The organism is Chitinophaga silvatica (assembly GCF_003419895.1).
In the GTDB taxonomy this organism is placed as follows: Bacteria; Bacteroidota; Bacteroidia; order Chitinophagales; family Chitinophagaceae; genus Chitinophaga; species Chitinophaga silvatica.
Window position 1 is genome coordinate 288,357 of record NZ_QPMM01000011.1, and the last position, 102,313, is coordinate 390,669.

Consider the following 102,313-nt stretch of genomic DNA (forward strand, 5'->3'; position numbering starts at 1 on the left):
GTAGAAATATCTGAACGTATTCCTGTGCTTCAGCCACGAAAATGGAATACAAAGGAGCCGGTAATGGCTTATAAAAACAGGCTGAATTTACCTTTCAGAATAATTGAAAAGGATCATAAAAAACATGGTGTTACCTCCATTCCTGAAATGATTATTGATGATGGCCACCCGGATGTTAGATTGTCTCCCATTGATGAATTATTAAAAACATACAGGTCTTTTACGGCCAGAAAGTCTGCCATTAAAAATGCGCATATTGGAACAGAGCAAGGCACCAGAAAACTGAGAGAAGAATTGGTGAAGTATTTATCTGAAACGAGGGGATTGAATATTTCTACAGAAAATATTTTAATAGCTCATGGGGCACAAATGAGCATTTATCTTACTGCCCAAATTCTTTTGAGTGCCGGATCAAACGTTGTGGTGGGAAATCCCAATTATCCTGTTGCCAATAAAACCTTTGAAGAAGCTGGTGCAACGCTTATAGAAGTAAAAGTCGACGGCCATGGAATAGATACTGATGAAATTGAGGTTCTTTGCAAAAAGAAGCATATTCAGGCTGTATATGTTATTCCACATCATCATTATCCTACTACGGCTACACTGAGTGTGGAGCGTAGATTGAAATTACTGGATTTAGCGAACCGCTATTCTTTTGCCATTATTGAGGATGATTACGACTACGATTATCACTACACTTCCTCTCCTTATTTACCCTTGGCGAGTGGTAGTCATAACGGCAACATTATTTATATCGGATCATTTTCAAAAATTTTGGACCCTTCCCTTCGCATGGGTTTTATGGTGGCACCGCAAGATTTCATAGATCAATGTACGGCATTAAGAAAGCTGATTGATGTAGGGGGAGATGGATATATGCAAAATGCTTTGGCTACGATAATCAGTAATGGTGAACTTAAAAGACATCTCAAAAAAGCAAAGAAAATATATCATCAACGCAGGGATTTTTTGGATACCCTGTTGAAAGAGAAATTAAGTAAATTTATTTCGTATACCTTACCGGCGGGAGGGATGGCTATTTGGGTGAAATTAAACAAGGGATATGCTGTTGGCAAGCTAAGTAATAACCCACAGCTTAAGATTAGTAGAATTGATACCAAACTAAATGCTTTTCGGTTTGGGTTTGCATCGATGGATCATAAGGAATTGAAAATGGCAGTAGATAGTTTGGAGAGAATTTTTGCAACTTATTGATTTCCGGACATTGATTGTTCATTTTCGAACAAATGTAGTAGTATTAAATAGTTGACAATGAGATGAATATGAAGGTGGCACAATGACTGCTAATGTATATCCGTTATTCATTACTTATATTGATATGAACTTTCAGAATCTGAATCTCACAATACGCAACTTGCGAAAAGACAGGGTTTATACTTTAATAAACGTTACTGGTTTGGCGATTGCAATGGCAACTTTCCTTCTAATTATTCAAAATGTAAGGTTTGAGAAGAGTTATGAGAATTTCTATGAGAAAGCCGATAATATCTATCGTATAACCTTGAACCTCTATAAAGATGGTTCTTATATTACAACAGATTGTGAAACTCACCCCGCTTTTGCTCCATTAGTTAAGGAACGTATTCCTGAAGTAAAGGATTATGTACGAATGCAGCGGCTGGAGAAATGTGAGGTAACTACAGCTCAGCATAAAGCATTCCTGGAAACTAATATCTATGCGGTTGATTCTTCCATGCTCTCTATCTTTAATCAGCAATTTATAGCCGGAGACCCTGATAAAGCACTCAAAGGTCCAATGGATGCTGTGCTTACCGAAACTACAGCTCATAAATATTTTGGTAATGCTAACCCTATAGGACAAACGCTCAGTTTATCGGGTCAAACTATGACTATTGCCGGGGTTGTTAAAGATCCTCCAATTAATACGCATCTCAAATTTAATCTGCTGCTTTCCCTTCATTTTGTGGAAGTGTTAGGTTATGACCTAAGCTATTGGGGCGGAAATAATAACTATACCTACCTTGAAATGCAGCCAGGAACAAATCTAAATGCTTTTAATACAAAATTGACGGCTTTATCTAAGTCGCTTCCTCAACTGAAAGATAAGCTGTATAGTGCAGAACAACTTAAGGAAATTCATCTCTATTCCAGGAAATCATTTGAGCCAGAAGCTAATGGCGATTCGAGAATAGTTCAATTTCTGTTCATTATTGCCTTTCTGATTCTGGTAATAGGCATTATTAACTATATAAATCTTACCACTGCACGTTCAGCCGAACGCATGAAAGAAGCAGGTGTCAGGAAGTTGCTAGGTGCATCCCAATGGGCACTGATAAAACAATTTTTGTTAGAATCGTTTGTCATTAACATTTTAGCTTTTGCATTAGCGCTTCTGCTGATACAACTGGCATTGCCTTATTATAATACTATTGTTGGTAATACTTCCGCCTCAGGGATTTATACAGATGCCAAATTCTGGTGTAGCTGCGGAATATTATTTGTTGCAAATAGTCTGCTATCAGGTATCTATCCGGCTTATGTATTATCATCAGCAAAAGCTACCAGTAGCATTGGACGAATTTTTACGAGTAGCCGTGAGGGGAGTACTCTCAGAAAAACATTGGTAGTCGGGCAATTTGCAATCGCTTCAATTGTTTTGGTTGCTTCACTGGTAGTTTATAAGCAATTGTCGTTTATGCGCCATCAAAATCTGGGGATGAATCTTAACCAGGTATTGGTAGTTAGGGCGCCGGATCTGTTAAATGACACTACAAGTGCCTCAGCCTTTAAAAGTGAGTTGCAACAACTGGCAGGGGTTAGTAAAGTATCTATTGCGGGTTGTGTACCAGGACTTGGTTTAGAAATGCTCTCTACTACTTCAAATGTTACCAGGCAGGGAGATTCTAAAAAATCAAGCTATAACTATTATGTATATGGATTTGATGAAGATTTTACTAATATTTTGGATATGAAAATGGTTGCTGGTAATAATTTCAAAGGTCACTCGAGCTACGGAAATGAAGTTGTAATAAATGAGGAGGCCAGCAAAGTACTAGGCTTTAGCAGTCCTCAGGAGGCAGTTGGACAAAAATTGAATTTCTATGATGAACATCCGACTGTAATAGGTGTGCTTAAGAATTTTCATCAGCAAAGTCTGAAAGGTGCATTGCTACCAATGATCCACCATTACCTGAGCGATAAAGCCAACTATTTTGCCATTAAAATTACTAGTGGCGATATGGAGAAGATTCTGGCTTCAATAGAAAAGAAATGGGATTCACAGTTCAGAAATCATCCATTCGAATATTTTTTTCTTGATGACACATTTAATCGGCAGTATCAGTCTGATGTTCGTTTAGGAAAGATCATCAACATCTTTTCGATATTTACCATCTTTATTACCTGTTTAGGTCTTATGGGGCTGGCTGCTTATAATGTTTATAGGAGAACCCGTGAAATTGGTATTCGTAAGGTACTGGGTTCCAGTGTCATTGCTATTATATGGCTGTTAACCCGTGATTTCATTAAATTGGTTTTAATTGCATTCATCATTGCAACGCCTGTTGCCTGGTGGATTATGAATGAATGGTTACAGAATTTCGTATACCGAACCAGCATTCCCTGGTGGGTATTCTTATCCACAGGTGGATTGCTGATAATTATGGCAGTTTGTACAATAGGTCTGCAATCTATGAAGTCGGCAATGATGAATCCTGTAAAAGCTTTAAGGAATGACTGATGTAATTGCAGAAGCTACCGGTTTACCTCCTGCCTGAATAGTGATAGTATTCAGGCAGGAGTAAAATTCTATTTGTTTTCAAGCATCTTCAATTGTTTAGTAGCATTTGCATTTTCTGGATTAAGGTCCAGCGACTTTTTATAATTTGTTACGGCAGCGGGAGTCTGGTTGTCGAGAGCCAGTGATTCTGCATAACTATCATACGCATTCCAGGATTGAGGAAACTCTTCTGTGACCAGTTTAAGGATTTGTACTGCATCTTTAACTCTTTTATGATTCAGCAGATAATAGCCCAGTGAGTTTAATTCATCCTCAGTTCTTCCAAAATCATATTTCTCTTTCAGCTTCACTTTCGCCTGCCTATAAAATGCTATGGCTGTATCAAGTGACTGGTGCACCACTAATTCGCCCATGTGAGAAACGACGGAAGGTTTAGGTTTGTCGTAAGGAATATTGTTTATTATAGCAAAAATTCGATTGGTGATAGGGTCTAAATCCATGCTATTATCGTCTACCAGGTTGCTAAGCAATGTTATCAGCTCATCATTTTGTGTTTCATAAAGCAATACTGCCCTAAATCCAAAAATTCCTCCGGTATGCGCATGGAAAGTTACCTCCCGGTTAAGACCCGGGTATATGAATTTATTTACCCCAATACCATAAGCATATTTGTTGAGATATGGTGTAAACATTATTTCAGTATTTTCTGCAGATAATAATTTGTTGCTGTGCAGGGCTTTATTCCACAACATTAAATCGCCAACTGTACTATAAATCGCACCCGCGGAAAGTACTGAAGATTCCATATTGATATAAGTACTATTGGTAAAATCTCCATAAACATTGTCATATCCGATTGCCCGGTTTTTGACAATTGTAAATGGGTTATCTATACCACTGTTTTTCATACCTACTACATTAAAAATCCTTTCCTGTAATACATTTCCATAACTTTTGCCGGTTATGGATTCTATTATAGCACCCAGGATATAATAACCGGAATTGCAGTAGCTGTAAACCTTACCGGGTTCGGATTCTAAGGTATCGCTGCAATATTTCTTTACCATTTCCTCCCTGGAGAGCTTTACAACGGCTATTTCCGATGTAAAATTTGGCCGGCGAGTAAAGTCTGGAATCCCGGAAGTATGTGTGAGGAGCTGATGGATGGTTACCTGGTTTCCCACATCTTTCCTGTAATAAGGAAGATACCTGGAAATTGGGTCCTGAAGATTGAGCTTACCTTGTTCTTTCAGTTGCATGATCAGCATGGCTGTAAACTGTTTGGTAACAGAGCCAATGCGAAATTTAGTATCTATGGTATTAGGAGTACCAGTTTCTCTATTAGCAGTTCCATATGCTTTCTGGAAGATGATCTTTCCTTTTTTCATTACCAGGGCAGTTCCGGAAAATTCATGCATATCCTGGTAGGCTTTAATTACCTCATCAATTTTTTGAGCTTCATTTTGAGCAGATAATTTAACAACTGGCATAAAACTGAGAGCAAATAGTAAAATGGCGGGTCCGAATTGGAGCTTCAACATCGTTATAATCTTTAGAGGGATTGATTTGAAATTATTTTAGTAGACTAATATAGTTTTTTTATAATGCAAACAATTTTCAGTAATAAAAAATTTTCTTTTTAACTATTTCGGCAAATATCTGTTATAGTAAGTAAATATATTATATAACGAGAAGAAAATCTGTTATCAATTTATGTACTACAGGTTTTACGGAAATCAAATTAAACATCATTTTAAGTTTTTTGTCAAATTACCAGCTTAGATGATAAACCATACGAGTTATCTGGTTATGCAAAAAACACGGAAATGCCTCCTGGTCGGGCTTTATCTCTTTGTTTTTTGTATTGCTGGAAAACATGCTGCTTACAGTCAGACTTTAAAGGATAGCATCAATACTTTGTCACTTAAACAGTGCATCGATTATGCATTGCAGCATCAACCTGCCGTGCAACAGACAATTTTATTAAAAAGCATTACAAAAGAAGCAAATGCAGTGAACCTTTCGGGATGGTATCCTCAGGTTGGAGTTACTGTAAACTATAATCATTATCTGCAAGAACCAATTTCACTTTCGAATATTAATGGGGTTGAAACTCCAGTACAAACCAGTGTTGTAAATACAGCTATTCCCGGTGTCGGAGTTACCCAAAATATCTACAACCCCAGTTTGATTTATGTTTCCAGAATAGCACCTCTTAATATGAAAGCAGCAGAGCAAAGTATAGACAGTAGTAAAATAGATCTTGTTACTAATGTTAGCAAATCATTTTATAGTCTGTTACTTGTATTGCAGCAGATAGATGTGCTGAAAGAAGATACAGCCAGATTAGGAGAGAGTTTACGAACTGCTTATCACCAATATGTAGGTGGAATTGTAGATGAAACAGACTATGAACAGGCAGCTATATCACTCAATACTTCCCTCGGGCAATTAGTACAGGCTAATGAAAGTCTCTGGCCCCAATATGCTATGTTAAAGCAATTAATGGGATATCCGCCAGAGAAACAGTTTAATGTTGCATATGATAGTACGGAACTGTTGAAAGAAATTAATATTAATGCAACCGAACAATTAAGATATGAGAAAAGAATTGAATTTAAGCAGTTGATGGTACAAAAGAAATTACAGTCTGAACTAACCAGGTTTTACCAGAAAACTTCCATTTTCCCTACCCTATCTGCTTTCTACAATTACAATGCAACTTTTCAAAATAATAGTTTCTCTCACTTGTTTAATACAGTATACCCCAATTCGATTATTGGGTTGACAGTTAGTTTACCAATTTTTACCGGATTCGCGCGCATCCATAATGTTCGTCGTTCCAAGTTTCAGGAGAAAATCCTTGATTGGAGCGAGATAGACCTGAAAGATAATATTTACACTCAATATGCCACCGCCCTGGCAACCTATAGAGGGAATCTCTACAATATGCAAAAAATGAAAGAGAATGTGACTTTGGCCAGGCGTGTATATTTTGTAACCGATCTTCAATACAAACAGGGGATAGTTCCTTATTTGAATGTAATAACTGCAGAAACCAATCTTAAAACATCGGAATTGACTTACCTGAATGCTTTATATCAGACGCTTTCAAGTAAAATCGATTGGCAAAAAGCGATGGGAGATATAGTGTATTGATGATAGTGGGAGAATAGTATTTGATGGAATATTTCCTGTGTAGTTTTTAGGAAGGAACTGTTCCAATGCTTTAAGTTAGTAGGAATGGTATTTATTGAATATTAACTTCAATGTGAAGGATTAGCATCCTTTATCGGTGACAGGGCAGGGGCAAGCCCTGCCCCTACAAGGCGGAATTACTGGTTTACAATATTGAAATTAATAGATTGACATTTAACATGAAATTGGCATACAATAAAGAAATATGATTTTGGTGAAACCCTGTAGGGGCGGGGCTTGCCCCCGCCCATCTGGCAGTAGTAAGAACCTAAACAAACAGTTAGAAAGTTTTTATAAAATTAAATCGGCTCTATGGCACGTGTAACAAAATATATTGTTGTACTACTAGGAGGATTAGGACTTTTTTCCTGCAAGCAGAAAGCACCTGCTCCTACGCCTCCTGCGCCTGTAAACTTATATACTGTGGAGAGTAGAAAGGTATTGTATTACGATAAGTATCCATCCACCGTTCAGGCACTGAGCCAGATAAATATTATTCCTACTACAATCCAGGGTCTTGTTACAGGTATTTACGCAGCGGATGGTAGTACTGTGAAAAAAGGACAGCTGCTTTATGAAATAGATAAGAGAGTATATCAGGCAGCCTATGATCAGGCAGTGGCAAATCTTAGAGTTGCCCAGGCCAATCAGGTACAACAGCAGCAGGATGCTGATCGATACGTATATCTGAATAAATACAATGCTGTTGCTAAACAACTGTATGATCATGCAGTAATAGCTTTGGAAACAGCAATAAGCCAAACCAAAGCGGCTTATGAGGCCGTAAAATCGGCCAAAACCAATCTCGAATTCTCCAGTGTATATGCTCCTTTTAACGGTACTATAGGAATAAGTGCAGTAAGGTTAGGTAATGCGGTGGTGGGTGGACAAACTATTCTAAATACTATTTCTACAAATGACCCGATGGCTGTCGATTTTCTGGTAAATGAAAAACAGGTTATGGCATTTGAGCGATTTAAGAATGACAGTAAATTAATGCCAGACTCCCTATTTACGTTGTTGTTACCTGATAATTCGCTTTATCCGTATCCTGGTAAAATTACGGTGATCGACAGGGCGGTTGATTCTCAAACAGGTACTATTCTCGTACGTATTGTTTTTCCTAATCCACACATCATTCTGAAAGTTGGAATGAGCTGTATAATAAGGGTTCGAAATCAGGATACCAGCCCACAAATGGTAGTACCAGGGAAGGCAGTGATAGAACAAATGGGAGAATACTTTTTGTACCTGGCAAAAGATACCATTATACAAGGTAAAACCACCTCAAAGGATAAACAAATTAACAATGTACCAAAGTTGCATGCTGTTCAGCGAAAAATACAACTTGGACAAACTATAGGTCCTAATGTGATTGTAATATCCGGTATCAGTGATGGCGATAGTATTGTTGTTGATGGCTTACAGGCTATTCATGATGGTTCACTAATCACCGTAGGAAAATCCAAACCCAATCAATGATATAAAGACCCTGGCATTGCATGATTGCAAATACATTCATAAAAAGGCCTGTAACAGCAATTGTCGTATCAGTTTTACTGGTGCTAACAGGGAGTGTTTCTATACTTAACCTGCCTATTGATCAGTATCCTGATATTACTCCACCTGTTGTACAAATAAATGGACAGTATATTGGAGCCGATGCACAAACAGTAGAGCAAACTGTTGCTACTCCAATTGAAGAGCAGGTAAATGGTACACAGGGAATGGAATATATGCAGAGTAACAGTACCAATAATGGAGGAATGCAAGCTACAGTTACTTACAGTATTGGAACAAATATCGATATTGCCACACTCGATGTGCAGAACCGGGTGAGCATTGCTACGCCACTAATTCCAAGTGCCGCCACCCGTTTAGGTTTGACCGTGCGTGCCGTGAATCCCAGTATGCTGATGATGGTGGCTATTTATTCACCCAAAGGCACACACGATATTACCTTCCTCGATAACTATACAAATATCTTTATTCAGGATGCTTTGCTCAGGGTTCCCGGGGTGGGAACCATAAATAGTTTTGCCGATAATTTTAGCATGCGGATCTGGATGAATCCTGATAAAATGGCTTCTTATAGTCTTACTCCCCAGGATATCATTAATGCATTGAATGCACAGAATGTTCAGGTAGCGGCTGGATCTGCAGGGGTTCCCCCTCAATATAAATATCAAACATTTGAATTGGGAATATTAGTAAATGGAAGACTTAGTAAAGTATCAGAATTTGAAAACATCATAGTAAAAACAATTCCGTCTACCGGTGCTTTAGTATACCTTAAAGATGTGGCAAGAGTTGAGTTAGGGAAATTTAGTTTCTCCAGTAATTCATTTGTAGATGGGCACCGTGCCTCTTATCTCAGGATCTACCAGGCACCAGGTAGTAATGCATTGAAAACTGCTGCAGGTGTATATAAAACGCTGGCGCAACTACGACAGTTTTTTCCTTCAGATGTGGAATACAAAGTGCCTTTTGAGGCTGTAACTGTTGTTAAAGTTTCTATGAGTGATGTGGTGGTTACCTTATTAATGACCTTGGGATTGGTAGCTATTGTTGTTTTCCTGTTTTTGCAAAATATTCGTTCCACCTTAATTCCTGTATTGGCTATACCTGTCTCAATATTCGGTACTTTCTGCTTTTTTATACCACTGGGATTTACTATAAATACACTTACGATGTTTGGCTTTGTGCTGGCTATCGGAATTGTGGTGGATGATGCAATTATAGTAGTAGAGGCGGTGCAGCATTATATCGATGAAAAGGGAATGTCGGCAAAAGAGGCTACCTACTATGCCATGAAAGATATTTCGGCACCGGTAGTGGCGATTGCCCTTATATTGGCGGCAGTATTCGTGCCGGTTGGATTCATTCCTGGAATTGTAGGACGCCTGTATCAACAATTTGCTATTACAATTGCTATTTCTGTGATTATTTCTGCATTTGTAGCCCTGTCTTTAACACCTGCACTTTGCACCTTGTTATTGAAACCCACAGATCCAAACAAGAAAAAAAATCCGGTGGCCAACCTGTTTGCAAAGTTCAATAAGTGGTTCGAAAGCCTAACAAAAAAGTATGTTAAAGGAGTAGATAAAAGTATTAAGCGAGCGGCATTAATTATTACTTTATTGATTGTAATATGTATTAGTGCCTTTTTCCTATTCAAGTACAAACCAACTGGATTCATCCCTTCAGAAGATGATGGAAATCTTTATGTTACTTTTCAATTACCGCCTGCTTCATCTACCACCCGTTCTGTAGAAGTTATGAACAGGTTAATGAAAGTTGTAGCCGAAACACCCGGAGTAGCACACTATGCAGCCTTGTCGGGTTTGAATGTGATTAATAACGCTACAAATTCCAGCTGCGGTACTATTTATCTGCAATTGAGTCCATGGAGTAAAAGGAGCCGGAAAAGTGAAAAGGTGCCTGGTATTATTACAGAGTTGAATAAAAGAATTAAAGATGCAGGGATTAAAGACGCCAATGTAGAAGTAGTACAACCATCGCCATTACCAGGTGTTGGAGCCACAGTTGGGTTTAGTTTCCAAATAGAACAGCGTAGCACAAATGATGATCTACAGGCATTTGAGAAAGTTGTAAATAAATTTATCCAGGAGGCAAACAAGAACCCTGCTATCTCCGGTGCCTATAGTTTTTTTAATGCGCATACCCCTGGATTTAGCGTTACGGTTGATCGTGCTAAATGTGAAAAGCTGGGCGCCAATGTAGGAGATGTATTTACTACCATTCAGGCGTTTATGGGAAGTATGTATATTAATGATTTTACGCTGTATAACAGAACCTTTCACGTAGTAGTTCAGGCAGATACCGCATATCGTAACCTTATAACGGATATGAATAAATACTATGTGCGAAATCAGGCCGGACAGATGTTGCCATTAAGTACTCTGGTTACTTATAAGACGATCGAAACCTCTCCGCTAATTACACATTTTAATATTTTCCGGTCGGCCGAAATAGATGGTGTGTCGGCTCCCGGGTATAGTACTACGGAAACTATTAATGCATTAAAGGACGTAGCTGCTAAAGTGTTACCAGAAGGATATGCTTATGAGTTTTCAGGGCTCAGCTATGAAGAAATCAAAGCTGGTTCCACAACGATTTATATTTTCCTGTTTTCCATAACTTTTGTTTTTCTTTTCCTTTCGGCCTTGTATGAAAGTTGGTCGGTACCTTTCTCCGTATTATTGGCAGTGCCAATTGGTGTATTTGGCGCCATATTCACGCTATCGTTCGTACCAGGTCTGACAAACAATGTATACGCACAGATAGGAATGATAACGTTAATAGGACTTGCTGCAAAAAATGCGATCCTGATCGTTGAATTTGCGAAAATAAGGGTAGATAGAGGCGAAGATTTGATTGGATCTACACTTGAAGCGGTAGGTTTACGTTTGCGCCCTATTATTATGACCTCAATGGCCTTCATTTTGGGGGTATTGCCATTAGTGCTGGCTTCCGGTGCGGGTGCAGTTTCCCGAAGAACAATAGGATTTACTGTAATGGGAGGAATGATTGCGGCTTCCACCATAGCAATATTTGTAGTGCCGGTATTATTTGTGGTAATTACCAGGTTCTCATATGGAGCGAAGAAACTGGCCTGGTTGAAAGAGAATCATGAAAAGCTAATGGAGAAGGCAAAGAAAATAGAAGAGAAGGATATTGATCCGGAGCTGGAATTTGAAATACAAAGATCCCGCGATTTTAATAAACCTGAAAACGGATGATTGCCAGTACATTCATAAAAAGGCCGGTTACAGCGATTGTGATTTCAATTGTACTCACGATCGCTGGCCTTATTTGTATGTATAATCTTCCGCTGGATCAGTTTCCAAAAATTACTCCTCCGGGTGTTAGTGTTTCGGCAACCTATACGGGTGCTGATGCTCAAACAGTAGAACAAACAGTTACAATTCCGATTGAAGAGCAGATAAATGGAGTACCTGGAATGATGTATCTGCAAAGTACCAATACTCAAACGGGTTCTGCCGGCATTAGCGTAACCTTCAATGTAGGTACAGATATAAATATTGCTACCCTAAATGTTCAGAATCGTGTGGGATTGGCTACTCCGGTACTGCCTTCTGCTGTAACCCAGCTGGGGGTGACGGTGAGGGCTCGCAATCCTGATCAGTTGATGAACCTGGCCATTTATTCTCCTCGTGGTACTCATGATATTTCATTCCTTGATAATTACACAAATACATTTATTGTAGATGCATTACTGAGGGTACCCGGAGTTGGAGATGTTCAATCCAGAGGTAACCCGTTTAGTATGCGCATCTGGATGGACCCGAGTAAAATGGCCTCTTTTGGTTTAATGCCCTCAGATGTGATAACTGCATTGCAAAGCCAGAATATTTACATAGCAGCAGGAGCTGTAGGTACTCCACCACAGCCTCTTACTCAGACCAATGAATATACTATTGTAGTAAATAGTATGCTGAGCAAACCTAAAGAATATGAGAATGTTATTGTTAAAACAATACCATCAACCGGTGAACTGGTGTACCTGAAAGATATTGCTAAGGTTGGATTAGGGCAGTTTAGCTACGGCAATAAAGGGTTTGCAGATGGTAAGCTTGCCACTACTGTTCTGATTTATCAATCACCTACCAGTAATGCATTACAAACTGCAGTAAACATTTATGCAGAGTTGGAAGAATTGAAAAAGTCATTTCCCCCGGATGTGGATTATTCCATACCTTTTGAAAATGTAACGATCATCAGGGTTTCCATCAGTGAAGTGGTAAAAACATTATTTGAAGCATTAGGCCTGGTGGTAATAGTAGTGTTTCTTTTTCTGCAAAACTGGCGATCCGCCATTATACCGATTGTGGCAATTCCTGTATCAATAATCAGCACCTTTATAATATTTATTCCATTAGGATTTACCATCAATACGCTAACATTATTCGGGTTGGTATTGGCAATTGGTATTGTGGTAGATGATGCTATTATTGTTGTAGAGGCAGTACAGCATTTTATCGACCGCGAACAATTATCTGCAAAGGAGGCCACCTATAGGGCCATGAAGGAAATTTCAGCACCGGTGGTAGCTATTGCACTTATTCTTGCTTCAGTGTTTGTTCCGGTTGGTTTTATACCTGGCATAACCGGTAAATTGTATCAGCAGTTTGCTATTACTATCGCGATTTCAGTTGTGTTTTCCGCATTTATTGCTTTATCACTCACTCCCGCACTATGTTCATTATTGCTTAAACCAACAAAGATTACAAAAGAATCGAAAGGGCTCAACAAAATGTTTTTCCGGTTTAATAACTGGTTCGAAAAAGTAACTGTCAAATACTCTGAAGGGGTGAAGCGATGTATTAAGTATAGCGCCTTAGTTGTGCTTACACTTGTAATTATTTGTTTTGGTGCCTTATTCCTTTTTAAAAAGAAACCAACGGGATTTATTCCATCTGAAGATGGAGGTAGGGTATTAATTGGAATTCAGCTTCCTGAGGGCACGGCTACAACTCAAACTGAAGAATTATTGCAAAAGGCAATGAAGATTGTTGGAGAAACGCCAGGGGTATTACACTATAATGCGATTTCGGGCCTTAATGTACTTAGTGGCGGAGCCGTTTCTAATGCAGCCAGTATATTTTGTATGCTGAAACCCTGGAGCGAGCGAAATACTCCTGAAACTCAGATTCCCGGGATAATGGATGTGATTAAGAAAAGAATAGCTGCTGCCGGTATAAAGAATGCAAATATTACAATCAATGCATCTCCGGCTATCAGAGGGTTGGGAACAGCCTCCGGGTTTAGTATTCAGATTGAACAGGGAAATACAAATGATGATATACATGCCTTCGAAACTGTAATGAATAATTTCGTTGCTGAATTAAAAAAACATCCTGCTACAGCTACTGCTTATTGTAATTACTCTGCTCATACACCGGCATTTGATTTACTGCTGGATCGTGTGAAATGTCAGAAGCTGGGAGTAAATGTAGCGGATGTATTTAGTACTATTCAAGCTTTTATGGGGAGCAGCGTAGTTGGAAATTTTACACTCTATAACCGTACCTATCGCGCAATAGTTCAGTCTGATACTGCCATGCGTGCATTAATAAATAACCTGGAGAAATATTATGTTCGCAATTCGGCAGGTGAGATGCTTCCGCTGAGCACAATTGTTAGCTATAAGCCTATATCAACAGCTCCGTTGATCACCCATTTCAACATCTTCCGTTCAGCGGAAGTAGATGGATCAACACCTTTAGGATATAGTACCGGCCAGGGTATTGAAACACTTAAGGAAGTGGCTGCAAAAGTGCTGCCCAGAGGATATACTTATGAATTCTCCGGTTTAAGCTATCAGGAAATACAGGCGGGATCAATAACTATCTATATTTTCCTGTTTTCCATCATTTTCGTATTTCTTTTTCTCGCTGCTCTGTACGAAAGTTGGTCGGTTCCGCTCTCCGTTATGCTGGCAGTGCCAATTAGTGCCTTCGGAGCAATATTTGCGCTTACTACCGTGCCTTCATTGTCGAACAACGTATATGCACAAATCGGATTAATTACATTGATTGGGCTCTCTGCCAAGAATGCCATTTTGATAGTAGAATTTGCTAAGGTGCGGGTCGACAGGGGAGAAGATCTTATTAAATCTACCATTGAAGCGGTCAGGCTTCGGCTAAGGCCAATTATTATGACTTCCATGGCTTTTATTTTGGGAGTTACTCCTATGGTGCTGGCATCAGGAGCTGGTGCCCAATCGCGTAAAACCATCGGTGTTACGGTGCAGGGAGGAATGGTAGCCTCTTCCTGTATAGCCATTTTTATAGTACCTGTTTTATTCGTCCTTTTCACCAGATTAAGTTATGGCAAAAAGAAGCTCGCCTGGTTGGCTGCGAATCATGACTTGTTAATGGAGAAGGAAAGAAAAGTAGAAGCACAGAGCATTGACCCGGAACTGGAATATGATATAGCCCAGGCAAGGGATGAAAAGGAGCAAAAATGACGAAACCGCTATCAGAGCGGTTTTTTATGCTAAATACTATCTATAACAATTTTTTTAAAAATAATTTGCGTAGTTAAATGGCTACATTTATATTTGTAGTCAAATGGCTACATAATGATTCTTTTTTTGAAGAAATCAGTTAAGCATAAAATGATTATCAAAATAAAATCAAAACAATAATGTCTAAAAGAAACTTGATTATTTACTGGATTGCTACACTATGGCTTTCTTTGGGGATGGTATCTACAGCTTTGGTACAGTTGTTTAAACTGAAAGCAGAAACAGACTATATCACTCATTTGGGATACCCAACCTACTTCCTCTCGATTTTGGGAGTTTGGAAATTATTAGGTGTTATTGCAGTACTCGTTCCTAAGTTTCCTCTAATAAAAGAATGGGCCTATGCAGGTTTCTTCTTTGCAATGTCCGGTGCCATTACATCTCATATAATCGAAGGAGATCCAATGAAGGATATTTTTCCTGCCATTTTGTTATTGGTATTGACTATCATATCCTGGTATTTCAGGCCGGCAAACAGGAGGCTTATTTAAATATCATACCTTCCTTTCTTTTTTTCTCATTTGAAGAAAGAAAGGAAGGTATCAATTATAAAGTTTGATCGTCTAATTCTGAGGCAGGAGCATTGGACATTACGGAGGCAATTCCATTATCACGCCCGCTTGTGCTTTCATACATCTGACTTGTGCCTATGATTTGTCCGTTAGGTGCCTTAAGATTGAAGTAGTGTTTTCCATTTACAGCAATATTTCTATCAAAACGCCCTTCAGATTGTGAATTAGTTTTAACAGACTCAATACCGTTTTCACAATTAGCCTTAGTTGTGTAACCTTCACTTACTAAAATAGTTTCTCCGTTTGCTGCATTTAATTTGAAGCGAAATTCACCATTGGAGCTTTTGGTAATAACAAACTTTCCCATATTGTAAGGATTTGATCAATTAAAGTTACATAACTTATTATAGTGTTGTTTGCTTAAGTCTGTTTACTATTTAAAGCAACTGTCTTCCTTTCCGGGAGTCAGCCGGTCTGTGCTGAAGCCAAAGATTATTAGTATCTTGCGCCCCTTAATCAAATGAAACTGAATTATGGCACTTGGAAAAAATCTTTCTGAACGTAGTGGCGATATTTGTGAGCTATGCGTAGCTTCACCTGCAACAACTGAATATACTGTAAGCCCAAAATCTGATGATGATATTCAGAACCAGGTAGCAGTCTGCGATGCTTGTCTGCAAGCCATCAATAAAGGAGAGACAGGTGAATACTGGCGTTTTCTTGAAGGTGCAATCTGGAATCCCGAACCATCTATTCAGGCTTTAAGTTATCGCATTTTACAAACTTGCAAGGAAAACGACTGGGCCGCTGATATCCTCAGTTCGGTAGAACCTGAAGAAAATATTGTTCAATGGGCCATGAGTGCTTTTGAAGTAGAAGAAGTTCATAGAGATGCTTTTGGTAATGCTCTGGCACATGGAGATAACGTTGTGTTAACTCAGGGTTTAGATGTAAAAGGTACCAGCTTTAGCGCTCCTAAAGGTACCATCGTTAAAAGAATCAGATTAGTTCCTGATAATATTGAACAGATTGAAGGAAAGATTAATGATCAGACTATCGTTATTCTGACTAAATATGTTAAGAAAGGATAAAAACTTATAAAAAAGCCGCAGAGATGCGGCTTTTTTTCACAAACCCAGCCCTTGCCTCATTGTGTTATATATGTCCTGATCTGTTACAAGATTAGGATCAGATAATGTTTCCTCTAACAACACTTCTTATTACCTGATGGGGTTTTTCTTCTCTTATTGTCATAGTATTGATAAATGGGTAATTATTAGAAAAAGATACTTGAAAAGATTATTGTTGAAGTAGATAGAATTAATATATTGAAATTCAATTTTATAAGCATTGATAAGCAGATAAATAGATAATATCTCCTTATTTTTAAAGGTTATTTAAGCACCTCATACCTGAATTTTCATGCTGCGTTACCTATGTCTGACAGTAACATTGTTATTGTTAACCGCTTTTGGGTATTCCCAGGATAAATTATATGTAGTAAATGGAGATGAATTAGGAGTTATTGATATAGGATCATATTCTTATAGCACTCTTACCGTACTACCATATACTTTTACAGATCTGGCAATGACTCCAGCTGGTAAATTGTATGGAGTTTATGGCAAAGACATTTATGAAATTAATAAATCAACAGGTGTTTGCACATTAATACCCCTTAAGCCAAATCCTAACTATGCTTATGGAAATTCTCTGGTCAGTGATCGGAATGGTGACTTGTTTGTTGCAGGAGGAGGCTATTCACTTTTTAAAATTGAGATGAAAACTGGTAATGTGATATACATAGGTGAGATGTTGAATATACCAGGTGGAGATCTATGTTTTAGTGATGGAAAATTATACCAGGTAGGAACGGGTAATGAACTATTGGAAATTACCATGAATCCGGCAAGAACACGTATCCTTGAGCAAAGACAAGTTGGAATACTAAACGTTAAAGGTAGTGTATATAGCATCGGAACAAATCAATATGGTATTTGCTATCTGGTAAGTACAGCCAATGAGTTAGCAATTATTGATTTAGAAGATGCAGCAACCTATATTATAAATACTTCCATTAATGGACTAAGGTATAACGTTTGGGGAATTGCGATGGAAGGAGAAGGTTCTAATGATAAGGATATTGAAATTTGTGGTAATGGTATTGATGATGATCATAATGGATATATAGATGAGAATGATATCGCCTGTAGAATACAGCGTGGATTATGTAACTCGGAAAGTAAGGAAATATTCAGAGAAGACTTTGGATCCGGAGTTGGATTCGGTAATCCCATTCCCGGCCTAAGTAGCGGTGCCTATTATTTTTCAAATAATGTACCGCTGGTTGATGGTCAATATACCATTATCAATGATCCACAGGTGACACAAGGTGCTGATACCTGGAAGCATATGACAGATCATAGCGGAAAGCCAGATGGAAGAATGATGGTGATAAATGGATCCTATTTTCCCGGAGAATTTTATAGAAAAAAAATTGATGGACTTTGTGATGGAATGCAATATTCGTTTTCTGTTAGCGCAGCTTCTGTTGTGGGAAATGCAAATTGTGGAGTGGGTGCTATTCCGATTCCCTCTCGTATCCGTTTCAGAATAGAAGACGGGAATGGGGTGATATTAGGCCAGATGTCGGAAAGGTATATTCCTGCAGATCGCAGCCCACAAGGTGTTTGGAAGGATTATGGAATAATTTTCCGACTACCGGAAAATGTTCATAGTATTCAGATAGTATTATTAAATGATGCTCCCGGTGGATGTGGAAACGATTTCGCTGTGGATGATATTATTTTCAGTAGTTGTGTTCCCGTTCAATCTATTCAAATCAATAACTCAGATAAACCATATACTGCCTGTTTAGGAAAAGATGTAACCTTTAAAGTTGATGTTGCCGGACTCTCAATTAAACAACCAATTTATTCCTGGCAGAAATTTAATGCAACTTCAAATCAATGGGTGGATATTCCAAGCACTAAAAAATCAAGCCTAATATTAACTAATCTGAAACCAGTAGATGAAGGTCAGTATCGGGTTATGATTACCGAAGGACAGGTTGGAAGCTGCGAAAGGAAAGCTGTTTCAGCTCCCGGAGTTTTGGTTGTTGAATCTCCCACCCCCATTACAATTTCTCCAACTGTAAAAGTATGTAATAACGAACCCTTGATTCTGGAAGCTTCGTTTCCGGGTACCAACAACACCGCAACATGGACAAGCCCAGATGGACAAACCATAAACGGATTTAAAGTCAAGATTACTGATGCAGCTATCAATAAGCACGCAGGAGAATATCAACTTATTGTAAAATCGGCAGCCGGATGTTTGAACTCTACCAAAACAACAGTAACTGTAGATGCTCGCTCAGCTTTTGACTTTACGTTATCTGCGAATAAAGCTTGTGTTGAGGAGGCGTTGGATTTACAGGCCAACACAACTGCGATTATAGACCAATACGAATGGGTTACCGATGATGCTACAATCACGGATCAAAATACCTCTAACCCAAAAGTCTCCTGGCATAAAGGAGGAGTGCATACGCTTACCCTTAAAGCTACAGGGTATTGTCTGGAAAAAGCACCAGTAAGTTATAATGTTACAATACAGGATAAAACCCAGTTCGATTTCAAGTCTTTGGTTGTTCCGGGATGTATTGGGGCTCCAATAAAGATAGAAGCTACTACATCAACTGATATAAGAAACTATCAATGGCAAGCAGATAACGGACTTATTGTATCTGGCCAGAATACAGCAACTCCTGAAATCATTTGGAGTACAAACGGAACACATACTGTATCCCTTAAAGCAAATGGTTATTGTGTAGACCCTGGAACCATAAGTCATGATATTTTAATTCAGGCTAAAGAGGGATACGATTTTAGTATATCCACCATGCCAGGATGTGTGGGACAGGTAGTCAAAGTACAGGCTTCATCATTGGGAACAGTTCAGGATTATCAATGGAGCGTTACAAATGGAAGTATAATTAATGGAAATAATACATCCGCACCTGAAATAAAGTGGAATACGGCCGGCAAGCATTCTGTTACATTAAATGCAGCTGGTTTTTGTTTAATCCAGCAACCTGTAACCCATGACATTACAATTCAGGATAGGGCCTCATATAACTTTACAATAGAACCAGGACCCTTTTGTGTTGATCAATTAATAAAGCTAAATGCTACAAGCACCGCTAAAATTGACGCATATGAATGGAAAGCTATTAATGGTACAATAGTAAGCGGACAGAATACACCTGCTCCAGTAGTTGCCTGGACTACATCGGGGAACCACCGTATTTTACTTAACCCTACCGGGTTTTGCCTGCAGGAAGATCCGGTAGAACAGAACATTACAATCCAGGAACCTGCACCGGTAGATTTCAATTTAACAAGTGGAGTGATTTGTGTTAATCAACCACTACAGATTACGACAAATAGCAAAGGCGCAATAACTGGATATAATTGGAAAAGTGATAATGCTACTATAGTAAGTGGACAAAACTCAGGATCTCCGGTTATGTCTTGGAGAACAGCTGGTTTGCATTCTATTTCTTTAAATGCAACCGGATTTTGTTTGGTGAATAAACCAGTTACGCATCAGGTAAGTGTTTTACAGGCAAATGAGCCAGGAAAGGTATCATTTAAAAATTCTATTTGTCCGAACGAACCTATGTTAGTGGAAGTAAAGGGTCATTCACCTGGAACATTAAAATGGCAGATAGATGGCCAGCCCAAAGTTGAGGGGCAGGACGACAGGTTTACACTTACCTGGAATAAGGTTGGAACCTACTCTTTAAAATATTCGCTGGATGGAGTTTGTGGAGTATTGGATGTTAAATTACCTCAACCAGTAGTCGTAAATAATTTGCCTACAGTGAAGTTTGGGAATGATACAACGATTTGCAGAGGAACAGAGATAAGAATAATACCGTCATTTAGTAATGATGTCCGTAGTTTTAGTTGGCAGAATGGTCCATTTGGTGTAACTGCCAGTTTACAGGTTACTGAGGCCGGGAAATATAATGTAGCAGTTCAGAACGAATGGGGGTGCAAAGCGCAGGACGAGATAGTGATAAAAACTATGAGTTGTGGTTGTGAGATTTTTTTCCCTACTGCCTTTTCGCCTAATGGAGATGGGAAGAATGATATTTTTAAGCCGGTATTTTATTGTACTTTCAGAAAATACAAGTTTGAAGTTTATGACAGATGGGGGAATTTGGTTTTTAGCTCTTTAAAGCCTGGTGAGGGATGGGATGGAATGATAAGTAACAGGAAAGCAGATATTGGCGGTTATGTATATTCTTTGGAGTATGAGCCATATGAGTATCCAACCGTAGTAAAGAAAGTAGGTGTATTTACTTTGATATTATAGGTTGTCTATAGTCCAGAGAAGATAAAAAAACTAAAAAGTAGCCCTCCGAGGTTTAATCTTCTCTGGACATTATTAACTGAATTTTTATTGCCGTACCATTGTGAATACAAATTTGTCGCCGCTCACTAATGAATTTTCGACATAATAGACTAGTGTTTTGCAGTCAAAGCTGGACACGGTTCCATTAAGTTTTCCATCACTGATCAATGTTTTACCATTCAGTTCCCAGGTTCCTTTATCACTACCATTCGGGGAGCAGGTTACTCCCAGATCGAAATATTCGTAGGTGCCATCTTTTTTTAGGGTAATAATATCATCTTTTTCACAGGCTTCCATGAACTCCATAAAATCTACAGGGGTGGCGTCTGGCTTAGAAGTATATTTCAGGGAAGTAACTTTATAGGTGCCGGAAAGACTTGCGACATCAATATTACATTTTGATTCACTTTCGCTCTTTTCTTTTTTACAGGAAAGTAATATGGTGGCCGGGATCATCAGGAGAAACCATTTCATTGTTATTGCATTCATACTTTTCATGTGAATAGATTTTAACTTTGTTTGCAATTAGTACCGGAATGCAGACCTTAAAGGTTGGCTTTAGATGAAAAAAAATATTTTTTTTAGTTTACCCAACCATATTTGAAAAACAGAGGTATTGCTTATGAGCCATGCTATGATTAGCAGATTTAAGAATTAAAACAGAGTTGATATTATTATAATATGACGAGGTGTTCAGGATTACTTTTAGGCATATTTTGTTTGACAAGTTGTGGTACATCAATAAAGTTGGCTGTACCAGAGGCGTTTAAACAGCAAGCCACTATGCAGCACGTAAGCGGTGCCCGGGGAAATAAAATGTCATTTGCCAATTTTCAGACATCCAGGATTAAAAGAGGTGTTCATATTCTATCGCCAGGGAGAGGAGGAAGAGGATTTTTTCTCGAGAATTTATTTCTGCAAAGGATAGGCATCCAAAAAGAAGAAACAGTCACGAATGAGAAAACAAAGTTTCGATATGAAATAGGGGATGGGCGAAATACAGTCCAGGTCTATGCGCATGAAAGAGAAATTATCAAAAAAATCGGGTACGAATCACAAAATAAGCCTAACATCTTTACAGGTTTTGAAGTCCTGATGGCACATAATTACGTTTTCTCCGCTCTTATCCAGGTAGATACTGCCCAGGAAGCTAAAAACTGGGAAGTCCTCATGACTAATGTATACGATAGAGAAAAAGAACACGATAATAACCCTTTTACCTTTATTAAGCAGACAGATAGCGGTCTGGCTACTAACGGAACAGATACCATTTATATCAACCCACTTAGTTTGAAGAAAACGGAACTATCAAACGGTAAAACCGGGAAACTTCCGTTCAAGCTAATGACAGGATACGAGCTTAGTACCAGTGGAGGTGTTATTGCAATTATTGATATGATTGATAGGAATATTTGGTTCTATAACGAGCTGGATGCTTCCGAGAAATTAAATGTAGGCGCTATTGCCACCGCCATTTTTGCAAGAAAAGTACATGATGTTAAATGGTAGTTGTATTGGGGAAATACTATTAATTAGTTGATGGTGTAAAAGCAAGGAATACTGGAACAGGAGTTAAGTAATATAATTATAGCGTGTTGTGACGGCAACAGAAAAGCACAGGAGCAGCTTTACAGGCAGTTCTATGGCTTTGCTATGAATATTGCTATGCGCTATGCAATCAGCGAACCTGAAGCTGCCGATATCCTTAGCCATGCCTTCCTGAAAATGTTCCGTAGCATACAGTCTTTCGATTCGTCAAAAGGAAATTTTCACGGATGGCTCAAGAAAATAATCATCAATGAAGCACTCGATATTATTAAACAAAGAAGCCGCTTTAGTAGCCTGGAACTCGAAGTTGTTGAGGAACCTTACGTAAATAATACCATCATCGAAAAAACAGATGCAGCAGCAATCCTGCAATTATTACGACAACTACCTCCGGCTACCCATGCAGTATTCGTACTGTATGCTATAGATGGATTCCCCCATAAAGAAATCGCAAAACAATTGAATATTAGTGAAGGAACCAGTAAATGGCATCTGAGTGAAGCAAGAAAAATTCTACAACAGAAAATAACAACGTTAAAAGTATAGTGAATAATAGCACTCCATATGATGAAATAATAGCTTCAAAGCTAGAACAGATACCAATCCCCGACATGGAGGATAGTATCTGGGCGAGCATTGAAAAACAGCTGGATATGGATCTTAATCAACCAGCTACCCAAGCTACTCCTCCTTCAAAAGGAAGGAGTGGTTACGGGTACATGGGCCTGATTGCCATAACCGCCGCTATTACATTCTTTGGATGGTATTATTTTCATAATACCAACAATACTCCTATAACTCCTACTCCAAATCAAACTATTCCTATAATTTCTAAACCTGCTGAAATTCAAAATAAAACAGATAACATAAAGGCTGAAAAGGAAATTTATATTCCTCCCGTAAATAAACAAGAAACTATTAAAACCCTGGATAGCCTCAGGAAAAATGAGATAATAGTTGATTCCATATTTATTAGTACTCCAACACCTGTAAAAATAGATTCTACTCAACAGGGAAAGGTTCCCGATAGAGTATTTAATCTGGATACCATGATCCTGGAACCAAAAAGAATTAAAGGAATAAAAGGAATCGGCCCGGATGATTACAGAATTTCTGTAAAGAAAGACTCTACAAAATCTCTTTAATTAGTAGCATTAAACAGAGGGAGAGTACCTAAAATACTGATTTAGGCCTACTTCCTAATACCTCTATAAATCTTTATCCAATCCATTTTCATGTAAAGTTGCCAAATCCGGCATAACTGTCTTTCCCCAATCCTGGTTATGTAACTTATATAAACAATAAGGGAGCCAACTAAATGTCAGCTCCCTTAGCATTCATTGAATTAATTTTACTATTTCCATCCACCTCCAAGGTCTCTGTAAATATTAACTACTGCATTCAGCTGATCCTTCTTCGTTTCTATTAATTCGAGTTTAGAATCCAGCGCATCTCTTTGCGTCATTAATACTTCAAAGTAATCGGCTCTTGCAGACATAAATAAATCATTAGCCAGGGTAATCGACTTACTTAATGCATCTACCTGTTTAGATTTCAGATCGTAACTTTTTCCAAGATTATTAATGTTGGAAAGCTGAGTAGAAACTTCCAGGTACGCATTTAATATGGAGCGCTCATAATTGTAAATTGCCTGTAATTGACGGGCATTTGCATTTTTGTACTCTGCTTTGATTGCATTTTTATTGATAAGTGGACCAGCTAAATCTCCAGCTATTGAGTAGAGGAGTGATTCAGGAAATCTGAAAAGGTAAGATGGCTTAAAGGCCTGAAATCCTACACCCGCTGTAATACCGAAAGAAGGATAAAATTCAGCTCTGGCCACTTTCACATCTAACCTGGCAGCTGAAAGTTCCAGTTCTGCCTTTTTAATATCTGGTCGGTTAGCCAATAATTGAGATGGAATTCCGGCATTTACCATAGTTGGCAATACCTGCATAAAACTGCTTTTATCTCTCGGAATTTCCTGAGGGAAGCGTCCTAACAGAAAATTGATTTTATTTTCTGTTTCTTTTATCTGTTGCAGGATATCAAATTCAAGGCTTTGGGATTTCAATACCTCTGCCTGAAACTTTTGTACTGCCAGTTCTGTTGCCCGAGTCGCTTCTTTTTGAATCTTTACTATTTCAAGCGCATTGTTTTGCAGCTCGATAGTCTGCTTTACAATCACTAATTGATTATCTAATGCCAGCAATTCATAATAGGAATTGGCTACTTCAGCAATCAGATTAGTTATTACAAAGTTCTTGCCCTCAACGGTTGCCAGATATCTGGTCACTGCTGCCTTTTTAGAGTTGCGAAGCTTTTTCCAGATGTCAACTTCCCAGTTTGCAAAAGCCGCTACAGTAAAGTCGCTGAGCGCGTCTGGTACTTCTTTTCCAGGTGTAATGTCAGTAGACGCGTCACCGGCCCCCTGGCTGGTATAGCGTCCAACTTTCTCTAATCCGGCGCCAACACGGGCTCCTACTGATGGTAGGAGCGCCGCGTGTTTCGACTTAATATCATTTCTGGCGATTTCAATTTCCTGTAAGGTGATCTGTAATTCCTGATTATTTTTTAATGCGGTATCAATCAGATTAACCAAATCTTTATCCGCAAAATACTCCCGCCATTTTATTGATGCTATATTGGTGGTATCTTGTTGCTGGTCGTAAGTTCCCGGAACCGATTTGTTTTCTTCCCGGGTTGCAAGTTTTGGAATATTACAGCCTGCGGCTACTGCCACACAAAAACTTAATAGTCCAACGCCCTTATATATACTTCGTTTATGCATTGGTTCAGTTTCTTTGAAGTTCGAGTTCTTCTGTTAACGGATTTTCTTCTTCGTCTTTAACGAACTTGCGTTTTGAGGCAATCGTACCAAAGATGTAGTACAAACCGGGAATAATTATTACTCCGAATACTGTTCCGAAGAGCATACCTCCGGCAGCTGCTGTACCAATGGTCCGGTTACCAATTTTACCCGGTCCGGTTGCTATTACCAATGGAATCAAACCGGCGATGAAGGCAAATGATGTCATCAGAATTGGGCGGAAACGTACTTTAGCCCCTTCCATGGCCGCTTTGATGACTGTATATCCCATCTCATGCTTTTGGATGGCAAATTCTACGATCAATACAGCATTCTTACCCAACAGACCAATCAACATTACCATCGCTACCTGGGCATAAATATTGTTTTCCAATCCTAATAATTTCAATAACAGAAATGCTCCGAAAATACCTGCCGGTAAGGAAAGGATTACTGAAAGCGGCAAAATAAAGCTCTCATACTGAGCAGCCAGGATCAGGTAAACAAACCCAAGACATATCAGGAAAATATAGATGGCCTGGTTACCCTGCGCTACTTCATCTTTGGAGATACCTGCCCAGTCGATCCCAAACCCTCTTGGTAATGATTTCTTAGCTACTTCGTTTATTACATTAATAGCTTCACCACTACTGTATCCAGGGGCAGACGAGCCACTGATCTCAACAGCATTATACATATTATGCCTGGTGATCTCGGAAAGTCCATATACTTTTTCCATTTTCATAAAAGCCGAAAAAGGCACCATTTCACCTTTGTCATTTTTTGCATATAGCTTAAGTATATCCTCGGGTAAGGCTCTGTATTGTGGAGATGCCTGAATGATCACTTTATACTGACGGTCGAATTTGATGAAACTAATCTCGTAATTACTACCAATTAATGTAGATAGAGTATTCATTGCATTGTCGATGGTGATCCCTTTCTGTTGCGCTATGTCATTATCTACCCGCAACATATATTGTGGGAAGCTGGCGCTATAAAAACTAAATACCGATGAAAGTTCCTTACGTTTCGAAAGTTCTTTCACAAACTCGTTACTTACGGTTTCCATCTTTTTATAATCACCTGATCCGCCTTTATCCAACAGACGTAGTTCAAAACCGCCGGCAGCTCCATATCCCGGAACCGCAGGAGGTTGAAAGAACTCGATATTCGCCCCGCTGATATCCTTGGATTTTTCTTCCAATTCTTTAATGATCTCCTGTACAGAATGTTTTCTGTCTTCCCAACTTTTTAGGTTGATCAAACATGTTCCGGAGTTGGAACCCGTACCTTCAGTCAGGATTTCATAGCCTGCCAGAGCTGAAACCGACTGTATTCCTTCAATGCCTTCAGCAATCTTCTGAAGTTTTTCCGCCACTTCGTTTGTGCGCTCCAGTGAAGAACCCGGAGGAGTCTGAATGATGGCATAGAACATACCCTGGTCTTCATTTGGAATGAAACCTGCCGGTACAGTTTTATTTAAAATGAATGTACCAACGCAAAAGGCCGCCAGTATCCCGAATGTTACAATTCGTCTGTTAATAATTATTCCAAGTAACCGCTGATATCTTCCAGACATCCTGTTGAAGCTATTATTGAAGCCATCCAGGAACTTATCTACCGGTGTTTTCTTCTTCGCCTTACCATGATTGTTTTTCAGGATCATCGCACAGAGGGCAGGAGTAAGGGTCAGTGCTACTATACCGGAAAGGATGATGGCAGTTGCCATAGTAATAGAAAACTGTCTGTAGAAGATTCCTACCGGACCCGACATAAATGCAACAGGAATAAATACTGCTGCCATTAGGAAGGTAATGGCAATGATAGCCCCGGCAATTTCCTTCATCGCTTTTTTGGTTGCCTTTAATGGAGAAAGATGCTCTGTTTCCATCTTGGCGTGAACCGCCTCAATTACAACGATCGCATCATCTACCACCACCCCGATGGCTAATACAAGAGCAAAGAGGGTAATAAGGTTTAATGTAATGCCAAAAAACTGCATGAATACAAACGTACCAATTAATGATACAGGTACCGCCATGGCAGGAATTAAGGTCGAACGCCAGTCACCCAGAAACAGGAAAACTACCAGGCCCACCAGGATAAATGCTTCTACCAGTGTATGTATCACTTTTTCAATAGAGGCATCCAGGAACTTGGATACGTCGTAACTGATTTCATAATCCATTCCCTTAGGAAATGAATTAGCCTTGATTTCAGCAAGTTTGGCTTTTACATTTGCAATAACCTGACTGGCATTGCTTCCGTAGGATTGTTTTAAAACAATGGCTGCCGACGGTCTGCCGTTCAGGTTAGAGTAAATATCATACATAGAGCTACCAAACTCTATTTCTGCAACATCTTTTAATCTGAGAATCTCCCCGTTGTTGCTGGCCTTCAGAACTATATTTTCATATTGTTCCTTTGTGGTAAAACGCCCAGGGTATTTCAATACATATTCGAACGATTGAGATCTTTTACCAGAACTTTCCCCGGTTTTACCTGGGGAAGCCTCCAGACTTTGTTCATCAAGGGCTTTCATTACCTCATCTGCAGAGATCTTATAGGCAAGCATTCTATCTGGTTTTAACCAGATACGCATAGCATACTCACGGTTTCCGAGGATGTCGGCGAATCCGACTCCATCTACCCGTTTTAATTCAGATAGGAGATTGATATCTGCAAAGTTGAACAGAAATTTTTGGTCGGCATTAGGATCTGTACTGTATAAATTAATATACATCAACATATTGGATTCCTCACGTGTGATCTTCACACCTTCACGCACAACCAGCGGTGGTAGCTTATTTACTACTGAGGCTACACGATTTTGAACGTTAAGTGAAGCCTGATTAGGGTCGGTACCCAGATTAAATACTACCTGTAAAGCTGCTTCACCATCGTTTCCTGCATTGGAAGCGATATATTTCATTCCAGGTACTCCATTGATCGCTCTTTCAAGTGGAATAATTACAGATTTAATCATCAATTCACCGTTCGCCCCTGGATATTCTGCCACCACATTTACTTTAGGTGGAGAAATTGAGGGAAATTGTGTTACCGGTAATTGGGTAATAGCAAGTGCTCCCAAAAACACAATGATAAGTGATATTACTATAGAGAGAACCGGCCGTTGTATAAACTTGTTAAGCATTGATCTAGCAATTGATTGGATCTATTATTCCGCTTTTAATCTCAGACTGGAAATAACTTCCTGTGGTTTCACAAAGTCATAGGCTATTTTATCATCATCCTTAACTTTCTGCACTCCCTCAAGGAGAATTTTATCTTCTGCTGTTATTCCTTTTTCTATGATATATAAATCTGGTAACTCTCCACGAACTGTAATGAGTTTAGACTTAACTACATTGTTTTTGTCCAAAACAAAAACATACTTTTTGTCCTGGATTTCGTAAGTAGCTTTCTGAGGAATGATTAATGCATCTTTAAGTGGCATTGTCATTAACACTTTACCTGTCTCGCCATTTTTTAACAGCTTATCGGGGTTGGGGAATCTGGCCCTGAACGCGATATTTCCGGTCTCATTATCGAATTCACTTTCAATGGTTTCTACCTGTCCCTGATAGGATAAAGGTTGGTTATTGGCCAGTAACAGGGTTACCTTACTGTCGCCTCTGGATTTTACATTGGTTTGGTACTCCAGGTATTCGGGTTCAGAAACATTGAAGTAAACAAACATTTGTGAATTATCCGAAAGGCTGGTTAGCAGTTCTCCTTCATCCAGCAGGCTCCCCAGCTTTTTAGGAATGCGGTCTATAATTCCATCAAATGGGGCTCTGATTTCGGTAAACGACAGATGTAATTTAGCCATGGCAATTTCGGCTTTTGCCTGATCCAATTTGGCCTGTGCCATTGCCAGTTCATTTTTGGAAACCACATTTTTGTCTACCAGCAATTTGGTGTTTTGTACCTCTATTTCAGCGGTCCTGGCTTCTGCTTCTGCTTTAACTAATTCGGCCTGGTACATATTGGGCATCATTTTAAATAATACCTGTCCGGCTTTTACAAATTGGCCTTCATCAACGTAGATGTTTTGCAGATAGCCTCTTTCCTGGGCACGTATTTCAATGTTCCTGACCGAGCGAATCTGCGAAACATAATCTTTGGTAAAGGAAGTATCCATTACTAATGGGCTGGTAACTGTATACTTACTGGCTTCTTCTTTTTCTTCTTGTTTAGGTTTGCAGCTGATATGGCATAAGAATGCGCACAAACCTGTGAACATGATGATTCTCTTCATGATATTAAATAATAAACGATAGGATGTTTGTAGGCAGAGTGTGGTCTGGTAGATGTCAGGCTTGTAAACTTCGCACAGGAAGTACAATAAGTATGGTTGGCATACTCTAGGGGCATGTATTTAACACGCCTTTTGACAACTAATTGTAGTTTTAAATCAAATTCTTAATGCTCCCTGTAGCAAATACTTATAAAATATTTGTCCGGAAAAGGTGGGTGGAGATTTAAAATACCTGTGTTGGTAATTTAAATGAACAAGATTAGTTATTAAGTTTTGGCGATTTGCCAGTAATTTATATTTGAGGGAAAAACAACTAGTTGGGTCTTCATCTTCAACATTATCACTTACCATGAAATCTGCCTCCAGATCCTCACTTACATCCCTGATCTGTGCATCTTCTGTGGTTTCTTCAATGACAGCAGGAGTATTAGCTGCTATAAAAGGTATCTGAGAATAATTATCGTTGCCGCCAAACGTCCGTCCAGTAGTATTTTGATCCCCTTTAGAAAAGAGAATTAAAAAATATACTAAAAAAGTTATCCCTCTCATTTGGGCACCAAAACTAATAAAAGTTGGAGCCCGGAAAAAGAGTGAATTGTAAAAACAAATTAGATTTTGAATTCTACCTATTCGCATTTGAAAGCGGTTCCTTTCCGAAGGAAGGCGCAAAGATATGAAGGACAAACAATTTTTCTAATCTTATTTTAATCATTAACAATCATTTATCATTATAAATATTTTTCCGTTCTTTTGAATTAAATGATGCAACAGATGAATATCAACACTATTAAATCGGCATTCTTAGGACTGGCAGTTGGCGACGCCCTTGGGGTTCCTGTAGAGTTTTTAAGGAGAGAGGTATTAAAAAAAAGTCCGGTAACCGAGATGAGAGGATTTGGTACCCATACCCAACCTCCGGGAACCTGGTCGGATGATAGTTCACTTACCTTTTGCCTGGCTGCTGCCCTCACCAAAGGATATGACCTTCAACGGTTAGCCAACTACTTTACCGATTGGCTTTACCGTAACTTCTGGACTCCACATGGTGAAATCTTTGATGTAGGGATTGCTACCCGACAAGCAATCTGGCGTTTGAAAATGGGGGATATTCCAATTCTGGCGGGAGGAAATCACGAAAGTGACAATGGAAATGGCTCACTGATGAGAATATTGCCATTGGTATTTTACATGCACAATAAGTCGATCTCGGAAAGATTTTACATAACAAAAGACGTTTCATCCTTAACCCACAGACATATACGTTCTGTAATCGGTTGTTTTTATTATCTCGAATTTGCAAGAGAATTGCTTAACGGAACTGATAAGTTTAAGGCATATTTCAACCTTCAGCAACAACTCCTGCCTTTTCTGCAAACACAGGAAATACAGGAAGCTGAACTGGAAAAATTAAATTCCCTATGGAAAGGCGATATCAGTTTATTGGATGAGTCGTTGATCCGCAGCTCAGGATATGTACTTCATACCCTTGAAGCCAGTATCTGGTGCATACTCACTACCAGCTCCTACTCAGAGGCGGTTCTGAAGGCAGTGAATTTAGGAGAAGATACAGATACCACTGGTGCCGTAACGGGTGGACTAGCCGGTATTATATACGGCATGGAAGGAATACCTTCTGAATGGATAGATGTTCTCGCCAGAAAAAATGATATAGAAAAACTGATCAATGAATTTGGCAGGTCATTGTAAAAAGTCCTGCCATGTTAACGTCTCCGAAAGTTAAAAGCATGGTATATTAAATATTTAATATACGGGTATCCACCATTCTAATAATTCTCTAATAACATTCTATATCCCCTCTAACTGCACTTCTGATCAGGCAGATTTACTTTTGCATAGCGAAAAACAAAGTATATGGATTCACAGCCTCCAAGTTGTCTGATTACCTTATAATCCCTCCGTTGCCAGGATGTAAATTATCCTCCTTCGGAATGGGGGATGACCGTTAATCTCAGATAACAATTAACTGGCTTTTTTTACATCAATTAAATTCAAAGTTATGCTTACCACAAAAGTTTTTGTAATACGGCTGCTTGTGGCAGCTGTGTTAGGCATTGCTATTGGAGTGGAAAGGCAATGGCGACAAAAAAGTGCAGGCTTGCGCACCAATACACTTGTTGCTTTAGGTTCGGCAGCATTTGTACTGATGTCTGTAAATCTGGGCACTGAGGCCACAGGCAGAATGGCATCCTATATCATTAGTGGTATTGGCTTTCTTGGTGCCGGTGTAATCATGAAAGATGGGATGAGTGTTCAGGGCCTTAATACTGCAGCTACAATCTGGTGCTCCGCTGCTGTTGGTTCTCTTGCTGGTATTGGAATGGCTATTGAGGCAGCAATTCTGACCGCCGCAATTATGTTGGCCCATCTGATTCTGCGCCCCATTGGCAATATGCTCAGTAGCCAGCCCCTGAAAAGACCTGTTGATGCCTCTACTGATTATCTGGTAACTATTAAATGCAGACAAGAAGTTGAGAATCATATTAGGGTTTTAATGATCCAATCTGTAGGAAATGATAACAAATTGTTGCTGCGTTCACTTGCCAGTACAGATATGGATGAAGGCGCTTCAGCGCTGATTACGGCTGAGATCAGAAGCGAATCACCTCAGGATATTCTGATGGAGAAAGTAACCAGCAGACTCACAATTGAACAGGCCGTTTCCAATGTTAGCTGGAAAGTTGCTACTGTACAAATAGATAATTAATCCAAAGTCCAAATTTTAAAGATCAGGCAGCATGTTTAATCTGGTAAAAGAAAATATTAAGGCACGTTTGGTTCATACTCATACCAGTAACGGGATGAACGGGGAAGCGACTGTTAAACTACGAAACGCGAGTAGAAATGAAAAGAACTATTTTTTGCCGATGCTTGAAAGTTCGGTAGACGGACTTACCACCGAACAGGCAGAGGATAGAGCGAAAGCTTTTGGGTTAAACGAAGTACAACACGAAAACCAGCATTCCTGGTATTTTCAGCTTTTTAAAGCTTTTATTAATCCATTTATCGGGATACTCATAATTATCGCGTTTATATCCCTGATAATGGATGTATGGATGGCAAAACCAGGAGAACAGGAATATAAAACTGTTATAATGGTTGGCATCATGGTGTTGATTAGCTCTTTGCTCCGGTTCTTTCAGGAATATAGAAGCAATAAAGCTGCTCAGCAGTTGAAGAGCCTGGTAAGAACAACGGCAACGGTACTACGTAAAAATGAAGGAAAGGTTGAAATTGATATCAGAAACCTGGTGCCTGGCGATATCGTTTATTTATCGGCCGGCGATATGATACCTGCCGATTGCAGGATATTACAGTCAAAAGACCTGTTCGTTAGTCAGGCAATGTTGACCGGTGAATCGCTCCCCGTTGAAAAAAGATACCTGGCGATTCGTGATGCCGATAGTAAATCTCCACTGGAGTTGGATAATATTTGTTTCATGGGAACCAATGTAGTTAGTGGGGCCGCAACAGTAGTGGTTGTAACCACCGGCAGTCAAACCTACTTTGGTTCTCTCAGTAAAACTATTGTGGGCGAAAGACCCGCAACCAGCTTCGATAAAGGAGTGAATAAAGTAAGTTATCTGCTAATCAGGTTTATGCTGATTATGGTTCCTTTAATCTTTCTGATAAACGGATTAATTAAGGGAAACTGGATGGAAGCACTCTTATTTGCTATAGCAGTGGCAGTAGGATTAACTCCTGAAATGCTCCCAATGATAGTTACCGCCAATCTGGCTAAGGGCGCCGTAAGCATGAGTAAGCGGAAAGTAATTGTTAAGCGGCTGAATGCCATCCAGAATATTGGTGCAATGGATGTTTTCTGTACAGATAAGACAGGTACTCTAACCCTCGATAAAATTGTGCTCGAAAAGCATCTGAATCTTGATGGCGATGAAGATGAGGAAGTATTGAAATGGGCTTATCTAAATAGCTTTCATCAAACCGGGCTTAAGAGCCTATTGGATATTGCAATACTGGAACACGTAGAACTGCACGACTACCTGATGGTGGAAGAACATTTTGTGAAGGTAGATGAAATACCTTTCGACTTCCAGCGTAGGCGCATGTCCGTTATTCTTAAGCAGCGTAATGGGAAACATTTGTTAATCTGTAAAGGAGCGGTAGAAGAGGTCCTTAACCTATGTAGCCATGCCTTTGATCCGGGTGAAGATAAACAACTGCATATCGAGAGTGATGCTGTTGTTCCAATGGATGACAAAATGAGGGAAACAGTTCTGAATACTTCTAAACGCCTCAATGAAGAAGGACTAAGAGTACTGTTGGTGGCTATTAAAGAGTTTGATGACCGGGCATTAACCTATTCGGTTGATGATGAGAAAGATATGGTGCTGACGGGCTTCATCGGCTTCCTTGATCCTGCAAAACCCACTGCCAAAGTAGCTATTGAAGCATTGCAAACACTAGGGGTAACAGTAAAGGTTTTGACAGGTGATAACGAAACTGTAACCAAAAAAATCTGTAAGGAAGTTGGTATCCCCATCAACAATATATTGTTGGGGAATGAGCTGGATGGTATGTCTGATGAGCTTCTGCAGAGTAAGATCGATGATATCAATATTTTAGCCAAACTAAGCCCTGCACAGAAGGCGAGAGTAATAAAGGTATTACAGGCTAAAGGACATACCGTTGGTTTTATGGGAGATGGCATTAATGATGCTGCTGCATTGCACAACGCGGATGTAGGTATTAGTGTTGACACGGCTGTTGATATTGCAAAAGAAAGTGCTGATATAATTCTGCTGGAAAAGGATTTAATGGTGTTGAGAAAAGGAGTGATTTATGGAAGAAGGACTTTTGGAAACATCATTAAATACATCAAAATGACTGTAAGCAGCAATTTTGGGAATATGTTCAGCATGCTTGGTGCCAGCGCATTTTTACCATTTCTCCCAATGTTGCCTGTTCAATTATTATTTCAGAATCTTTTGTATGATATCTCGCAGGTATCAATTCCATGGGATAAAATGGATGAAGATTTTTTGTTGAAGCCAAGGAAATGGGATGCATCCGATATTCAGCGCTTTATGTTGTTTATAGGCCCCATTAGCTCAATATTCGACTATGCCACCTTTGCTGTAATGTTATTTATTTTTAAGGCTACAACCCCTGCTCATCAATCATTGTTTCAGAGCGGCTGGTTCGTTGAAGGACTATTATCCCAAACCCTGATTGTGCATATGATCAGAACTAGGAAAATTCCTTTCATCCAAAGCTGGGCAGCTACACCCGTGGTGCTGTTAACATTACTTATTATGGTGATTGGTTTATTCCTCCCATTTTCACCATTCGCAAGTGCGCTTAAAATGCAACCATTGCCGTTAAGCTATTTCCCTTGGCTGATAGCCATATTAGCAGGTTATTGTGTGCTTACGCAATACGTGAAAACCTGGTATATCAGGAAGTTTAATAAATGGTTATAACCTTTATATTAAGCCAGGAGTTTACTCCTGGCTTTTTTATAGTTCTGGAATGCATTATTTTTGCTTTGTCGGAGCGAAATATTCCCGGGATCAGCGACCCAATAAATTGTTAATATTTAAATGATCCTTGATATTTTCTTATTCCTGACTTAGATTGGGCACTAATGAGTTACTATCAGCTATTGCAACGATTGGGTATTCTTATAATATTGTCACTTTGCTACCTGGTTTCAGGAGCACAGGTACGTATTTATGGTACAGTGTATGATCGGACTGCCAAATTCGGAATGGCCGGAGTGACCGTTATGAGCACCTCTGGTAAAGGTACCATTACTGATTCAGCTGGTCATTACAGTATTATTGTTCCCACCGCTGATTCTATTTGTTTTTCCTACCAGGGAAAAGCAACAATGAAATTTCCGGTAAAAGAGATTCGCACCAGCAGATCATTTGATATGAGCCTGCACGTGGATGTACATATGCTACCTACAGTAGAAGTATCTGCCCAACGAAGAGGGTATACTGTCGATTCAATTGAAAATAGGCGGGAGTATCGCAAAGTCTTTGATTTTGAACGCGAATATTTTACGAGTGGGGGAGCAGGTTCCGCAGCCGGCCTGAATTTAGATCTGCTCTTCAGTATGAAGAAGATTAAAAGAATAGAGGCTTTCAGAAAAATTCTGATCCAGGACGAAAAAGATAAGTATGTAGATCATCGATTTAATAAAGAACTCGTTAAAAAGATAACCGGGCTAGAATCTCCTGCACTGGAGGCCTTCATGATTCAGTTCAGACCTTCTTACGAATTTATCCTTTCATTTGATAATGATTATGATTATTATGAATTTATCAAAGTAAGCAGTGAATATTTCTCTTCCAGGTATAATAAAAATCGCGCTAATCACAATTAATACCACTCCTATAATTTTAATTGTCATCCTCAGTTCATAAAGGTATCTTCATAGACAAAGCCGATATCTTGAAAACTTTATATTTATTATTATTGGTCGCCGGATTGCAGCTCAATAGCTATGCACAACATCCTGGTCTGACAGTGAGCAAACAAGGGGAATTATTACTAAATGGTAAGCCCTACAAAGGGATTGGAGTCAATTACTTCAATGCCTTTAGCAGAACATTGGAAAAGGGAGCCATAGATGATACCTCCTACAGGGATGGCTTCAGATATCTGAAAGAAAGAAATATCCCCTTTGTAAGATTTATGTGCAGTGGCTTTTGGCCAGTCAATTATACCCTTTACCTGAAGGATAAGGAACAATACTTTCGTAATCTGGATGAATTTGTTAAATCGGCAGAAGAAATCGGAATTGGATTGATTCCATCGCTATGCTGGAATTTCACCACTATTCCTGATCTGGTAAAGGAACCAGTAGGGCAGTGGGGAAATCCCAAGAGCAAAACCATCGCATTTATGCGACAATATGTTAAGGAAATAGTGAGCAGGTATAAACAATCACCTGCAATCTGGGGATGGGAATTTGGTAATGAGTATAACCTGGTAATTGATTTGCCAGGCGATACAATTAATCTCCCTCAGGTGGCAGTAAATGTAGGAACCCCGGCTACCCGCTCAAAAGCAGATAAACTGTCCACAGCAGATCTGCAAACTGCACTTGGAATATTCGGTAAAACCATCAGGAGTCTGGATAAACATCGGATTATTATTAGTGGGAATTCTATTCCTCGTGCCAGCGCCTTTCATTTACATAATAACAAGAACTGGGAAAAAGACTCCCGTGCCGAATTTCAGCAGATGTTGGATCTTCAAAATCCTTCACCAATAAATACATTATCAATCCATCATTACCCCGATAACGAAAACGAATATTTCAATGGTTCTCCAGCTTCTTTAAAAGACATAATTGCCGAAAGTATGAAGGCATCCTTTCTGTATAAAAAACCTTTATTTATCGGAGAATTTGGAGCGCAGGAAAAGTTGCTGGGGGTTGAAGAAGCTAAAAAGAAGTATATGGAGTTGATAGAGGGTATTGCTGTTTATAATGTGCCATTATCCGCAATGTGGGTATTCGATTATACTCCTCACGATACTGAAAATGGGATAAATGTAAATCCAGCCACCGGTGCAAGGGATTATATGATTAAAGCAATTAGTGAGCTTAACGCGGCTTTTCTTGCAAAATAGATGGGAGGGATTATCCCAACGTTATTAAGTCAGGAAAATGGCCCCGGATATTAGCGTATTTAAGTGATTGATAAAATTTTATTACGATAGTTAAGGCAGGGGTAAACACAATGCTATTAGGTTAAGAGAGTGGGCTCCGATTTTATTATCTTTAAGTGATTGATAAATTTCCTTTACCGTAGTTAGGGCAGGGGTAAACCCTGCCCCTACAGGGTTTCAGCGAATTACAGTTTCTATATTGTAGAATTGTTTCTTTATTGAACTGAAATTGGTAGATCGACATTTAATATGAATTATATCTACCTGATGAAAATTTAGCTTCGATGAAATTCTGTAGGGGCAGGGTTTACCCCTGCCCAGCCTACGGTAATAGAAGCAAATCTTTTAAATTCAATATTCACCAGATATCATTCCTCATAACTAATTATCAGATATAACGCTGAATCAATGCCAGCTTTTCTTCCATCTTCCTTTTATTCCCACCAACAAAAACATTGTATTTCTTTCCATTTTTATCAAGCAACCGAAGATATACAGATTCGCTACTGCTGTAACTATCTTCATCATTAAGCGGTTGCTGCGTGGCTACAATTTCTATCGAAAATCTGTCTATCTCTGCATATGGGAACGATTGATTACTGTTTTTCAGTACTCCAGCCTTTTTTAAGGATGCAATTTTTTGCTGTTTATGCATACTTAGAGTAACTGTGTTTACAAATAAATACCCGATAACTCCACCCAGCAAGATTATCATACCCAGCCAAAACAATGCTTCCAGGTCTTTAAGCCAATATATCAGCAGCATCGTAATTCCTGCTGCTATAAGTACGAGCATCGTTATTTTAGTTGTAATATTCTTATGCTCTATCACCAATTGTTCTGAATCATTAACTAATACTTTCATTGTTGCAAATTATATGGTCAATTAATTAGCTCCTCCGGCAGCAATTACATTAGCGCCGCCTGCTGCAATCACATTTCCGCCACCTGCTGCGATTACATTGGCTCCACCTGCAGCTATTACTGCTGCCGCTCCCTGTGCGCTTAAAGAAAAGGTACTGATCCCGTTTTGATTTAACTTATTCTGTATACCAGTAACGGCTGTAGAATTCCTACCCTGGTTCTTCCAGGTAGTATGAAATGCTACTAACTGGGCAAAAGAGTAGGTAGGCTGATTCATCCAGTATTGAAGCTGAGCAGCAGATGGTAGCTGGTTAAATGCCCGGTAATAGGATTGTTGAATTACCAGCGTTTTAGATTTAGTATTGCTTTTCAGGTTACTCATTTGTGCATTGAATACTTCGGCATATGTACTATTTCTGCTGCTCCAATAGCTAATATCATTGGCCGATGGGTCCCATCCAAATGCATCCATATATGCGCGTGTAATCGTAGCCGTTCTTTCCTGCGTATTTCTGCTAATATGCCCGCGATGAAAATTTACCATCTGGTCTATTGTGTAACTTCCCCCTTGTTCCCATTCCCTAAATTCCCTGCTATCCGGGAAGCGCCCAAATGCTATAAAATAGCTGCCATTAATGATTTCACCTTTGCTTTGGCCAAACGAAACAGACATGAATGCCAAACAAATAATAACAGTGAGGGCTAAACGATACTTTAAGTGCTCGGTTTTCTTCATAAATTCTTTACTTTAAGGATAAATTTGCTGCCAAAAATAGCTTGCGGCTAATTAGAAGGAAATACCGACTAGCCGGTATTTTTATTCAGGTGCGAATCTTACAGATATGCGTTCAGTATTCATATACCTAAGAATTTTACTGCTGATAGGTGGATTGTTAATGTGCCGGATTGTGCATGGAATTCAGATTATTCCGGCTTCACTGAATATCCATACAAGCCCTATGAGCTTTATGATGGAGGAAAATCCAGTGTCTCCCGATTCTGTAATCTCCTTATTCAGGCAGGGTAGATTTACATCAACCAATAAGGATTTTATCAATTTTGGAAGTACCTACCATCGTTACTGGATGCATTTTAGTATTGAAGCAGAGGTAGCTCCAATGCCTTTAATGTTGGAATTAACGAACCCCTTGTTATATGGGATTGAGGTTTTTGAAGAAAATGAGGATAAACTAATTCTAATCTACAATACAGGTAGTGATGCTGTATTTTCTCAACGCCCGTTTAACTATCATAATTTTATTTTTCCGATTACAATTACTACTCAGCACGAAAAACATTTCTTTATTCGCCTGGATCGGCGCCAGGAAATCCTGAAATTTACAGCTAATTTATACTCACAATCTGCGTTTATACAAAAGCAGAATAAGGAGTACTTATTCTATGGCTGCTTTGCAGGCGTGATGTTGTTTGCTTTATTGTTTAGCGCTTTTTTATTAATAATGTTGAAAGAAAGTGTTCATGCCTGGTACATCTTTTATATCTGCCTGATTAGCCTGTTTGTATTTACCGATAATGGAATGACCTATGAATTCATCTGGCCTGAAGCTGTTTTTTGGAATAAACACGCCCGAACATTGCTGGGAATGCTGACTTTCCCCATACAGCTACGTTTTATGCAATTATTTATCTCTCAAAAAATTACTGAAAGCAGGTATTATAGATGGGTGAATTATTGTATCCTCTTGTTTCTTACACTGGCTGCCGGATTTATAGTGATGCTGATAAACAGATACGAATTTAGTCCTGCTGTCTTTATGTGTTTTAGAATCTGCTTTTATATAGCTTACTGTACCGGTGTATTGTTAGTGTTTCTGAGTCTTGCTGAGAAAATCAAAGAAGGAAATAAAGTAGCTAAAATCTATCTGCTTGCAATTGCTGCACTTTTAATGCAAATTGTAATTGTAATGATGATCCGCTGGCATTGGTTGCCTATTGCAATAGATACTTCCCGTACAATGACCATTTGTATCGCATTGGAAATAGCAATTCTTACATTAGGGCTGGCATTCAGATACCAGTTTTATTATAAGCAAAAACTACAGTTGGAATTTGAACTGATAGAACAACAACATGCTTCATTGTTAAAGGTTGTAGCGGCAGTAGAGGAGGAGCAAAGAAGGGTAGCTGCCGACTTACATGATGGATTGGGTGGTACTCTGGCTGTGGCTAAATCTCTCCTGCAGCAGGGGCATAAGTCCTGGGAGGTAATAGACCAGGCCTGCAAGGATTTGAGGCATATTGCCCATGATCTGATGCCGCAATATTTCGACGATATTACATTGGGCGCAGCATTGGCTGATGCAGTTGAAAAAGCTGGTTCAACTACTTCTGTCAGGTTTATGTTTATTCAGAACGGAGAACCCCAAGCACTGGATAAAAGTACTGAACTGCATATTTTTAGAATTGTCAATGAACTGATTCATAACATAAGGAAACATTCGAATGCCGATAATGCTATTATCCAGTTAAGTTATTTCCCTACTGGCATTGAGCTAATGGTCGAAGACGATGGTAGTGGTATTCAGGATGGCAAGAATAAAGGGATAGGATTATCGAACCTGTATTCCAGGGTTGGTTATTTAAAAGGAACTGTAAATATCGATAGCAATTCCCAGGGAACTACTGTTATGTGTAACATACCATTTAATTAAATAATAATGAATTGTAGAGTATTGATTGCTGATGATCATGTATTGTTCAATGATGCAATAAAGGCAATGTTGGAAGCAGTTGAAGGTATTACTGTAGTGGGCCAGGTAAGTAGGGGAAATGAAGTAATTCCAATGATTGATAAAACCAAACCGGATATCTGTTTGCTGGATATAAACATGCCCGGACAAAATGGATTAATGGTTGCAGAACGCCTTAAAGAGTCGGGGAGTGCCACTCGTGTTATTATTATATCCATGTACCAGGATAAGCGATTTGTTACAGAAAGCAAGAGAATTAAGGCGGATGGATATTTGTTGAAGGATGCCAGCAAAGCAGAATTACTTGCTGCTATTGAAATGGTGATGAATGGAGAGACCTTTTACGATCCAAAACTGGGAAAGGATATCAACCAACATGCAGAAGATAGTTTTATCAAAAAATTTAATCTAACAAAAAGAGAAATTGAAATAATAAGGCTGGTAAAGGAAAATATGACAGCCCGGGAAATAGCAGATAAGCTTTGCTTAAGTGTTTTAACGATAGAAACTCACAGAAGAAACATAAATCTGAAATTGGGAATTAAAAATACATTGTCGCTGGTCCGATTTGCAGAAACATATAATATCTGATTATTTGTTATATTTGACATATTAACTTATTGCTAATAATAGTATCCCTATGACACAAGATTCATCCATTTTCATTGAAACAATTAAAGTACGCCGACTAGCGATCTTACCTTTATGGCTAAAGATATACCTGGGAGTTATTGCAGTAGTTTCAATTATATTTATTTTAGGTTCTACAAATATTTTACTCGGCTCTCGAAATTCATCAGAAGGTCAGGTGTTTTTTTCTGTTGGAGTTAGTATTTGTGAATATGTTACGGGGATAGCATTTTTTTTAGTGGCTTTATTGATATTAGCAGAAGCGAAATATGCAATCCGCGCTATGAACATACTAATAGTTGCAAAGCTGTTAGTATGTCTTTTTTATTTATACTTAATGCTTATATGGACTACACCTTTTATAATAGTTTTCGCTCTGATTATATTTCCTGTACTCCTTAATGTAATTGTACTTATTGCATTTGCCCGCCAAAGAAATAAATGGGAAAATGAGGCAGTGAAGAAATCAGAAGCCACAGGTTATTAACCTAAAACCTATATTGATGTCACAACAACCTGATAGCATATTCGACGAACTTTTTGAACAGCAATCCAAACCTCGCCGGTTAAGTGTTTTATCCTGGTGGATAAAAGGTTATCTGATACTTGTTTTTATTCTGGCAATTTATGCTTTATTCATGGAGGTTTCCAATGTATCTACCTGGATTTCATTGGAATCAAATTCTTTCTATTATACATATATTGGATTTTTTGCAGTGATCACTGTAGCAATTCTCCTGGCTGCAATTATTTCTATAGGTTTGGAATGGAAGCATGGAATAATGGCTACAATTATTGCTGTTATATGCCGCACTACCTATTTTAACATTACTATGCTTTCGTTTAATTTTGGGTTCAATTATAATTTATTAACAACGGTAATAATTAACCTTCCTTTCCTGATTTTAATGATTAAGGTTCGTAAACGCTGGGAGAATGAAGCGATAAGAAAACCAAGATCAGTAGAGTAAAATTACGTTTGCAAGCTTTATCTTCGTAAGATAAAAATCAGGCATATGGAAAGCATAAGCACTTTATTAATGTTTGAGGGGCAGGCAGAGGAGGCAATGAACTTCTATACCTCGCTGTTTGAAGATTCTTCCGTACTAAGTTTGCAGCGATATGAAGATTCCGGTAAGGTAATGTTTGCATCCTTTTCTTTACAGGGTCAGATTTTTAAATGTATTGATTCCACTGTGAAACACGGATTCACCTTCACTCCGGCTATGTCTATCTATGTAGAGTTTGAGTCTACCGACCAGCTCGATCACGTATACTCACAGCTGTTAGCGGAAGGAACCGTTCTAATGCCTTTGGATAGCTATTTTTTTAGTTCCCGTTTTGCATGGATAACTGATAAATATGGAGTTTCCTGGCAACTCAACTATGCTAAGCCTTAAATAATATCATTGAATAATGAAAAAATGGACAATTGCACTACTTTTATTTGTAGTGGTTCTTGTTATTGAGTCGTTTATCCCCCGTAAAATTACCTGGGTGGCTATTGGAGATTCAATTACCTATCTCAACGAACATCCCGATGAAGCCGGCAATCGTATCACCGAAGGATATATGTCCAGAGTGGTTAAACAGCTACCGGAGCTCGAATATACCAACCAGGGCCATAATGGGTGGACAGCCTGCCGCATCGCTTCCTCTATCAATGAATTAAACCTGCAACCTGCAGATCTGTATTCCATATTTCTGGGTACCAACGATTGGTGGGCCGGACTTCCTATCGGTACATTCAGCGATTATAGAAACAATACCGGAAATAATACGGTATATGGCGCCTTTAGAACCATTATTGATAAATTAAGAAGCCTCAACCCTAAAGCCCAAATTGTATTAATCACTCCTTTGCAACGAGGTGATTTCGTTTATTTCAAAGACTTCAATAACAATGCATATGGCTCCTATAAGCCTAAAGCCAATCAAACTTTATTACAATTGGTGCAGGCTATAGATACTATTGCAGCTAAAGAACGTATAACCAAAGTAGATCTCTATCGCAAAAGTGGGATCACTGTAGAAAATGCAGTCAAATTTAAACGCCTGAAAGACCCCGTAAATTGGGAGTATAAGAACTTTACCTGGCCTGCATATAAAGACATCCCGTTCGATCCCCAACAGGAAGAATATCCATACCCGTTAGCTGCTGTGGATATGACCTATGATGGATTACATCCTTCTGATAAGGGTTACGAAATAATTGCAAATATGCTGATCAAGGCCATGAAGCCTCTTCTCAAAAAGATAAACTAAACGCCTATCGCTTTTTAGCATCGAACATTTATTGGTTTTATATTGTTTTTCCCTAAAACCCATAACTAAAACCAATAAACTGTTTTGCAAACAAGTACAGGCGTGGTAAACGCTGTCAGAGGCAGTATTGTAGATGTTTACTTCAAAGACAAAGTACCTCCTCTATCAACGATTCTGTATGCAGGAGATAACCAGCAGATAGTCATTGAAGTAATATCACAACCCGATGTTAACCTTGCTAGGGGCATTGCATTAACCCCAACCCAGGGATTGGCTCGCGGAATGGAAGTCGTGAATACAGACAGGCCCCTGGAAGTTCCGGTTGGAAAAGAGCTACTGGGCCATATGTTCGATGTTTTTGGTAAAAGTACCAGCAGTAACCTCCTGACCGATCATCTGCCTCACCGAAGTATTAATCAACCTCCTCCTCCCTTAATAAAACACGCGGTTCATTCTGAAGTATTCGAAACCGGTATTAAAGCAATAGATATACTGCTACCCCTCGAAAAAGGTGGAAAAGCCGGATTGTTTGGAGGTGCAGGTGTAGGTAAAACAGTGCTGCTCACAGAGCTTATTCATAACATGGTTAAAAGCCACGAAGGGGTAAGCATCTTCTGTGGTATTGGTGAACGTTGCCGCGAAGGACTGGAACTATTCCAGGATATGAAAGACGCAAATGTGCTGCAGGACATGATTATGATCTTCGGCCAGATGAACGAGCCCTCTGGCGCCCGTTTCAAAGTAGGGCATGCTGCCCTCACAATGGCTGAATGGTTCAGAGATACAGCACATCAGGATGTTTTATTGTTGATCGATAATATCTTCAGATTTATCCAGGCCGGAATGGAGGTATCCGGACTCATGGGGCAAATGCCTTCCCGTTTGGGCTACCAGCCTACATTGGCCACTGAACTTTCACAGCTGGAAGAGCGTATAGCCAATACAGATACTGGTGCAATTACATCTATTCAGGCGGTTTATGTACCCGCCGATGATCTGACCGATCCGGCTGCTGTACATACTTTCTCTCATCTTTCTGCTTCTATCGTATTATCCAGAGCCCGTGCCAGTGAAGGTTTTTACCCGGCGATCGATTTGCTTAAATCCGGGTCAAAAATGGCAACTCCCGGAATCATTGGTGCCAGGCATTACTCTATTGCCCAGGCAATCCGTAATACTCTGGCTCAATATGAAGATCTGAAAGATATAATTGCAATGTTGGGCATTGAGCAGCTCTCTGCAGAAGATCAACAAATTGTAAATCGGAGCCGCAGATTGGAAAGATTTTTAACCCAACCTTTCTTTACTACCGAACAATTTAGTCAATACGCCGGGAAAACGGTATCTCTCACTGATGCCTTAGATGGATGCGAACGTATCCTGAATGATGAATTTAAAGACTATCCTGAGGCGGCATTTTATATGATTGGAAAAATTGAGGAAGTGAAAAATTATAAACCTTGAAGCATGGAAACAACCTATCTGCATTTAAGGATTTTACTACCATCCCAGATATTTTTGGAAAAAACGGATGTAATAAGAATTACAGTCGAAACTACTGCTGGTTCTTATGGCTTCTTACCTCAGCGGTTGGATTGTACCGCCGCTTTAATACCCGGTATATTATTCTATGAGTCGGTCAGTGATGGCGAAAAATATATAGCCGTAGAAGAAGGGGTGATTGTAAAAGCCGGTTTTGAAATTATGATAGCCGTTCGTAATGCAGTTGGAAACGCTTCTCTGGGTGAGTTGAAATCGCTGATCGATCAGAAACTCAAACTGGCTGATGAGAAGAAAGTGAATATGCGATCTGTGATTGCCAGACTGGAAACAAGTTTTGTCAGAAATATTCAGCAGCTAAATAACGAATAAAGTGGCACCGGAAAATCATAAGAAACACAAATCATTTAGCGAAGATATTGGCAGAAAAGAACAACGCCGAATGAAGGCTAAACGAAATAAACAGCATGTCTGGTCGGGATTTGGCTTGTTTGGTATGATTGGCTGGTCTGTAGTTACTCCCACAGTGCTTGGTGCTGCGCTTGGTAGTTGGCTGGATAGGAAAATACCGGGGCAAAATTCGTATACACTTGCCTGTCTGATAGCCGGACTTTGCCTTGGCTGCTTCATCGCATGGAATTGGATTCATAAAGAAAATAAACAAATAAAAGATAACGAAGATAACCATGAATGAGACCATGTATAACATCTTTGTGTTTATAGCAGGTATTGCTATAGGCATACTTTTCTTTGGTGGTTTATGGTGGACAACCCGAAAGGCGCTTACTTCCAAAAAACCTGCAATACTTTTTGCTATAAGCTTTGTTGTAAGATTGGGCATCACCATTTTGCTGTTTTATGCATTATCCGGCGGCCATTGGGAAGAATTACTTGTTTGCTTTGGTGGTTTCCTCCTGGGCAGAGTAATCATTACTGTTGCAACAAGAACGAAGAAGAAAAATGTAAAACCTTATGAGGTTAAGTCCTGATGAGAAAATTTTCTGGAAGGATGGATTCTTCCAGTTAAACCTTACCATTGTTACTACCTGGATGTTAATGCTGGTGATGGTAATTGCTGCCTACCTGGTAACCAGGAGATTGAAGAACAGCATTACTATTTCCCGCTGGCAACATATATTGGAAATTATTGTGCTTACAATACTAACCCAGATGGAAGATGTAGGACTGAAGAAGCCTGAAAAATATCTGGCTTTTGTAGGTACTTTATTCCTGTTTATAGTAGTTGCCAATCTTTTTTCTATCGTACCCATGTATGAAAGCCCCACGGCTTCCTTATCTACTACTTCAGCACTGGCCATTAGTGTATTCATTGCAGTTCCTGTATTTGGTATTGCTGAAAAAGGGATTCTTAAATACATGAAAACATATTTGCAACCCAATTTTTTGATGCTTCCTTTTAATATCATCAGTGAAATATCAAGAACCCTGGCACTAGCTATTCGTTTGTTTGGAAATATGATGAGTGGGGGGATGATTGTATCGATTTTGTTAATTATAGCCCCATATTTCTTTCCCATCATTATGAATGTACTGGGTCTGTTGACCGGTATGGTACAGGCTTATATTTTCGCTATTCTGGCTACTGTTTATATCTCTGCCGCAACTCAGACTGAAGAACAGCAATTACAAAAAAGTCAAAAATAAATTTATGGATAGTACTACTTTAATTGCGTTTGCATCTATTCTGACCGCCGGATTTACTACTGCTATCGGTTGTGTAGCCCCTGCTTTGGCTGAAGGCAAGGCAATTGTTGCCGCACTACAGGCAATTGCCCAACAGCCCGATGCTTCTTCCACTACTACCCGAACATTATTTGTCGGATTGGCAATGATTGAATCTACCTGTATTTACTGTCTGGTAATTTCCATGATTCTAATATTTGCTAACCCATTCTGGAATCATATTATCGCAAAATAAAATCAGCTAAGTATGCAGATCGATTGGTTTACGGTGATTGCCCAGGTAATTAACTTTCTGATACTGGTTTGCCTGCTGAAACGCTTTCTATATAAACCTGTATTAAAAGCAATTGCCGATCGGGAAGCCAGGATTAATAAGCAACTCGCGGAAGCTGCTGCATCCAAAGCAGCTGCTGAAGGAGAGTATTTGTTGTATAAGGAAAGGAATGTTGAATTTGATGCCGAACGTGAAAAGGCGCTCGAAAAAGTAGCAATAGATATGGAAAAGGAAAAACAACAGCTACTCCTGCAGGCGCAGAAAGAAAGTCAGACTTTAAGAATTAAACTCCAGAATGATTTAAAAGCAGAACAACATAATATTCTCAATGAGGTAAAACAACGGATCCAACAAACCGTATTAGGTATTGCCAATAAAACATTGGCGGATCTTGGAAATACCAACCTCGAAACACAGATAGTTTCCATCTTCATCCAGCGTCTCAAACATCTCAACGAAACTGAAGCACATCAGCTAATACAGGCAATTCAACCTGGTGGCAACCTGGTTGTTGAAACAGCTTATAATTTAAACGAAGAACAAAAAAAACAACTGGAAAATACTATTAGAGAGATGACCGGAGTACATCCGGTTTTTCAGTATGAGATCGATAAAAGTCTGATTAGTGGTATTACACTGAAAATGAAAGACTACAAACTTTCATGGAATACCACCGATTATCTGAATGATCTACAGAAACACATGAATTTTAATGATGTAGCCGATAAATATTGGGGTAATGAGCAATAATGAATTTATACGAACAAAGGTGACAGATATCTTTGATGTGATCAACAAAGATGCTAATGAATATATTCCTTCCTTTGAAGCAGAAGAAACAGGTACCGTGATCAGCGTTAGCTCTGGTATTGCAAGGGTTTCCGGATTACCCCATGCCGGGTATGAAGAATTATTGCGCTTCCCTAATAATCTTTATGGCATCGCTTTTAATCTCGATGCCACTGAAATTGGTGTAGTATTACTTGGGGAAGATAAAAATTTACGGACCGGCGACCCCGTTAGCAGAACCGGCCGTGTAACTGATGTACCGGTAGGAAATGGATTATTAGGGCGTGTAATTAATCCATTAGGCGAACCGCAGGATGGTAAAGGCTCTGTGGCAGTTACAAAACGTTTACCAATTGAGCGTCCGGCTCCCGCTATTATGCAAAGAGCGCCTGTTGCCACTCCGTTACAAACAGGACTGAAAGTGGTTGATGCCTTGATCCCGGTGGGAAGAGGACAGCGAGAACTTATTCTGGGCGACAGGCAAACAGGGAAAACAACCATAGCTCTCGATACCATACTGAATCAGCACGATAAAAATGTGCTTTGTGTCTATTGTGCAATCGGCCAGCAGGCCGCTTCATTGGCAAAGGTGGTAGCAGCACTGAATGAGCATAATGCAATGGAATACACAGTAATAGTAGCTACCGAAGGCAATAACCCGCCTGGCTTACTATACATTGCTCCATATGCAGCTACCAGCATTGCTGAATACTTTATGGAACAGGGCAGAGATGTGCTGATCATTTACGACGATCTTACTAACCATGCAAGGGCCTATAGAGAACTTTCATTACTGTTGCGCCGCCCTCCCGGCCGCGAGGCTTTTCCCGGAGATATATTCTACATTCACTCCAGGCTTCTTGAACGCTCTACACAGTTAAACGATGAAAATGGTGGCGGTTCACTCACTGCATTACCCATTATTGAAACAGAAGCACAGAATATTTCAGCCTATATTCCAACTAATCTTATTTCCATTACAGACGGGCAGTTATATCTATCGCCCAAGCTTTTTGATATGAGCGTATTGCCGGCTGTAGACATCGGAAGATCAGTATCCCGTGTAGGAGGTAAGGCGCAACTTAAAGCCTATAGAAAACTCGCAGGTAACCTGAAACTGGAATATGCTCAGTTTGAGGAATTGGAAACCTTTGCAAGATTCGGAATGCATATGGATGTAAATACTCAGAAAATAATTGAGCATGGAAAAAGGATCAGAGAATGTCTGAAACAGCCTGAAATGCAACCTTTGCCGGTAATGGAACAACTGATTATTTTACTGGCATTAAGTAAGGAATTGCTGGATGATGTTCCCGAAGCTAAAATTCCTGCTGCCGAAAAAGCGTTACAGCAACTTGCTGATAATATGCCCGATTCGATAGTTGATGAATGGATAGGACAAAGTGCTTTAAGCCCGGAACACGAAAATTACCTGCTTAATAGTATGACGAAAATATTAGAACCCTTTTATAATATTCAATAATGGCAGATACTCTTGAAAGCTTGCAGAGGCGTATTAGTAGCGCACAAGGGCTAGGTTCTGTTGTTAAAACAATGAAGGCCCTGGCTGCATCAAATATCGATCAGTACGAGATGGCTGTGAAGTCACTTCAAAACTACTTCGAAACTGTTGCAATGAGTTTATACGCTTGTTTCAAAGCAACGCAGTATACAAGCCAGGAAGCTAAAAATACAGGTTCCCAAACAGTAGCAATTGTGTTGGGTTCTGACCAGGGGTTGGTCGGTGGTTTTAATGAAGTGCTGGTAGACTATGTTCAGTCTAAACTCCGGTTACAGGGAGGAGAACAGGTATTCTGGGTAGTGGGAGAGCGAATGGTAAGCAGGTTGTCAGAATCAAATCTTCCTGTTAAAGAGAAGTTTCCGGTACCAAATGGAGTAGAGGGTATTGGTCCTTTGGTCAATGAATTACTGATCAATATTCAATCCTATCAGGAGCAGGGAATATTGGATTCCTGCCAGATTTTCTATAATTCACCTACCAGTCATATTGGTTATACACCCGCTGTAAGCCAGGTTTTACCCTTTGATAAACAATGGTATACCGAATTATATGTTTCCAATTGGCCTACTAATCGATTGCCCCAGATTATTGGAGGTCTTGAAAATATCCTTCCGGCATTAATAACTGAGTACCTGTTTGTACTGCTATACAAAGCTATTGCCGGTTCGCTTAGCAGCGAAAATGCAAGCCGGCTTCAGGCTATGCAGAGGGCTGAAAAAAATATCGATGAAACCCTTGATGACCTAAACCAGCAGTTCAACCGTATTCGTCAGGGAGCTATAGATGCCGAATTATTTGATCTGGTAGCTGGTTTTGAAGCACTTGCCCCAAATAATCCACAAAAATGAGTATTTTTTAATTAGTTTGAATTCAAACTAATTATTTTGTACATTTGGTGTACAATTCAGTAAGAATGGAACTGCCAACTTCGCTGGTCGAGTATGGTTCTCGACGAATTATCATCACTATAACAGCAGTAGTTTGTGCCCTGCTGGAAATCATAGACACCACAATTGTTAACGTTGCCCTGCCAGATATGCGAGGAAGCCTTGGTGCTACACTCAATGAAGTGAGTTGGGTCATCACTGCCTATTCTCTCGCTAATGTAATTATTGTACCTCTTACCAGCTGGCTATCTCAACAGTTTGGACGCAGAAATTACTTTGCCGCTTCCATCATAATATTTACTGTCTGTTCTTTCCTCTGTGGTAATGCAACCAATATTTGGGAACTGGTGCTTTTCCGCTTTCTGCAAGGCCTGGGTGGTGGAGCATTATTAGTTACTTCCCAGACAATTATTACTGAAAGCTGGCCTACAGAAAAAAGAGCAACCGCACAGGCCATTTATACATTAGGAGTAATCGTTGGCCCTACTTTGGGTCCTCCTTTAGGTGGCTTTATCATCGATAATTATAGTTGGCCATATATCTTCTATATCAATATACCTATTGGAGTTATCGCGGCACTGTTAACTCTGCAATATGTTAGAAGTCCGCAGTATGAAAAGAAACGCGATGCATCGCAGGTCGACTGGCTGGGGATTTTTCTGTTAATGGTGGGTATTTGCTCCCTTCAATTTGTATTGGAGAAAGGGCAGGAAGAAGATTGGTTTAGTAGTACATTGATAGTGGTTCTCTCTGTACTGGCTGTGTTCGGGTTATTCTTCTTTATATGGCGGCAGTGGGTATACAAATATCCGGTAGTGGAGTTAAGAGTATTGAAAAATGGTAATCTCAGAATAGGAGTTGTGTTATCATTTATCATGGGATTCGGCTTATTTGGATCTACTTTCGTAATTCCGCTTTATACGCAATCACTGCTGGGCTGGACTGCACAGCAATCAGGTATGTTGCAGCTTCCCAGTACGCTGTTTGTTGCTTTTATGATGCCTGTTGTTGCGATACTCATTCAAAAAGGAGTGCCACAGAAATACCTGATTGCAATAGGGATGAGTATATTTTTCATCTATAGTTATCTTTCTTATACTATACTAACTCCGGATACCAGTAGTAAAGATTTTTTCTGGGTATTAATTATTCGCGGATTAGGTTTGGGCTTATTATCTGTTCCGGTTAGTACTATGTCTTTGTCGACCCTCAAAGGGCAGGAGATAGGCCAGGGTGCAGCATTCTCTGGAATGATGCGACAGCTTGGCGGAGCTTTCGGTGTAGCTTTGATTTCAACTTTTGTAATCAGGCAAACAGATTTTCATCGCAGTACTTTAGTAGATCACCTCGATGTAAATAATCCTGATGTTCAGAATAAAATCACTCAAATGGCAGCGGGTATGAGAAGTAAAGGTTTTGATCTTGCAACGGCTCAGAATAAAGCTTATGCAATGCTGGATGGCGCAGTGATGAAACAGGCTACAGTACTATCTTACATGGATGTATTCCTTTGGGTGGGTATTATGTTCCTGGTTTGCGTTCCATTTGTTTTATTATTGGTAAAAACATCAAAGAAAAAGATTAACCTCGCTGAGGCAGCACACTAGAAATTAAATGTAATATATTTGTTAGTATGATAAATACTCAACAAAATATTGTAGACCTGGCGCGTGAATTTGGTAGAGCTATTAGTGAGATGCGCACCTATATGCGTCAAAACCTACAGGTGAAAATCAGGGAACATGGCGTTGATATTACATTTGAATTACTTGAAATATTAGGGTTTCTCTTTAGAAAAGATGGAGTAAATCAACAGGAAATAGCAGATGTTATTGTAAAGGATAAGTCGAGCATGACTTACCTGATCGATAACCTCGAAAAACGAGGAATGGTAGAACGAATAGAAGATCAAAACGATAGAAGAAGTAAACTAATCTATCTGACAGAAAAAGGTAAAATGCTGGAGAAAGAACTAAGCCCCTGGATTAGTGAAATGTATGAAAAAGCAACAACAGGATTAGAACAGACGAATTTGCAGATTGCACTGGCTCAGATACAGAAAATGAACGAAAATCTTAGGAAACAATGATGAAAACGTTGCTAGTACCTGTGGATCTGACTGCAGCATCCGACGAAACGGTACGCTTTACCACCGCCTGGAGTAAACAATATGATTATGAAAGAATCATACTGTTGAAGACTTTTTATGAAAATGTATTCAGCGATATTGTAATCTCTGCGGAATACGCACCAGTAGATGAAGCTTCTGTAAACAATAACCGTGAAGCTGCAAAAGCCAGACTGCAGGAACTGGCTGAAGAAATTGTTGCCGAACATAACCAGGTTCAGGTAACTATTGCCATTAGTGAAGATCCGATTCTAAGGGCTATTAATGAGATCATTCATACAGCCTCACCATCCATGATTGTTCTGGGCAGTAATAATACGGATGGACTTATTGCAAGAAATCTTATCAGCATCGCTAAAACAAGCCCGATTCGTGTATTGGTAGTTCCGGCAGGCTATTCTTTTCAACCTGTAAAGAAAGCATTGGTGCCTTTCGATTTTAAAGCTTTACAGGTATTGGGAAAATTGCAGAAAGTTGCCATCTCTCCCAACTGGCCTAAAGCACAATTACTCGCGCTGAATGTAAGTACTGATTCAAATCAGCAAACACCAGATGAACAAACCACTGCTGCAATTCATGAATATTTATCGGCTTTCCGCCATGAAATTCATTACAGCAAAGGAAACGATATTATTGAAAGTGTTACGGACTATACAAAAAGCAATGATGTTCAACTGGTGGTGGCATTACCAGGTAAGCATAGCTTCTTATATGCTCTAACCCATAAAAGTATCTCAGAAGCAATTACCAGGGCAGCTCAGGTACCAGTGCTTATTCTAAAGTAATTAATGCCAAATCCGTGAAGGATGAATCAAAAGTATTCTAGTTTCTATCAGAGTGCTTTTGATTCATCCTTTTCGTTTTATAGTAGTCATGAATTAATGCATTTGTTTATATTCCCCCATTGCATCTATGATTTAAAAATTATATCTTACTTCAAATTCCACGTCCTACCATGCGTTTCTTGTTACTTTCGGCATGCCTGCTCATCACATTGCAGGGAGCTGCCCAGGATATGGCTAATAAGGCCAATCAATTTATTAAGCTGCTTTCTAAAGCTCAGCAGGAAAAAGCCATTTACCCTTTCGATACGGCAGAAAGAGAGCGTTTTGCTTATGTGCCACTCGATAACAGAAAAGGTATTTCTGTCAATGAATTAAGTAAGGAGCAAAGAGAGAAGTTGATTGTGCTGCTCTCTACCGCGCTGAGCAATAATACAGTAAACAGGGTACAGGATATTATGCAGCTCGATAACGTGCTGAAAGAATTGGAAAACCGAAAGGCAGACGATCATTACCGTGATCCGGGTAAATATTTTATCACCATTTTTGGAACTCCTGAAAAAGGGAAGGTCTGGGGATGGAGATTTGAAGGTCACCATGTTGCTTTCAATTTTTCTTCTGAAAACAATAAACTGGTTGCAGGAACTCCCAGTTTCTTGGGTGCCAACCCGGCTGTTGTGCAGTCTGGCCCTCAAAAAGGGAAGGAGGTGCTGAAAGCTGAAACTGCCCAGGGATTTGCATTACTTGAAGCGCTTAATGCCGATGAATTGCAGAAAGCCCTGGTAAATACTGCTGCTCCTGCCGAAATCATTACCGGTGCTTCCCGGAAAGTTCAGCTAATTCAGCCAATGGGAATAAGATATAATGAACTGAGCAAAGCTGCCCAGGCTCAGCTGTATAGCTTAATCAGTTTGTACGTGAACAGATATACGAAATTGTTTGCTAATAGTATGCTTAAGGAAATTGAAGAAGCCGGAATGGAGAATTTATACTTTGCCTGGGCCGGAGATACTGGTCATACTCCGGGAAAGCCATACTACTACAGAATTCAAGGCCCTACCTTAATAATCGAATATGATAATACCCAGAATAACGCGAATCACGTACATACAGTAATCAGAGATTTAAAACGCGATTTTGGAGGTGATGAATTACTCGAACATTACAGAGCTGCGCACTAAAAATTAAATAATATCAAGTGTGCATTGAATTTCGGTATTATCAAGGTACTACGGTAGTATCAGGACAAAGCAAAATACTAGAGTATAACAATGGTATTAAATGCGAGTCGATTCGCGCATTAAAGATTCGATAATATAAATTCAATACGTTCGGCTATAGGAACTAACGGAAGCTCAATCACCCGATAGCCTAACTGCGTATAGAGCTGTTTCATCTGAATATAGGTATCTTCAGCTTCTGCAAATGACTGTTTACGTTCGTCATCCTGGTGATAGATTGCCTTCCATGGCGGAGTAATGAAAACATGCTGATTGTACCGGTTATCCATTGCAGTTTGCAGCATTAAATCAGAAACCGGTAAGGCACAAAGACGCAGGTAGCCAATGACGTCGGGAAATCCTCTGTCAAAAAATGTAGGAACGGCCGTGTCAGATGTTGTATAGGCTTCAAAATCTGCCTCCCACATTTTCATGGCAAAAGCATGTTGGTTTTCCCATGGCAAAGCATTCCCATTGCTGGCAAGTTGTTGCTGAATAATATTTCTGCCACTTTCCTGTATGGTCTTATATCCCATCTGATTTAGGGAATTTATTAAACTGGTTTTACCCATACCAGGACCTCCTGTTATTACATAACAATGCTGTTTCACCTGTGTGATCATTTTAATATAATAAGTCGTTTGGAAAATAACCTAGAGAAAGTGGTGTAAATTTAAGAAAAATGATTCAAATGATGCTGACTTTTACTAAAGTGTAATAATTATGCACTGAAGAGTAACGAAAGTATACCAAAATCAGAGTACCTTAGTATTATCCCCAACCAAACAAATATGTATGAAAATAAGATAAGGGTGATTGCCCCACTGTTTCTATTCTTTTTTCAGTTTACTTTCTTTTACGCAATGTTAGTACATGATTGGACATCAGCCTTTCATTGCCTTGCTGTTTCCTTCTTTCATTCCCTTACCTGCAGCGAGGGCGCACGATTATTGGTGTTTTCTATTCGCAGATATTATCCCGGAAACCGTAATATGACCAGGAGATTACCTCTTATGTTGTTGTATGGTCTTCCCCTAATGTTTGTAATAGCCGGATTGAATCACTTTTTTGCAATTGCAATTGAGTTCTATTATAAAGTTAAATGGGAGGATTATTTCTTTGTAGACGGGATCACAATTTTATGCTCTTTACTGGTAGTAGGTCTATACGAAGGACTATACTATATTTCTCAATGGAAAAATCTGTTCATCGAATCTGAACGACTAAAGAAGAGTAATTTAGATAGTCAATATAAATTCCTGAAAGACCAGATCAAACCACATTTTTTATTTAATAGTCTGAATACTTTAAGCTCGCTTATTAGCACCAATCCGGAGAAAGCAGAAGAATTTGTAGAAGAAATGGCGGCGGTATACCGTTATCTGTTAAAGAAAAACCGGAAAGAGCTTACTACTTTCAAAGAAGAAAGGATCTTCCTGGAGTCTTACCTGTTAATGCTTCGAACCCGGTTTGAAGATTCTCTGAGAGTAAATATTGCTGTGTCGGAAAGTAAGGAAGAATATTTATTGCCTCCCTTTGTCTTGCAAATTTTAATCGAAAATGCAGTTAAACACAATATTGTCTCAAAAGATAAACCATTGACTATTAATATTTATACAGATATTGAAGATAACCTGCATATCGAAAATACGCTGCAAAGGAAACAAAATCCGGAACCTTCAGACAAAACCGGGTTACAAAATCTTTTATCCAGATATCAATTAATAAATCATGAAAATCGATTGATGATCAGGGAGGAAGATGGGCTTTTTAAGGTAGTAATTCCTTTAATTCATATTAATAAATACGAAAATATAGTGGAATAGACAGGGAATTAAAACATTTTATACCTTCGTTACTAATGAACCCCAAGAGTTCAGCTAACTTAATGCTAACATGAATGCGCTAATTATTGAAGATGAATCGCTAGCCGCAGATCGCCTGGTTAAAATGTTATCAAAAGAAGATGATAACATCAATGTACTTGCGGTATTGGATACCGTAGAAAAATCTGTAGCCTATTTGCGTGATAATCCATTTCCGGATGTTATTTTCCTGGATATAGAATTAGGGGATGGTAAAAGCTTCGATATCTTCGAGGAGGTTACTGTAAACTCCCATATTATCTTCACTACGGCTTTCGATGAATATGCAATTAAAGCGTTTAAATATAATAGTATCGACTATCTCCTGAAGCCGCTAAAAAAAGCTGAGCTTGCAACTGCCATCCAAAAGTTCAAACATTACTTTGCTATGTCTGGAGCCAGTATCGATATGTCTACTATCATGAAAGCCTTAAGAGGGAAAGAATATAAGACCCGATTCCTAATAACAGCAGGCCCTAAACTCTATTCTGTAAATACTTCTGATGTAGCATTCGTCTATACCAAAGACAGACAACACTTCATTAAAACTTTTGCTGGCCTCGATTATACAATAGATAACAACCTCGACGAACTGGAGTCTCAGTTAAATCCAGAGCACTTCTTCAGGGTAAACCGTCAGTTTATTATCAACCATGGGGCTATTGATCAGGTTTTTGCCTGGTTTGATGGCAAACTTAAGCTTCAGGTAAATCCACCTGCCTATGAAGATATCATCATTAGCAGGCTGAGAGCTATGGATTTTAAAAAGTGGTTGGGTAAATAAATTCTGCACTTCATTCAGGTTTTTAGACATTTTACATTTCCTCCTAAATGATATACAACTGATTGTCGGAACTTCCGGGAATGATACCTCTTTTTGTTTTATTGCCAGGTGTTAGCACCTGGCTTTTGCGCAGCTGAAAAGAATTGGAGGATGGTCACCTTACCAGTCAACACTGGGTGGTGTATATTATAGTTATGCCTAATGAGTTGTTTAAAATATTAGAATAGAAAGCAAAACAGGACACTACAGGATGGTTTTTTCGATATAGACCTTTATATTGTTCTATTACGTTTAACCGTCACGTATGAAAAAGTACCTGTTGCCGATTATTCCACTTTGTAGTGCGATAAGTTTGAATGCCCAGAATTCAACTCAGGGTGTTATGAAATTTGAAAAGCAGATCATTTCTGCCGAGAGCTATGAATCTGTTGCCGTTTTTGATGTAAATAATGATGGAAAGTTAGATCTGGTTTCCGGAGCCTACTGGTATGAAGGGCCTGCCTTTTTTCGCAGACACTATATTGGGCCGGTAAAACAGTATGGCGAATATTGGGATGATTTTTCTACTATTCCCTTTGATGTAAATAATGATGGGAAAGTAGATATTATTACCGGTGGCTGGTTTGGCAAAACATTAGTATGGAAGGAAAATCCCGGCGGTGATAAGGAATGGAAAATCCATGAAATAGCTACCCCCGGCAATATTGAAACAACAAGGGCATTCGATCTGGATGGGGATGGGGTTGTTGAAATTATTCCCAATACCCCAAATGATCCACTGATTATTTATAAACATGATTCAACCAGTCAGACTTTTATCCCTATAAAAATTTCTGATCGTAAATCCGGCCATGGCCTGGGATTTGGCGATATTAACGGGGATGGGAGAACGGACATTGTTGTTCCGGAGGGATGGTTTGAAGCTCCTAAAAAGCCATTTGAAGAGAAATGGACCTTTCATGCAGCCTTTAACCTGGGTACAGTAAGTGTACCGGTTATTGTGGCCGACGTTAATAATGATGGGTTGAATGATCTGATTGTAGGGCAGGGCCATGATTATGGGCTCGATTGGTATGAACAGCGTAAAAATAACAAAACCGGTAACAGTAGTTGGATCAGACATGCAATAGACCCCTATAACTCTCAATACCATACGATGTTATGGGAGGATATCGATAATGACGGAGCTCCGGAGCTAATCACCGGAAAACGATACAGGGCACATAACGACCATGATCCGGGATCAGCAGATTTATGCGGTATTTATTATTTTAAATGGAATAAGGAGAGTTTTAGTAAACAGATTGTTAGCTATGGAACTAAAGGAGTGGGGCTTTATTTTGTAACAGCAGATCTTACTGGTTCCGGACGAAAAGATATTATTGTCGCAGGAAAGGATGGGCTATGTGTCTTTTATAATAAAGGAAATCGTTGAGCTAATGCGATAATAGCCAGGTTTCAATAGCGGTTCCTATCTCAATCAACTGGGGCGTCTCATTGTCTTTTCCTTCTTCAAACCAATGAGAGGCCCCCTCATCATCTTCTTTTTTAATAAGATGAATTGTCTTTTCCGGTAGCCTAACTCTAAAGGTATTTGTTTCTAGCTGGAGTACTTCAATTTCATTTCCATCTATATCTATTGTAAACTGGCTCATATAACTGTTTTTTAACCAGTTGTCACAATCATTATGCCTGTATCATTTATTGATGGGTTGGTTGGAGCTTTTTTTGTTTCTTCGCATTTAAGTCCTCTTTGTCCTGGATTTTTTGTTTAATCAAACAGTGGAGTATGATTATTAAAGAGTTACCCGTTGTCATTGAAACGCCAAAAGGCAGTAGCGAGAAATATGATTTTGACCCAATATCAAAATTCTTTGCATTAAGTAAGACTTTACCATCAGGGATGGTATTCCCATACGATTTCGGGTTTATTTTAGGAACCAGGGGAGAAGATGGAGATCCCTTGGAAGTAATGGTTATTTCTGAGTTTAAAACTTTTCCAGGCTGCATGATTAAATGTCGACTTTTAGGTGCCATTAAAGCTCAGCAAAAAGAAAAAGATGGGGTAACGTCCAGGAATGACAGATATATTGCAGTTCCTGTTCAATCTAAAATATATAAAGGGATAGATGCAATATCATCTCAGTTGATCCGTGAACTGGAGCAGTTTTTTATTTCCTACAACGAAGCCGAAGGACGGGAGTTTATCCCATTAGGGTATATGGAAGCCGCACCTGCATATGAGCAGATCAAATTCCCTGAAAAGTAAAAATAGTGGCCAACTGATGCTGGTTAGGTATTTTAATACGTTGATCCTTATCCGTTGGGGGAGATAAGAAGTGTCAATCAGACCCCTTATTCTTTCAGCCTGGGGCATAAAGGAAATAGCCTATTTCTGGAAAAAGCGATGACTTGTAAAAGACAAACCTGTTTTGTTTCCGGAGGATGGAACAGTATGCAGAAAGTTTGCCTCAATTATCCCGGACTTATAGAAAGCTGCAAAAAGATTAATAAAAGGAAAACCTACAAAATATACCTGGAAACAAATGGAAAGAATAAGTTTTGTGAAGAAAAATCAGATCAACTAAATTTTATGGAATAATTCTGGTGTTTATATTTCTGATAGCAATTATTTATGGCCCTAATAACACCAATTCAAATTAATTGCACAAATTCAAATAGCAGGTTGTGCATTTTTTTACTCATTTTTTGTGTTGTTTGTGGAAATTATAAGTAACATATAGATTGGATTTATCAACCGTGTGCTGTAAAGTCTAGATTTTTTTACAATGATTAATGCTCCATTTCAGGGTACTTTAGGGCAATCTCCAGAAACAGTAATTAATTTTTTACAAGGAGGCGGGGAAGCTGGAAAGATTATCCGCTCTATAAACTGGAACCTCACCAATCTGGGCTGCCCCGATCAATGGCCCGTTAACCTTCAGACCTGCATTCGTATTATGCTTTCTGCTCCTCAGCCCATTCTGATCTGGTGGAGCGATAAGGGTATTACTTTCTATAATGATGCGTGTATTCCTTTCCTGGCCGATAAACACCCTTTTGCTATGGGCCAGCCCGTTTCTGCCGGATGGAAAGAGGAGTGGCCCGACTTACAACCAGGAATTAATCAATTGCTGGAGTCTGAACCCCTGACTGCTCCATTACTCGAACTATGGTATAAAGACAAAGGGTATCAGTTTTTTGGTAATGCAGTAACAGGGGGCACTGATAAGGAATGTGGTATTATGTCGATAGGCTCGCCTATTGAAAAGAAAGAGCTGTATTTCGATAAAACCGATATTACCGCTTTCTCCAGGCAGGTACTGCTACAGTTCGATAAAATTATTAAAGACGCCAGGCTTACCCTCATTATTGATCTGAACCAGATTTCCTCTGATGTTTATATCAATCGGGAAATGTGGGAGCAGATGATGCTAACACTACTGACTAACGCAGTTAAATATACGCAGACCGGCGCCATTGCTGTAAGATTAACTGAAGAAGATGGCAGGTTCTGCTTTTCTGTTCAGGATTCAGGTGTAGGGATGACCGGCCAGCTGATTTCGGCTATACGAAAAAGTTTTGATGCAACCGGTATTCAGCAAACAGGATTGCAGCGATTGAATGATATTGTGCAGTTACATAACGGGGAGATTCAGATAAATAGTCGTTTAGGGGAAGGAAGTATATTCAGCGTTTATATCCCCCTCGGGAAATATCATCTACCTAAAGAAAAATTAAGAAATACCAGTATCCAAACTTATTTTCCTAACAATGAGGCCTTCGCTTATGCTGCTTCAAATGTTGGGGTATTTGTAGAAAGGTTGAAAGATGCTCACGGAGGATTATATTATCGTCAATTGCTCGACTGCCTTCCTGCCGCAGTTTATACCTGCGATAAAGAGGGGAGAATACTTACCTATAATAAAGCGGCAGTTGATCTTTGGGGTAGAGCGCCCAAACCTGGCGTAGATAAATGGTGTGGTTCCTGGAAAATTTTTCAGCCCGACAGAGTTACTCCTTTAATGCTGGATGATTGCCCCATGGCACTGGCAATAAAAGAACAACGACCTGTCAGAGGAGAAGTAATCGTAGTAGAGCGACCAGATGGCAGCCGGCGGACTATTCAGCCATATCCTAATCCTCTTTTCGATCTTGCCGGAAATTTGTATGGAGCTGTAAATATGCTTGTTGATATAACCGATCAAAAAAGCATTGAAGAACAGGAATCCCGTTTAGCCGCTATCGTAGAATCGAGTGATGACGCAATTGTCAGTAAAGATCTGAATGGCATCATCACCACTTGGAACCCTGCAGCGGAGCAGCTTTTCGGGTATAGCGCCGAAGAAATGATAGGAACCAGTATTAAAAGAATAATTCCATTTGAAAAACTGGATGAAGAAATTGAGATTATCATTCAAATTAAAGCCGGAAGGAAAGTTGATCACTTTCAAACTAAAAGGATCAGAAAGGATGGAGAAGTATTGGATATTTCCTTAACAATATCACCAATTAAGGATATGAAAGGAAATATTATCGGGGCCTCAAAAATTGCCAGAGATATTACTCAACAATTACGTTTATTCACTGCCCTGCAGGAAAGTGAAGCTAAATATATGCAACTGGCCTTTAAGCTGGAAGCAATGGTGGAACTACGTACAAAAGAATTGGTGGAAGCAAATCTCTACCTGGAAAAATCGAACCAGGAGCTGGAACAATTTGCCTATGTAACCAGCCATGATCTTCAGGAACCTTTACGCAAGATCATGACGTTTGCCGGAATTCTGTTTAATGTAAATAAGGAATTGCTTTCTGATACTTCTAAAATGTATCTCGAGAAAGTGATGCTGAGTGCCAGGAGAATGTCTCAGCTCATTAATGAGTTGCTCGATTATTCCCGATTGGTGCATGTACGGGATCCGTTTGTTGAAACCGATTTAAATGAAATTCTGAAGAATGTACTGACCGACTTCGAGGTAACGATTAGTCAGGATGCTATTAATGTAGTAATTGATCCGTTACCTACCCTAATGGTAAGTCCATTGCAAATGAACCAGTTATTTCATAATCTGATTGGTAATGCATTGAAATTCAAATCGTCAGACCGCACACCTGAAGTAAAGGTTACAAGTCGCCCATGTACTTTAGATGAAATTAGATTTTTCCCGGATCTCGATGTTTCCCAGCAATATTATTTGCTTTCCATTACAGACAATGGAATTGGTTTCGATCAGGTGTATGCAGAAAAGATCTTTCAAATCTTTCAACGGCTAAATGATCGCAGTGCATTTGACGGAACAGGAATAGGCCTTGCACTTTGCAGAAAGATTGTATTAAACCACAAAGGAGTTATATATGCAAATAGTATTGTAAATGAAGGCGCAAGTTTTCATGTTATATTACCTGTTGTATAATATTTTTTAGGATCAATTCCTTGATGTAATTTTGTATTGCTTACACACTTGAGTAGAGGTTTTTTTAAACCATCTATATGCCGATATAAATTCCAGCAAATCTATCCTGCAATGAATGAAAAAATAGCCTGCTTGTTAATTGACGCGGATCGCGACCGTCGTAACCAGTTTTTTATGGCATTAGATCTTCTTGGTAATAGTAAAGCATGTATTTGCCAGGACAATTTAGAATCGGCCATCGAGTACCTGAAAACCCATCAGGATTCTTTTACCCCCGATTATATCTTCCTCGATGCCGAAGCCAATCAAACTACTTTAGTACCGTCGTTTCCTTCAGCTTTAAAAACTAATGTACCAGTTATTTGGTATTCAGGCTCTTATCATTCATCCTGTGAAATTTCACTTAAACAGGAAGGCTGGGCAGCAGGGTTAACTAAACAAAGTAACTTATTGCAGCTAAAGGCTAATTTAAAAACTCTTTTCGGGCAGGATCTTAGTATTAAAGTGCTTAATCCCTCCAAGCCAATACTCAGACTGGTGAAATATGAACCTACTTACGAGCAGGTGCCAGTTAGCGTGAATTCGTAAAATTGACCAGTTTTTGATTTTGTGACTTCGTTCCTACAGTTAATTTAGGAATGAAGCGCGATGCTATTAATTTGGGTGATAGATTTCTTGAATTTTAGATATCTGATTTTTGATTTATTTCTTTTATGGTAGGTAGGGTGTGGGCTATTAAGTTAAGGGAAATAGGCCCCGGTTTAATTATCTTTAAGTAATTGATGAATTTCCTTTACCGTAGACTGGGCAGGGGGTAAACCCTGCCGCTACAGGGTTTCAGCGAATTACAGTTTCTATATTGTAGAATTGTTCCTTTACAGAATTGAAATTAGTAGATCGACATTTAACATGAAATATATCTACCAGAAGAAAACATCATTTTGATTAAACTCTGTAGGGGCGGGGCTTGCCCCCGCCCTGCCTACGATAAAGGAAATCAATCCTTTAAATTGGATTCAATATTCAATTAACTTCCTCTAAACTTAATAGCATTTTGCATTTACGTTAGAAGAAATTTATCAATCACAGTTGAGTTAATTCAACCCTTGGTTTTGTCCTATTTATCTATCTATTCTTTTCTCCAAACCGACAATCCAAACCCCGCTACTACCAGTGCCATAATGCCAATCGAGGCTATTCCACTGATTTTCCTGGCAGTAAAGAATGTCTTTGGTTTGAACTTAAACAGGATTTCATGCTGTCCTGCCGGAATTTTTAACCCCCGTAGTGCATAGTTAACTCTGAGAATCGGGGTTGATTTTCCATCAATATAGGCGTTCCAACCTGCCGGGTAATAAATATCAGAGAAGACGCCTAATCCTTCCTGCTGGTTTTGAGATTTAAAGCTCAGTTGATTTAAGCTATACTCCGTTAAGGTAATCTTTGAACTGCTATCTGCATACGGTGAAAAATCGCCAACCGTAGATTTGAAGCGCTGATCTATAACCACTGTATCTGCCGGATTGAAGTGATCCAGTGCACTCATCTCTGAATTGGCATCCGGAACCCAGTTAATGCCTTTAATAAACCATGCATTACCCAGGGCTTCAGGGTTCCGTTGTGCCACCGGTTGACCCGTTTTATTATCCTGTACTATAAAGTATCTGGTATTTAGCATGTTGTATACAGCCATGTTGTTTTTAGATAACTGATGCTGAATCAGGTCTTCATATATCCAGAGTTTGGCAGGGCTCTGTCCGCCTACCGATTTATGGAAATAAGAGGTGTTTGCATCAAGCCACGGATTGGTTGTTACATTCAAAACCCGGTAATATGGATCTTTATCCTGTAAGATTTGCTGGTCGGCAGCCGATGGAGTGATATATTTATTTACCTGTAAGTCTTCTGAAAAATTGCTTTCATTCATATACTGCTTACCAATAGTAAATAAATCTGCCACTATCAATAGGGCTACAATTCCGGTAGCGTAGCTGACTTTCAGTTTACCTTTTAAAGCATACCAGATAGGGATTACCGATAAGAGCAGATAGATAAAGGCTCTGAGTCCATCGTTCGATAATGCAGCGGCCCGGTCTTGTCGGATGGCGCCCATGAGTCTTGCTGCATTTACTTCTCCGCCTAACATTTGGGCATACCTGTTCATCAACGCCGGATCACCCGGGCCGGTGAAGCGATAAAGCATAGAGCCTCCGAAGGCAATAAGACCAATGAGTATAGTGGTAACTATAGTTGCAATTTTTAGATGTTGCAGGAGGAATTTCTTTTCCTTATTGCCGTAAAGAATTTCCTGCAATCCCATTACCGCCAGGGTTACCATGGTAAGTTGAGGTATTACCAGGGCCATGGTTGGAGTACGGAATTTATTATATAGCGGAAGGTGGTTGAACAGGAAGTTATTTAATCCTGGCAGGTTATAGCCCCAGCTTAAAACAATACCAATTAGTGTAGCTGCAAGCAGCCACCATTTATGCCAGCTGTCAACAATAAATAGAGCAAGTATAAACAGGAAACAGATTATTACCCCTATGTATACAGGGCCGGAGGTAAAAGGCAAGCCACCCCAATATAGTTGCCATGTTCCGTTGTTCATGGCATTTTCGGCCTGTACCTGGGGAACTCCAATGTCTATTAACGTTTTGTACGTATTGGAAGAGGTTGATAATTTTTCATTGGTAGAACCACCCAATAAATGAGGAAGTAATAAGGTGAATGTTTCTCCCTGTCCGTAGCTCCACTGGAAAGCATAATTTATATCCAGTCCTTTGCTGCCAGTTGATGGATTGTCGGATTTCAGTTCTGAATGGCTTCCTCTGATGGTATATGGGGTATATTCATTCATCACCATCAGATTATCCATTGCAGGTATGGCTGCCAATACGGCTGCGATGATGAGGGTACCAGTTGCTTTTGCGAATGGTAATAATGTTTTTTCCTGGAATGCATTTACCAATCCTGCAATAAACAGGCAAACGCCTATGATGAGGGTATAATAAACGATTTGTGGGTGATTATTATAAATGAGTAGTGCAGTGGCCAGGAGGGTTAATGATCCACCAAGGAGATATTTACCTCTGTAGGTTAATATTATTCCTGCCAGTACAGGAGCCATATATGCCATGCTCATTACTTTGGTAATATGACCGGCATCTATACTTATAATGGTAAATGTTGCCAATCCGTATGCTACTGCCCCTGCAATTCTGATCCAGTATTTACATCCTATCACACAACATAATAAGTACATGCCTATCATCAACAAATAAAACATATCTACCGGGTTGGGAAGAAAGAGCGTCATTGCTTTATTCACCAGGCCTAACTTATTGGCAGACGGGCCGGAGTAGAAGATGTAGGTTGGCATACCACCAAACATACTATTACTCCATAATGGAAGATCTCCGGTTTTTTCATAGTAGTCGAGCGCTTCCTTCTGCATGCCTTTGTAGTGCATCATATCTGATTGGAACAGTGATTTTCCTTCCAGAACCGGGCTGCAAAGTCCAAATGAAATTCCTATAAAAATTAGGATGGCTAACAGGTGTGGCATTAAAGCTTTATACCAAACAGGCTTCATATTTTGCTGATTTTCTTATATTTTTATTTTTTAGTTTGAATTTAAATTGATAGGTACTTCCACTGTTCTGAAGCCTTCATCATTAGGATCGAAATCTAAATAAAACAAACTATCATTCCGCATAAATACCCTTTTTTCAATTTCACTCAGTGGAATATAATCACCACCTGTTGGAATCAAAAAGGTCTTAAACAAAGGTTGCCAGTTTCCGGTACCGAAGGTCCAGGTACTCATGCGATAAGTATTTCCATTTTCAGATGCCTGATAGGTACTCAATTCATCTTTCCCATCTTTATTCAAATCGCCTTCGTTGATAAGAATAGCTTCACAGCAACCTATCTTAATGCCGGATAAGGATGTATCAGAAAAGAAAACAGTGTATTCATCCGGAACCCCGTCTTCCACCGGGTTACCATACCCTTGTTTGGTAAGCTTCATCCAGGCGGAATCTATTTTCCCATCACCATTGAAATCTCCGGTTATAGTATCAGATACATAAGTGCGGATGTCTTCCTCCGGGGTTGCAACAGAATCGGTAACAGCTGGATTTTGAACTACGGAAACAGAATCTTTTACCTGGGTATTAGTGGGTACTGTACTACATCCTGTCAACACTACTCCTATTATTATCAGACTTTTTTTCATATAGCTTGGCATGAAGAGCGTAAATATAACAGTTTAATTGCATCTCTTCTTTCCATCCTAAATAATTTCTATCTTTCTGGCATGAGACGACAGACAGGCTTTTTAATCGGTACCTTGTTGGTGGTCACCGGAGTAGTAAAAGGACAACAGGATACATCTCAATTACTCAAAGAGGTAGTAGTTCAATCTTATTATTCAAGGGCATCTTTACAACGTGTGCCAACTGCCGTGAGTATTCTCACGCCGGCAGATTTACAATTGCAGCAAGGACCTTCTCTATTACCCGCTATGAATACAGTTCCGGGAGTACGAATGGAGGAAAGATCACCTGGTAGTTACAGATTATCTATCAGAGGTAGCCTGTTACGGTCTCCATTCGGGATTAGGAACGTTCGTATATATGCTGATGATATTCCTTTGACTGACGCTACCGGTAATACCTATCTTAACTTGGTAGATCAGAATGCAGTGAATGCCGTTGAAATCCTGAAAGGACCAGATGGAAGTATGTTTGGTGCCAACTCTGGCGGGATTGTAAGATTATCATTAGCACCTTTACCGGCAGATACACATCATGTTCAGTTAAACCTGCAGGGCGGAAGCTACGGGCTTTTTCATGGAAGCCTCAATTTTCAGCAACAATGGAACAACTATCAATTACAGGTTTTTCAGGGCTATCAAAGAGCCGACGGATATCGTCAGAATACTAATATGAAACGTTCCTATACTCAAACTACCCAACGTTGGGAGTATAGGCCGGGATATACCCTTAAACTACTGGCATTTTATTCGGACTTGTCGTATCTGACACCAGGAGGTTTAACTCTTGCACAAAGTCAGGCCAATCCAAAACAAGCCCGGCCAAGTACCCCAACCATTCCAGGTGCCGTGGGTCAGAAAGCAGGTATTTATAACCGTACTTTCCAGGGAGGTTTGGTGCATGAAGCTCAGTTTACCCCTCGTTTAAAGCATGTATTGGCTGTTTTTGGGGAAACCACACATTTCGAGAATCCATTTATTACGAAATATGAAGTGCGGGATGAGAATACGGCGGGAGTGAGAACCTACCTGCAATGGGAAAACGATCCGCATCGTAATAGCCTGGTTCAATGGAAATGGTTGAATGGACTGGAATGGCAGGAAACAACCACCGATGCCATTGAATATGGAAATCGCCAGGGAGTCAGAGATACCATTCAAAGAGCTTATAAATTAACAGCCGATCAGCATTTCTTCTTTACCCGTTTTCAGGCTATGGCTAATGGTTTCACTTTTGAAGCTGCCGGCAGTCTGAACTATTTCAGGTATTTCTACCATAGCGGTAATCAAACGAAAGTTCGTTTTACTCCTCAGCTGATGCCGCGTATTTCATTGTCATACCTGTTTGCACCGCAGATAACAGGCCGACTTACCGTGAGCCGTGGTTATTCTCCTCCAACTACCGAAGAGATTTCCGCAGTAGCCAGCAAAGACGTAGAGCCTGAGAGCGGATGGAACTATGAAGCCGGAATCAGGGCAGCTACCAGAACTGGCCGTGCATCCATTGATATGGCTTTCTTTTATTACAGAATGCAGAATGCAATAGTCAGGAGAGTGGATAGCCTTGGTAACGACTATTATGTAAATGCCGGTGGAGTTAAGCAAAAAGGAATAGAAGTACAGGGTACGTTCTGGATAATAAGACCCGGAGGGCACTCATTGCTACGTGGTCTGAAGTGGACAGAAGGCTATACCTACAGTCATTTCCGCTTTAGCGATTATATCATAGGCCAGAAGAATTATTCCGGCAACCGGGTAACAGGTGTTCCTCAGAATGTATTGGTAAGTGGTTTATTGTTTAATCTGCCTTCCCGTTTATCCGTTTATGTTCAGCATACTTATACCAGTCGACTTCCACTGGATGACGGTAGTACTTTTTTTGCTGATAGTTACCACTTATTGCAGGCTAATATCAACTGGCAGTTACCACTCCGGATGCGTTATCCTGTTTCAGTGTATGCCGGAGCGTATAATTTGTTAAATACGAATTACAGTCTGGGTAATGACCTGAATGCAGTAGGAAACAGGTTTTATAATCCAGCTCCTGGCAGAAATTATTTCGGAGGCCTTACTATGCGATTTTAAATCAGTGATAGTGGAATGAATTGACCGTTATGAGAACACATCTCCACTCTTAATATCAAACTAAAAAAAATTAAACAAAAGCAGGTCGATTGGCATTGGCTGGTCGACCTACTTTTTTTCTCCTTCCCAACCGGGTTCTTGCCCTATAATCTACTATTTATGCCCAGGTTTATGGGTGGTATTTAACAAAAGCGGCACAGATTTGTAATTAGTGTAAGCATTTGCACTAAGATGAATTCTACTAACGGAAAATCGGAAAAACCACTAATAACCGGGAAAATCGACAGCTTTTTCCTTCATTTCTACAATATTTTCAATTTTATACGCCGTCTGTTCCGGGAGGCCGTGCGTCCTCCTATTGAATGGGGCGAATTTATCAATCAATGTTACCAGGTAGGATATAAATCATTGGCATTGGTTACCGTTACGGGATTTATTACCGGAGTAGTATTTACTGAACAATCGCGTCCTACTTTATCAGAGTTTGGAGTTACGGCCTGGCTACCGTCCCTGGTAGCTATAGCAGTGGTAAGGGCATTGGCTCCATTGATTGCAGCTCTGATCTGCGCCGGTAAAGTAGGATCGAGTATCGGAGCTGAACTGGCATCCATGAAAGTAACCGAACAAATAGACGCAATGGAAGTTTCCGCTATTAACCCATTCAGATACCTGGTTGTAACCAGGGTTATAGCCATGACCGTTTGTTTGCCTATCCTCATGTTCTACAATGCCCTAATTGGCTGTATGGGCTCCTATTTTGATGTACATGCGCATGAACAAACCAGTTTGGTCGCTTTCTTTGATAATGCATTTACACAGATTACATTCCTTGATTATACAACAGCTTTAACCAAATCAATAGTTTACGGATTTACGATTGGTGTAGTAAGCTGTTACCAGGGCTTTCATGCTACCCAGGGCACACTGGGTGTAGGAAAGGCAGCAAACATTTCGGTGGTAATTTCCATGTTTTTAATCTTCATAGAAGAGGTAATTATTGTTCACATCTTCAATTCAATCCGATAACTTATGACAGACAGTAAACATCATATCTTCAAGGAAAATGAAGTTATCAGGATCCGGGATTTGTATAAATCGTTCGGCGATAAACACGTATTAACAGGGATAGATCTGGATCTGTACCAGGGCGAAAATCTCGCAGTGTTGGGTAGATCAGGAACAGGAAAATCTGTACTTATTAAAATAATAATTGGCCTGTTACAACAAGACTCGGGCACAGTTACAGTTTTAGGAGAAGATGTGAATAGTTTGAGTTATCCCGATCTCAGGGCACTGAGATTGAAAGTCGGTTTTTCTTTTCAAAGTAGTGCCTTATACGATAGTATGACGGTGAGAGAAAATCTGGCCTTTCCTCTGAAGCGGAATAACAAAAGTATGAGCAGAGGACAGATAGAGAAAACTGTAAGTATTGTATTGGATGCAATAGGTCTGCCGGAGACGATTGATCAATATCCGGCAGAATTATCAGGTGGACAAAAAAAGAGGATTGGGATAGGGCGTACATTAATATTAAGACCTGAAATAATGCTGTATGACGAGCCCACCTCAGGGTTAGATCCTATTACCAGTACAGAGTTGAATAACCTAATTGTGAGTGTTCGTGAAAGATTTAATACCAGTTCAATAGTGATCACCCATGATCTGACCTGTGCTAAAACGGTGGCAGATCGGGTGGCAGTTATGGATGATGGAAACTTTATTGCCATTGGCACCTTCGATGAGGTGTTCAGTGCCCAGAAAGGACTTGTTAAGAGTTTTTACGACTATAATTTTATTCAATAAGCTATGGAAGAAATTGGAAAAAGACGAGCCGTTATCGTTGGAGTCTTCGTATTTCTCGGGCTGGTGATTTTTATTGCAGCTGTATTCATGATGGGAAAAAAAACACAGTTATTCAGCAATAACTTGCATGTTAGTGCTGTGTTTAAAGATGTAAAAGGATTAGCGGCCGGTAGAAATGTACAATATTCAGGTGTTAAAGTAGGTACTGTAAAGAAAATACGTTTCCTACGCGCGAATGAAATACAGGTAGATATGAATATTGATAGAAGTGCGACACCATACCTGCATAAAGATGTAGTGGCTACCGTTAGCTCAGAAGGACTTATGGGGAATAAGATGATTCAACTGACCGGCGGTTCCACCAACATGCCATTAATTGAAGACGGTGATACGCTTAATGTAGGAAGCGGGCTAAGTACAGATGAAATTATGTCGACTCTCCAAACGAACAACAAAAGTCTTGTAACGATTACGGATAATCTAAAAGTAATCACTAAAAGAATGGTAGATGGACAAGGCTCCATGGGAAAGATTTTGACGGACGATGCAGTATATGATAATCTCAATAGCGCAGTAGCCGGATTAAAAGTAACGGCAACGAATACTCAGCGATTAACAGATGCCTTGGCCTTATATGCTTCCAAACTGCATACTAAAGGCGCTCTTGCTAACGACCTGGTTACAGATACCACCATTTTCGCGAATCTGAGACGAGCAAGTAATGATATTAATACCATGGTTGAACAGGCCAACATTGCAGTTGCTGAGTTGCAGGCTGCCAGCGAAGGGGTCAGAACAGGATTGGCAGATCAACAGGCAACTGCCGGGATGATCTTACATGATACTCTTTTTGCCGATGCATTGAAAGCCACCATGCTGAATTTACAGGCCAGTACAGAAAAACTGGATACCAATATGCTGGCATTAAGAAGCAATTTCTTTTTCCGGGGCTTCTTCCGCCGCCAGGCCGAAAGAGAGCAAAAAGAGCAGAAAGCAAGAGAGAAGGCAGCACGCAAGGCCGCCAGGAAAGCTAGACGTTAGTTGTTTAGGTTTACAAACAACTAACGCCTGAATATTATGGTTGAATGTTATCCTTAAATCCGGTAGATACATGAGAGCCATCGCAAAATGGTTTATTGTTGGAAGCTCCACATCTGCACAGCGTAACACGGTTTCTGACTTCATAAGGCACTCCATCTGCATCAATTACCTCAATACCCCCCTGTAGCCATAATGGGCCACTGGACCCTTTAGCCGGGTCTTCTACCACTCCGATTTCAGGAGATAATAAGGGTTCTATAGGCTTTTTAGTTTCTCTATCCCAGGCAACTAACCTGCCGGAAGGACATTCGCCTACCTGTTTTATAAATTGTTCCCTGGTCCGGGGCGAATCTGTATCATTCACCATACTCCATACCTGCCCGTTAGGATCGCAATACCTGGCAAATGCGCATAGCTTCTGCACATCTGTTAAAAGTGCTGTTGGCCCCTCCAGTAATTCGGCATCATCTATATAGTCGGTATGCCCGGCTGTTTCAGTACCATCAAAGTTGATCTTCTTATGGGTATCGTCGCAGAATGGTTTCTTATTTGAATGACCACATCTGCACAGATAAAATGGCTGGCTGTTGGGAGTGAAGGTTTTTCCGGGAATCCATTTTACAGATTCGCTATGCAGGTTGGTACCAATTGTTTCCATACGAACAGGAACTACTCCTACAACTTCGTATGGCCCATTCAGGGTAACTTTTACTTGAAGGCCGGGAACTGGTTTCATTGTTTTGCTTTTTTTAGCAAAAAACAACTAATTCCCTGGTTTGTTTGAACTACCGTAATAAAAAAGGGTAGGACAAGCCTACCCTCCGTGGTTTCACTGTTCCTAAAAAATTAAAACCAACTATTTTTCTCTTATCAGAAATACCCTTTTTATTCTTATCGTTTGTTCGGTAGGGTTAGAGAAAGTGCCTACCAACCCTGCAGTTACTTCAGTATCGGTTTCTAATGTAAATGTTGCATTAATAGAGGTGGTGTTTTTATTTACAATCCTACCTGCATTTAATGCAGTATTTATATTTTCAATATTCGGTAACTGTTTACCAGCTGCTATTGTGAGCCAGGTATTCTCCAATGTGCCATCTATATTTGATATATCTGCTCCAAATCTGTAACTACCGGCAGGCAAGGTGAAGGTCTGGTATATTTTCCCATTGTTGATGGGTCCATTTCCCCAGATCCATAGGGTCATACGTCCCTGGCCGTCGATATTATCGTAGGTGCCATTTTTCTCTGCTTCGGCATTGTATTGCCAATCTTTTAGCTGTCCGAAACGGCCCCCGAAAGGTTTTGAATTATCCAATTCAAAAGGATTTCCCGGGTTGCGGATATACTGGCTGGTTACATCGTATTTGATATAATTGGTTTCAAATACAGTGTGAAAAGTATCAACCGCCAATGTATCTGGCAGATAGAGGGTGCGACATTGATAGGGGGTAAGGGGAAGATAATCAGGTAAGATTATCTTCTGGTCCTTACCGATTGACTTAATCACGGTATCATGCAGGTTATTGTCGGTTGTTGTGTACTTGATTTGCATGGCTACTATACCGCCGGTGGTATCAATATCAGCAAGCGATATCTCCGCATCCGCACCTTTAAAATCTGATCCTGTAATAGCTCTGCTGAGTAATGCATCTTCATATAAACTGCCAAATACAAAGCCGGATGCTTCGGTTCGTACAGAGATGTTATTATCTACATCAAAATTATAGACCTCAAAAGTATAATTTCTTTCTTCCAGGTTGTTCACAAAACAGCGAATAGTGTCTATACCTTCTCCGCGTTTAATATTTACAATCATGGAATCTTTACGGTTATCCCAGTACACAATTGCCCGGTTGATTTTAGGATCGGCAAACAGCAGCCAGGTAAGCTGTACTCTGTTTCTACCGGGATGTACCTGCAGGGAGTCGGCCTTCCCGGTATATCTGATCTCACCGTTTCCCAGGTACTTTTTATAATCGTCTTGTTTTCTACATGCCAGCACTATCAGTAAGAGGCTTAACACGTAAAAAAGTTTATATGTATTACGCATATTGAATGAATTGTAGATGATCATTATTGGTCGTTCCCCCAAAATTTCATATCCTGAATATTGGCTGCATAGCCGCCATCGGTCCAGGTACGCAGAATTTTAACCCTGATATATCTGACCTTCGGTGCATTTAAAGGCACATCCATCTGTTCTCCGGCGGCAGCGGCGTCTTTATCGGCCTGGTTTACCTGTCCGACCGGTAAGCCTGATGGCTTCACAACTGTATGTTCGATTAATTTTGTCCAGCTGCCCCAGCTGCCATCCGATGCGGGGTTGGTTGATCCCCAGATTTCAAATTGCCGGACATTATTTTGCAGATAGATCCATTCATTAGGTCGTTGCCATAACCCAATACGACTTAGTTGAGCAGTCACCCCCAGGTCGAAGGTGATCCACATTGGCATACCAGTCAGTTTATCTGCCGAGTGCCACAATGCATTGTTCCAGATATTGGAAATAGGAAGGCCCCAGCCATAATCTACATCTCCCGGCAGTTTTACTTCCCTGAACTTGGTTTTATCCAGCAGTTTTTCGTATAGGGGTGTTAGTTCTACTGTCAGCGTATCAGACTGATTACCCCATCTGTCGCGAATGTAGAAGCCAAATTTCCGCTTTTCTGCCGCATAGCCTCTGAGGCTATAGCTATCACTCTCGCGGTTGGTGTAATGGACATCGGCAGTTCCGTAGATTCCCGAAGAATCGTTGGATAAGGCAACAATGGCAATATCAGCTTTACTTTCGTTGTTAAAAGCAATATTCACTCCTCCGAAATCGGCTCTGATTTTTAAAGTACGGGCTACCAGCAAAACGGGTGGAGACAGAGGCTTCACTACTGTAGTTACAGCATCTGATTGTGCTTCTCCTCTTGTAACTGCATATAGTGTAATGGTATGTTCTGTTGTATCTCCAAATCCGTCTGTTATCAGGAAATTGTTATAGTAGGAGGATCTGATCTCTCTTGTTTCGTTATTCCTGATTTTATAAAGTGCCTTGACATATAAAACATCTTTATTATCAGGGAGGGTATAGGTGATTCTGGCTGCACCGGGAAGACTGGTAACACTAACGTTTTTAATCACGTCAGGTTTATCGCCAGGTGCATTTACAGGAGTATGTTCTTCCTTTTTGCAACCGGCAAATAGTATGCATGTATATAGTAGCAGTAATGACTGTTTTTTCATCATGATTAGGTTTAAAGTGAGCAATTACCAACCAGGGTTTTGCACCAGCTTAGGATTGTTTAACAAATCCCATGAACTTAGTGGCCAGAAATAGTTTTTAGTCTGAAAGCTTTGTCTGGCTCTGGTTCTGATACGATAATAGAATACCGGATCAGGTTGATCTATATCCCATCCTCTAACCGGTTTGTTTAACTCCTCTATACATTTCTTCCATCGGCGCAGATCCCAGAATCTGCTTCCTTCCATTGCCAGTTCGATTAGCCTTTCCTGTTGGATGATCTGACGTAGTCCTTCTTTGGTATTATACTTACCGGGATTTTTGGAGTATTTCGACCAGGAAGCCTGTACACCTTCGAGGCCCGCACGGTCTCTGACTTTATCTATGTATACGAATGTTTCCGGTGCCGGTCCATTTTGCTCGTTTAAAGCTTCTGCATAGAGCAGGTATAAATCGGCCAGGCGCATTTCCGGCCATGGATATTGTTCAACATAAATATTTTGTCCTTCCTGAATAATATATTTCCAGTTAACAGCTTTTTTATTGAAATATCCGGTAACGTTATTATCATAGATATTCTTCCTGGTTTGCCATTGCCCTGCTTTACACTCGATATGATACAAGCCATTGAGCATGTACCACATTGCACCATCAAAAGCCAGATCTGCATAGAATCTTGGTTCCCTGTTGAAATGCAGGGATGCCGTGGTATATCCTTCCTGAATTAATTCACCCTCAGCTTTTGTTGCAACCCGTAATTGTAGCCGATTGTCGTAATCCCAGGTTTTATCTTCGGTGATCGGAACACCTTTATCGGTATAAAACAATTCAGCTATTTTCATAGTGGGGGCTACGGAACCAAGACTAATCTCATTGCCAATTCTGGCAGGATCCAGTCGAGGCATGGAATAGCGTTGTAACTGATAGGTTGAGCTATTCGGATTACCCCAGATGATTTCTGCATTCCATTGTTCGCATATACTGTTACGAATACTCATTTGCCTGTTTAGTGTATCCGATAACGTTATACCGAGTTGTGAGAATTGATATAGCTGGATATTTCTTTTTTCACATAGCTCGATAGCGGCTTTACATGCTTCAGCAGCTACTTTCCACTTGTTGGCATCATAGGCCGGATTAAAGAGGAGCGACCCGTCATAACTTTTAAACCCGGCGTAATCCTGGTTCCCGTTATATAATGGACTTGCGGCGGCAACCAATACTCTTGCCTTAATGGCTAGCGCAATTGGTTTAGTAATGCGGCCCAACTCAGTAGCTCTGTCTGCAATTACATCAGGCAGGTTCAATGCAGCGGTATCCAGCAGATTTGCAATGTATTTAAATACCGAATCAACATGCATTCTTGGTATCTGTGTTTGTTCTGCGGTGCTGGAAATTGGAAGATTTTTATCAATGATGGGGATAGGGCCATACATACGTACCAGTAACCAATGATAGTAGGCTTTAAGGAACATTACTTCCGCACTCCATCTATCCTTCTCGTATTGAGGCATATCCACAACTTTATGGATGTTTTCAAGAAAAATATTGCAATCCCTTAATGCAGCATAGTTGGTGTTCCAGGAGCTTAGATAAATAAGATTTGAACTCATGAAACCAAGTGCAATTTGCCATGGATCTTCATTGGTACCATAAGGCCGTTCCATCCAAAACTCATCTCCGGCCAGTAGTGCAGGATTGGTTGAAAGATTTCCATCGTCCGGCAGGTAGGAATAACAGGTAACAAGATATTTAATTGCTTCCTGCCGCATCGTAAATGCATTATCAATAGTGGCCACATTATCCGGAACTACGTCCAGGAATTTTCTGCAGCTGCCCAGTGTAAGCAATATAGAAAGTATAATTAATAAGCGTTTCATAATCGTAGATTGAAATTGTTAGAAGCCCAGGTTAATACCCATGTTTACTACCCTTTGAACAGGGTATCCCAATCCATTTCCACCCATTTCAACATCCCAGGTTTTAAACTTGCTGATCGTGAACAAATTGAAAGCATTGGCGTAAATCCTTAGGTTAGTAATGCGAAATCTGTCTAGTAATGCTTTCGGAACTGTATAACCCATTTCAACAGTTTTTAAGCGGAGGAAGTCACCGCTTCTCATCCACCATGTGGAAGTTTGGGTGTTGTTGTAGGTGAAGCTATTACTTAATCTGGGCCAGAATGCATAGAGATCTCTGTTACTTTCACTCCAGTGGTCGTCTGCAATCACTTTCAGTAAACCATGTTCGCCTGCATCATTAGCAACAAAAGGGGAAATATTGATTGGATTTATGAAGAAGGAAGATCTGGCAGATCCTTGCCAGAAGCAACTTAGATCGAAGCTTTTAATACCAATGGATACACCAAATCCGTATGTGATTTCCGGGATAGTAGGGAGCCCAATTGGTACTCTGTCTGCATCCGTAATTTTACCATCACCGTTTACATCATGATATTTGATGTCTCCGCCCCGTACTTCCTGCCCCCAGTTTTGATATGCAGAGTTGGCTACTTCGCGGTCGTCAACAAACAGACGTTCGGCAATGTATCCAAAAGTCTGGAAGATAGGCTGACCAACAGCATAACGATAAGCCTCCGCATATTTCGGCTCTTCGTTTACAAGGAGTTTGTTGGTTGCATAGGTAAAATTACCTCTGAATTGAATGAAGGCATCTTTCTTTATTGTTTTCGTGTAGTCGAGTGCGATATCTACCCCTTTTCCGGCTGCCTCTCCAACATTAGCCTGAGTGTAGGAACTAAGCCCCATTGTGCTTGGGATAGTGGTACGGAGCATTAAGATGTTTGTTCGGTGCTCTTTATAAATATCGGCCTGGATATTAAAGGAACTAAATAAATTGACTTCCAGGCCCACATTGGTTTTATATGATTTTTCCCAGGTTATGTCTTTGTTCTCATATCTTGTAACATTCACACCCGGACTGGAAAAACCATTTTTTTCACCAAATGAAGCCCCTCTGATGGCTGAATTCATATTAACGTCTGAAAGATAAAAGAACCTGTCATTTTCATCTCCAATCTGATCGTTACCTACGATGCCATATGTAGCACGTACTTTCAGCTTATCAATGATCTTAGAGTAGGGTTTAAAGAATTCTTCGTTCTGGATATTCCAGGCAAAACCAGCGGAAGGAAAGAAGCCAAATCTATGGTTGCTGGCAAAACGTTCGGAACCATTGTATCCAAAGTTTAATTCCGCCAGGTATCGTGAATCATAATCATAGGTAAATCTTCCGCTAAGCCCCAGGTTTCTGTGAGGCAAAGAAGTTTGCAGGGTTCCGGCATTGGCAGTAAGATAGTTCCTGAAAATACCGATTAACATGCCTGATACATTATGGACTTTATTGATCTGCGTATTATAATTCAACGCGGTTTCCACATAAGTGGCGGTATTAAGATCTTTCCTGCCAGGTCCATAGTTCAGATATTCTGTACCATTTGTATTTAGAGGAGTGAGTTTGGGCTCCTTGGTGTACATATCATAGCTAAGTGAATAGTAGTAAGGAGTATAAGCCCTGTTAACATCGAAGTAGGAGTTTCGCTCTGTATATCCCATCATCCTGGCAGTGAGACCGGGAAGAAAGAATTTGAGGTCCTGTTTTAATTCTACCTGTACGAGAAGATTGGAACTGTTGTATTGAGAATATCCTGCAACTGAATTGGCGTAAGGATTGTTTAATAAATTACTTCCGGTGCCGGGATCGGTGATTGCTCCCGGTCTGAATGCTGAACCAAATAGAGGATGTTTGAATTGGGGAGCAAAACTGGCTGGATAAACGGCCGGGAATTTAACAGGATTAGCCCACATAGTCTGATTAAAAAGACCTTCGCCACCACCAATTGGTCCTCTGTAATCGTCGAACTGTCCGTATGTTCTTACGATTGCTTTGGTAGTTGGAGTAAAGTCGATATTTACATTGGAGCGGAGAGAATAATTTTTTAGTTTGATATTGCTGTTGAAATTATTACGTTTATCAACCTTCAGAATACCATTATCTATATTATAGGTTCCTGCAATATAAAACTGTGCTACTTTACCACCTCCTTTAACGTTGAAGTTGGTACGTTGATTATTAGTATAATCTTTGATCAGTAACTTAATCCAATCGTTATTCGGGTATATTAGTGGGTCGTCTCCTGCTGCTGTGTGATCGATTTTTGACTGAGGATATTCGGTAATACCCAGTGGGTTTCTGGTCAATACTGCTTCATTGGCCAGTTGCATATAAGTTATATTATCTGCAAATTTAAAATTACGGGTATTGGTTGACAGGGAATTTTCAAAACGTACATTGAAACTGGTTGGGGCTTCCACACCTGATTTAGTACTTACCAATACCACTCCGTTGGCACCTCTGGCGCCATAAAGTGAGGAGGCGGTAGCATCTTTGAGGATAGAGAAGCCGGCAATATCGTCGGGTTGTAAACGGGCCAGATCGGTGGTAGAAGATTCCATTCCATCTATCAGAATTAATGGATCCACTTTACCTGTTCCAAAGGTTGTAACTCCTCTGATGAAGAAGCTGGCATTATCTCTGCCTGGTTCTCCGCTGCGCTGGTAAGAGATAACTCCGGATAGTCGACCTGCGAGCATTGTAGTTAAGTTACTGGTAGGGCCTTTCAGCTCTTTGGGATTGATAGATGTTACAGCACTTACCATACTGGCTTTCTTCTGTGTACCATAGGCAACTACAACCACTTCATTAACATCAGAAAGTTTAGGGTGCATTACAATCTTTATCAGCTTATCGTTCTTTACCTGGATTGTAACAGGTTCCATTCCTACCATGGTGAATTGCAGGCTGTCACCAATATTTCCTTCGATTGAAAAAACGCCGACATCATCTGTCAGGGCGTTGGTTTTACTGGTTTTATTCACTACAGTAACGCCTACCATCGGATTACCACTGCTTTCCGTTACCTGACCTTTAATCTTAATTCTGGCGGTTTCAGGAACTGTAGAATTGATAATTGCTTTTTTCTTGATGATGATATTTTTTTTGATGATTGTGTAGGTGAGAGGCTGATCTTTAAAAATATCATTCAATACTCTTTCCAAAGGCGCAGCTTCGATAGAATAACTAACAGGTCTGGAGTTTTCTATCATTTGAAGATCAAAAACAAACTGATAGGTAGTTTGCTTTTTGATAGTTTTGATTACATCCAGCAATGTAGCCCCCTTTACGTGTATGGTTACATGCTGATCTGTGTCGGCTGCCTTTAATTGTAGTGCAGTAGCTAGCAACAAAAGTAAAGTTAGCTTCATAAAATGTAGAATTTTTAGTTTGTGATAAACATGCCGGTTCCATTGCCCGACCATAGGAGTCTGCATCATAGTTTGAAGTGGAATTTTTTACGGTAATGGCATGGCTTAGGTAGGAGCATATAACATGCTCAATACTTGTTATGCCGTAAAAGGATTGAAATAATTAAAGTTTGAAATTGGTTGACTAAATCCGGTTGCTCCTCATGATGAGCTTAAGGACTTACTGTAACTGTTTTATCTGTTATTGAAAAATGAATACTACCCGTTTCTTCCAGCTGCTGAAGAATATCCTTTAAAGATTCATGTCGTGAAAATCCTGCTGCATAGTAGCGGGAGGTGACAGTACCTTCATATTTTACTTCAACATTATACCATCTTGCCAGTTCCCGCATGATTACCTGAATATTATCATCGAACTCAAAACGTCCGTCTTTCCACGCCATTACAGCGTTGATATCTTTTTCTCTTATTAATATATTATCTGATTTGCTTACTAAAGCCTGCTGCCCGGGTGCCAACTTTTTAACATTATTTCCATTATGAATGGCAACCGCACCCTGTAACAAGGTTGTATATTCATTCTCTTCTTCTTCATATGCCTTAACATTAAATCGTGTGCCCAATACTGTTACCTTACCCCGGGATGTATTTACTATAAAAGGATGAGCTGCATCTGTTGCTACTTCAAAATATGCTTCTCCTTTTACTGTTACTTCCCTGTAATCTCCCGTAAATGAAGTAGGGAATCTTAGGGAAGAGGCAGTGTTTAGCCAGGCCTTGGTTCCATCAGGAAGAATAATACTATAGGTTCCTCCTTTATTCGTATATACTGTATTGATAGTAGGTATACGATCTGTACTGTTGTTATAAGCTAACTGGTTATGGGTTTTACTGGCAGCTACTCCTTGCTGAATTAGGATAGAATCATTTTCATTATGCTCCAGATCAACTACCTCGCCATTTCCTAATACTAATCGTGCATTGGTATTGGTATCGGAAACGACTTTATTTGATACTAAAGCGGGTTGTGATATCGTGGAAGGCTGACGAGTGGTTACCCACCATACAAGCAATAATAAACTTGCCGCGCTGCCCACCCACCAGGCTATTCTGGCAGTAGGGATACGTTTACGTTTATTTATTGCCGTTACTTCCATGATTTTCGTAAGCATGGCGGAAGCTGAGTCGTCCGACATCAGGTTATCCATTTCCTCTTCCTCCAATAATTCATCCAATAATTGCTTTAGTTCATCATCAAAATCTGCTTCCTTCAGAAGTTTCATAAACTCCTGCTGCTCCTCCCATGTGGCAGTATGAGAATAGTAGCGTTTGAACAAAAAGCGGAAGCGAGATACCGACATGAATCAGCTATTTAGTAAATGAGACAACTGAGTTTAGAGAATGGGTTAGTCCTGGTAGAAAAAAAATAATAACAGAAAAATATTCAGGTCCATATGCGTGAGACAAAAGGCTCTGATATTACGCATGGCATGGGCTAAATGCACCTTAATGGTTTCCGGAGAAAGGTGTAGTTTGTCTGCAATCTCATGGCGTTTTAATCCTTCTTCTTTGCTAAGTTTATAAATTAACTCCTGTTGCGGAGGTAATTTGGATATGGCATGCTGCAGGATTTTTTCGTACTCTTTGTAACTTGATGTGCTGTCAATGATATGGTCGGTATAACAGTCTGTTTCTATTGGCTGCTCTCTGGCCATTTTCTTTAATGCATTAAAGATATGATTTCTGGTTATGGTAAAAAGGTAGGCTTTAAAGTGTTGAATTTCATGTAACTCTTTTTTGCGAAGCCAAAGTTTTAAAAATACATCCTGAACAATGTCTTCGGCCATTGACGGAGAATTCAGCAGTTTGAATGCTATTGCGTAGAGGCGTTGGCGGTAGTGATGGAATACTGAAGCGAATGCCTGATCATCACCGGCAGCCAGGTTTTGCAATAAGGCTCTTTCATTATAGTTGTTCACATCCATACGTGGTTACAAGAATGAGAAAATTACATTATTAAGTATTTACCTGTTAACCGTAAATTCGCTACCATTAATAGTATTTTAACTTAATTTGTCAACTTTGTTACTACATACTGTAAAAACGAGGATAAGGAGATGTGAGGAACATTGTAAAATGACTTAATTTAGCATAAAACGTGGTGTAAGGGTTAATTTACTACATCCCCGATTAAAGTTATAGCATAGTGTATGGATATTATTCATGAACCCACTTATCAGGCTGCTGCGAAGGTAGCCCCGGTGATAGAAAGGCATTTAAAAAAGCATTTGGTTGCCGCTAAGGAGAATGGAGAAGATGATTTGGCCGTAGTTCCAACTGCCAGGCAGGTCGAGAAAATAATCGATGTAGCTTTTTGGGCCAGTTTGCGCAAAGAAGAAGGAATACCAATTCGTATATCAATTGCCTTTCTGCCGCCTTCACAGGCAGGCAAACCATTATTGTTTGAGCGTCCTATCAGGCTCACCCCTCAGTTACTGACCAAACTGGCTCCCGGAGTTGAACGTGCCGGAATCCATATTGGAGTATGGCCGGAGGGTGACGATCTATATGTCTGGGGAACCACTATCCGTTTACCTAATCTGTCCTTTGTATTGGATGTTTCAGAACCAGGTTTACTGGTTGTAAAACACCGCCGGCTGGCCGGATTAGGAAAGTTCACCAATGTTGCCGTATTAAGAGGTGATCAGGTGAAGGTAGTGAATGAAGACAGTGGTTCACTACCAGATAGCCCTTTAATTCTTCAATCCCTGTTGGGGGTAACTAAATCCTGTCTTTGGAACAATAGTGTGAATGTATTGATTCAGATAGCTGTTTCTATGCGGGCACATAAACGTGGTGGTATCCTCCTGGTAACCCCCAGTTATTCCGATGCCTGGAAAGAATCAATTATCCATCCTTTACAATATCCGATTAATCCGGCTTTTTCCGGGATAGCCGATCTGCTCCGCTTCGATGGTAAAAGCGTCACTGAAATATACTGGCAGAATGCATTGAGAAGGGAGGTGGAAAATATTACCGGACTTACGGCGGTAGACGGTGCCACCATCATCAACGATAAACAGGAGCTCCTGGCTTTTGGTGCTAAAATAGCAAGAGCTAAAGATGCTCCGGCCATCGAACAGGTTTTACTGACCGAACCCGTGGAAGACGGGATTCCATTATTACTCCATCCATCAGCAATTGGAGGCACCAGACATCTGTCGGCCGCCCAATTTGTTCATGATCAGAGAGACAGTATCGCCTTAGTTGCATCTCAGGATGGTTATTTTACAGTATTCACCTGGTCGGATCTTCAGCAGCTGGTACAGGCTCATAGAATTGATGTATTGTTATTATAAGACGTGAAGCATAGATATTTCATTATAAATAAGCCAACTGGAATGGTATCGCAGTTTATAAGCTCTGTACCTGTCCGTTTGCTGGGTGATCTGGCCTTCGATTTTCCGGAAGGTACACATGCGATTGGACGACTGGACAATCACTCGGAAGGTTTACTGATCCTTACTACCAATAAAATTGTTACACAACTCTTGTTCTGTGGAGAAAAGCCACATACCCGAACTTACCTGGTAAGGGTAAAAGGGAAAATGAGCGCATCTACCTTACAAAAATTAAGGAGTGGAGTACCAATCAGGATAAGTAATGATGATTATTATATTGCCAAACCTACTCATGTAGAAATAGTGGAACGCCCAGCTTCACTGGCAGATAGGCCGGGGGAGCTGCCCATTGATGCACCACAAACCTGGTTGTTGATTACACTTACAGAAGGGAAATACCACCAGATTAGAAAAATGGTAGGTGCTTTAAAGCACCGCTGTCAACGGCTGATACGCGTTTCTATAGAAGACCTGGAACTGGATCAGCTATTGCCTGGTGAGGTTAAAGAGTTGCAGGAAGACTATTTTTTCTCCAAATTAAACATTTCTTACCCGGTGAAAAATTAGCATAAAAGTGTATTTTTGCGCTCCCTGCATCAAAATCATTTAAGATATACGCAGATCCGAAAACGTACTGAAAAGGCTTCTCAGGGCCTCCAAGGCGAAAGTAGGGTCTGCGTTTTTTTTATGAACGGTTATGATTCATAATAAAGATGTATTACATTTAAAAATGTATTTAATACGCTTAATCGTTTTATAAATTCCCTTTATGAGGAAATTAGCAACTACCTTAGGAATCCTGGGCGTTTGCTCAGGCGCCATAGCGCAGCAGAAGGCTCCTGCTTATCCACTGATCACTCACGATCCTTATTTCAGCATCTGGTCGGCCACCGATGCACTTAACAACAGTACTACCAACCATTGGACAGGAGCTAAACAATCGCTGATTGGCCTGGTGAAAGTAGATGGTACCACTTATCAGGTATTAGGGCAAAATGAAACGCACTACAATGCTATTCTCCCAACTTCCGATGAAAATGATTACCAGGTAAAATATACTGAATCTACTCCGGCTACCGACTGGATGCTGAATGATTTTAATGATAAAGCCTGGAAGAATGGTAAGGCCCCTTTTAGTGATGATGAAACTTCAAAAGGAACGCTCTGGAGAAGCCATGATCTTTATACCAGAAGAACATTTAATCTGGCAGATCTGAACACCAACCTGTTTCTGAAAATTGGGCACGATGATAACGTTGTAGTATATCTGAATGGAGAACAGATCTATAAACATAAGGGATGGCATAACGACTGCCGGTATATCCCAATCCCTGATGCCGCAAAGAGCAAATTAAAGAACAAGGGAAACGTATTGGCCATTCATGTAGAAAATACTGCAGGCGGTGCATTCCTGGATGCCGGTATTTCTGCTGAAGTACCTGCCATTAACCTGGCTGAAAAAGGCATACAAAGAAACGTTGAGATTAATGCCACTCAAACTAAATACACCTTTAACTGCGGTAAAGTGGATGTTAGTTTAACATTCACCTCTCCATTATTAATGGACGACCTGATGTTATTATCCCGCCCTGTATCATATATTTCTTACAGTGTAGCTGCAAACGATAATGCATCTCATGAGGTAGAAGTACTTTTTGGTGCTTCTTCAAATATCAGTGTTAATACGCCGAGTCAACCTGTTACTGCTTCGAAATATACTACAGGTGCTTTATCTGTATTGAAAGCTGGTTCTGTTGAACAACCTGTATTAAAAAAGAAAGGGGATAATCTGCGAATCGACTGGGGATATATGTATGTTGCTACTCCTTCCGCCACAAATCCAACTCAATATATCTCTACCGCCGAAGGTGCAGAAGATGCCTTTATAAATAATAAGAAAGCCCCGGCCGGAGGCAAGAAGCAATTAATGCTGGCTACCGCCGTAAAGCTGGGTAAAGTAGATGCTACTGCGAAAGAACAGTTGTTCCTGCTGGGATATGATGATCTTTATGCGTTGCAGTATTTCCATACCAATCTTAAAGCCTGGTGGAAAGAAGATCCAACCCAAACTATCGATAAGCAACTGAATGCAGCATTTAATGATTATAGCAAAATTCTCAGCAAATGCGAACAATTCAATCAACAATTGTATAAAGATGCAGTAGCAGCAGGAGGAGAGAAGTATGCTCAATTATGCGAACTGGCTTACCGACAAGCAATTTCAGCGCATAAACTGGCGAAGAGTCCGCAAGGCGAGATTCTGTTTCTTTCAAAAGAAAACTTCAGTAATGGCTGTATCAATACTGTGGATGTAACTTATCCGTCGGCACCTTTATTCCTTTTGTATAATCCTGAATTATTGAAAGGAATGATGAATGGTATTTTCTATTTCTCCGAAAGTGGAAACTTCAAAGAACCATATGCTGCACATGATTTGGGTACTTATCCATTGGCTAACGGTCAGGTATACGGAGAAGGTATGCCAGTAGAAGAATCCGGTAACATGCTTGTATTGGCTGGTGCGATTGCCAGAGCAGAAGGACATGCAGATTATGCAAAGAAGCATTGGAACACACTTACAACCTGGGCCGAATACCTGATGAAAGAAGGATTTGATCCGGCTAATCAGTTATGTACAGATGATTTTGCTGGTCACCTGGCCCGCAATACCAACCTTTCTTTAAAAGCGATTGCCGGAATCCGTTCCTATGCTATGTTGGCACGCATGCAGGGCCTTGGTGCCGTAGCCGACAAATACGAAGGAGCTGCTAAGGAAATGGCTGCAAACTGGGTAAAACTGGCAAATGATGGAGATCACTTCTCTTTAGCATTTGAAAGTAAAAATACCTGGAGCCAGAAATATAACATGGTTTGGGATAAAGTTTTAAACTTCAATCTATTCACTCCTGAAGTCTATAAGAAAGAAATTAATTATTATCTGACCCGTCAGGAAAACTATGGCTTACCGCTGGATAGCCGTAAGACCTACACCAAATCCGATTGGATTATGTGGACGGCAGTATTAACAGATAACAATAACGATTTTGATGCTTTAATCAATCCGCTTTATCGTTATGCAACGGAAACACCTACACGTGTACCATTGAGCGACTGGCACGAAACAACCAATGGGAAAATGGTTGGATTTCAGGCCAGAAGCGTAGTAGGAGGATATTTCATGAAGATGTTACAAGCCAAGTTTAATCCTTTGCCGGCAAGCGCAAAGCGATAATCACAAATAAAACCCTTCCCTAACCGGAAGGGTTTTTTATTTTAGTCTTCTCCTCTTTCAATTCAATCTGTAAAATCCCCAATTCAGCCAGGAGTCTTGGTAAGCTGACCAAATTCTATTAGTCAGCCTTTTATTTTCTAATCATTTTATAATCTCAGTGCTACCTGCAACGCTCTATCTTTGACTGCCTGTCAAATAGCTAAAACTATGAAGAACCTTTACTGGGTAGCTTTTCTCTTGTTTCCACTTTCTCTTGCTGCACAATCAGATAATATTGATTTAGGCAATAAACAATATAACCTCCTCGACCGGCTGGATATACGCACACAGAATGATACGCTTCTTGGATTTACCTCTTTTAAGCCATACAGTCGAAAAAAAATGACGGAAAGGGTGCAATGGATAGATTCTATGGATCAGAAGGGATTGTTACCATTTCGACTCACCCCAACCGATAAATATAATATTCGGCAAATGCTTTCTGATAACTGGGAGTGGTCTTCAAATGATGTTTATACCCGTAAGCCTTTACTAGGTGTTTTTTATCGCAGGCCAGGAGCGTTTTATGCCGTGAATGTACCAGACTTTAAACTTACCATTAATCCGGTTCTTAACTTGCAATATGGTGCTGCCAACGATGGAACTGGCAGTATTTACCAGAATACTCGAGGCATTGTTTTAAGGGGTGTGATTGCCAACAAAGTTGGATTTTATACCTACCTGACAGATAACCAGGAGCGGGATCCTGCCTACGTCAGGGATTTTGTTACTAAACATGATGCGGTGCCTGGAGCTGGATTTTATAAGGATTTCAGTACTAACGCTTACGACTACTTTGATGCCCGCGGAGGTATTTTCTTTAATGCAGCCAAATATTTTGATATCCAGTTTGCCTATGATAAGCTATTCATCGGAAATGGGTACCGTAGCCTGTTTTTAAGTGATTTCAGCAGCAATTACCTGTACCTCCGTATTAGTACAAGAATCTGGAAATTTGATTACGAGAATATCATTTCCCAAACAATTGCGCCATTTCCACCTTTTCATTTACAAAGAGAACTCCGTCCGCAGAACTATATGATGATGCATCATCTTTCTCTCCAGGTTACCCGATGGTTGAATCTTGGATTTTATGAGAATATTATGGAAGATGGCAGCCATGGACTTCAACTGAGTTACTTAAACCCTGTTATTTTTTACAGATCGATAGAACAACAACTGGGTTCTGTAGGAAAAGCTAATATAGGATTTGAAGTAAAAGCCAACATCGCAAAATCTGTTCAGGTATACGGACAACTACTAATCAATGAATTTGTAACTAAAGAAGTGCTCCATTACAGAAAAGGCAATTTTGCCAATAAACAAGCCTTTCAACTTGGCCTGAAATATATCGATGTCTTTAATATTAAAAACCTCGACCTGCAATTTGAAGCTAATTACATTCGTCCATTTACCTACACAAACTATGACTCTACCACCAATTTTACACACTATAACCAACCTTTAGCCCATCCAATGGGAGCTAACCTTAAAGAATTTATTGGAATTCTACGTTATCAGCCTGTTCCTCGTTTATACATTACCGGTAAACTAATGCATAACCTCCAGGGCCTCGACTCTGCCGGTTTCAACATGGGTGGTGATGTATTCCGTAGCTATAACACCAGGCCCAGAGACTATGGATTCTTTATCGGTAGCGGTATCCCTACAAAAACTACCTACGCCGCTCTAAACCTCTCTTACGAACTTATTCCCAACACCTTCCTGGACCTAAATACGACCTACAGAACTAATGTCTTTTTCTATACTTTAGGCTTTAGGATGAATATTCGGCAGAGGGAGTTTAACTTTTAATTCAAAATAATCTTAGATAAATATTTGGTTTTCAATTTCTTTTTCCTACTTTTGCACTCCCGATTCAGGGAAAGATTCCGTAGCTCAGTTGGTAGAGCAATACACTTTTAATGTATGGGTCTTGGGTTCGAGTCCCAACGGGATCACAGACTTACTTTAAAACCTGCGCCTAGCGCGGGTTTTTCTTTTTTAGTCGAGGTTTTGGTCGAGTTCCGATTGTATAACTTCAATTTCTTCCTCTACTTTATAAAGGCTAACGGATGTTTACTAAGTTACTAAACTTAGGACTATTTACTCACTAATAATTAAGGCCTTTAAAATAACTAACTCTTTTTTTGTTGCTCAATGAGTCTTAAGCACAAATGAACAGTTGACAAATAACAATAGAAAATCCAGGAGTGCCAAATGGGTTTGTCATAGTCAGTCTTTTGTCTAACGTTATGATGCCTTATACCAAAAGTATTTGCTATTTCGAAGAGTTCATTTGTGTCTTTATTCATAAGTACACCTTTTATCTGCGGCTTGAGATACTCTAATACATCAGCCAAATCTCTCAATGCGTCCCTTCTTTCGTCTAAATTGGCAGTTGCTCTTCTAAATTTGATTATCGCCGCAGAAATTTTCTTTTTTATATTATCCTCATCATTTGTAGGAATAGGCGCAGCATATATTGCCTCGAAGCCTTCTTCTGTACATTCAAGAATTTCCCCTTTAGGAGAGATTTCCAGATTTCTAAATTTTTTAAGTATTGGATTTATTACATCTCTGAATTCTTTTCTTCCTGAGTCGTCATCGGCTTTTGTAACATGGATTCCACAATCATTCCAATTATGATAGTGACTATCTATGGGCTTAGAACAACAATCATGAAGAATTTCAATCATTGTAAAAATATCTACATCCGAGTAACTATCAATATGGCTAAAAATTGGCCAATCGTAAGCCTTTCCGACCTTAAGAAAGATTGCCGTTGAAATGTCATTACCAAGAATTCCATCAATTCGCCCATCAGTGCAATCATTGCCGAAGTACTTTTGAAAATATCCAGCATCAAAAAGATTTCTATAGACTAATAAAAATGCCTTCTTAAACATTTGAGGGCTTATATCCTCGAATTTGGTAAATCCTTTTCTAATGGCATAATACTCTCGATCTTCCATTTTTCTTTCGTTAGTTTATTTACCATAAATGTAAGAATTATCTGAAGTTGAATACCGTATATATTTTATGTATGGGAGCCACTTAAATTTACCTAGGTTTGTTACTGAAACGGTTAGAGATTATTTGCTAAATTTTTTTGCTTTTAGACAAGATTATTAGCAAAATTTATTTTTTGGAATGAACAAAGAGAAATATCTTTGAAGGTGTTAATGTAAGCACAAAACAAAAATCCGTACCAATCTAATGGTACGGATTTAAAGATATACTTCCTCAGCGATGTGCGAAATTGCTTAAAAAGGAAGTTGTTTTTAAAATGCCGAGAATGTACAAAAGGGCTAAAGCCCTGCAAACCAATCGACGTAAAAAACGTCGATTGGCTGCGAACACAGAGAACAATGATAATGTGTTGCGCGCGAATTCTAGAATGAACAAGATCCTTGACCTTGTTTTAAGTGTCACCAAGTGTATTATGCAAATGCTACCTTGTTTAATTAGACACGATTCTTGATTTCATTCAAAGGCCGGCTACTCGTACTAGTCGGTCTTTGTTTTTGTAGGCTACCAAGTAGGCTACAAAAATACGATGTAACTTACGCTGAATTCACTTAATAAAAAAATTTTTTTCCGAATTCGGAAAAATGCTTAGCAAAAAAACATTGATAATTAATAAATTATGAAGATGTATTTTTATAATTTGTTTATTTGAAAATGACGACGGCACGACGGCGAAATGACGAAACAACTACGGCAATACAGCGAAAGCATGTTGGATATTTTTATCCTTACCTTTATTGAGTTGTTAAAAGTTAACTTGGCAGAATATGAAAAACTTCAATTTACGCAGGCTCCGCTCAATGTTAATATTCGAACTACCCGTAAATTTTGGTTACATCTACAAAAGATTTTATGACCAACATAACTTCCAACGTAATATTTACATCCATTGGCCCACAAGTGCGACTCGTAGCCAATTAATAGCCGATTACTGGCGTAGCACATTTTTTCATCATTTGCAGATGACCGCTATAGCTTCAATATTCGTTATGGCATTTAGCGGAGGAATTACTGATATGTTGTTGATAATAACCATATTGGTTTGTATTGTGCTTTATTTGCCACTATATTTCATTACTTACCGATCTATTTACAATGATGAATTCCTTCCCAAATTGGAAATGGCTATTGCCACCTATGAAGGTCGGGAACGTTCATGGTTAGAGAAATGCAAACAGGATCAGCTTTCTAACAGGGCGTTAGTATTGCTGTTTTATGTTTTTGATAAAACCAGCAAAGCTGATTATCTGGCTCCAAGTGACAAATGCGCGGATTTGTTACACAAACTTTACGGAATTAGCCCTAAAGGGATCAAAAACGAACTTGATTTAATCTATAAGAAAGACAAAAGAGCCAAACTGGAAAGCCGGCATATCGTTGAAGTAAGTAAAAGTTTTGAAGAAGCCTATAAAGTATTAGAAACCATGCAGTTTGAGGACGGCATAAAATGCCTTAAATCTTTAGAACAGCAATTCCCACGTCCTTAAAATCCAAAAACAAGTATACTTAGCTAGATTTCTTTTTATCGTATGTGCATATTCGTGCCTTAAATCGGTCAGAATATGGAAAAGAATGAAAAGTATGTGCAGACGGCCGCACCAATGTTGTTTCCCATTGAGCCAGAACAGTTCTGGCAGATGTTACGTATTTTAGTGCGAGAAGAAGTTAACCGTCTTTTAAAACCGGGGCAAGCCCCAACATTTCAAACTCCCGGACTTACCTACAAACCCCTGTTTAAAATTACGGAGGTCTGCGAGTTGTTACACATCACAAAACCTACCATTTACGAGTGGATTAGACACGGAAAACTAAAGCCGTACAAAATCCAGTCACGGGTTTACTTCCTGTGGCAAGACATACAACTGCTACTCAATCCCACAGATCAACGCAACGAATGACCGGCAGCCCTGCTACCGGTCGCGGAGAAAGAGCGGGCAGCGTTGCTACCCGTTCGGGAAGATAGTACAGACGGCGTTGCCATCTGTTCGGGGAGAATGGGTGGGGCTGCTCTAGGCAGGCCCCACCCGCGAAGATTGAACGGGCCGCTGAACACGGAAGAAAACGACTCATCAATTTCAAACGAGGCCGTGGCTGCGCAAAATTGCCGGAGTAATGGTTCAAAAGTATCTTGTGCGATATTGGTTGTTTCCATAACAGGGTATTTAGTTGAGGGATTTTGCAGTCGCTTCAGAAAAATAATCTGATTGGAGAGTGCGATTTCAAGGTAGTAAATTTTAATGTCATATTCTCATTTATCCGAATATTAGACTGGGGAAATTTTGAATGTAACTTAGAAGCAATGACTAAAACATATTTGCCAGCAGTCTTAAATCTTTAACAAAAAGGTTCAGGTTTTGTACCATGAGGTTCACTGAAGACTTACAAACCTCGCGCTAGTCGCGGGGTTTTCTTTTTTAGTCGAGAATTTAGTCGAGTTCCGATAATTTAAACTTTGATTTCTTAATTTCTTTTATAGGGGTTAAACAGCTCATACTAAGTTACCAATAATCGTACTTACTTCAACACCAGTTTAAATAATTGAATGATTGGGTATTACCAAGTAAAATAATTTTGAAAACGGCCTGACAGAAACCATTTCCTTTCTTTCTATATTATCATCATAGGTAAGCTCCGAAATACCATATTCTAACTAAAAGCTGAATCGATTTCTAAAGGCCTAATGTAGTAGTTATTAGAATTGAATGAGAATTACCCCCTTTAATATTTAGTATTCCAAACATTACATATATTCGGCTGTGGAGGATTAAGGTGGTTTGTCATGGAAAAGAATATTTCATTAAATTTATTGCATACTGATGGCCATTGCCAGTATATGCTCACCTGGGTTCTTAATGCATTTGTATAAAGCTTTTAATTCCATTTGTAAAGCGTTAATTCTCTGTACCAGTAATTGAAGCGTTGTTGGGAGGTAATCTGGATGTACGATGACAGATCATCTTGCCAATGATGCTCAAAACTCTGCGGAAATGGCCTGTATTGCATTTGCCGGATATTGTTGCGGATAAAAACAAGTTATTGATAAAACAAATATTATTACTGAATTAATCATCATCATGTTATTATTGAAAATGAAGCTGACCTGCGCTATCTTATTATGTCTTTGGTCACTGGCTGCTAGTGCTCAATCTGGTCAGCCCATCCTTGAAGCCGGTGCCATTGGTATAAGTGGCGAAGTAACTATTCCGGCAAATATTAAGAAAGATAGTGTATGGTTGTATTTGAAAATCCCCCAACCATTTACAGGCGAAGTCAGAACATATAAAACACTGCTCGATTCCAACGGGCGATTCATACTAAAAGTAAATACAGAAACAAATCTTAGCAGATGTGTTATAAGCACGAATATAGCTATAGATAAAAAGGTTACTGTTCTTTTGAAAAATGGACAAGAAAGTAAGATATTCTTCAATTATAACAATGATGGCGTTATTAATAAAGTAAAGGTCAGTGATAATCACGGACTTACTGAAGAAGAAATCATCCAGAGTCTGAGCAAATTTTCCGAATTAATTAATTATAGATCAAATAAGCCTGTAGAACCATTATATAATAAGGATTATAGTGCTTTCATAGATAATACAAATGATGTTTTGCAGGGGAAACGTATCGTTCTGAACAAACCGCCACTTTTATCTGAGAAGATGAACGAGATTTTAGTTAAGGATTATGCACTTGCCGTATACTATAATCATGTATTTGATTACCATAATGAAATGGTTTTAAACTACAGGAATACAAATAATCGTTGGATGCCAGATAGTGTAGTGATAAAGAAGCCTGTCAGGGAGGATTATTCGTTTCTTAAAAATATGGACCTCAATAATCAGTTATATTTGTATTGCTTTTCTTACCCGATTTTTACTCAGCAGTTGTTACAAAATAATATATTGAGTATCCCGCGGATTCAAGATACTCCCATTGATGAATGGACTGAAAGTGTAAAGGGGATTTTCGGACACCTGTTTGGGTTTGATCAAGGTATGTTCTATGATATGCTGGTAGGCAACGCCTATGCGATGCAATTTGAAACTGAACTGAAACCATTGACAATAAAACAGATCGAGAATATCAAAAGCTATTATAAAGGAGGTGATTTGGAGAAGATTCTTCTGCGAAGAAACCAAGAAGTAACGGAGCTGGCGGGTTTAAAAGAGACGGTGGTAATCAATAGTACTCCCAATGTATCGCCCGAAGAATTAATGAATGCTATTATTTCCAGGTATAAAGGAAAGACCGTTGTTGTTGACTTTTGGGCAACGTGGTGCGCTCCATGTCTTGGAGCCATTAAGGAATCCAGAGCCTTTAAAAAGCAGCTTAGTGATAAAGGCACTGTATTTATCTATATCAGCAATTCCTCCTCGCCCAAGGGATTATGGGAAAGGCATATACAAGGTATTGGAGGACAGCAATATTACCTGACCACAAAAGAGTGGAAGTATCTGTTAGAGCGTTTTAATTTTGGCGCGATACCCAGTTACCTCATATTTGATAAGAATGGAATACTGAAACAGCAATTTCTGGAGTACCCTGGGAATGAAGTGATGAAAAAGCGGATCGAGGCAATACTGGAAGGAGATCCTGTTTAATCTTATTGGCAAACGCGTTTTTGTCTTGTCCTAAAATAGGTTTACAAAAAACGTGTAAAAAATGAAGAAAATCGTCAAACTTAGGGATGGTTACTATCAGGAAAGTGACAAGCATCTTATCATTCAGGCTTTTTTGAGCTCAAATAGAACGAAATAATCTATCTGGGAAGAATATACGGGCCAAATGGAAGAACATGGCAAGACTTGATGCGGGAACTGGGATATGAGGCATCGGAGAAAAAACGTAGATTACCTGATCAAAGCTCTTCTCTAATGGCAACAAAATCAAATCAATCTGCTAATGTGATGTGTTGGCCATTATTTTTTCAAGCAAGCTTTTTTCTTCCTGCATACTGTCTTGAAGGTTCAATTGCTTCATGAGGTTGTAGCAGTTAATCGCAGCTTCTGTAAACCATGGCATTTCCTTGACCAAGCTAAGCAATTTTGCAAATCCCCGGAGATATTCTTTTTTTTCAATTAACCAGTAAGCATATTGAGAGCGAAAATGGGGGCTGTAGTAAAACTCATTATTTGCCCATTCCCAAATCTCATCGGATATATTTTTCTCATCTCTCAGCCACATTAATGCATAAATAGGGGAGTTGGTAACATCGCCGTTGAAGCCAAGGAGTTCTTTTATGGATAATGATATTTGTTTGCCCTTTGGCAGCTTCTCGTTTAAGATTTCTTCATATAGCTGATGCGCTTTTTCTTGTCTGTTAGTACAATGGAGGATATCGGCATAAATACGTTTTGATCTAATATTAGTAGGGGCAAGTTCCAATGCAGCCAGGCAATGTTGCTCCGCTTCTTCATATTGCGTCAAAATAAAGTAAGTCCTTGCTAATGCATTTTGGAAATCCGGATTTTGCTCATCAGCATCGTTTTTATATTTATTGGCAAGTTCAAGAGCACGCTGTGCATATCTGTCATCATTGAACCGCTCTATTGTTTGCCATAGTTCCAGATGTTGGGCAAGTTGAAAGTCTAGTAGCGAATAGATTATCCCGCGTTTATCGGCCAGCGATTTTACTTTTTTCCAGGTATTAAATTGCTCAGGAAATCCCTGAGCAAATGAAATCACTTCGTTTGTCTCCTGGTGCCTAACTTTTATATTTACATCCGCCCCCGGTTTACATATGTATCTGGGAATTGCTTTTAAAACTTCTTCCTCAAAGTATTCCTCGTAATCTTTAGATTGTTTGTCTACTTGGTTATTAGAAGTGTTTTTCCCTTTAAGAAAGTCAAATAGTCCCATTCTGCAAAACTGGTATTAAGTTAATTTGATCAAGTGTTAAATGTCCATATTCTGTTTGCGTCCTCTTGCGTTTAATTGCATTAACCAATAACGTTTTTCGCAAATTAGACGGATTAATATATACTATTTGTTTTATATAATTGAGCCCCAGTTGCATTTGCTGATTGCATATCTGCTATCGTCCGGGTTTTATAAAAATATAATTATGATAAAGCCACAGGCATCACCTGAAATTTGAACATGGAAGGCTAATTCTTTTCAATCAAACATGCATTCATAATCAGTTCTTAAATTTGGATTGGATTTCATTTAACGTATCAAAGTTAGCAAAAGGGAACCATAGTTACAGCTTCGAAAAGGATACAGTAAATCTACGTTTACTGTATCCTTTTCGCCGAGGAGACTTTCTCCATACTGCAGGGTGGGATATTTGAAATCAGCCTTGCAGTATTATGGTAACAGCAATTGCTACGCAAACAACAATTGCTTTTGATTCCTATTTTTTTACAATCTTAAAGGTTGTTCTTCTATTTAACTGATGTTCTTCTTCGGTACAATCAACACCATTTGAACATTTGTTGAGCAACATCGATTCTCCGTATCCTTTAGCTGTGATCCTGTTTTTTTCAATACCCTTATCAATCATGTACTGAACAGCTGCATTTGCCCTGCTTTGCGATAATTTTTGATTGTATTGATCATTACCCCGGCTATCGGTATGTGATCCCAGTTCTATCCAGATAGTTGGATTGTCTTTTAATATTTTGACTAATTTATCCAGTTCAATTGCTGCATCAGCCCTGATTTCCGATTTTTTATAATCATAATAGATGTTTTCCAGTTTGATTAATTCATCTAACTTAATGACTTCCAGGAACAGGTCTTTTTTGATTACGTTGGATGTTTTTAACTCATTTGATGTCAGTGTTATCTGATTACTTCTGTGGTTTGTGCTCTCAATAGTTAATTGATAGTCAGAAGAATTATCCAGGTTAAATTTATAGTTTCCATTTTCGTCTGTAAGAGTTTTTATGGTTTGTCCGTTTATTTTAGTCAAGGACACGACTGCATTGGCCAGTGGTTGATTGGTTTCTAAATTTAAAGCTCTGCCGCTAAATTCAAGCGTAGTGCTTGGAGTTTGAGCATAGCTGTAGATATCGTCATTCCCCAATCCTTCTGGCCTGTTGGAGGAAAGATAACCTGTTGTGGAAGTAATAGGAGTATAAGCAAAATCATCCTGTGGGGAATTGGTAGGATAACCCATGTTTTTAGGTGTGGATATTTTACCATCAACAAGTTGGGCCTGGTAAACATCCAATCCACCCATCCCAACTCTGCCATCACTACTGAAGTAGAAGTTGTTATAACTATCTATCGCAGGCGTCCGCTCATTTCCTTCGGTATTCAGGTCTTTTAAATTTATAGGTAAGTCCCATTCTCCGGTTGCTGTTTTATGACATACGTACAGATCAGTTCCACCTGCACCATTGGGCATATTGGACACAAAATAGAGGTGGTTGCCATCCTTGCTGATAAAAGGATCACCTACGGAGTATTCATTTACTTTGTTGTATTTAAATGCGGTTGGAGTAGTCCAGTTGCCTTGTTCATTTTTTTTGCTGTAGTATATTTCAATATTGATGGTAGCTAATTTACCTTTTACATATTCTGTTTTTTTGGGTATTCGTGTAAGTGTGAAATACATTTCCATACCATCTTCTGTAAAACTAGCAGCACCTATATGGTAAACCGTTCCAGTCTTTAGTGGAAAGAGAATGGTACTGTCTGTCGTTTTATCTTGTTGGTAAAGTCTTAAATAGTGATTACCAGTCCAGCCATATGTCTTTTTATCAGGCACATTGGCGCCATCAAACTTTAAAAAGGAGCGGGAATTGGTTTGGGAACTATTAATGTTCTCCCTGTCTGATGTGAACACGATATTTTGCAGATATAAGGCAGTGCCCCATTCTGATTTGTCTGTGTTCCATACTTTTTCATTAATTATAGTGGTGGCAGTTGGTGTTTTCATCCAGCTAATAGCCGAGTCACAGCTCTGCAACCAAAGGATAAGTTGTTTTTCTGGTACATCCTTTTTAGCTATAGCATATTTTTGGTATTGGATTTTTGCCTCTGTGTATTTTGAATTTTGCTGTAATGCTTTTGCATAGGCCAGTATGTTTTCTGTTTTGGAGGAGTCTAAACCAACAGCAATAGCGTACCAGCTTTCTGTCTGTTTATAATGTTGGATCTGTTCATAACAGGCTCCCAGCTTTTCTGCTGCATATAACGTCTGCTTCTTTTTATAGGCTTGCTCGTAGAGATCTATCGCTTTGGTGTAATTGAACAATCCGAATTGCACATTTGCCTCTTTGAGCACATATTGTGCATGCACCAATTGCCCCGTAAAGAGTATGATGCTTAATATGACGAGTGAAAGTCTTCTTTTCATTTAAATTATTATTTGTACTGATTATTTATCAACCCTAGAAATACCTTGGGCTTAGCATCCTTATATTCTTTTTATTAAAGAAGTACCCCACAGAAATTTCATGTGTGCCACTGCTGTAACCATTGAGAGGGCCAATTGAGATATCATATGCATAACCGATTCTTAGGGTTTGTACCGGAATTATCTGCATGGCTAAAACTGCAGAATTTACACTGCTTAACTCTTTTTGTAAGTGTGGTTTTTCATATAGTGAAATACCTGTACGGTATGAACCTCCAATCCAAAATTTATCTGCCAATATAAAAAAGGTGTTTAAATCCATGCTGGTTGGACCGCCCCTGTCATCCTTTAATAAAAATGATGGTTTCATTATCACCTCTTCCGAAAGTGGCACTAATATCCCGGCAGTTAAGTAATAGTGAGGCTTTGGTCGTGCGATAAAGGAATATTTGTTAGTATTGATATATTGTGATACCAGGTTGTCAATACTGAACCCAGCATAAAAATGATTATCCGAATAATAAACCCCCATTCTTGCATCAGGCAGAATAGTATTTTGGAGACCAACTGGTTGGTAAGGCTCTGGGTTATTAGGAGTTAGTAATCTGCCGTCGAGCCCTAATTGTACAGCTCCAAAACCCACGCCAAATGCTAGTCTCGCACTACCATCAGGGTTCATCCTGATCCTGTATGCATAGTTCCCATAGATTGATTGATTCCTCTGGGCGCCAAGTCTATCGCTTGATATTTGTAAAGCAAGACCTACTTTACCATCATTAGCGATGGCATCTATGGCAAGGCTCATGGTCTTTGGAGCACCTTTAATAGCGGTCCACTGGTTTCTGTAAAAAGCATGAAGATTTAATTGCTCTTTGTAACCTGCATAGGCAGGGTTAATATAAATACCATTAAACATATACTGGCTGAATTGCGCATCCTGTTGAGCATTCGCCATCGCTGAAACCAGCATTAAGCACGTTATGATCTGAAATATTTTTCTCATCATTGATTATTTAAGCGCATCGGAGGAAGGCGTACCTACCTCCAGATGCACTATTTATTATTCTATGCTATTTTTTAAATGCTCTGACTAAAGTTGTATACCCCTTGTATATGATCCAATCTGTAGTACCTGCTTTTCGAACTTTTAACAGGTAGTAATAGGTACCTTCATTCAGATTTGCTCCATTCCATTTATTCTGATAATTTGTTGTCCGGTATACTTCATTTCCCCACCTGTCCACTATTACCAGATAGTTTTCTACAAACTTATTCAGCCCGATGATTTCAAATACATCATTTATACCATCACCATTGGGAGTGAATAAAGTAGGAATGATCAATTCAGATGTATTCACTATGATTAGAACAGTAGCCACATTGCTGTAATAGCCATACTCATCTTCTATACGATAAGTATAACTATCCGTACCAGTATAGCCAGGGTTTGCAGTATATGTGAATGAACCATCTGCATTCATAGTAATTGTGCCGTTTTGTGGCTGGGTGACTAGCGTTGTTACTAGTTTAGATACATCTATTCCTGAAGTGATATCGTTTTCAAGAACATTTCCTTTCAGCTCGTTCCCTGCATCTACTGCATAACGATCATCTACAGCTACAACGGGTTTTGATATTGCAACGATAGTTGGGAGGTTGTTGGTTTCGGTTGTTCCGGATATATCACTTACTGAAGTACCATTTACATCTTCTCCATTAATGGTGGCGGTATTGGTTACTTCACCGGCTTCTTTGTCCATTTGCGTGACAATATATTTCTCCGTCACAGTGATAGAAGTTCCAGGTAATAAACCTGCCGCTACATTAATTACTTTATTGTTGATCTTGAGTTTGGCATCAGTTAAGCTAAGTTTATCAATAGTTATGTTACCGGTATTTTTAATAATAAATGAATAGGTGATATAGTTCTGGGTAAATACTCCTGTTTTTACAAGGGTAATGGATGGGTTATTAAGCAAATTAATAACAATGTTTACTGTTACTGTACTTAATCCACATTTTCCATCACTTATTTCAACAGTGAAATTATCATTTCCAGTATAACCCGCATTAGGAGTATACGTGTAACTACCATCAATATTCACTATAGCGGTTCCATGTGCCGGGTTGGTTTTCTTACTGTAGGTCAGTACATCGCCATCAATATCAGTACCGATTATCTGGCCAGAAACCATTACATCCTGGCTAGTGACCTTATTGTCATTCAATCCAGTAGGGGCGTTGTTGAATATTATCTTAACTACTGAAGTGGGTATAGATTCACAGGTTACACCTTTTAATGTGGCTACTGTCACTCTTCTAAAGTAAGTGGTAGTAGTCAATGAGCCAGGAGTATAATCTGCTGCATTGGCGCCAGGAATGGTCGTAAAACCAGTAGTAGCGCCAGTTGTAGAACTTTCCCAACGGTAAGTAATCGTACCGGTACCGGTACCTGCGGTAACCGATGTTAAAGGATTCGGTGTGGTGTTGTTACAGATGGTCTGATCTGCACTGATACTACCGTTTGAAACAAGATCCTGTACAGTAATAGTCACTACAGCAGTTGGTACTGATTCACAAATATTACTATTCAGTGTAGATAGAGTTATTCTTCTAAAGTAAGTGGTAGTAGTCAATGCGCCAGGAGTATAATCAGCTGCATTGGCGCCAGGAATGGTCGTAAAACCAGTAGTAGCGCCAGTCGTAGAACTTTCCCAACGGTAAGTAATCGTACCGGTACCGGTACCTGCGGTAACCGATGTTAAAGGATTCGGTGTGGTATTGTTACAGATAGTCTGATCAGCACTGATACTACCGTTTGTAACAAGATCCTGTACAGTAATAGTGACTACAGCAGTTGGTACTGATTCACAAACATTACTATTCAGTGTAGATAGAGTTATTCTTCTAAAGTAAGTGGTAGTAGTCAATGCGCCAGGAGTATAATCTGCTGCATTGGCGCCAGGAATGGTCGTAAAACCAGTAGTAGCGCCTGTCGTAGAACTTTCCCAACGGTAAGTAATCGTACCGGAACCAGTACCTGCGGTAACCGATGTTAAAGGATTCGGTGTGGTATTGTTACAGATAGTCTGATCTGCACTGACAGTACCGTTTGTAACAAGATTCTGTACAGTAATAGTGACTACAGCAGTTGGTACTGATTCACAAATATTACTATTCAGTGTTGATAGAGTTATTCTTCTAAAATAAGTGGTAGTTGTCAATGCGCCAGGAGTATAATCAGCTGCATTGGCGCCAAGGATGGTGGTGAAACCAGTAGTAGCGCCAGTCGTAGAACTTTCCCAACGGTAAGTAACCGTACCAGAACCAGTACCTGCGGTAACCGATGTTAAAGGATTCGGTGTGGTATTTTTACAGATAGTCTGATCTGCACTGATAGTACCATTTGTAACAAGATTCTGTACAGTAATGGTGACTACAGCAGTTGGTCCTGATTCACAAATATTACTATTCAGTGTTGATAGAGTTATTCTTCTAAAATAAGTGGTAGTTGTCAATGCGCCAGGAGTATAATCAGCTGCATTGGCGCCAAGGATGGTGGTGAAACCAGTAGTAGCGCCAGTCGTAGAACTTTCCCAACGGTAAGTAACCGTACCAGAACCAGTACCTGCGGTAACCGATGTTAAAGGATTCGGTGTGGTATTTTTACAGATAGTCTGATCTGCACTGATAGTACCATTTGTAACAAGATTCTGTACAGTAATGGTGACTACAGCAGTTGGTCCTGATTCACAAATATTACTATTCAGTGTTGATAGAGTTATTCTTCTAAAATAAGTGGTAGTTGTCAATGCGCCAGGAGTATAATCTGCTGCATTGGTGCCAGGAATGGTCGTAAAACCAGTAGTAGCGCCAGTCGTAGAACTTTCCCAACGGTAAGTAATCGTACCGGAACCGGTACCTGCGGTAACCGATGTTAAAGAATTCGGTGTGGTATTGTTACAGATAGTCTGATCTGCACTGATAGTACCGTTTGTAACAAGATCCTGTACAGTAATGG

Annotated in this window: 79 protein-coding genes and 1 tRNA gene (1 of these 80 running past the window's edge); 54 read left to right on the plus strand and 26 right to left on the minus strand. The window is 39.6% G+C overall.

The features are described 5' to 3' along the window. Positions 1-1,215 carry the 3' portion of a MocR-like pyridoxine biosynthesis transcription factor PdxR gene (pdxR, locus tag DVR12_RS20760; protein WP_116977711.1) on the plus strand. Its footprint begins 234 nt before the window's first position, so 1,215 of the gene's 1,449 nt are visible here — the last part of the coding sequence; its start codon lies beyond the left edge, outside the window; it ends in the stop codon at positions 1,213-1,215. Between the two features lie 124 nt (positions 1,216-1,339). Then, positions 1,340-3,721 carry an ABC transporter permease gene (locus tag DVR12_RS20765; RefSeq protein ID WP_158563323.1) on the plus strand — a complete coding sequence of 794 codons (2,382 nt, stop codon included), beginning with the start codon at positions 1,340-1,342 and terminating at the stop codon, positions 3,719-3,721. Positions 3,722-3,789: 68 nt separating this feature from the next. Here DVR12_RS20765 and DVR12_RS20770 read toward each other — a convergent pair whose 3' ends face one another. Beyond that, the gene (locus DVR12_RS20770) at positions 3,790-5,262 is read right to left on the minus strand and encodes a serine hydrolase domain-containing protein (protein ID WP_116977713.1); all 1,473 of its coding nucleotides are present in this window, start codon (positions 5,260-5,262) and stop codon (positions 3,790-3,792) included. Between the two features lie 241 nt (positions 5,263-5,503). On the opposite strand from DVR12_RS20770, the gene DVR12_RS20775 reads away from it, so the two are divergent. The 5 genes from DVR12_RS20775 to DVR12_RS20795 all read left to right on the plus strand — a co-directional run bounded on the left by DVR12_RS20775 (position 5,504) and on the right by DVR12_RS20795 (position 15,484). Continuing rightward, on the plus strand, positions 5,504-6,880 hold the full coding sequence (locus tag DVR12_RS20775) for a TolC family protein (protein WP_116977714.1): 1,377 nt from the start codon (positions 5,504-5,506) through the stop codon (positions 6,878-6,880). A gap of 351 nt (positions 6,881-7,231) precedes the next feature. Next, complete coding sequence (locus tag DVR12_RS20780) at positions 7,232-8,401, plus strand: efflux RND transporter periplasmic adaptor subunit (RefSeq protein WP_116977715.1); 1,170 nt, start codon at positions 7,232-7,234, stop codon at positions 8,399-8,401. A gap of 20 nt (positions 8,402-8,421) precedes the next feature. Continuing rightward, a complete protein-coding gene (locus DVR12_RS20785; RefSeq protein WP_116977716.1) occupies positions 8,422-11,682 on the plus strand; it encodes an efflux RND transporter permease subunit in 3,261 nt (1,086 codons plus the stop codon). Next, positions 11,679-14,933 carry an efflux RND transporter permease subunit gene (locus DVR12_RS20790; RefSeq protein ID WP_116977717.1) on the plus strand — a complete coding sequence of 1,085 codons (3,255 nt, stop codon included), beginning with the start codon at positions 11,679-11,681 and terminating at the stop codon, positions 14,931-14,933. The genes DVR12_RS20785 and DVR12_RS20790 overlap by 4 nt, the downstream gene beginning before the upstream one ends. 179 nt (positions 14,934-15,112) lie before the next feature. After that, on the plus strand, positions 15,113-15,484 hold the full coding sequence (locus DVR12_RS20795) for a DoxX family protein (RefSeq protein WP_116977718.1): 372 nt from the start codon (positions 15,113-15,115) through the stop codon (positions 15,482-15,484). A gap of 55 nt (positions 15,485-15,539) precedes the next feature. Here DVR12_RS20795 and DVR12_RS20800 read toward each other — a convergent pair whose 3' ends face one another. After that, complete coding sequence (locus DVR12_RS20800) at positions 15,540-15,872, minus strand: YegP family protein (RefSeq protein ID WP_116977719.1); 333 nt, start codon at positions 15,870-15,872, stop codon at positions 15,540-15,542. A gap of 166 nt (positions 15,873-16,038) precedes the next feature. Here DVR12_RS20800 and DVR12_RS20805 point away from each other — a divergent pair, with 166 nt between their 5' ends. Beyond that, a complete protein-coding gene (locus DVR12_RS20805; RefSeq protein WP_116977720.1) occupies positions 16,039-16,596 on the plus strand; it encodes a PhnA domain-containing protein in 558 nt (185 codons plus the stop codon). Positions 16,597-16,927: 331 nt separating this feature from the next. Beyond that, positions 16,928-20,890 (plus strand): T9SS type B sorting domain-containing protein, encoded by a 3,963-nt coding sequence (locus tag DVR12_RS20810; RefSeq protein WP_116977721.1) that lies wholly within the window; start codon positions 16,928-16,930, stop codon positions 20,888-20,890. Positions 20,891-20,974: 84 nt separating this feature from the next. Here the strand turns inward: DVR12_RS20810 and DVR12_RS20815 are convergent, their stop codons facing one another. Beyond that, complete coding sequence (locus tag DVR12_RS20815) at positions 20,975-21,427, minus strand: lipocalin-like domain-containing protein (RefSeq protein WP_116977722.1); 453 nt, start codon at positions 21,425-21,427, stop codon at positions 20,975-20,977. 285 nt (positions 21,428-21,712) lie between these two features. Here DVR12_RS20815 and DVR12_RS20820 point away from each other — a divergent pair, with 285 nt between their 5' ends. From DVR12_RS20820 to DVR12_RS20830, 3 genes are all read left to right on the plus strand, one after another. After that, complete coding sequence (locus DVR12_RS20820) at positions 21,713-22,438, plus strand: hypothetical protein (RefSeq protein ID WP_147323502.1); 726 nt, start codon at positions 21,713-21,715, stop codon at positions 22,436-22,438. A 51-nt stretch (positions 22,439-22,489) separates the two neighbouring features. Then, positions 22,490-23,023: an RNA polymerase sigma factor gene (locus tag DVR12_RS20825; RefSeq protein WP_262511926.1), complete on the plus strand. Its 534-nt coding sequence runs from the start codon at positions 22,490-22,492 to the stop codon at positions 23,021-23,023. A 65-nt stretch (positions 23,024-23,088) separates the two neighbouring features. After that, positions 23,089-23,622 carry a hypothetical protein gene (locus DVR12_RS20830; RefSeq protein WP_147323503.1) on the plus strand — a complete coding sequence of 178 codons (534 nt, stop codon included), beginning with the start codon at positions 23,089-23,091 and terminating at the stop codon, positions 23,620-23,622. Positions 23,623-23,831: 209 nt separating this feature from the next. Here DVR12_RS20830 and DVR12_RS20835 read toward each other — a convergent pair whose 3' ends face one another. The 4 genes from DVR12_RS20835 to DVR12_RS20850 all read right to left on the minus strand — a co-directional run bounded on the left by DVR12_RS20835 (position 23,832) and on the right by DVR12_RS20850 (position 30,186). Continuing rightward, complete coding sequence (locus DVR12_RS20835; RefSeq protein ID WP_116977726.1) at positions 23,832-25,268, minus strand: TolC family protein; 1,437 nt, start codon at positions 25,266-25,268, stop codon at positions 23,832-23,834. A 4-nt stretch (positions 25,269-25,272) separates the two neighbouring features. Continuing rightward, positions 25,273-28,443 (minus strand): efflux RND transporter permease subunit, encoded by a 3,171-nt coding sequence (locus DVR12_RS20840; RefSeq protein ID WP_116977727.1) that lies wholly within the window; start codon positions 28,441-28,443, stop codon positions 25,273-25,275. 24 nt (positions 28,444-28,467) lie between these two features. Further along, the gene (locus DVR12_RS20845; RefSeq protein WP_116977728.1) at positions 28,468-29,550 is read right to left on the minus strand and encodes an efflux RND transporter periplasmic adaptor subunit; all 1,083 of its coding nucleotides are present in this window, start codon (positions 29,548-29,550) and stop codon (positions 28,468-28,470) included. Between the two features lie 156 nt (positions 29,551-29,706). Continuing rightward, on the minus strand, positions 29,707-30,186 hold the full coding sequence (locus DVR12_RS20850) for a hypothetical protein (RefSeq protein WP_147323504.1): 480 nt from the start codon (positions 30,184-30,186) through the stop codon (positions 29,707-29,709). A gap of 135 nt (positions 30,187-30,321) precedes the next feature. On the opposite strand from DVR12_RS20850, the gene DVR12_RS20855 reads away from it, so the two are divergent. The 5 genes from DVR12_RS20855 (at position 30,322) to DVR12_RS20875 (ending at position 37,176) form a co-directional block, all read left to right on the plus strand. After that, the gene (locus DVR12_RS20855; protein ID WP_116977802.1) at positions 30,322-31,257 is read left to right on the plus strand and encodes an ADP-ribosylglycohydrolase family protein; all 936 of its coding nucleotides are present in this window, start codon (positions 30,322-30,324) and stop codon (positions 31,255-31,257) included. Between the two features lie 310 nt (positions 31,258-31,567). Continuing rightward, entirely contained in the window at positions 31,568-32,275 is a 708-nt protein-coding gene (locus tag DVR12_RS20860; protein ID WP_116977730.1) for an MgtC/SapB family protein, read from the plus strand. Between the two features lie 31 nt (positions 32,276-32,306). Further along, entirely contained in the window at positions 32,307-35,012 is a 2,706-nt protein-coding gene (mgtA, locus tag DVR12_RS20865; RefSeq protein ID WP_116977731.1) for a magnesium-translocating P-type ATPase, read from the plus strand. 164 nt (positions 35,013-35,176) lie between these two features. Then, entirely contained in the window at positions 35,177-35,923 is a 747-nt protein-coding gene (locus tag DVR12_RS20870) for a peptidase associated/transthyretin-like domain-containing protein (RefSeq protein ID WP_116977732.1), read from the plus strand. A gap of 68 nt (positions 35,924-35,991) precedes the next feature. Then, positions 35,992-37,176, plus strand: coding sequence for a cellulase family glycosylhydrolase (locus tag DVR12_RS20875; protein WP_158563324.1), 1,185 nt, complete (start codon positions 35,992-35,994; stop codon positions 37,174-37,176). Between the two features lie 427 nt (positions 37,177-37,603). On the opposite strand, the gene DVR12_RS20880 is transcribed toward DVR12_RS20875, so the two are convergent. Both DVR12_RS20880 and DVR12_RS20885 read right to left on the minus strand, forming a co-directional pair. Beyond that, on the minus strand, positions 37,604-38,080 hold the full coding sequence (locus DVR12_RS20880) for a hypothetical protein (protein ID WP_116977734.1): 477 nt from the start codon (positions 38,078-38,080) through the stop codon (positions 37,604-37,606). A 21-nt stretch (positions 38,081-38,101) separates the two neighbouring features. Next, positions 38,102-38,815, minus strand: a complete 714-nt coding sequence (locus DVR12_RS20885; RefSeq protein ID WP_116977735.1) for a hypothetical protein — start codon at positions 38,813-38,815, stop codon at positions 38,102-38,104. A gap of 106 nt (positions 38,816-38,921) precedes the next feature. Here DVR12_RS20885 and DVR12_RS20890 point away from each other — a divergent pair, with 106 nt between their 5' ends. The 19 genes from DVR12_RS20890 (at position 38,922) to DVR12_RS20980 (ending at position 54,452) form a co-directional block, all read left to right on the plus strand. Further along, entirely contained in the window at positions 38,922-40,751 is a 1,830-nt protein-coding gene (locus DVR12_RS20890) for a sensor histidine kinase (RefSeq protein WP_116977736.1), read from the plus strand. A gap of 6 nt (positions 40,752-40,757) precedes the next feature. Continuing rightward, a complete protein-coding gene (locus tag DVR12_RS20895) occupies positions 40,758-41,381 on the plus strand; it encodes a response regulator (RefSeq protein ID WP_116977737.1) in 624 nt (207 codons plus the stop codon). Between the two features lie 49 nt (positions 41,382-41,430). After that, complete coding sequence (locus tag DVR12_RS20900) at positions 41,431-41,907, plus strand: hypothetical protein (protein ID WP_116977738.1); 477 nt, start codon at positions 41,431-41,433, stop codon at positions 41,905-41,907. Positions 41,908-41,923: 16 nt separating this feature from the next. Then, a complete protein-coding gene (locus tag DVR12_RS20905) occupies positions 41,924-42,391 on the plus strand; it encodes a hypothetical protein (protein WP_116977739.1) in 468 nt (155 codons plus the stop codon). Between the two features lie 45 nt (positions 42,392-42,436). Next, positions 42,437-42,820 carry a VOC family protein gene (locus tag DVR12_RS20910; protein WP_116977740.1) on the plus strand — a complete coding sequence of 128 codons (384 nt, stop codon included), beginning with the start codon at positions 42,437-42,439 and terminating at the stop codon, positions 42,818-42,820. Positions 42,821-42,836: 16 nt separating this feature from the next. Further along, the gene (locus DVR12_RS20915) at positions 42,837-43,685 is read left to right on the plus strand and encodes an SGNH/GDSL hydrolase family protein (RefSeq protein WP_116977741.1); all 849 of its coding nucleotides are present in this window, start codon (positions 42,837-42,839) and stop codon (positions 43,683-43,685) included. A gap of 84 nt (positions 43,686-43,769) precedes the next feature. Then, positions 43,770-45,149: a F0F1 ATP synthase subunit beta gene (gene atpD, locus DVR12_RS20920; RefSeq protein ID WP_116977742.1), complete on the plus strand. Its 1,380-nt coding sequence runs from the start codon at positions 43,770-43,772 to the stop codon at positions 45,147-45,149. 3 nt (positions 45,150-45,152) lie between these two features. Next, on the plus strand, positions 45,153-45,557 hold the full coding sequence (locus DVR12_RS20925; RefSeq protein ID WP_116977743.1) for a F0F1 ATP synthase subunit epsilon: 405 nt from the start codon (positions 45,153-45,155) through the stop codon (positions 45,555-45,557). A gap of 1 nt (position 45,558) precedes the next feature. Beyond that, on the plus strand, positions 45,559-45,879 hold the full coding sequence (locus tag DVR12_RS20930; protein WP_116977744.1) for an AtpZ/AtpI family protein: 321 nt from the start codon (positions 45,559-45,561) through the stop codon (positions 45,877-45,879). Then, positions 45,872-46,174, plus strand: coding sequence for an ATP synthase subunit I (locus DVR12_RS20935; protein WP_116977745.1), 303 nt, complete (start codon positions 45,872-45,874; stop codon positions 46,172-46,174). Before DVR12_RS20930 ends, DVR12_RS20935 begins: the two co-directional genes overlap by 8 nt. Beyond that, positions 46,158-46,850 carry a F0F1 ATP synthase subunit A gene (locus tag DVR12_RS20940; protein WP_116977746.1) on the plus strand — a complete coding sequence of 231 codons (693 nt, stop codon included), beginning with the start codon at positions 46,158-46,160 and terminating at the stop codon, positions 46,848-46,850. Before DVR12_RS20935 ends, DVR12_RS20940 begins: the two co-directional genes overlap by 17 nt. Positions 46,851-46,854: 4 nt before the next feature. Further along, the gene (locus DVR12_RS20945; RefSeq protein WP_116977747.1) at positions 46,855-47,124 is read left to right on the plus strand and encodes a F0F1 ATP synthase subunit C; all 270 of its coding nucleotides are present in this window, start codon (positions 46,855-46,857) and stop codon (positions 47,122-47,124) included. 12 nt (positions 47,125-47,136) lie between these two features. Continuing rightward, entirely contained in the window at positions 47,137-47,913 is a 777-nt protein-coding gene (locus tag DVR12_RS20950; protein WP_116977748.1) for a F0F1 ATP synthase subunit delta, read from the plus strand. Beyond that, positions 47,903-49,435, plus strand: coding sequence for an alternate F1F0 ATPase, F1 subunit alpha (locus DVR12_RS20955; RefSeq protein ID WP_116977749.1), 1,533 nt, complete (start codon positions 47,903-47,905; stop codon positions 49,433-49,435). The genes DVR12_RS20950 and DVR12_RS20955 overlap by 11 nt, the downstream gene beginning before the upstream one ends. Then, positions 49,435-50,322, plus strand: coding sequence for a F0F1 ATP synthase subunit gamma (locus DVR12_RS20960; RefSeq protein ID WP_116977750.1), 888 nt, complete (start codon positions 49,435-49,437; stop codon positions 50,320-50,322). The genes DVR12_RS20955 and DVR12_RS20960 overlap by 1 nt, the downstream gene beginning before the upstream one ends. A 65-nt stretch (positions 50,323-50,387) precedes the next feature. Continuing rightward, positions 50,388-51,968, plus strand: a complete 1,581-nt coding sequence (locus DVR12_RS20965; protein WP_116977751.1) for a DHA2 family efflux MFS transporter permease subunit — start codon at positions 50,388-50,390, stop codon at positions 51,966-51,968. Positions 51,969-51,994: 26 nt separating this feature from the next. Further along, complete coding sequence (locus tag DVR12_RS20970) at positions 51,995-52,450, plus strand: MarR family winged helix-turn-helix transcriptional regulator (protein ID WP_116977752.1); 456 nt, start codon at positions 51,995-51,997, stop codon at positions 52,448-52,450. Further along, positions 52,450-53,274 (plus strand): universal stress protein, encoded by an 825-nt coding sequence (locus DVR12_RS20975; protein WP_158563325.1) that lies wholly within the window; start codon positions 52,450-52,452, stop codon positions 53,272-53,274. Before DVR12_RS20970 ends, DVR12_RS20975 begins: the two co-directional genes overlap by 1 nt. Positions 53,275-53,444: 170 nt before the next feature. Next, complete coding sequence (locus DVR12_RS20980; protein WP_116977754.1) at positions 53,445-54,452, plus strand: DUF3500 domain-containing protein; 1,008 nt, start codon at positions 53,445-53,447, stop codon at positions 54,450-54,452. 119 nt (positions 54,453-54,571) lie between these two features. On the opposite strand, the gene DVR12_RS20985 is transcribed toward DVR12_RS20980, so the two are convergent. Then, positions 54,572-55,102, minus strand: a complete 531-nt coding sequence (locus DVR12_RS20985; RefSeq protein ID WP_199417163.1) for an AAA family ATPase — start codon at positions 55,100-55,102, stop codon at positions 54,572-54,574. 252 nt (positions 55,103-55,354) lie between these two features. Here DVR12_RS20985 and DVR12_RS20990 point away from each other — a divergent pair, with 252 nt between their 5' ends. The 3 genes from DVR12_RS20990 (at position 55,355) to DVR12_RS21000 (ending at position 58,575) form a co-directional block, all read left to right on the plus strand. Continuing rightward, positions 55,355-56,317, plus strand: coding sequence for a sensor histidine kinase (locus DVR12_RS20990; protein WP_158563326.1), 963 nt, complete (start codon positions 55,355-55,357; stop codon positions 56,315-56,317). Between the two features lie 70 nt (positions 56,318-56,387). Next, positions 56,388-57,140, plus strand: a complete 753-nt coding sequence (locus tag DVR12_RS20995; RefSeq protein WP_116977757.1) for a LytR/AlgR family response regulator transcription factor — start codon at positions 56,388-56,390, stop codon at positions 57,138-57,140. Between the two features lie 304 nt (positions 57,141-57,444). Beyond that, entirely contained in the window at positions 57,445-58,575 is a 1,131-nt protein-coding gene (locus DVR12_RS21000; RefSeq protein WP_116977758.1) for an FG-GAP repeat domain-containing protein, read from the plus strand. A 1-nt stretch (position 58,576) separates the two neighbouring features. Here DVR12_RS21000 and DVR12_RS21005 read toward each other — a convergent pair whose 3' ends face one another. Beyond that, a complete protein-coding gene (locus tag DVR12_RS21005) occupies positions 58,577-58,795 on the minus strand; it encodes a hypothetical protein (protein ID WP_116977759.1) in 219 nt (72 codons plus the stop codon). Positions 58,796-58,929: 134 nt separating this feature from the next. Between DVR12_RS21005 and DVR12_RS21010 the strand changes: the two genes are divergently transcribed. The 3 genes from DVR12_RS21010 to DVR12_RS21025 all read left to right on the plus strand — a co-directional run bounded on the left by DVR12_RS21010 (position 58,930) and on the right by DVR12_RS21025 (position 63,142). Next, the gene (locus DVR12_RS21010) at positions 58,930-59,409 is read left to right on the plus strand and encodes an inorganic diphosphatase (protein ID WP_116977760.1); all 480 of its coding nucleotides are present in this window, start codon (positions 58,930-58,932) and stop codon (positions 59,407-59,409) included. Between the two features lie 520 nt (positions 59,410-59,929). Then, positions 59,930-62,554: a PAS domain S-box protein gene (locus DVR12_RS21020; RefSeq protein ID WP_116977762.1), complete on the plus strand. Its 2,625-nt coding sequence runs from the start codon at positions 59,930-59,932 to the stop codon at positions 62,552-62,554. A gap of 111 nt (positions 62,555-62,665) precedes the next feature. After that, positions 62,666-63,142 (plus strand): hypothetical protein, encoded by a 477-nt coding sequence (locus DVR12_RS21025; protein ID WP_116977763.1) that lies wholly within the window; start codon positions 62,666-62,668, stop codon positions 63,140-63,142. A 541-nt stretch (positions 63,143-63,683) separates the two neighbouring features. Here DVR12_RS21025 and DVR12_RS21030 read toward each other — a convergent pair. Further along, positions 63,684-66,149 (minus strand): YfhO family protein, encoded by a 2,466-nt coding sequence (locus DVR12_RS21030; RefSeq protein WP_116977764.1) that lies wholly within the window; start codon positions 66,147-66,149, stop codon positions 63,684-63,686. Between the two features lie 30 nt (positions 66,150-66,179). Further along, complete coding sequence (locus DVR12_RS21035; RefSeq protein WP_147323505.1) at positions 66,180-66,794, minus strand: putative periplasmic lipoprotein; 615 nt, start codon at positions 66,792-66,794, stop codon at positions 66,180-66,182. Positions 66,795-66,875: 81 nt separating this feature from the next. Here DVR12_RS21035 and DVR12_RS21040 point away from each other — a divergent pair, with 81 nt between their 5' ends. The 4 genes from DVR12_RS21040 (at position 66,876) to DVR12_RS21055 (ending at position 71,762) form a co-directional block, all read left to right on the plus strand. After that, positions 66,876-68,918 (plus strand): TonB-dependent receptor, encoded by a 2,043-nt coding sequence (locus tag DVR12_RS21040; protein ID WP_116977766.1) that lies wholly within the window; start codon positions 66,876-66,878, stop codon positions 68,916-68,918. A gap of 231 nt (positions 68,919-69,149) precedes the next feature. Further along, on the plus strand, positions 69,150-69,944 hold the full coding sequence (locus tag DVR12_RS21045) for an MlaE family ABC transporter permease (RefSeq protein WP_116977767.1): 795 nt from the start codon (positions 69,150-69,152) through the stop codon (positions 69,942-69,944). A gap of 3 nt (positions 69,945-69,947) precedes the next feature. Further along, positions 69,948-70,721, plus strand: coding sequence for an ABC transporter ATP-binding protein (locus tag DVR12_RS21050; RefSeq protein WP_116977768.1), 774 nt, complete (start codon positions 69,948-69,950; stop codon positions 70,719-70,721). 3 nt (positions 70,722-70,724) lie between these two features. Continuing rightward, a complete protein-coding gene (locus tag DVR12_RS21055; RefSeq protein ID WP_116977769.1) occupies positions 70,725-71,762 on the plus strand; it encodes an MlaD family protein in 1,038 nt (345 codons plus the stop codon). A gap of 34 nt (positions 71,763-71,796) precedes the next feature. Here DVR12_RS21055 and DVR12_RS21060 read toward each other — a convergent pair whose 3' ends face one another. The 7 genes from DVR12_RS21060 to DVR12_RS21090 all read right to left on the minus strand — a co-directional run bounded on the left by DVR12_RS21060 (position 71,797) and on the right by DVR12_RS21090 (position 82,261). After that, positions 71,797-72,498, minus strand: coding sequence for a CDGSH iron-sulfur domain-containing protein (locus tag DVR12_RS21060; protein ID WP_116977770.1), 702 nt, complete (start codon positions 72,496-72,498; stop codon positions 71,797-71,799). 120 nt (positions 72,499-72,618) lie between these two features. Beyond that, positions 72,619-73,785: a DUF4998 domain-containing protein gene (locus tag DVR12_RS21065; RefSeq protein WP_158563327.1), complete on the minus strand. Its 1,167-nt coding sequence runs from the start codon at positions 73,783-73,785 to the stop codon at positions 72,619-72,621. A 50-nt stretch (positions 73,786-73,835) separates the two neighbouring features. Then, complete coding sequence (locus tag DVR12_RS21070; RefSeq protein WP_158563328.1) at positions 73,836-74,993, minus strand: DUF5000 domain-containing lipoprotein; 1,158 nt, start codon at positions 74,991-74,993, stop codon at positions 73,836-73,838. 24 nt (positions 74,994-75,017) lie between these two features. Next, a complete protein-coding gene (locus DVR12_RS21075) occupies positions 75,018-76,871 on the minus strand; it encodes a RagB/SusD family nutrient uptake outer membrane protein (RefSeq protein WP_116977773.1) in 1,854 nt (617 codons plus the stop codon). 18 nt (positions 76,872-76,889) lie between these two features. Next, entirely contained in the window at positions 76,890-80,276 is a 3,387-nt protein-coding gene (locus tag DVR12_RS21080) for a SusC/RagA family TonB-linked outer membrane protein (protein WP_116977774.1), read from the minus strand. Positions 80,277-80,488: 212 nt separating this feature from the next. Further along, positions 80,489-81,637 (minus strand): FecR family protein, encoded by a 1,149-nt coding sequence (locus DVR12_RS21085; RefSeq protein ID WP_116977775.1) that lies wholly within the window; start codon positions 81,635-81,637, stop codon positions 80,489-80,491. A 45-nt stretch (positions 81,638-81,682) separates the two neighbouring features. Continuing rightward, entirely contained in the window at positions 81,683-82,261 is a 579-nt protein-coding gene (locus DVR12_RS21090) for an RNA polymerase sigma factor (RefSeq protein ID WP_116977776.1), read from the minus strand. 225 nt (positions 82,262-82,486) lie between these two features. Between DVR12_RS21090 and DVR12_RS21095 the strand changes: the two genes are divergently transcribed. The 5 genes from DVR12_RS21095 to DVR12_RS21115 all read left to right on the plus strand — a co-directional run bounded on the left by DVR12_RS21095 (position 82,487) and on the right by DVR12_RS21115 (position 88,909). Next, positions 82,487-83,635 carry a putative sensor domain DACNV-containing protein gene (locus DVR12_RS21095; protein WP_199417164.1) on the plus strand — a complete coding sequence of 383 codons (1,149 nt, stop codon included), beginning with the start codon at positions 82,487-82,489 and terminating at the stop codon, positions 83,633-83,635. A gap of 3 nt (positions 83,636-83,638) precedes the next feature. Next, on the plus strand, positions 83,639-84,244 hold the full coding sequence (locus tag DVR12_RS21100; protein ID WP_262511923.1) for a pseudouridine synthase: 606 nt from the start codon (positions 83,639-83,641) through the stop codon (positions 84,242-84,244). A gap of 202 nt (positions 84,245-84,446) precedes the next feature. Next, on the plus strand, positions 84,447-86,909 hold the full coding sequence (locus DVR12_RS21105) for a glutaminase family protein (RefSeq protein ID WP_116977778.1): 2,463 nt from the start codon (positions 84,447-84,449) through the stop codon (positions 86,907-86,909). A gap of 207 nt (positions 86,910-87,116) precedes the next feature. Beyond that, positions 87,117-88,763 (plus strand): hypothetical protein, encoded by a 1,647-nt coding sequence (locus DVR12_RS21110; RefSeq protein WP_116977779.1) that lies wholly within the window; start codon positions 87,117-87,119, stop codon positions 88,761-88,763. A gap of 73 nt (positions 88,764-88,836) precedes the next feature. After that, positions 88,837-88,909 (plus strand) — tRNA-Lys (locus DVR12_RS21115). Between the two features lie 177 nt (positions 88,910-89,086). On the opposite strand, the gene DVR12_RS21120 is transcribed toward DVR12_RS21115, so the two are convergent. Further along, complete coding sequence (locus tag DVR12_RS21120; RefSeq protein ID WP_116977780.1) at positions 89,087-89,923, minus strand: hypothetical protein; 837 nt, start codon at positions 89,921-89,923, stop codon at positions 89,087-89,089. Positions 89,924-90,745: 822 nt separating this feature from the next. Between DVR12_RS21120 and DVR12_RS21130 the strand changes: the two genes are divergently transcribed. Next, complete coding sequence (locus tag DVR12_RS21130) at positions 90,746-91,465, plus strand: hypothetical protein (protein ID WP_147323506.1); 720 nt, start codon at positions 90,746-90,748, stop codon at positions 91,463-91,465. Positions 91,466-91,540: 75 nt separating this feature from the next. Continuing rightward, positions 91,541-91,876, plus strand: coding sequence for a helix-turn-helix domain-containing protein (locus DVR12_RS21135; protein ID WP_116977783.1), 336 nt, complete (start codon positions 91,541-91,543; stop codon positions 91,874-91,876). A 973-nt stretch (positions 91,877-92,849) separates the two neighbouring features. Here the strand turns inward: DVR12_RS21135 and DVR12_RS28025 are convergent. Next, positions 92,850-92,981: a hypothetical protein gene (locus DVR12_RS28025; RefSeq protein ID WP_262511924.1), complete on the minus strand. Its 132-nt coding sequence runs from the start codon at positions 92,979-92,981 to the stop codon at positions 92,850-92,852. A 71-nt stretch (positions 92,982-93,052) separates the two neighbouring features. Between DVR12_RS28025 and DVR12_RS21140 the strand changes: the two genes are divergently transcribed. Next, on the plus strand, positions 93,053-94,585 hold the full coding sequence (locus DVR12_RS21140; protein WP_116977784.1) for a TlpA family protein disulfide reductase: 1,533 nt from the start codon (positions 93,053-93,055) through the stop codon (positions 94,583-94,585). A 298-nt stretch (positions 94,586-94,883) separates the two neighbouring features. Here DVR12_RS21140 and DVR12_RS21145 read toward each other — a convergent pair whose 3' ends face one another. From DVR12_RS21145 to DVR12_RS21160, 4 genes are all read right to left on the minus strand, one after another. Next, the gene (locus tag DVR12_RS21145; protein WP_116977785.1) at positions 94,884-95,843 is read right to left on the minus strand and encodes a tetratricopeptide repeat protein; all 960 of its coding nucleotides are present in this window, start codon (positions 95,841-95,843) and stop codon (positions 94,884-94,886) included. 496 nt (positions 95,844-96,339) lie between these two features. Then, positions 96,340-98,292 (minus strand): OmpA family protein, encoded by a 1,953-nt coding sequence (locus DVR12_RS21150; protein WP_116977786.1) that lies wholly within the window; start codon positions 98,290-98,292, stop codon positions 96,340-96,342. Between the two features lie 34 nt (positions 98,293-98,326). Beyond that, complete coding sequence (locus tag DVR12_RS21155; protein ID WP_116977787.1) at positions 98,327-99,295, minus strand: PorP/SprF family type IX secretion system membrane protein; 969 nt, start codon at positions 99,293-99,295, stop codon at positions 98,327-98,329. A gap of 67 nt (positions 99,296-99,362) precedes the next feature. Then, positions 99,363-102,313: Ig-like domain-containing protein (locus DVR12_RS21160; protein ID WP_147323507.1), on the minus strand; the 2,951-nt coding region annotated here is incomplete at its 5' end.

Bases quoted from the DNA above. Each gene is read 5' to 3' on its own strand.
- DVR12_RS20765 (WP_158563323.1), top strand. From the start codon at position 1,340: ATGAACTTTCAGAATCTGAATCTCACAATACGCAACTTGCGAAAAGAC.
- DVR12_RS20770 (WP_116977713.1), bottom strand. From the start codon at position 5,262: ATGTTGAAGCTCCAATTCGGACCCGCCATTTTACTATTTGCTCTCAGT.
- DVR12_RS20775 (WP_116977714.1), top strand. From the start codon at position 5,504: ATGATAAACCATACGAGTTATCTGGTTATGCAAAAAACACGGAAATGC.
- DVR12_RS20780 (WP_116977715.1), top strand. From the start codon at position 7,232: ATGGCACGTGTAACAAAATATATTGTTGTACTACTAGGAGGATTAGGA.
- DVR12_RS20785 (WP_116977716.1), top strand. From the start codon at position 8,422: ATGATTGCAAATACATTCATAAAAAGGCCTGTAACAGCAATTGTCGTA.
- DVR12_RS20790 (WP_116977717.1), top strand. From the start codon at position 11,679: ATGATTGCCAGTACATTCATAAAAAGGCCGGTTACAGCGATTGTGATT.
- DVR12_RS20795 (WP_116977718.1), top strand. From the start codon at position 15,113: ATGTCTAAAAGAAACTTGATTATTTACTGGATTGCTACACTATGGCTT.
- DVR12_RS20800 (WP_116977719.1), bottom strand. From the start codon at position 15,872: ATGGGAAAGTTTGTTATTACCAAAAGCTCCAATGGTGAATTTCGCTTC.
- DVR12_RS20805 (WP_116977720.1), top strand. From the start codon at position 16,039: ATGGCACTTGGAAAAAATCTTTCTGAACGTAGTGGCGATATTTGTGAG.
- DVR12_RS20810 (WP_116977721.1), top strand. From the start codon at position 16,928: ATGCTGCGTTACCTATGTCTGACAGTAACATTGTTATTGTTAACCGCT.
- DVR12_RS20815 (WP_116977722.1), bottom strand. From the start codon at position 21,427: ATGAAAAGTATGAATGCAATAACAATGAAATGGTTTCTCCTGATGATC.
- DVR12_RS20820 (WP_147323502.1), top strand. From the start codon at position 21,713: ATGCAGCACGTAAGCGGTGCCCGGGGAAATAAAATGTCATTTGCCAAT.
- DVR12_RS20830 (WP_147323503.1), top strand. From the start codon at position 23,089: ATGGAGGATAGTATCTGGGCGAGCATTGAAAAACAGCTGGATATGGAT.
- DVR12_RS20835 (WP_116977726.1), bottom strand. From the start codon at position 25,268: ATGCATAAACGAAGTATATATAAGGGCGTTGGACTATTAAGTTTTTGT.
- DVR12_RS20840 (WP_116977727.1), bottom strand. From the start codon at position 28,443: ATGCTTAACAAGTTTATACAACGGCCGGTTCTCTCTATAGTAATATCA.
- DVR12_RS20845 (WP_116977728.1), bottom strand. From the start codon at position 29,550: ATGAAGAGAATCATCATGTTCACAGGTTTGTGCGCATTCTTATGCCAT.
- DVR12_RS20850 (WP_147323504.1), bottom strand. From the start codon at position 30,186: ATGCGAATAGGTAGAATTCAAAATCTAATTTGTTTTTACAATTCACTC.
- DVR12_RS20855 (WP_116977802.1), top strand. From the start codon at position 30,322: ATGAATATCAACACTATTAAATCGGCATTCTTAGGACTGGCAGTTGGC.
- DVR12_RS20860 (WP_116977730.1), top strand. From the start codon at position 31,568: ATGCTTACCACAAAAGTTTTTGTAATACGGCTGCTTGTGGCAGCTGTG.
- mgtA (WP_116977731.1), top strand. From the start codon at position 32,307: ATGTTTAATCTGGTAAAAGAAAATATTAAGGCACGTTTGGTTCATACT.
- DVR12_RS20870 (WP_116977732.1), top strand. From the start codon at position 35,177: ATGAGTTACTATCAGCTATTGCAACGATTGGGTATTCTTATAATATTG.
- DVR12_RS20880 (WP_116977734.1), bottom strand. From the start codon at position 38,080: ATGAAAGTATTAGTTAATGATTCAGAACAATTGGTGATAGAGCATAAG.
- DVR12_RS20885 (WP_116977735.1), bottom strand. From the start codon at position 38,815: ATGAAGAAAACCGAGCACTTAAAGTATCGTTTAGCCCTCACTGTTATT.
- DVR12_RS20890 (WP_116977736.1), top strand. From the start codon at position 38,922: ATGCGTTCAGTATTCATATACCTAAGAATTTTACTGCTGATAGGTGGA.
- DVR12_RS20895 (WP_116977737.1), top strand. From the start codon at position 40,758: ATGAATTGTAGAGTATTGATTGCTGATGATCATGTATTGTTCAATGAT.
- DVR12_RS20900 (WP_116977738.1), top strand. From the start codon at position 41,431: ATGACACAAGATTCATCCATTTTCATTGAAACAATTAAAGTACGCCGA.
- DVR12_RS20905 (WP_116977739.1), top strand. From the start codon at position 41,924: ATGTCACAACAACCTGATAGCATATTCGACGAACTTTTTGAACAGCAA.
- DVR12_RS20910 (WP_116977740.1), top strand. From the start codon at position 42,437: ATGGAAAGCATAAGCACTTTATTAATGTTTGAGGGGCAGGCAGAGGAG.
- DVR12_RS20915 (WP_116977741.1), top strand. From the start codon at position 42,837: ATGAAAAAATGGACAATTGCACTACTTTTATTTGTAGTGGTTCTTGTT.
- DVR12_RS20925 (WP_116977743.1), top strand. From the start codon at position 45,153: ATGGAAACAACCTATCTGCATTTAAGGATTTTACTACCATCCCAGATA.
- DVR12_RS20935 (WP_116977745.1), top strand. From the start codon at position 45,872: ATGAATGAGACCATGTATAACATCTTTGTGTTTATAGCAGGTATTGCT.
- DVR12_RS20940 (WP_116977746.1), top strand. From the start codon at position 46,158: ATGAGGTTAAGTCCTGATGAGAAAATTTTCTGGAAGGATGGATTCTTC.
- DVR12_RS20945 (WP_116977747.1), top strand. From the start codon at position 46,855: ATGGATAGTACTACTTTAATTGCGTTTGCATCTATTCTGACCGCCGGA.
- DVR12_RS20950 (WP_116977748.1), top strand. From the start codon at position 47,137: ATGCAGATCGATTGGTTTACGGTGATTGCCCAGGTAATTAACTTTCTG.
- DVR12_RS20955 (WP_116977749.1), top strand. From the start codon at position 47,903: ATGAGCAATAATGAATTTATACGAACAAAGGTGACAGATATCTTTGAT.
- DVR12_RS20960 (WP_116977750.1), top strand. From the start codon at position 49,435: ATGGCAGATACTCTTGAAAGCTTGCAGAGGCGTATTAGTAGCGCACAA.
- DVR12_RS20965 (WP_116977751.1), top strand. From the start codon at position 50,388: ATGGAACTGCCAACTTCGCTGGTCGAGTATGGTTCTCGACGAATTATC.
- DVR12_RS20970 (WP_116977752.1), top strand. From the start codon at position 51,995: ATGATAAATACTCAACAAAATATTGTAGACCTGGCGCGTGAATTTGGT.
- DVR12_RS20975 (WP_158563325.1), top strand. From the start codon at position 52,450: ATGAAAACGTTGCTAGTACCTGTGGATCTGACTGCAGCATCCGACGAA.
- DVR12_RS20980 (WP_116977754.1), top strand. From the start codon at position 53,445: ATGCGTTTCTTGTTACTTTCGGCATGCCTGCTCATCACATTGCAGGGA.
- DVR12_RS20990 (WP_158563326.1), top strand. From the start codon at position 55,355: ATGTTAGTACATGATTGGACATCAGCCTTTCATTGCCTTGCTGTTTCC.
- DVR12_RS20995 (WP_116977757.1), top strand. From the start codon at position 56,388: ATGAATGCGCTAATTATTGAAGATGAATCGCTAGCCGCAGATCGCCTG.
- DVR12_RS21000 (WP_116977758.1), top strand. From the start codon at position 57,445: ATGAAAAAGTACCTGTTGCCGATTATTCCACTTTGTAGTGCGATAAGT.
- DVR12_RS21005 (WP_116977759.1), bottom strand. From the start codon at position 58,795: ATGAGCCAGTTTACAATAGATATAGATGGAAATGAAATTGAAGTACTC.
- DVR12_RS21010 (WP_116977760.1), top strand. From the start codon at position 58,930: ATGATTATTAAAGAGTTACCCGTTGTCATTGAAACGCCAAAAGGCAGT.
- DVR12_RS21020 (WP_116977762.1), top strand. From the start codon at position 59,930: ATGATTAATGCTCCATTTCAGGGTACTTTAGGGCAATCTCCAGAAACA.
- DVR12_RS21025 (WP_116977763.1), top strand. From the start codon at position 62,666: ATGAATGAAAAAATAGCCTGCTTGTTAATTGACGCGGATCGCGACCGT.
- DVR12_RS21030 (WP_116977764.1), bottom strand. From the start codon at position 66,149: ATGAAGCCTGTTTGGTATAAAGCTTTAATGCCACACCTGTTAGCCATC.
- DVR12_RS21035 (WP_147323505.1), bottom strand. From the start codon at position 66,794: ATGAAAAAAAGTCTGATAATAATAGGAGTAGTGTTGACAGGATGTAGT.
- DVR12_RS21040 (WP_116977766.1), top strand. From the start codon at position 66,876: ATGAGACGACAGACAGGCTTTTTAATCGGTACCTTGTTGGTGGTCACC.
- DVR12_RS21045 (WP_116977767.1), top strand. From the start codon at position 69,150: ATGAATTCTACTAACGGAAAATCGGAAAAACCACTAATAACCGGGAAA.
- DVR12_RS21050 (WP_116977768.1), top strand. From the start codon at position 69,948: ATGACAGACAGTAAACATCATATCTTCAAGGAAAATGAAGTTATCAGG.
- DVR12_RS21055 (WP_116977769.1), top strand. From the start codon at position 70,725: ATGGAAGAAATTGGAAAAAGACGAGCCGTTATCGTTGGAGTCTTCGTA.
- DVR12_RS21060 (WP_116977770.1), bottom strand. From the start codon at position 72,498: ATGAAACCAGTTCCCGGCCTTCAAGTAAAAGTTACCCTGAATGGGCCA.
- DVR12_RS21070 (WP_158563328.1), bottom strand. From the start codon at position 74,993: ATGAAAAAACAGTCATTACTGCTACTATATACATGCATACTATTTGCC.
- DVR12_RS21075 (WP_116977773.1), bottom strand. From the start codon at position 76,871: ATGAAACGCTTATTAATTATACTTTCTATATTGCTTACACTGGGCAGC.
- DVR12_RS21080 (WP_116977774.1), bottom strand. From the start codon at position 80,276: ATGAAGCTAACTTTACTTTTGTTGCTAGCTACTGCACTACAATTAAAG.
- DVR12_RS21085 (WP_116977775.1), bottom strand. From the start codon at position 81,637: ATGTCGGTATCTCGCTTCCGCTTTTTGTTCAAACGCTACTATTCTCAT.
- DVR12_RS21090 (WP_116977776.1), bottom strand. From the start codon at position 82,261: ATGGATGTGAACAACTATAATGAAAGAGCCTTATTGCAAAACCTGGCT.
- DVR12_RS21095 (WP_199417164.1), top strand. From the start codon at position 82,487: ATGGATATTATTCATGAACCCACTTATCAGGCTGCTGCGAAGGTAGCC.
- DVR12_RS21105 (WP_116977778.1), top strand. From the start codon at position 84,447: ATGAGGAAATTAGCAACTACCTTAGGAATCCTGGGCGTTTGCTCAGGC.
- DVR12_RS21110 (WP_116977779.1), top strand. From the start codon at position 87,117: ATGAAGAACCTTTACTGGGTAGCTTTTCTCTTGTTTCCACTTTCTCTT.
- DVR12_RS21120 (WP_116977780.1), bottom strand. From the start codon at position 89,923: ATGGAAGATCGAGAGTATTATGCCATTAGAAAAGGATTTACCAAATTC.
- DVR12_RS21130 (WP_147323506.1), top strand. From the start codon at position 90,746: ATGAAAAACTTCAATTTACGCAGGCTCCGCTCAATGTTAATATTCGAA.
- DVR12_RS21135 (WP_116977783.1), top strand. From the start codon at position 91,541: ATGGAAAAGAATGAAAAGTATGTGCAGACGGCCGCACCAATGTTGTTT.
- DVR12_RS28025 (WP_262511924.1), bottom strand. From the start codon at position 92,981: ATGCAATACAGGCCATTTCCGCAGAGTTTTGAGCATCATTGGCAAGAT.
- DVR12_RS21140 (WP_116977784.1), top strand. From the start codon at position 93,053: ATGTTATTATTGAAAATGAAGCTGACCTGCGCTATCTTATTATGTCTT.
- DVR12_RS21145 (WP_116977785.1), bottom strand. From the start codon at position 95,843: ATGGGACTATTTGACTTTCTTAAAGGGAAAAACACTTCTAATAACCAA.
- DVR12_RS21150 (WP_116977786.1), bottom strand. From the start codon at position 98,292: ATGAAAAGAAGACTTTCACTCGTCATATTAAGCATCATACTCTTTACG.
- DVR12_RS21155 (WP_116977787.1), bottom strand. From the start codon at position 99,295: ATGAGAAAAATATTTCAGATCATAACGTGCTTAATGCTGGTTTCAGCG.